The organism is Pararhizobium sp. LjRoot238 (assembly GCF_964252955.1).
GTDB lineage: Bacteria > Pseudomonadota > Alphaproteobacteria > Rhizobiales > Rhizobiaceae > Pararhizobium.
Map to the genome: position 1 here is coordinate 107,620 of NZ_CAXUPP020000001.1, position 110,135 is coordinate 217,754.

112 protein-coding genes, 2 tRNA genes and 2 pseudogenes (1 of these 116 running past the window's edge) are annotated in these 110,135 nt (G+C 60.8%); 66 read left to right on the forward strand and 50 right to left on the reverse strand.

The window, feature by feature from the left end; genetic code table 11:
- Positions 1–97 precede the first annotated feature (97 nt).
- Positions 98–1,648 carry a helicase HerA-like C-terminal domain-containing protein gene (locus tag ACSQ3F_RS00615; protein WP_436098427.1) on the forward strand — a complete coding sequence of 517 codons (1,551 nt, stop codon included), beginning with the start codon at positions 98–100 and terminating at the stop codon, positions 1,646–1,648.
- A 146-nt stretch (positions 1,649–1,794) separates the two neighbouring features.
- On the opposite strand, the gene ACSQ3F_RS00620 is transcribed toward ACSQ3F_RS00615, so the two are convergent.
- Positions 1,795–2,217 carry an organic hydroperoxide resistance protein gene (locus ACSQ3F_RS00620; RefSeq protein ID WP_436098428.1) on the reverse strand — a complete coding sequence of 141 codons (423 nt, stop codon included), beginning with the start codon at positions 2,215–2,217 and terminating at the stop codon, positions 1,795–1,797.
- A gap of 133 nt (positions 2,218–2,350) precedes the next feature.
- Here ACSQ3F_RS00620 and ACSQ3F_RS00625 point away from each other — a divergent pair, with 133 nt between their 5' ends.
- Positions 2,351–2,830, forward strand: a complete 480-nt coding sequence (locus tag ACSQ3F_RS00625; protein WP_436098429.1) for a MarR family winged helix-turn-helix transcriptional regulator — start codon at positions 2,351–2,353, stop codon at positions 2,828–2,830.
- An 84-nt stretch (positions 2,831–2,914) separates the two neighbouring features.
- Here ACSQ3F_RS00625 and ACSQ3F_RS00630 read toward each other — a convergent pair whose 3' ends face one another.
- Both ACSQ3F_RS00630 and ACSQ3F_RS00635 read right to left on the reverse strand, forming a co-directional pair.
- Complete coding sequence (locus tag ACSQ3F_RS00630; RefSeq protein ID WP_436098430.1) at positions 2,915–3,691, reverse strand: L,D-transpeptidase family protein; 777 nt, start codon at positions 3,689–3,691, stop codon at positions 2,915–2,917.
- Positions 3,692–3,894: 203 nt separating this feature from the next.
- Positions 3,895–6,201, reverse strand: a complete 2,307-nt coding sequence (locus ACSQ3F_RS00635; protein ID WP_436098431.1) for a sensor domain-containing protein — start codon at positions 6,199–6,201, stop codon at positions 3,895–3,897.
- 226 nt (positions 6,202–6,427) lie between these two features.
- On the opposite strand from ACSQ3F_RS00635, the gene ACSQ3F_RS00640 reads away from it, so the two are divergent.
- Positions 6,428–7,798 (forward strand): TIGR03808 family TAT-translocated repetitive protein, encoded by a 1,371-nt coding sequence (locus tag ACSQ3F_RS00640; RefSeq protein WP_436098432.1) that lies wholly within the window; start codon positions 6,428–6,430, stop codon positions 7,796–7,798.
- A gap of 99 nt (positions 7,799–7,897) precedes the next feature.
- Positions 7,898–8,563, forward strand: coding sequence for a glutathione S-transferase family protein (locus tag ACSQ3F_RS00645; RefSeq protein ID WP_436102002.1), 666 nt, complete (start codon positions 7,898–7,900; stop codon positions 8,561–8,563).
- Positions 8,564–8,579: 16 nt separating this feature from the next.
- Here the strand turns inward: ACSQ3F_RS00645 and ACSQ3F_RS00650 are convergent, their stop codons facing one another.
- Positions 8,580–9,482 carry a LysR substrate-binding domain-containing protein gene (locus tag ACSQ3F_RS00650; protein ID WP_436098433.1) on the reverse strand — a complete coding sequence of 301 codons (903 nt, stop codon included), beginning with the start codon at positions 9,480–9,482 and terminating at the stop codon, positions 8,580–8,582.
- Positions 9,483–9,574: 92 nt separating this feature from the next.
- On the opposite strand from ACSQ3F_RS00650, the gene ACSQ3F_RS00655 reads away from it, so the two are divergent.
- Both ACSQ3F_RS00655 and ACSQ3F_RS00660 read left to right on the forward strand, forming a co-directional pair.
- Positions 9,575–9,778 (forward strand): hypothetical protein, encoded by a 204-nt coding sequence (locus ACSQ3F_RS00655; protein ID WP_436098434.1) that lies wholly within the window; start codon positions 9,575–9,577, stop codon positions 9,776–9,778.
- A 56-nt stretch (positions 9,779–9,834) separates the two neighbouring features.
- Complete coding sequence (locus ACSQ3F_RS00660) at positions 9,835–10,200, forward strand: MmcQ/YjbR family DNA-binding protein (protein WP_436098435.1); 366 nt, start codon at positions 9,835–9,837, stop codon at positions 10,198–10,200.
- Positions 10,201–10,202: 2 nt separating this feature from the next.
- On the opposite strand, the gene ACSQ3F_RS00665 is transcribed toward ACSQ3F_RS00660, so the two are convergent.
- The 4 genes from ACSQ3F_RS00665 to ACSQ3F_RS00680 form a co-directional block, all read right to left on the reverse strand.
- Entirely contained in the window at positions 10,203–10,823 is a 621-nt protein-coding gene (locus ACSQ3F_RS00665; RefSeq protein WP_436098436.1) for a glutathione S-transferase family protein, read from the reverse strand.
- A 96-nt stretch (positions 10,824–10,919) separates the two neighbouring features.
- On the reverse strand, positions 10,920–11,087 hold the full coding sequence (locus ACSQ3F_RS00670; protein WP_436098437.1) for a hypothetical protein: 168 nt from the start codon (positions 11,085–11,087) through the stop codon (positions 10,920–10,922).
- A gap of 134 nt (positions 11,088–11,221) precedes the next feature.
- Positions 11,222–11,692 (reverse strand): GNAT family N-acetyltransferase, encoded by a 471-nt coding sequence (locus ACSQ3F_RS00675; RefSeq protein WP_436098438.1) that lies wholly within the window; start codon positions 11,690–11,692, stop codon positions 11,222–11,224.
- A 26-nt stretch (positions 11,693–11,718) separates the two neighbouring features.
- Positions 11,719–12,720 (reverse strand): asparaginase, encoded by a 1,002-nt coding sequence (locus tag ACSQ3F_RS00680; RefSeq protein WP_436102003.1) that lies wholly within the window; start codon positions 12,718–12,720, stop codon positions 11,719–11,721.
- Positions 12,721–12,796: 76 nt separating this feature from the next.
- Between ACSQ3F_RS00680 and ACSQ3F_RS00685 the strand changes: the two genes are divergently transcribed.
- The 3 genes from ACSQ3F_RS00685 (at position 12,797) to ACSQ3F_RS00695 (ending at position 14,148) form a co-directional block, all read left to right on the forward strand.
- Entirely contained in the window at positions 12,797–13,534 is a 738-nt protein-coding gene (locus ACSQ3F_RS00685; RefSeq protein ID WP_436098439.1) for a DUF3750 domain-containing protein, read from the forward strand.
- A 72-nt stretch (positions 13,535–13,606) separates the two neighbouring features.
- Complete coding sequence (locus ACSQ3F_RS00690; protein WP_436098440.1) at positions 13,607–13,885, forward strand: CopG family ribbon-helix-helix protein; 279 nt, start codon at positions 13,607–13,609, stop codon at positions 13,883–13,885.
- A gap of 8 nt (positions 13,886–13,893) precedes the next feature.
- Positions 13,894–14,148, forward strand: coding sequence for a type II toxin-antitoxin system RelE/ParE family toxin (locus tag ACSQ3F_RS00695; RefSeq protein ID WP_436098441.1), 255 nt, complete (start codon positions 13,894–13,896; stop codon positions 14,146–14,148).
- 343 nt (positions 14,149–14,491) lie between these two features.
- On the opposite strand, the gene ACSQ3F_RS00700 is transcribed toward ACSQ3F_RS00695, so the two are convergent.
- Positions 14,492–15,490: an NAD(P)H-quinone oxidoreductase gene (locus tag ACSQ3F_RS00700; RefSeq protein ID WP_436098442.1), complete on the reverse strand. Its 999-nt coding sequence runs from the start codon at positions 15,488–15,490 to the stop codon at positions 14,492–14,494.
- Positions 15,491–15,825: 335 nt separating this feature from the next.
- Between ACSQ3F_RS00700 and ACSQ3F_RS00705 the strand changes: the two genes are divergently transcribed.
- Entirely contained in the window at positions 15,826–16,086 is a 261-nt protein-coding gene (locus ACSQ3F_RS00705; protein WP_349433344.1) for a DUF1344 domain-containing protein, read from the forward strand.
- 114 nt (positions 16,087–16,200) lie between these two features.
- Here ACSQ3F_RS00705 and ACSQ3F_RS00710 read toward each other — a convergent pair whose 3' ends face one another.
- Complete coding sequence (locus tag ACSQ3F_RS00710) at positions 16,201–18,000, reverse strand: GGDEF domain-containing protein (RefSeq protein ID WP_436098443.1); 1,800 nt, start codon at positions 17,998–18,000, stop codon at positions 16,201–16,203.
- A 156-nt stretch (positions 18,001–18,156) separates the two neighbouring features.
- Positions 18,157–18,705 (reverse strand): HdeD family acid-resistance protein, encoded by a 549-nt coding sequence (locus ACSQ3F_RS00715; protein WP_436098444.1) that lies wholly within the window; start codon positions 18,703–18,705, stop codon positions 18,157–18,159.
- A gap of 145 nt (positions 18,706–18,850) precedes the next feature.
- Between ACSQ3F_RS00715 and betI the strand changes: the two genes are divergently transcribed.
- The 4 genes from betI (at position 18,851) to betA (ending at position 24,282) form a co-directional block, all read left to right on the forward strand.
- Positions 18,851–19,453: a transcriptional regulator BetI gene (betI, locus tag ACSQ3F_RS00720; protein ID WP_436098445.1), complete on the forward strand. Its 603-nt coding sequence runs from the start codon at positions 18,851–18,853 to the stop codon at positions 19,451–19,453.
- The gene (gene betC / locus ACSQ3F_RS00725; RefSeq protein WP_436098446.1) at positions 19,450–20,988 is read left to right on the forward strand and encodes a choline-sulfatase; all 1,539 of its coding nucleotides are present in this window, start codon (positions 19,450–19,452) and stop codon (positions 20,986–20,988) included. Before betI ends, betC begins: the two co-directional genes overlap by 4 nt.
- Before the next feature lies 1 nt (position 20,989).
- The gene (betB, locus tag ACSQ3F_RS00730) at positions 20,990–22,453 is read left to right on the forward strand and encodes a betaine-aldehyde dehydrogenase (RefSeq protein ID WP_436098447.1); all 1,464 of its coding nucleotides are present in this window, start codon (positions 20,990–20,992) and stop codon (positions 22,451–22,453) included.
- A gap of 179 nt (positions 22,454–22,632) precedes the next feature.
- Positions 22,633–24,282, forward strand: coding sequence for a choline dehydrogenase (gene betA / locus ACSQ3F_RS00735; RefSeq protein ID WP_436098448.1), 1,650 nt, complete (start codon positions 22,633–22,635; stop codon positions 24,280–24,282).
- 6 nt (positions 24,283–24,288) lie between these two features.
- Here the strand turns inward: betA and ACSQ3F_RS00740 are convergent, their stop codons facing one another.
- The 3 genes from ACSQ3F_RS00740 to ACSQ3F_RS00750 form a co-directional block, all read right to left on the reverse strand.
- Positions 24,289–24,588: a type II toxin-antitoxin system RelE/ParE family toxin gene (locus ACSQ3F_RS00740; protein WP_436098449.1), complete on the reverse strand. Its 300-nt coding sequence runs from the start codon at positions 24,586–24,588 to the stop codon at positions 24,289–24,291.
- Positions 24,585–24,857 carry a YlcI/YnfO family protein gene (locus ACSQ3F_RS00745; RefSeq protein ID WP_436098450.1) on the reverse strand — a complete coding sequence of 91 codons (273 nt, stop codon included), beginning with the start codon at positions 24,855–24,857 and terminating at the stop codon, positions 24,585–24,587. The genes ACSQ3F_RS00740 and ACSQ3F_RS00745 overlap by 4 nt, the downstream gene beginning before the upstream one ends.
- Positions 24,858–24,989: 132 nt before the next feature.
- The gene (locus ACSQ3F_RS00750) at positions 24,990–25,973 is read right to left on the reverse strand and encodes a calcium-binding protein (RefSeq protein WP_436098451.1); all 984 of its coding nucleotides are present in this window, start codon (positions 25,971–25,973) and stop codon (positions 24,990–24,992) included.
- 524 nt (positions 25,974–26,497) lie between these two features.
- On the opposite strand from ACSQ3F_RS00750, the gene ACSQ3F_RS00755 reads away from it, so the two are divergent.
- The 3 genes from ACSQ3F_RS00755 to cysN are packed head-to-tail and all read left to right on the forward strand — an operon-like array spanning position 26,498 to position 29,785.
- The gene (locus ACSQ3F_RS00755; protein ID WP_436098452.1) at positions 26,498–27,283 is read left to right on the forward strand and encodes a phosphoadenylyl-sulfate reductase; all 786 of its coding nucleotides are present in this window, start codon (positions 26,498–26,500) and stop codon (positions 27,281–27,283) included.
- A gap of 40 nt (positions 27,284–27,323) precedes the next feature.
- Positions 27,324–28,277, forward strand: coding sequence for a sulfate adenylyltransferase subunit CysD (gene cysD, locus ACSQ3F_RS00760; RefSeq protein ID WP_436098453.1), 954 nt, complete (start codon positions 27,324–27,326; stop codon positions 28,275–28,277).
- Positions 28,277–29,785 (forward strand): sulfate adenylyltransferase subunit CysN, encoded by a 1,509-nt coding sequence (gene cysN / locus ACSQ3F_RS00765; protein ID WP_436098454.1) that lies wholly within the window; start codon positions 28,277–28,279, stop codon positions 29,783–29,785. The genes cysD and cysN overlap by 1 nt, the downstream gene beginning before the upstream one ends.
- Positions 29,786–29,903: 118 nt before the next feature.
- Here cysN and ACSQ3F_RS00770 read toward each other — a convergent pair whose 3' ends face one another.
- The 3 genes from ACSQ3F_RS00770 to ACSQ3F_RS00780 all read right to left on the reverse strand — a co-directional run bounded on the left by ACSQ3F_RS00770 (position 29,904) and on the right by ACSQ3F_RS00780 (position 31,076).
- Positions 29,904–30,158 (reverse strand): hypothetical protein, encoded by a 255-nt coding sequence (locus tag ACSQ3F_RS00770; protein WP_436098455.1) that lies wholly within the window; start codon positions 30,156–30,158, stop codon positions 29,904–29,906.
- Positions 30,159–30,216: 58 nt separating this feature from the next.
- The gene (locus tag ACSQ3F_RS00775) at positions 30,217–30,696 is read right to left on the reverse strand and encodes a DUF2938 domain-containing protein (protein WP_436102004.1); all 480 of its coding nucleotides are present in this window, start codon (positions 30,694–30,696) and stop codon (positions 30,217–30,219) included.
- Between the two features lie 303 nt (positions 30,697–30,999).
- Positions 31,000–31,076, reverse strand: a tRNA-Pro gene (locus ACSQ3F_RS00780).
- A gap of 325 nt (positions 31,077–31,401) precedes the next feature.
- Here ACSQ3F_RS00780 and ACSQ3F_RS00785 point away from each other — a divergent pair.
- Complete coding sequence (locus ACSQ3F_RS00785; RefSeq protein WP_436098456.1) at positions 31,402–31,812, forward strand: hypothetical protein; 411 nt, start codon at positions 31,402–31,404, stop codon at positions 31,810–31,812.
- A gap of 159 nt (positions 31,813–31,971) precedes the next feature.
- Here ACSQ3F_RS00785 and ACSQ3F_RS00790 read toward each other — a convergent pair whose 3' ends face one another.
- Positions 31,972–32,328 (reverse strand): type II toxin-antitoxin system RelE/ParE family toxin, encoded by a 357-nt coding sequence (locus tag ACSQ3F_RS00790; protein WP_436098457.1) that lies wholly within the window; start codon positions 32,326–32,328, stop codon positions 31,972–31,974.
- Entirely contained in the window at positions 32,325–32,585 is a 261-nt protein-coding gene (locus ACSQ3F_RS00795; RefSeq protein ID WP_436098458.1) for a CopG family ribbon-helix-helix protein, read from the reverse strand. Before ACSQ3F_RS00795 ends, ACSQ3F_RS00790 begins: the two co-directional genes overlap by 4 nt.
- Before the next feature lie 228 nt (positions 32,586–32,813).
- Here ACSQ3F_RS00795 and ACSQ3F_RS00800 point away from each other — a divergent pair, with 228 nt between their 5' ends.
- From ACSQ3F_RS00800 to ACSQ3F_RS00815, 4 genes are all read left to right on the forward strand, one after another.
- Positions 32,814–33,479 carry a dihydrofolate reductase family protein gene (locus ACSQ3F_RS00800; RefSeq protein WP_436098459.1) on the forward strand — a complete coding sequence of 222 codons (666 nt, stop codon included), beginning with the start codon at positions 32,814–32,816 and terminating at the stop codon, positions 33,477–33,479.
- Between the two features lie 145 nt (positions 33,480–33,624).
- Positions 33,625–33,948 (forward strand): sunset domain-containing protein, encoded by a 324-nt coding sequence (locus tag ACSQ3F_RS00805; RefSeq protein WP_436098460.1) that lies wholly within the window; start codon positions 33,625–33,627, stop codon positions 33,946–33,948.
- Between the two features lie 611 nt (positions 33,949–34,559).
- Positions 34,560–34,802: a GIY-YIG nuclease family protein gene (locus ACSQ3F_RS00810; protein ID WP_436098461.1), complete on the forward strand. Its 243-nt coding sequence runs from the start codon at positions 34,560–34,562 to the stop codon at positions 34,800–34,802.
- A 16-nt stretch (positions 34,803–34,818) separates the two neighbouring features.
- Positions 34,819–35,007, forward strand: coding sequence for a hypothetical protein (locus ACSQ3F_RS00815; protein ID WP_436098462.1), 189 nt, complete (start codon positions 34,819–34,821; stop codon positions 35,005–35,007).
- A 486-nt stretch (positions 35,008–35,493) separates the two neighbouring features.
- Here the strand turns inward: ACSQ3F_RS00815 and ACSQ3F_RS00820 are convergent, their stop codons facing one another.
- Positions 35,494–36,582 (reverse strand): FAD-binding oxidoreductase, encoded by a 1,089-nt coding sequence (locus ACSQ3F_RS00820; protein WP_436098463.1) that lies wholly within the window; start codon positions 36,580–36,582, stop codon positions 35,494–35,496.
- Positions 36,572–37,825, reverse strand: coding sequence for an aromatic ring-hydroxylating oxygenase subunit alpha (locus ACSQ3F_RS00825; protein WP_436098464.1), 1,254 nt, complete (start codon positions 37,823–37,825; stop codon positions 36,572–36,574). Before ACSQ3F_RS00825 ends, ACSQ3F_RS00820 begins: the two co-directional genes overlap by 11 nt.
- Positions 37,826–37,944: 119 nt before the next feature.
- On the opposite strand from ACSQ3F_RS00825, the gene ACSQ3F_RS00830 reads away from it, so the two are divergent.
- The gene (locus ACSQ3F_RS00830; RefSeq protein WP_436098465.1) at positions 37,945–38,844 is read left to right on the forward strand and encodes a LysR substrate-binding domain-containing protein; all 900 of its coding nucleotides are present in this window, start codon (positions 37,945–37,947) and stop codon (positions 38,842–38,844) included.
- A gap of 27 nt (positions 38,845–38,871) precedes the next feature.
- Here ACSQ3F_RS00830 and ACSQ3F_RS00835 read toward each other — a convergent pair whose 3' ends face one another.
- Positions 38,872–39,591 (reverse strand): GntR family transcriptional regulator, encoded by a 720-nt coding sequence (locus ACSQ3F_RS00835; protein WP_436098466.1) that lies wholly within the window; start codon positions 39,589–39,591, stop codon positions 38,872–38,874.
- Between the two features lie 259 nt (positions 39,592–39,850).
- Here ACSQ3F_RS00835 and ACSQ3F_RS00840 point away from each other — a divergent pair, with 259 nt between their 5' ends.
- The 10 genes from ACSQ3F_RS00840 to ACSQ3F_RS00885 all read left to right on the forward strand — a co-directional run bounded on the left by ACSQ3F_RS00840 (position 39,851) and on the right by ACSQ3F_RS00885 (position 50,181).
- A complete protein-coding gene (locus ACSQ3F_RS00840; RefSeq protein ID WP_436098467.1) occupies positions 39,851–40,552 on the forward strand; it encodes a GntR family transcriptional regulator in 702 nt (233 codons plus the stop codon).
- Between the two features lie 5 nt (positions 40,553–40,557).
- A complete protein-coding gene (locus ACSQ3F_RS00845) occupies positions 40,558–41,469 on the forward strand; it encodes a dihydrodipicolinate synthase family protein (RefSeq protein WP_436098468.1) in 912 nt (303 codons plus the stop codon).
- The gene (locus ACSQ3F_RS00850) at positions 41,462–42,979 is read left to right on the forward strand and encodes an aldehyde dehydrogenase (RefSeq protein ID WP_436098469.1); all 1,518 of its coding nucleotides are present in this window, start codon (positions 41,462–41,464) and stop codon (positions 42,977–42,979) included. Before ACSQ3F_RS00845 ends, ACSQ3F_RS00850 begins: the two co-directional genes overlap by 8 nt.
- Positions 42,976–44,322: an NAD(P)/FAD-dependent oxidoreductase gene (locus tag ACSQ3F_RS00855; RefSeq protein WP_436098470.1), complete on the forward strand. Its 1,347-nt coding sequence runs from the start codon at positions 42,976–42,978 to the stop codon at positions 44,320–44,322. Before ACSQ3F_RS00850 ends, ACSQ3F_RS00855 begins: the two co-directional genes overlap by 4 nt.
- A 78-nt stretch (positions 44,323–44,400) precedes the next feature.
- On the forward strand, positions 44,401–45,252 hold the full coding sequence (locus tag ACSQ3F_RS00860) for a glycine betaine ABC transporter substrate-binding protein (protein ID WP_436098471.1): 852 nt from the start codon (positions 44,401–44,403) through the stop codon (positions 45,250–45,252).
- A gap of 91 nt (positions 45,253–45,343) precedes the next feature.
- Positions 45,344–46,435 carry a quaternary amine ABC transporter ATP-binding protein gene (locus tag ACSQ3F_RS00865; RefSeq protein ID WP_436098472.1) on the forward strand — a complete coding sequence of 364 codons (1,092 nt, stop codon included), beginning with the start codon at positions 45,344–45,346 and terminating at the stop codon, positions 46,433–46,435.
- Positions 46,436–46,448: 13 nt separating this feature from the next.
- Positions 46,449–47,294 carry an ABC transporter permease gene (locus ACSQ3F_RS00870; RefSeq protein ID WP_436098473.1) on the forward strand — a complete coding sequence of 282 codons (846 nt, stop codon included), beginning with the start codon at positions 46,449–46,451 and terminating at the stop codon, positions 47,292–47,294.
- Positions 47,294–48,148, forward strand: coding sequence for an ABC transporter permease (locus ACSQ3F_RS00875; protein WP_436098474.1), 855 nt, complete (start codon positions 47,294–47,296; stop codon positions 48,146–48,148). The genes ACSQ3F_RS00870 and ACSQ3F_RS00875 overlap by 1 nt, the downstream gene beginning before the upstream one ends.
- Before the next feature lie 20 nt (positions 48,149–48,168).
- The gene (locus ACSQ3F_RS00880) at positions 48,169–49,167 is read left to right on the forward strand and encodes a 4-hydroxyproline epimerase (protein ID WP_436098475.1); all 999 of its coding nucleotides are present in this window, start codon (positions 48,169–48,171) and stop codon (positions 49,165–49,167) included.
- Positions 49,168–49,191: 24 nt separating this feature from the next.
- Positions 49,192–50,181 (forward strand): GlxA family transcriptional regulator, encoded by a 990-nt coding sequence (locus ACSQ3F_RS00885; protein WP_436098476.1) that lies wholly within the window; start codon positions 49,192–49,194, stop codon positions 50,179–50,181.
- A gap of 102 nt (positions 50,182–50,283) precedes the next feature.
- Here the strand turns inward: ACSQ3F_RS00885 and ACSQ3F_RS00890 are convergent, their stop codons facing one another.
- From ACSQ3F_RS00890 to ACSQ3F_RS00905, 4 genes are all read right to left on the reverse strand, one after another.
- A complete protein-coding gene (locus ACSQ3F_RS00890) occupies positions 50,284–50,514 on the reverse strand; it encodes a flavodoxin family protein (RefSeq protein ID WP_436098477.1) in 231 nt (76 codons plus the stop codon).
- Positions 50,515–50,534: 20 nt separating this feature from the next.
- Positions 50,535–50,861, reverse strand: coding sequence for an NAD(P)H-binding protein (locus ACSQ3F_RS00895; protein ID WP_436098478.1), 327 nt, complete (start codon positions 50,859–50,861; stop codon positions 50,535–50,537).
- A gap of 44 nt (positions 50,862–50,905) precedes the next feature.
- Positions 50,906–51,301, reverse strand: a complete 396-nt coding sequence (locus ACSQ3F_RS00900; protein WP_436098479.1) for a nuclear transport factor 2 family protein — start codon at positions 51,299–51,301, stop codon at positions 50,906–50,908.
- 84 nt (positions 51,302–51,385) lie between these two features.
- Positions 51,386–52,375 (reverse strand): aldo/keto reductase, encoded by a 990-nt coding sequence (locus ACSQ3F_RS00905; RefSeq protein WP_436098480.1) that lies wholly within the window; start codon positions 52,373–52,375, stop codon positions 51,386–51,388.
- Positions 52,376–52,506: 131 nt separating this feature from the next.
- On the opposite strand from ACSQ3F_RS00905, the gene ACSQ3F_RS00910 reads away from it, so the two are divergent.
- From ACSQ3F_RS00910 to ACSQ3F_RS00930, 5 genes and pseudogenes are all read left to right on the forward strand, one after another.
- Positions 52,507–53,424: a LysR family transcriptional regulator gene (locus tag ACSQ3F_RS00910; protein ID WP_436098481.1), complete on the forward strand. Its 918-nt coding sequence runs from the start codon at positions 52,507–52,509 to the stop codon at positions 53,422–53,424.
- A 192-nt stretch (positions 53,425–53,616) separates the two neighbouring features.
- Positions 53,617–54,012: a (R)-mandelonitrile lyase gene (locus tag ACSQ3F_RS00915; RefSeq protein ID WP_436098482.1), complete on the forward strand. Its 396-nt coding sequence runs from the start codon at positions 53,617–53,619 to the stop codon at positions 54,010–54,012.
- A gap of 89 nt (positions 54,013–54,101) precedes the next feature.
- Positions 54,102–55,461 (forward strand): annotated as a pseudogene (locus tag ACSQ3F_RS00920) (MFS transporter).
- A gap of 192 nt (positions 55,462–55,653) precedes the next feature.
- On the forward strand, positions 55,654–56,118 hold the full coding sequence (locus ACSQ3F_RS00925; protein ID WP_436098483.1) for a nuclear transport factor 2 family protein: 465 nt from the start codon (positions 55,654–55,656) through the stop codon (positions 56,116–56,118).
- Positions 56,119–56,337: 219 nt separating this feature from the next.
- Positions 56,338–57,390: an NAD(P)-dependent alcohol dehydrogenase gene (locus tag ACSQ3F_RS00930; protein WP_436098484.1), complete on the forward strand. Its 1,053-nt coding sequence runs from the start codon at positions 56,338–56,340 to the stop codon at positions 57,388–57,390.
- Between the two features lie 54 nt (positions 57,391–57,444).
- On the opposite strand, the gene ACSQ3F_RS00935 is transcribed toward ACSQ3F_RS00930, so the two are convergent.
- The 3 genes from ACSQ3F_RS00935 to ACSQ3F_RS00945 all read right to left on the reverse strand — a co-directional run bounded on the left by ACSQ3F_RS00935 (position 57,445) and on the right by ACSQ3F_RS00945 (position 59,704).
- The gene (locus ACSQ3F_RS00935) at positions 57,445–58,131 is read right to left on the reverse strand and encodes a DUF4405 domain-containing protein (RefSeq protein ID WP_436098485.1); all 687 of its coding nucleotides are present in this window, start codon (positions 58,129–58,131) and stop codon (positions 57,445–57,447) included.
- Positions 58,132–58,189: 58 nt separating this feature from the next.
- Complete coding sequence (locus ACSQ3F_RS00940) at positions 58,190–58,663, reverse strand: cytochrome P460 family protein (RefSeq protein WP_436102005.1); 474 nt, start codon at positions 58,661–58,663, stop codon at positions 58,190–58,192.
- Positions 58,664–58,810: 147 nt separating this feature from the next.
- Entirely contained in the window at positions 58,811–59,704 is an 894-nt protein-coding gene (locus tag ACSQ3F_RS00945; protein WP_436098486.1) for a LysR family transcriptional regulator, read from the reverse strand.
- A gap of 160 nt (positions 59,705–59,864) precedes the next feature.
- Between ACSQ3F_RS00945 and ACSQ3F_RS00950 the strand changes: the two genes are divergently transcribed.
- From ACSQ3F_RS00950 to ACSQ3F_RS00965, 4 genes and pseudogenes are all read left to right on the forward strand, one after another.
- Positions 59,865–60,848: an aldo/keto reductase gene (locus ACSQ3F_RS00950; protein ID WP_436098487.1), complete on the forward strand. Its 984-nt coding sequence runs from the start codon at positions 59,865–59,867 to the stop codon at positions 60,846–60,848.
- Positions 60,849–60,864: 16 nt separating this feature from the next.
- Positions 60,865–61,855, forward strand: a pseudogene (locus tag ACSQ3F_RS00955) (aldo/keto reductase).
- Positions 61,856–62,062: 207 nt separating this feature from the next.
- Positions 62,063–63,217 carry an aldo/keto reductase gene (locus ACSQ3F_RS00960; protein ID WP_436098488.1) on the forward strand — a complete coding sequence of 385 codons (1,155 nt, stop codon included), beginning with the start codon at positions 62,063–62,065 and terminating at the stop codon, positions 63,215–63,217.
- 43 nt (positions 63,218–63,260) lie between these two features.
- Entirely contained in the window at positions 63,261–63,602 is a 342-nt protein-coding gene (locus ACSQ3F_RS00965; protein ID WP_436098489.1) for a hypothetical protein, read from the forward strand.
- Between the two features lie 59 nt (positions 63,603–63,661).
- Here ACSQ3F_RS00965 and ACSQ3F_RS00970 read toward each other — a convergent pair whose 3' ends face one another.
- The 4 genes from ACSQ3F_RS00970 to ACSQ3F_RS00985 form a co-directional block, all read right to left on the reverse strand.
- Complete coding sequence (locus ACSQ3F_RS00970) at positions 63,662–64,969, reverse strand: restriction endonuclease (protein ID WP_436098490.1); 1,308 nt, start codon at positions 64,967–64,969, stop codon at positions 63,662–63,664.
- A gap of 512 nt (positions 64,970–65,481) precedes the next feature.
- The gene (locus ACSQ3F_RS00975; protein ID WP_436098491.1) at positions 65,482–66,726 is read right to left on the reverse strand and encodes a type II toxin-antitoxin system HipA family toxin; all 1,245 of its coding nucleotides are present in this window, start codon (positions 66,724–66,726) and stop codon (positions 65,482–65,484) included.
- A gap of 12 nt (positions 66,727–66,738) precedes the next feature.
- Complete coding sequence (locus tag ACSQ3F_RS00980) at positions 66,739–67,005, reverse strand: helix-turn-helix transcriptional regulator (RefSeq protein WP_436098492.1); 267 nt, start codon at positions 67,003–67,005, stop codon at positions 66,739–66,741.
- 438 nt (positions 67,006–67,443) lie between these two features.
- Positions 67,444–69,033, reverse strand: coding sequence for a hypothetical protein (locus ACSQ3F_RS00985; protein WP_436098493.1), 1,590 nt, complete (start codon positions 69,031–69,033; stop codon positions 67,444–67,446).
- A 92-nt stretch (positions 69,034–69,125) separates the two neighbouring features.
- Here ACSQ3F_RS00985 and ACSQ3F_RS00990 point away from each other — a divergent pair, with 92 nt between their 5' ends.
- Entirely contained in the window at positions 69,126–70,205 is a 1,080-nt protein-coding gene (locus tag ACSQ3F_RS00990) for an IS630 family transposase (RefSeq protein ID WP_436098494.1), read from the forward strand.
- Here ACSQ3F_RS00990 and ACSQ3F_RS00995 read toward each other — a convergent pair.
- Positions 70,147–70,365, reverse strand: a complete 219-nt coding sequence (locus ACSQ3F_RS00995; protein WP_436098495.1) for a DUF6538 domain-containing protein — start codon at positions 70,363–70,365, stop codon at positions 70,147–70,149. The genes ACSQ3F_RS00990 and ACSQ3F_RS00995 overlap by 59 nt on opposite strands.
- Before the next feature lie 164 nt (positions 70,366–70,529).
- Positions 70,530–70,603: transfer RNA gene (locus tag ACSQ3F_RS01000), tRNA-Gln, on the reverse strand.
- A gap of 370 nt (positions 70,604–70,973) precedes the next feature.
- On the opposite strand from ACSQ3F_RS01000, the gene ACSQ3F_RS01005 reads away from it, so the two are divergent.
- From ACSQ3F_RS01005 to ACSQ3F_RS01020, 4 genes are read left to right on the forward strand one after another with little or no spacing between them, the layout of a single operon-like run.
- Positions 70,974–71,270: a cupin domain-containing protein gene (locus tag ACSQ3F_RS01005; RefSeq protein WP_436098496.1), complete on the forward strand. Its 297-nt coding sequence runs from the start codon at positions 70,974–70,976 to the stop codon at positions 71,268–71,270.
- Positions 71,271–71,287: 17 nt separating this feature from the next.
- Entirely contained in the window at positions 71,288–72,226 is a 939-nt protein-coding gene (locus tag ACSQ3F_RS01010; protein ID WP_436098497.1) for an MBL fold metallo-hydrolase, read from the forward strand.
- Positions 72,226–72,681, forward strand: coding sequence for a thiol-disulfide oxidoreductase DCC family protein (locus ACSQ3F_RS01015; RefSeq protein ID WP_436098498.1), 456 nt, complete (start codon positions 72,226–72,228; stop codon positions 72,679–72,681). The genes ACSQ3F_RS01010 and ACSQ3F_RS01015 overlap by 1 nt, the downstream gene beginning before the upstream one ends.
- A complete protein-coding gene (locus ACSQ3F_RS01020; protein ID WP_436098499.1) occupies positions 72,678–74,360 on the forward strand; it encodes a DUF4166 domain-containing protein in 1,683 nt (560 codons plus the stop codon). The genes ACSQ3F_RS01015 and ACSQ3F_RS01020 overlap by 4 nt, the downstream gene beginning before the upstream one ends.
- On the opposite strand, the gene ACSQ3F_RS01025 is transcribed toward ACSQ3F_RS01020, so the two are convergent.
- Positions 74,361–75,269 carry a DUF1499 domain-containing protein gene (locus tag ACSQ3F_RS01025; protein ID WP_436098500.1) on the reverse strand — a complete coding sequence of 303 codons (909 nt, stop codon included), beginning with the start codon at positions 75,267–75,269 and terminating at the stop codon, positions 74,361–74,363.
- Between the two features lie 304 nt (positions 75,270–75,573).
- On the opposite strand from ACSQ3F_RS01025, the gene ACSQ3F_RS01030 reads away from it, so the two are divergent.
- From ACSQ3F_RS01030 to ACSQ3F_RS01050, 5 genes are all read left to right on the forward strand, one after another.
- Positions 75,574–75,963 carry a hypothetical protein gene (locus ACSQ3F_RS01030; RefSeq protein ID WP_436098501.1) on the forward strand — a complete coding sequence of 130 codons (390 nt, stop codon included), beginning with the start codon at positions 75,574–75,576 and terminating at the stop codon, positions 75,961–75,963.
- Between the two features lie 39 nt (positions 75,964–76,002).
- The gene (locus ACSQ3F_RS01035; RefSeq protein ID WP_436098502.1) at positions 76,003–76,257 is read left to right on the forward strand and encodes a hypothetical protein; all 255 of its coding nucleotides are present in this window, start codon (positions 76,003–76,005) and stop codon (positions 76,255–76,257) included.
- A 114-nt stretch (positions 76,258–76,371) separates the two neighbouring features.
- The gene (locus ACSQ3F_RS01040) at positions 76,372–77,214 is read left to right on the forward strand and encodes an alpha/beta fold hydrolase (protein ID WP_436098503.1); all 843 of its coding nucleotides are present in this window, start codon (positions 76,372–76,374) and stop codon (positions 77,212–77,214) included.
- A 74-nt stretch (positions 77,215–77,288) separates the two neighbouring features.
- On the forward strand, positions 77,289–77,540 hold the full coding sequence (locus ACSQ3F_RS01045) for a type II toxin-antitoxin system Phd/YefM family antitoxin (RefSeq protein ID WP_436098504.1): 252 nt from the start codon (positions 77,289–77,291) through the stop codon (positions 77,538–77,540).
- Positions 77,541–77,542: 2 nt separating this feature from the next.
- Positions 77,543–77,953, forward strand: a complete 411-nt coding sequence (locus ACSQ3F_RS01050; protein ID WP_436102006.1) for a type II toxin-antitoxin system VapC family toxin — start codon at positions 77,543–77,545, stop codon at positions 77,951–77,953.
- Between the two features lie 6 nt (positions 77,954–77,959).
- On the opposite strand, the gene ppdK is transcribed toward ACSQ3F_RS01050, so the two are convergent.
- Together ppdK and ACSQ3F_RS01060 are read right to left on the reverse strand one after the other, a co-directional pair.
- Positions 77,960–80,626, reverse strand: coding sequence for a pyruvate, phosphate dikinase (gene ppdK / locus ACSQ3F_RS01055; protein WP_436098505.1), 2,667 nt, complete (start codon positions 80,624–80,626; stop codon positions 77,960–77,962).
- Between the two features lie 133 nt (positions 80,627–80,759).
- Positions 80,760–82,391 (reverse strand): diguanylate cyclase domain-containing protein, encoded by a 1,632-nt coding sequence (locus ACSQ3F_RS01060; RefSeq protein ID WP_436098506.1) that lies wholly within the window; start codon positions 82,389–82,391, stop codon positions 80,760–80,762.
- 240 nt (positions 82,392–82,631) lie between these two features.
- Here ACSQ3F_RS01060 and ACSQ3F_RS01065 point away from each other — a divergent pair, with 240 nt between their 5' ends.
- Entirely contained in the window at positions 82,632–84,428 is a 1,797-nt protein-coding gene (locus ACSQ3F_RS01065; protein ID WP_436098507.1) for a caspase family protein, read from the forward strand.
- Here ACSQ3F_RS01065 and smc read toward each other — a convergent pair whose 3' ends face one another.
- The 3 genes from smc to ACSQ3F_RS01080 all read right to left on the reverse strand — a co-directional run bounded on the left by smc (position 84,429) and on the right by ACSQ3F_RS01080 (position 89,707).
- Positions 84,429–87,893 carry a chromosome segregation protein SMC gene (gene smc, locus ACSQ3F_RS01070; protein WP_436098508.1) on the reverse strand — a complete coding sequence of 1,155 codons (3,465 nt, stop codon included), beginning with the start codon at positions 87,891–87,893 and terminating at the stop codon, positions 84,429–84,431.
- Between the two features lie 300 nt (positions 87,894–88,193).
- Positions 88,194–89,075, reverse strand: coding sequence for a DsbA family protein (locus ACSQ3F_RS01075; RefSeq protein ID WP_436098509.1), 882 nt, complete (start codon positions 89,073–89,075; stop codon positions 88,194–88,196).
- A 125-nt stretch (positions 89,076–89,200) separates the two neighbouring features.
- Positions 89,201–89,707, reverse strand: coding sequence for a DUF721 domain-containing protein (locus ACSQ3F_RS01080; RefSeq protein ID WP_436098510.1), 507 nt, complete (start codon positions 89,705–89,707; stop codon positions 89,201–89,203).
- Positions 89,708–89,794: 87 nt separating this feature from the next.
- On the opposite strand from ACSQ3F_RS01080, the gene mutY reads away from it, so the two are divergent.
- The 4 genes from mutY to ACSQ3F_RS01100 all read left to right on the forward strand — a co-directional run bounded on the left by mutY (position 89,795) and on the right by ACSQ3F_RS01100 (position 93,052).
- The gene (gene mutY / locus ACSQ3F_RS01085) at positions 89,795–90,910 is read left to right on the forward strand and encodes an A/G-specific adenine glycosylase (RefSeq protein WP_436098511.1); all 1,116 of its coding nucleotides are present in this window, start codon (positions 89,795–89,797) and stop codon (positions 90,908–90,910) included.
- Positions 90,910–91,527: an HAD family hydrolase gene (locus tag ACSQ3F_RS01090; protein ID WP_436098512.1), complete on the forward strand. Its 618-nt coding sequence runs from the start codon at positions 90,910–90,912 to the stop codon at positions 91,525–91,527. Before mutY ends, ACSQ3F_RS01090 begins: the two co-directional genes overlap by 1 nt.
- Positions 91,528–91,529: 2 nt before the next feature.
- Positions 91,530–91,898 carry a nuclear transport factor 2 family protein gene (locus tag ACSQ3F_RS01095; RefSeq protein WP_436098513.1) on the forward strand — a complete coding sequence of 123 codons (369 nt, stop codon included), beginning with the start codon at positions 91,530–91,532 and terminating at the stop codon, positions 91,896–91,898.
- Between the two features lie 116 nt (positions 91,899–92,014).
- Positions 92,015–93,052: a calcium-binding protein gene (locus ACSQ3F_RS01100; protein ID WP_436098514.1), complete on the forward strand. Its 1,038-nt coding sequence runs from the start codon at positions 92,015–92,017 to the stop codon at positions 93,050–93,052.
- A gap of 502 nt (positions 93,053–93,554) precedes the next feature.
- Here the strand turns inward: ACSQ3F_RS01100 and ACSQ3F_RS01105 are convergent.
- Positions 93,555–94,685 (reverse strand): site-specific DNA-methyltransferase, encoded by a 1,131-nt coding sequence (locus ACSQ3F_RS01105; protein WP_436098515.1) that lies wholly within the window; start codon positions 94,683–94,685, stop codon positions 93,555–93,557.
- A 190-nt stretch (positions 94,686–94,875) separates the two neighbouring features.
- On the opposite strand from ACSQ3F_RS01105, the gene ACSQ3F_RS01110 reads away from it, so the two are divergent.
- Positions 94,876–95,115 (forward strand): nucleotidyltransferase family protein, encoded by a 240-nt coding sequence (locus tag ACSQ3F_RS01110; protein ID WP_436102007.1) that lies wholly within the window; start codon positions 94,876–94,878, stop codon positions 95,113–95,115.
- A gap of 434 nt (positions 95,116–95,549) precedes the next feature.
- Here the strand turns inward: ACSQ3F_RS01110 and ACSQ3F_RS01115 are convergent, their stop codons facing one another.
- Together ACSQ3F_RS01115 and ACSQ3F_RS01120 are read right to left on the reverse strand one after the other, a co-directional pair.
- Positions 95,550–95,924 (reverse strand): antibiotic biosynthesis monooxygenase family protein, encoded by a 375-nt coding sequence (locus tag ACSQ3F_RS01115; RefSeq protein ID WP_436098516.1) that lies wholly within the window; start codon positions 95,922–95,924, stop codon positions 95,550–95,552.
- Complete coding sequence (locus ACSQ3F_RS01120) at positions 95,921–96,250, reverse strand: NIPSNAP family protein (RefSeq protein ID WP_436098517.1); 330 nt, start codon at positions 96,248–96,250, stop codon at positions 95,921–95,923. Before ACSQ3F_RS01120 ends, ACSQ3F_RS01115 begins: the two co-directional genes overlap by 4 nt.
- 73 nt (positions 96,251–96,323) lie before the next feature.
- Between ACSQ3F_RS01120 and ACSQ3F_RS01125 the strand changes: the two genes are divergently transcribed.
- Complete coding sequence (locus tag ACSQ3F_RS01125) at positions 96,324–97,052, forward strand: ArsR/SmtB family transcription factor (protein WP_436098518.1); 729 nt, start codon at positions 96,324–96,326, stop codon at positions 97,050–97,052.
- Here the strand turns inward: ACSQ3F_RS01125 and ACSQ3F_RS01130 are convergent.
- Positions 97,011–97,442, reverse strand: coding sequence for a DUF1284 domain-containing protein (locus ACSQ3F_RS01130; protein WP_436098519.1), 432 nt, complete (start codon positions 97,440–97,442; stop codon positions 97,011–97,013). The two genes, ACSQ3F_RS01125 and ACSQ3F_RS01130, sit on opposite strands and share 42 nt — an antisense overlap.
- 233 nt (positions 97,443–97,675) lie before the next feature.
- Between ACSQ3F_RS01130 and ACSQ3F_RS01135 the strand changes: the two genes are divergently transcribed.
- A complete protein-coding gene (locus tag ACSQ3F_RS01135) occupies positions 97,676–98,371 on the forward strand; it encodes an HAD family hydrolase (RefSeq protein WP_436098520.1) in 696 nt (231 codons plus the stop codon).
- A gap of 212 nt (positions 98,372–98,583) precedes the next feature.
- Here the strand turns inward: ACSQ3F_RS01135 and ACSQ3F_RS01140 are convergent, their stop codons facing one another.
- Positions 98,584–99,132 carry a hypothetical protein gene (locus ACSQ3F_RS01140; protein ID WP_436098521.1) on the reverse strand — a complete coding sequence of 183 codons (549 nt, stop codon included), beginning with the start codon at positions 99,130–99,132 and terminating at the stop codon, positions 98,584–98,586.
- A 353-nt stretch (positions 99,133–99,485) separates the two neighbouring features.
- Between ACSQ3F_RS01140 and thrC the strand changes: the two genes are divergently transcribed.
- From thrC to ACSQ3F_RS01160, 4 genes are all read left to right on the forward strand, one after another.
- Entirely contained in the window at positions 99,486–100,892 is a 1,407-nt protein-coding gene (gene thrC, locus ACSQ3F_RS01145; protein ID WP_436098522.1) for a threonine synthase, read from the forward strand.
- 16 nt (positions 100,893–100,908) lie between these two features.
- The gene (locus tag ACSQ3F_RS01150; protein WP_436098523.1) at positions 100,909–102,210 is read left to right on the forward strand and encodes a M16 family metallopeptidase; all 1,302 of its coding nucleotides are present in this window, start codon (positions 100,909–100,911) and stop codon (positions 102,208–102,210) included.
- Positions 102,211–102,416: 206 nt separating this feature from the next.
- Positions 102,417–103,028 (forward strand): GNAT family N-acetyltransferase, encoded by a 612-nt coding sequence (locus tag ACSQ3F_RS01155; protein ID WP_436098524.1) that lies wholly within the window; start codon positions 102,417–102,419, stop codon positions 103,026–103,028.
- The gene (locus tag ACSQ3F_RS01160) at positions 103,028–105,940 is read left to right on the forward strand and encodes an EAL domain-containing protein (RefSeq protein WP_436098525.1); all 2,913 of its coding nucleotides are present in this window, start codon (positions 103,028–103,030) and stop codon (positions 105,938–105,940) included. The genes ACSQ3F_RS01155 and ACSQ3F_RS01160 overlap by 1 nt, the downstream gene beginning before the upstream one ends.
- A gap of 189 nt (positions 105,941–106,129) precedes the next feature.
- Here the strand turns inward: ACSQ3F_RS01160 and ACSQ3F_RS01165 are convergent, their stop codons facing one another.
- From ACSQ3F_RS01165 to ACSQ3F_RS01175, 3 genes are all read right to left on the reverse strand, one after another.
- Complete coding sequence (locus ACSQ3F_RS01165) at positions 106,130–107,194, reverse strand: zinc-binding metallopeptidase family protein (protein ID WP_436098526.1); 1,065 nt, start codon at positions 107,192–107,194, stop codon at positions 106,130–106,132.
- A gap of 221 nt (positions 107,195–107,415) precedes the next feature.
- The gene (locus tag ACSQ3F_RS01170; protein WP_436098527.1) at positions 107,416–107,652 is read right to left on the reverse strand and encodes a CsbD family protein; all 237 of its coding nucleotides are present in this window, start codon (positions 107,650–107,652) and stop codon (positions 107,416–107,418) included.
- A gap of 117 nt (positions 107,653–107,769) precedes the next feature.
- Positions 107,770–108,372, reverse strand: a complete 603-nt coding sequence (locus ACSQ3F_RS01175; RefSeq protein ID WP_436098528.1) for a YqgE/AlgH family protein — start codon at positions 108,370–108,372, stop codon at positions 107,770–107,772.
- Between the two features lie 189 nt (positions 108,373–108,561).
- Here ACSQ3F_RS01175 and ACSQ3F_RS01180 point away from each other — a divergent pair, with 189 nt between their 5' ends.
- Together ACSQ3F_RS01180 and ACSQ3F_RS01185 are read left to right on the forward strand one after the other, a co-directional pair.
- Complete coding sequence (locus ACSQ3F_RS01180; protein ID WP_436098529.1) at positions 108,562–109,380, forward strand: protein-disulfide reductase DsbD domain-containing protein; 819 nt, start codon at positions 108,562–108,564, stop codon at positions 109,378–109,380.
- A 94-nt stretch (positions 109,381–109,474) separates the two neighbouring features.
- A complete protein-coding gene (locus tag ACSQ3F_RS01185; protein WP_037124501.1) occupies positions 109,475–109,960 on the forward strand; it encodes a peroxiredoxin in 486 nt (161 codons plus the stop codon).
- A gap of 44 nt (positions 109,961–110,004) precedes the next feature.
- Here ACSQ3F_RS01185 and ACSQ3F_RS01190 read toward each other — a convergent pair whose 3' ends face one another.
- A protein-coding gene (locus tag ACSQ3F_RS01190; RefSeq protein WP_436098530.1) for an SDR family oxidoreductase crosses the window boundary here: on the reverse strand, positions 110,005–110,135 show its final stretch. The gene runs 628 nt beyond the window's last position; the window shows 131 of its 759 coding nt (coding positions 629–759); its start codon lies beyond the right edge, outside the window; it ends in the stop codon at positions 110,005–110,007.

Sequence of the window (110,135 nt, forward strand, 5' to 3'; positions counted from 1 at the left end):
GCTCCTATAACAGCCTTGGGAAAACAATGTGATGAAGGCTCTGCGCCGTTTGAGGCGGACCGGCGGTTTTCATCGGCAAAACGGAGACAAGGCCCCCATGCTTGAGGACGGGAAGCTCTATATCGGCACCAGCCGGAAGCCGGACGACACGATCAACAAGCCCGAATATCTCGATTTCAAGTTCGGCAACCGCCATGGCCTCGTCACCGGCGCCACCGGCACCGGCAAGACCGTGACGCTGCAGATCCTGGCGGAAAGTTTCTCCAATGCCGGCGTGCCGGTCTTCTGCGCCGACGTGAAGGGCGACCTTTCCGGCATCGGCGCGATCGGCGAAGAGAAGGACTGGGTGAGAAAGCGGGTCGAGCAGATCGGCTTTACCGATTTCAGCTTCCAGGAATTCCCGGTGATCTTCTGGGATCTCTACGGCGAAAAGGGCCACCGCGTGCGCGCCACCGTTTCGGAGATGGGGCCCCTGCTTCTCTCCCGCCTGATGAACGCCACCGATGCGCAGGAAGGCGTCATCAACATCGCCTTCAAGATCGCCGACGAAGGCGGCCTGCCGCTGCTCGACCTCAAGGATTTCCAGGCGCTGCTCAACTATATGGGCGAGAACGCTTCCGAGCTTTCCAACAGATACGGCTTCATCTCGAAATCCTCGACCGGCTCGATCCAGCGCGAACTGTTGATCCTCGAACAGCAGGGCGCCGAGCATTTCTTCGGCGAGCCGGCCTTGAAAGTCTCCGACATCATGCGCACGACCCGCGACGGCCGCGGCGCGATCTCGGTGCTGTCCGCCGACAAGCTGATGATGAACCCGCGCCTCTACGGCACCTTCCTGCTCTGGCTGATGTCGGAACTGTTCGAGGAACTGCCGGAGGTCGGCGACCCCGACAAGCCGAAGCTGGTGTTCTTCTTCGACGAGGCGCACCTTCTCTTCAACGATGCGCCGAAGGTGCTGCTGGAGCGCATCGAGCAGGTGGTGCGCCTGATCCGCTCCAAGGGCGTCGGCGTCTATTTCGTCACCCAGAACCCGCTCGACGTGCCGGACACGGTGCTGGCGCAGCTCGGCAACCGCGTCCAGCATGCGCTGCGCGCCTATACGCCGCGCGAGCAGAAGGCGGTGAAGACGGCGGCAGACACCTTCCGTCCCAACCCGGATTTCGATTGCGCCACCGTCATCACCACGCTCGGCACCGGCGAGGCGCTGGTCTCGACGCTCGAAGGCAAGGGCTCGCCGTCGATGGTCGAGCGCACGCTGATCCGCCCGCCATCGAGCCGCGTCGGGCCGCTGACCGACGCCGAGCGCGCCGACATCATGAAGATCAGCCCGGTCGCCGGCCTCTATGACGAGGATTTCGACCGCGAATCGGCCTACGAACTGCTCGCCAAACGCGCCGCCAAGGCGGCGGAACAGGCGGAAGCCGCGCGCGAAGCCGAAGAAGCGCCGCCAGCCTCCGGCGGCAGCCGCTGGACCCTGCCCGGCTTCGGCGACGACGAACCGGCTTCGACACAGGCAAAGCCCCGCGCCCGCTCCGGCTACCAACGCGAAACCGTCGCGGAAGCTGCGATGAAATCCGTCGCCCGCACCGTCGCATCCTCGCTCGGGCGTGCACTGGTGCGCGGGATCCTGGGGAGCTTGAAGCGGTAGGGAACCGTCGGGTTCTGGAAATGAAAACGGCGGCTCTGGAGAGGGCCGCCGTTTTGATTCGGCTCAATCATCAGGAACAGGTTTCCCCGACACGAAAAAGCCCGGCGGATCGCTCCACCGGGCTTTGCCGTTCAAGAGGACAGATCTCAGGCGAGCGTTGCCGGGATTTCCGTCGCGGTGCGCAGGGCGTGGCTGTAGGGGCAGACGATGTGGGCGGCTGCGACCAGCTTTTCGGCGACGTCGCGATCGACGCCCGGCAGGTTCACGGAAATCGACGGGTTGATGTAGAAGCCGGTGCCATCCTCGCGCGGGCCGATGCCGACGGTTGCGGTCACGGTGGCGTCATCCGGGATCTTCACCTTTTCCTTGCCGGCGACGAATTTCAGCGCGCCGAGGAAGCAGGCGGAATAACCGGCGGCGAAGAGCTGCTCCGGGTTGGTGCCGGTGGCGCCATCGCCGCCGAGTTCCTTCGGAACGGTGAGCGTCACATCGAGGACGCCATTTTCGCTGACGGCGCGGCCGGCGCGGCCACCGGTTGCGGATGCCTTTGTGGTGTAGAGAATGGGCATGATCTGTCTCCTTGGTTTCACGCGGTTGTTAGCGGGACGTTTCGCCTTCGCATTTTCAATAGCGCATAATTTAATCGGACGCAATATAATTTTGCAAATTGCAAAATGCCGCCAAAGCTGCGAGGATGAAACCATGATGAGCGATGATGACACGCGTGAGACCAATCTTAAGGATGGCGAGGCGCTGGAGCTTGGCCAGCAGCTCTGTTTCGCCGTCTATTCCGTGGCGCATGCGTTCAACCGCACCTACAAGCCGCTGCTCGACCGCTTCGGGCTGACCTATCCGCAATATCTCGTTCTTCTGGCGCTCTGGCAGGACGACAATAGGACGGTCAAGGGCATTGGCGAGGAGCTGGGGCTGGATTCCGGCACACTTTCGCCGCTGCTCAAGCGGCTGGAAACGGCCGGCTTCGTCAGCCGCACGCGCGACAAGGGCGACGAGCGGCAGGTGATCGTCGCACTGACGGAAAAAGGCGTGGCGCTCAAGGCCGACGCCTTCGGGATACTGACGGAAATCGGCAAGGCGGCGGGATGCAGCATGGCTGAAGCCGCAGCCCTGCGCTCGGCGCTGCACGACCTCAACCAGCATCTCGACGAGCACAACGGGGAATAGCGCCCAAAACGCAGGTTGCGCGAACGGCAGCAAACAACGCAGGCGCAAACGGCAGCAAACGCGCCCAGCCGGGCGCGAAAAGTTTCAAATCACCAGGATCGGCGCCCCGTTGCGGACGCGATCGTAGAGATCGATGACGTCCTGGTTGATCAGGCGCACGCAGCCGGAGGACACCGCCTTGCCGATCGATTGCCATTCCGGAGATCCATGCAGGCGATAGAGCGTGTCCTCGCCGTTCTGGAAGATGTACATCGCCCGAGCACCGAGCGGATTTTCGAGGCCCGGTGGCATGCCGCCATTGGCGATCGAATACTGTGCCAGTTGCGGCTGACGGGCCACCATCTCGTTCGGCGGCTTCCAGCGCGGCCATTTCTGCTTCCACTGGATCACGCCCCTGCCCGACCAGGCAAAGCCCTCGCGGCCGATGCCGACGCCGTAGCGCATGGCAGAGCCTTCGGACAGGATGAGATACAGGAACCGCTCGCCGGTATCGACGATGATCGTGCCCGGCCGCTCGCCGAAGGTGTTGGGCACCTCCTGGCGATAGAAGCGCGCATCGATCTGCTCATAGGGGACCGCCGGTATGGTGAAACCATCATCGAGCTTTGGCCCATACATCTCGGCATAGTAGGCCGATTGCAGCGGCAGGCCGCTCGGCTCCCCGCCATAGACAGGCCCTTCCAGTTCGGCGCCGTAGCGCGGATCGCCTTCCAGCGCCGGATTGCGAAAATAGGGCGCGGTTTCCGCGCGGAACCGGTCCGTGTTCATCGAGGATGCGCATCCGGCAAGGCCGGCCGAGGCAACGGCAAGCCCGGACATGGTGAGAAATTGCCGGCGGGAGAGAGATTTGGACAGTGTCATTGAACTCTATATATGTCGTTGACGCGGATTGCGAACACGCGGCCGAAGACGCCACGCAAAAAACATTGCTCCGGCAGTATCCACCGGCCCCCGCCACAAGTATGGCAATTGCGGCTGGATCGGGGCTTGCGCCGATCAAGGCTGTTCACGACTATGAGAGCGTCTATCGCGCGTGTCCAGAGCGCAACAGTCCCGAGGCGCGATCAAGCCAAAAGGGCGGCCAGGGCGGCGGGCGTCACCGGCCGGCTGACGAAATATCCCTGCACGTCGTGACAGCCGCTGGCCCGCAGGAAATCGACCTGCGCCTGGGTTTCCACCCCTTCTGCAATCACCTCGATCTGCAGCTTCTGCGCCAGCGAGATGATCGCGCCGGTGATCGCCTTGTCGTCGTCGTCGCCCGGAATATCCTGAACGAAGGACCGGTCGATCTTCAGCCGCCGGACGGGAAAACTCTTCAGCGCGCTGAGGCTCGAATAGCCGGTGCCGAAATCGTCGATGGCGAGATGGACGCCGAGCGCCTGAAGCTCGTGCATGGTGGCGATCGCCGCGCCGACATCCTGCATGATCAGGCTTTCGGTCAGCTCCAACTCGAGGTACCGGGCTTCCAGCCCGCTTTCCTCGAGCGCTTGTGCGACCCGCGACACCCAGTTGCGTTCCCGGAACTGGCGGGCGGACACGTTGACGCTGACGACGATCGGCGGCAGGCCGGCCTCCTGCCAGGCCTTGTTCTGCCGACAGGCTTCATTCAGCACCCAGTCGCCGATCGGGACGATCAGGCCGGTCTCCTCGGCAAGCGGGATGATTTCCGCCGGCGAGACCAGGCCGCGCTCGGGGTGCTGCCAACGCAGGAGCGATTCGGCCGCAAAAATCCTGCCGGTCTTCAGGTTCATCTGCGGTTGATAGTGCAGCAGGAATTCGCCGCGGGCGACCGCATCGCGCAGTTCCTCGTGGCGCAGCAGCCTTTCGTGGGCTTTCTTCGCCATTTCGGCGTCAAACAATTGCAGATTGTTGCGGCCGACTTCCTTGGCCCGGTACATCGCCGCGTCGGCATTGGCGAGCAGCTCGGTCGCCGTCTGGCCGTGATCGGGATAACAGACCACCCCCATGCTGCAGCTGACCTGCAGGCTGCGCCCCGAAAGAACGAGCGGCGCGCCGATCGCTGTGCGAATATCCTCGAGCCGGGAGGTGACGATGCCGCTGTCCGGCGGCAGGCCGGTCAGGAGAATGATGAATTCGTCGCCGCCGACGCGCACGATCATGTCCGACTTGCGCACGCAAGCCAGCATGCGAGCAGCGACGAGACGCAGGAGTTCATCACCGGCATGGTGGCCGAGCGTGTCATTGATCAGCTTGAAATTGTCGAGATCGAGAAAGGCGAGAGCCACCGACTGGCCGGCCGCGCGCGCCTGCTGCAGCGCGCTGGCGACACGCTCGTCGAACAGCACCCGGTTCGGCAATCCGGTCAGCGCGTCGTGATGCGCCATGAACTGGATGCGCTCTTCCGACTGCCGGCGCTCAATGGCGATGCCGGCAAGATGCGCCGCCATCGAAATCAGCTCGTTCTGTTCCGCCGAGGGAAGACCGACCTCGCGGGAATAGAGCGCGAAGGTTCCAAGCAACTTGCCCTGATAGGAACGGATCGGCGTCGACCAGCAGGCGCGATAGCCGAACGGCCGGACGAAATCGACAACATCCTCCCAGAGGGGATCGGACAGTATATCAGCGACCACGACCGGCTCGCCGCGCCAGGCGGCCGTGCCACATGAGCCGACCTTGGGACCTATGGCGACGCCATGAACCGAGGCGCTAAAAGCCTTATCGAGGCCTGGCGCCGCCCCGGTCATCAGATGCCGCCCGTCCGGCGAAAGCAGCAGGATCGAGCCGACAATGCCTGGCTGATGCGCCTCGATCATGAGGATCAGTTCGTTGAAGAAATCGACAAGCGGCGTGCTCTTGGCGATCAACTCCAGCAACCGGGCCTGGCCAAGCAGCAGGCGTTCGGCCTTCTTGCGGTCACTGATATCGCGCGAAACGCCGACGATGCCGATGGTTGCGCCCTGCTTGTTGCGCAGCGGCACCTTGGAGGTCATCAGCCAGCGCTCGTACCCCTTGCTGACGAAAGCCCGCTCCTCCATTCCGAAGATCGGCTTGCCCGTCTCGATGACTTGCCGTTCCGTCGCCGCCATATGACCAACCATTTCGGCCGGGTGCAGATCGTAGTCGGTCTTGCCGATGAGGTCCTGCATGTCCTCGAAGCCATTGTCTATGACGGTCGCGCGGTTGGCGATCAGGAATCGGCCTTCAAGATCCTTGGCGTAGATGTAATCAGGAATGTGGTTGACCATCGTCTCGAGCCAATAATGGCGATCGGCGATGTCTGGTTCGGACGCGAACATGCGTGAGACTTCCGCTGCCAAACGCTGGCTCGCGGCGATCAAGCGCTGCGTGTCATCGTTGCTGGCAACCCTGGCTCCACTTTCCCTTCGCGAGCGGTCTAAGTTCTTCGTCAAGCAAGCCTCCGGGGACGGATGCACCGTCTGAGCCCTCTTTGCTGGCTCCCCGCCCCGATTTCTACCAGCCAGAGGTTATTCTTTGCTAAAGAAGCATTGGCAAATGGACGAATACCGCCGCTGTCCTTGCGGTTTCCAACGCTTCAACCAGCCTGCCGTGAAAATTCCGTATCATTTCGATCAAGCATTGGCATGATCCATGCTTTGTGAACGCAAGGGATTTGCCATGCTGAACCGGCGCCTGCTTCTGTCTTCGATCGCCGCGATGGGTTTTTGCGCGGCGGCCGGCGCTGCCATGGCTGCAAAGCTGAAGCCGGCGCAGGATGGCCTGCGCGGCACGATCGATATTTCCGGCTATGGCATCGCTCCCGATGCCGGCGCGGATCAAAGCAAGGCGTTCAATCGTCTTTTACGGGATGCGGCACAAACGGGCATGCCGGTCTTTCTGCCGGCCGGCGACTATCTGCTTTCCGGCATCACCCTGCCCGACGATCTCTGGCTGAGCGGCGTTCCGGGCCGCACCCGGCTGGTCCATGCGGGTGGCGGCGGGTTTCTGAGCGGCGAAGGGCTGGGGCGGCTGACATTGTCGGACCTTGTTCTCGACGGCGGCAGCAAGGCACTCGGCGATGACGTCGAGGGGCTTCTCAACCTGCGCGGCGTCGCCAATCTGACGATCGAAAACTGCACCATCGTGGCGTCATCGAAACACGGCATCAATGCCGAGCATTGCGGCGGCCGGATCGATGGCAACAGCCTATCGCAGGCCGCCGCCGCCGGCATCTATGCGGTCGAAAGCGAAAAACTCTCGATCACCGCCAATACCGTATTCGATTGCGGCAATGGCGGCATCCTCGTGCATCGATGGGAGGCAGCGGAGGACGGCACGATGGTCAGCGGCAACCGGGTGTTCCGGATCGCAGCCAAGGATGGAGGAACGGGCGAGAACGGCAACGGCATCAACATTTTCCGCGCCGCAAACGTGATGGTGACGGACAACCACGTCTCCGACTGCGCCTTTTCCGCGATCCGCGCCAACGGAGCGACGGACGTCCAGATTTCCAACAACCAGTGCCTGCGCTCAGGCGAAACGGCCATCTATTCCGAATTCGGTTTTCAGGGTGCGATCGTCTCCGGCAACCTGATCGATGGTGCTGCCAACGGCATCCTGATCGTCAACTTCAACGAAGGCGGAAGGCTGGCAACCGTCAGCGACAACATCGTCCGCAACTTGCATATCGACGGTCCCTACATCCACGACGGCGCCGGTTTCGGCTTCGGTATCGCGGTGGAGGCTGATACCGTTGTTACCGGCAACATCATCGAGAACGCGCCGAGATGGGGGCTGATGCTCGGCTGGGGGCCATACATGCGCAACATCGTTGCGACCGGCAATCTGGTCCGCAGCGCTGGCGGCGGTTGCGCGGTGACGGTCGTCGAAGGTTCAGGCACGGCATTGATTGCCAACAACCTGTTTCAGGACGTCCGGGACGGCGCCATTCTCGGCTACCGCTGGAACGAGAAGGCCACCGGGGACCTCATGAAGGGCGGAAGCGAAGCCTTCGCCCACCTCACCCTTTCCGGCAATCGCCTCAGCTAAACATCAAAAGATTTCATGGCTGATATCAACGGTCTCGGCTTCAAGCGCTGCCGCGCGTGCCGTAGCCTGCGGGGCATTTTCGGCGAAAGGGGAACAACCATGCTGACGATCTATGGCGTCTACTGCTCGCGCGCCTCGCGCAACTACTGGATGGCGGAGGAACTGGGTATTCCGTTCAAATCCGTGCCGGTCATCCAGGCGCGGCTGCTTGCCGACCCGCTGGCGCCCGACGCCCGGCTCAACACCAAATCGCCCTCCTTCCTCGCCGTGAACCCGATGGGCCTGATCCCGGCGATCGACGATGACGGGCTGGTACTGACGGAATCGCTTGCCAACAACCTCTATCTCGCCCGCAAACATGGCGGCCCGCTGGCTGGCGCCGATGTCGAAGAGGAAGGGCAGATGCTGGCCTGGACGCTCTGGGCAGCGACGGAGGTCGAGCCCCATACGGTCAAGATCGTATTGACCTATGACAATGCCGCGGAAAATACGCCGGAGGGCAAGGCGGTCATCGAGGCTTCGGTCAAGGGGCTGGAAAGACCGCTCGCACGGCTGGAAGCGCATCTGCAAACGCAGGATTACGTCGTCGGCAACCGCTTCACCGTCGCCGATCTCAACCTTGCGGAAGTGCTGCGCTACGCGATGAGCGAGACCTACCTTTTCGACAGGCATCCGCGGGTCAAAGCCTGGCTCAGACGGTGCCATGCACGGCCGGCCTTCGAGACGATGATGGCCGGACGGCGCAAGGAAGCCGAAGCAGCCTGACCCGGCAAACCGCAGATCAGGCAAAGCCGAGACGCTGCATGCTCTCGGCGATCTCGTCGCGCACCCATTGCTTGAAGGCGGAAACGGTCTTCGTTTCGCGGCGCGACGGCGGGGTTACGAAATAATGCGCGAACCCCGTCTTCACACGGACGGGATAGGGCATGACCAGTCGCCCCTCGATGATTGAATAACCGGCGAGCGTCTGCCAGGCCAGCATGACGCCCTGGCCGGCAATCGCGGCATCCAGGCAGAGCGAGGCGTCGTTGAAGACGTGCCGTGCGGTCATCTGTTTTCCGGAGAGGCCAACCTCGCGGAGCCAGGTCTCCCAACTGAACATCGAGCGGCCGTCGATGACCGCCGGAATATCCAGAATATCCTTCGGCTCCTTCAGTTTTTCTGCAATGGCGGGTGAGCAGACCGGAAAGATCTCCTGTTCCAGCAGCAATTCGGCCCTGACGCCCGGCCAGTTGCCCGAGCCGACGCGGATGCCGACATCGACGCCGGACGTTTCGAGATTGGCGAGAGCCGTCGTCGCATCGATGCGCAGGCGGATGTCGGGGTGTTTCTCGGTGAAATGATCCAGCCGGTGAACCAGCCAGCGTGCCGCGAAAACCGGGGCAACCGAGATCGTCAGGATCGTCTCGTCGCGCCTGCGGGCCAAGGCAACCGCCTGATCGAGCGTCTCGAAACCGCTGGTCAGGCGCGGCAGGAAGCTCTCGCCGAAAAGCGTCGCCACAAGGCCGCGCGGGCTGCGCTCGAAAAGGATGCGGCCGAGCTGCTTCTCCGTCTTGATGATCTGCTGGCTGACAGCGCCGATGGTGACGCCCAGTTCTTCAGCCGCTGCCTGCAGCGAGCCGAGACGGCCGGCCGCTTCGACGGCCCGCAATCCGTTGAGGTGAACGGCATTCAGATCTTTCATATAGTTTTTCTATAGTGCTATCGTGGCAATCTCAATTGAAAATTGTTCCGTACCGGAGAATTATGGTCTCACCGACGAAGGATGGTGATGCCATGTTGAAGATTTTCTCCATACTCGACCAGCTGCTTCCGAAGCCTGCCCCGACCAACGAAGACGTCGAAACGGACTGGGTCTACGACTTGCTACGCCACCCGGACATCGCCCGCATGGACGCGCGCGAACTGGGCGACCTGCCCTTTCCCGGCGCCGTCGTCCGCATGACGCGCCAACTCCCGGGAGATACCTGCGGCACCTAACGCTTGCCTTGCGTGTCGTTTCGTTCGAAAGCTCTTCAGATATCGCGAGCGCGACCATGACCGGCAAACAGGAGACGGATTTCGAGCGGATCGTGAGGCTCGCCCAGGCGGCGGGCCTTCCGGAGGTTACGCTCGGCACCTCCTGTGGCACGCCTGCCCTTGCCGTCCGGGGCAAGAGTTTCGTGCGGATGAAGGAGGTGGGCATCCTCGTGGCGATGTGCGCGCTTGAGGAAAAGGAAATGCTGATCGAACTGGCGCCCGATCTTTATTTCGAGACCGACCATTACAAGGGCTGGCCGGCCATGCTGGTCCGCCTTGGCGTCAGCAGCGATCAGGACCTGACGCAAAGGCTGATCGCCGCCTGGCGGCAAAAGGCACCGAAGCGGCTTGCCGCCAGCTTCGATGGCCCTGACAGCCTGTAAACTCAGGCGTTTATGGCGCTCAAAACTTTCTTGACGGCCGGACGCTCGGCCATTCGCTGGCGGTGATCGAAGACTTTCGGGAAGCGCGTGGGATCGACGCCATCCCCCTCCAGCCATCCGGCGAGCGTGAACAGGTAGGGATCGGCGATCGAATAGGTTTCACCCATAACCCAGGGACCGGCGAACATGCTGTTTTCGATCAGATCGAAACAGTCGCTCATGTTGCTCGCAACCTTCTTCGTCATCGCCTCGATTGCCGCCGGATCATCGGCCCAGCGGCTGGCGCGGCGCTTGTGCGCGTGGGCGACATGCACGGTCGAGCAGAGGTAGGAGTTGAAGGACTGGATGCGGGCGAACTCGAACGGATCCGACGGCACGCCGATCGGCGATCCCGGAAAGCTCTGGCCGAGATAGGCGAGGATGGCCGGGGTTTCGGTCAGCACGCCGCGATCCGTCACCAGCGTCGGCACCCGGCCCTTCGGATTGACGTGCAGGAAATCGGGCGAGCGCTGCTCCTGCTTTGAGAAGTCGATGCTTTGAGCCTCATAGCGCGTACCGGATTCTTCCAGCGCGATATGCGATGCCAGCGAGCAGGTGCCCGGCGTGAAATAAAGCTTCAACATGCAGGTTCTCCTTGTCTTCGCCAGCGACGAGCCGGCTTTTTCCGGCGCAAGTGATAACAATCGCGCCGGATGTTTGCCAGTGGATTTGGGGAACGATCACGCCATTGTGGTCACGGCGCAGGTCGGCACATCTTCCAGCCGGAAATAGACGCCGCGGCACATGATTTTCGACCGCGCTTGCGAGGAGGCGGCGATCAAACGGGCGATCGCGAAACAGGCGGCCGAAACCTTCGTCGCCGCGACGCCGGAGAAATTCGCTGCCACCTCGCCGCACCGGATCCTGCCGGCCGGACGCCTTGCGGCCCTGATCGCGCCGGCTGGCATGAATCCGGACGTGCTTGCGCTCACAGAGGCAAGAACGTGCAACTTATCGAGGCGTAATTCGTCGCAACCGGTTATTACGGCTCGCCGATCCGCTTGCTCATGTTCATGCCTGTGGTCCGGAAGCCTGAGGCCTTGTAGACATGCTGAGCGCGCTCGTTGGAGGCAGCGACGCGCAGGCGGATTTCGATGATCCCGCTCTCGGCGAGGCGCGATTCGAGCGCATTCAGGGCCTGCCGGGCGTAGCCCCGCCCCTGATGCGCGGCGAGGATATGGAAATCGCTGATGAAGGCCGAGCGCTCGGCCGGATCCGGCCGATACCAGAGATAGCCGATATGGTCGTCCACCTCGTTCACAATGCAGAGCAGCGCCTCGCCCGGCGTTTGCGGCCCGTCGGGCAGATCGTCGGTGATCTCGCGGCTTGCCCGCGCAAAGGCTTCTGTCTCCGAAAGCCCGTAATTCGCTGCGATTTCAGCTGCATAGTCAGGGGTGAAATAGGCCAGATAAGCGGCAAATTCCGTGGCTTTCATGGGCCGTAAGGCGATCATCAATCATTGTCCTGTCGCTTGGCGCCCTAAAAGGCGTCCGTCACCCGGACATCGCCGACATGGATGCCGTTCCAGTTCCGCATCGCATAATTTGCCTGCGCCATCAGGCTGGCCTGCACATCCGGTTCATCGGTGAAGAAACGGGCAAGCGTGGCGGCGACCATGGTTTCGGCGGCACGGGTGGCGCCATCCTCGCATTTGAGGGCGATCGCAATGCCTTTCTCCGGGATGGCGGCGCAGAACACCCCTTCGGCACCGGTCTTGGCAAAGATGCGGCCGGGCGCCGTCTGCATCAGGCGCGTGCAGGCGCGCCTCGTACCGGCGACATAGAAGGGCTCAGCCATGCAGGCCTCGACCAGCCGCTTCGACGCCCTGGCGCGGACCGGTTCCAGCCCGTGGCCTGTGACCATCTTGGCAAAGCCGTGCGCAAGGCCCTTCAACGGCACGGCATAGGTGGGGATCGAGCAGCCGTCGATGCCGCAATTATCGTGCGCGAGCGCCGCCCCGGTCAGGCTTTCCATTACGCCGCGGATTTCGCGCTGCAGCGGATGATCATAGGCGACGTAACCCGCAGTCTCCTCGCCACTGTGGCAGCAGGCGCAGACGAAGCCCGCATGTTTTCCAGAGCAGTTGTTATGCAGCGCCGTCGGGTGGTCCAGCGAGCGGGCCTGGGCGATGACCACATACTGGCTGATTGACCAGTGCGCGCCGCATTCGAGCGCCGAAACGTCCCTGCCGGCGGCCGCCAACATCGCGGCGGCCAGCGCCACCTGCTCCGGCTCGCCATTGTGCGACGAGCAGGCGAGCGCCAGTTCCTTGTTGCCAAACCCGTAGGCGTCGGCGGCGCCCGTCTCCATCAGCGGCAGGGCCTGCATCGCCTTGCAGGCCGAGCGCGGGAAGACCGCCGCATCGGTGTCGCCCAACGAAAAGATGGTTTTGCCGGCACCATCGACAACAATCACCATGCCGCGATGACGGCTCTCCACCAAATTGCCGCGGGTGACTTCGACAAGTACCGGGTTCGACATGCTCATGCCCTCAAAAATCCAATTTCTGCCCGTGTCTTTAGACCAAGATCGCGCAACACAAAACCCGGACCCGCCCATGAATTTTCTTCGCAGGCTGCTTCTCGCCATCCTGTTCGTCTATCTGCTGCCGGCGCTTGCTTCGGCGGGGTGGTGGTATGTCAAGGAAAGACCGGGAAACTGGCGCGAGGCGGATTGGTCGTCGGCCAATATCCTGCCGAGCCCGAGCGACGACAAGGAGGCGTCGATCTCCATTTTCTCCGCCACCACCGGCGGCATGAAGGGCGCCGTCGCCAGCCACTCCTGGATCGTCACCAAGGAACGGGGAGGCACGGCCTATAACCGCTACGACAAGGTCGGTTGGGGTTCGCCCATTCGCCGCAATGGCTACCCGGCAGATGCCAGATGGTATTCCAACACGCCGCACCTGATCGTCAGCGTAAAGGGCGAGGAAGCGACGCGGCTGATCCCGAAAATCGAAAAAGCCATCCAGTCCTACCCTTATTCCAAACCTGGTGCCTACCGCATTTGGCCGGGACCGAACTCCAACACCTTCGTCGCCCACGTGTTGCGTTCCGTGCCGGAACTGGGCGTCGTGCTACCGCCTGATGCAGTCGGACGCGACTATCTGCCGGAAGGCAAGCTGTTTGCGCTCGATGCCGATGGGCTCGACATGCATGCGACGCTTTACGGCCTGCTCGGGATTTCCGTTGGTGCCCGCAGCGGTCTGGAGGTGCATTTCATGGGACTTGTCGCCGGCATCGATGTGTTGCGTCCGGCGGTGAAGATACCGGCGTTGGGGCGGTTCGGGCTGTGAGGGCTGGTGGTTTTCAGATGCGGCCCGAAAAACTATGTTAGGATCGGGTCTGGAATTCGTGTGGAGACAGGGATGTCGCAGCCGCTCAAGAGACTTTTGATCGATGTGCCGGAAGATCTGGAGGCTCAAATTGAGTCCCTGGCCGTGCAGACGGGACGTTCGCGATCGCTCATCGTCAACGATGCCATCGACACCTATGTCAACAACCAGCTGCGCTGGCTGTCCGACATGGATGCCGCCACGAGGGATGTAAAACAAGGCCAATCCTTCGATGGCGACGAAGTGCTGGACTGGCTGGAAAGTTGGGGCGGCGGCGGCGAAAAGCCCCGTCCGGGACCGGCAAAGCCCTGACCCTTTCGATGAGGATACGATTTACCTCTCATGCCATGCAAGATCTTGATGATCTGAAGGAATGGCTTCGCTCGAAAAATCCGCGCGGCTACAACTCGGTTGCGACACAGATATCCAAGACAATACGGCCCGTTGCGGAGCATCCACAGATGGGGCGAAAGACGCTTCGCGATGATATCCGCGAACTGGTGGGAGCCTCGCTATGGCTTCATAATTCCTTATACCGTCCACGAAGGCACTATCTTCATACTGCGTATCTATAGCGCGAAACGCTATCCGCTCGATTTCTCTGCCTCGCCGGACCCGAGTGAGGCGTTTTGAGCTGACCGCGGCGGAATTTGTAAGCATGCAAGAAAAAGGGCCGCCCAGGGCGGCCCTCCATGAGTTTTGGCCAGGTAACAGGGCCCGGACCGCATCCTTTGATGGTGCGACCCGCAGGAAGGCTGGTTCAGAACGAGGGCTGCCTCGCCGTTGCCACCACAATTCCCATGTCCGTTACGAGGTTCGAAATCTCATTAGACACTGGACCACCTTCCTTTCATTCCGTTGAAGATAGTTTGAAGGTAAGCCGATTCCCTCGAATTGCAAGAGTGGCACTCTTAGACTTTAGAACGTCATGACGATCTTGCCGATGTGATCGCCGGCTTCCATCAGGCGATGCGCCTCGGCAACTTTTAAGAACGGCACCACGGCGTGCATGACCGGTGCGACCTCGCCCTCGTCCAACAACGGCCAGACATTGTCCATGAGGTCGTCGCGGATCGCTTCCTTCTCCACCGCCGTGCGCGGCCGCATGGCCGAGCCCATGATGTGCAGGCGCTTGGCGAGGATCGGCGCGATATTGGCCTTCTCGACCGTGGCGCCGCCGAGGAAGGCGATGATCGACAGGCGGCCGTCCTTGGCGAGCGAGGCAATGTTGCGATCAAAATAGGGAGCCCCGACCATGTCGAGAATGACATCGACACCGCGGCCGCCGGTCTCCTCCAGGATGACCGCCTTGAAGTCCTCTTCACGATAGTTGATCGCCCGCCTGGCGCCGAGCGAAACGCAGGCGTCGCACTTGTCCTTGGCTCCGGCGGTGACGAAAACCTCGGCGCCGAAGGCGCGGGCAAGCTGGATGGCGGTGGTGCCGATACCGCTCGAGCCGCCATGGATGAGGATCTTCTCGCCTTCCACCAGATCGGCCATCTGGAAGACATTGGCCCAGACCGTGAAGAAGGTTTCCGGCAGGGCTGCGGCGCGCGCGGCGTCATAGCCCCTCGGCCAAGGCAGGGCCTGCGTCGCCGGCAGGGCGCAGAACTCCGCATAACCGCCGCCATTGGCAAGGCCACAGACCTTGTCTCCGACCGTGAAGCCCTCTGCCCCCTCGCCCATTGCCACCACTTCGCCGGCGACCTCAAGCCCAAGGATCGGGCTTGCGCCCGGCGGCGGCGGATAGTGGCCCTGCCGCTGCAGGATGTCCGGTCGATTGACACCGGAAGCCTCGACCCGGATCAGGATATCGCCGGGCTTGATCTGCGGCAGCGGCCCTCGCGCCAAAACCATCTTTTCCGGGCCGCCGGGCGACGGCAGATCGACATAGGTCATTTCGGTCGGCAGGGTCACGGGTCATCTCCTCGTTTGCATGATGACCGGTTATCTAGCGCGGCGGGCGAGAAGGGCAAAGCTGTGTTTGCCCGCCGGCAGCGAGTGCGGCCGCAATTAAACAATGCGGCAAAATGGTAGCGACGCACGAATGCTGCGCCGCATCGTGGCAAAATTGCGCCATCCAAGGTTGTAGAAAAATTAAGTTTCTTTAATTTGAACGGTGCGGAAACCGGGGCTAGCTTCCTCCTCGAAACCGGGAGACGCCGGCGGTCCTCCCAGCCGCGACGCGACGAACTCCGGACGGTTTCATGACGATCGGTCCGTACACAGGGACCTTTACAAGGACGACACCCATGCGTGCTCTTCTGACCTCGTTGACCCTCATCTCCGCAATCTCGCTCTCGTCAGCCGCTTTTGCGGCCAGCACCACGACCGGCACGATCCGCGCCCTCGACACCAAGGCGATGACGCTGACGCTGAAGAACGGCACCCGCTACATGCTGCCGGCCAACTTCAGGAACCCGGGCCTCAAGGTCGGCGAAAAGGTTACGATCGCCTATGAGATGATCGGCAAGAAGCATCAGGCAACGGCCGTCACGCCGTTAACGCAGTGACACGCGGATCGTCGCATGAGGTTTCCTGATCGCGGCTAGACGCTTTGGGCTCATGCAGAAACGGGCTGGAATCCATGATGGGTTCCGGCCCGTTTTCGTTTCAGCCGCCGCCAATCAGAGCGCCACGCCGCCAAACGTGTCGAAGACCAGTCCACCGTCGCTTTCCTTGGCACGGCTCTTGATTTCGGCGATGCGGGCGCTGACGGCCTGGGCATCGGAAAAGACGAAACCTTCCGGCAGGATCAGTACCGCGATCGAGCAGCGCATCAAGGGGAAGATCGTCGTTTCGCCACCGCGGCCATGGCCGGTCATGTAGCCCGCCATCTGGTGTTCCTGCGAATAGAGCTGACGGACGTCGCTGCGGAACTCGGAAAGGACCCGGGTCAGCACCGATCCCACCTCCTCCTGCGTCCATCCGCTGACGCCGATGAAGAAATCGTCACCGCCGACATGGCCCAGAAACTTTTCCTCGCCAATGAAATGCCGGCGCATCAGGGCTGCGAACAGGGAGATGGCGAGGTCGCCTTTCTGGAAACCGTAATGATCGTTGAAGGGTTTGAAGCTGTCGAAATCGCAGTAGCAGAAGTAGCGCGCCTCATCGCCGTCGAGCACGGCGTCCTGAACATAGTCGCGGATCGCGCGGTTGCCCGGAAGCCCGGTGAGCGGATTCTGTTCCTGCGCCGTCTTCAGCTGTTTTTCGCTGATGATCTTCAAAAGCGACGAGGCAGAAAGAATGCCGGCATAGCGCATGTTTTCCGTCAGGATGACACAGTCGCTGCCGTCCATGCCGGCAAAGATCTTCAGCATCTCGTCGGCCGGCGTTTCCAGATCGGCGATCGGCGCCGGGCTGACGAAATGCGAGATGTGGCGCTGGTACAGATGGTTCTTCAAGAGGTCGCGGCCGAAGGGATGATAGATCATCTCCTTGACGTGATATTCATGCAGCACGCCGCGCGGCTCGCCATTGGCGTTGAGCACGGGGAAGAAGCTGCGCTGTGGCGCGCGGCGGAACAGCTCGAACACCGAATCCAGATCATCGTTTTCCCTGACCGCCGGAACCTGCTCGATCTGCTTGCGGATGAGGATGCTGTCGAGCGAGGTCGATTGGCGGCGGGCGCCGGCGCTCTGCTCCAGATGCGGATAGCTCGGCTGCAGATCGGCGAAATGCACGGTCGGGCGGGCGACGAAATAGCCCTGGACGAGATCGCAACCGAGATCGCGGCAGGTGGCGAATTCGGCTTCCGTTTCGACGCCCTCGGCGATGACGCGGGTGCCGAGCACGTGGGCGGTGTTGACGGTGTGGCGAACGAGATGGCGCTTGCGCGGGCTCGCTTCGATGCCGGAGATGAAATGCCGGTCGATCTTCACGTAGTCCACCGGCTGGTCACAGAGCAGCTTCAACCCGTTGAACCCGACGCCGAAATCATCGATCGCCAGCTTGAAGCCGGCAAGCCGCAGGCGTTTCATGAGGCCTGAAAAATCCGGCATCTTGCCGCTGTCGAAGCGCTCGGAAAGCTCGAAACAGATCGACGACGGCGGGATGCTGGCGCGCTTCAGGTGATTGCCGAGCCGCTCGACGAGATCGCCCTCCAGCCCGATCAGGCGGCTGTCGAAATTGACGAACAAGGTACGCGAGGTGAAATCCGGCAGGCTGGCGAAGCCGGCGAAGGCACGGGTGTTGATCATGTGCTCCAGCGCCAGGAGTTGCCCCGCCTCCTGCGCCTTGTCGAGCAATTCGAGCGGCGACTTGAAGCCCAGCCGTTCGAAGCCGCGCATCAGGGTCTCGTAACCGAAGACGGCGCCCGTGGCGATTTCGGCGATCGGCTGGAAGGCGTTTTCGATCGCGAGCTTGGCCAGGTTGACGATCTGGTCGTCGCCGAAACGGCGCAGGGACAGCATTTCAGCGGCGGACATGCGCAAACTCCCGGAGGCGGACATGGTCGCGTCAAGCATCGCGTCCGAGGCTTAAATTTTTCGTTTCCCCAGCATGACAGTTTTGTGAAAGTTCAATGAATGGCGAGCGTTAACCCGCAAGATACAGCCGCCTTTTCCAAAACGGCAAAAACACCGTCAACCCCTGGCGAGAACACCGAACGCGATGAGTGCAAGACCCTGCATGACGAGGTCGATCGCGAGGAACAGGCCGAGGATCCACAGGCTGTTGACCGGCCAGCCGGCGGCGATGATCAAGCCCGCCATCGCGGTGACCACGCCGCCAAGGGCAATCCATCCCCACCCCTTGAGCGGCCGCAGATTGAAGGCGGACCAGATGCGGAAGGCTCCGGCGACGATCAGCGCCACCGCCATCAGGATGGTGAGGATCGCCGACGCCAGGAGCGGATTGAGAAAGGCGAAAACGCCGGCCACGGTATAGCATGCGCCGCTCAGGCTCCAGTAGAGCACGCGCTCCCAGCCCTTGACACGGAAGGCCTGGGCGAGATGCAGCAGGCCGCCTGCCAGCATGACGATGCCGACGGTGTAGACGGAGGCGACGGTGGCGGCAAGCACGTTGCCGAAGGCGATGCCGCCGCCCATGATCATCAGCACGCCGAGCGCCACGAACCATCCCCATTTTTCGGTGACGGCCAGTTTTCCGGTGGGATCGAATGCCTGGGCCATGACGCAACCTCCAATTCCCTACGGGTGATCATTCGAGCTTAAATAGAGCGACATTCTACGATGAAATCAAAGGGAAAGATTTGGAATATTTTTATTGATTGACGGATCAATCAAAAATACACTGCCTTCATTAGAGGGATCGAAAATGCCGAAAATCGGGATGGAGCCGGTGCGCCGAAAGGCGCTGGTGAATGCAGCACTTCGCGTGATCGGCGACCAGGGCACTCTGTCGGTCACCATGTCCGACATTGCCCGCAACGCCGGGGTTTCGGCAGCGCTGGCGCATCACTATTTCGGCAGCAAGGAACAGCTGCTGATCGAGACGATCCGCTCTCTGCTGAAGCAGTTGCGCGACGATACGGTGACGGCGCTCCAGGCAGCGAAAACCGCGCGCGAACGGATTTCTGCCATCGTGCGCGTCAGCTTCCAGGCCGACCAGTTCGCGCCGGAAACGATCGCCGCCTGGCTCGCGTTTTATTCCGAAGCGCAGCGCTCGGAGGCGACCCGGCGTTTCCTCGTCATCTATGCCCGGCGGCTGCGTTCCAATCTCCTTGCCAACCTGAAAGCGCTGTGTGGCGCGGATGATGCGGTGCGCGTCGCCGAGGGCACGGCAGCGATGATCGACGGGCTCTATATTCGCAGGGCGCTCGGTTCCTCGCCGGTGACGGCGGAAGCCTCCATCGCGCTGACCGACAACTATATCACGCTCAATCTGGATGCACTTGCCAGGCAAGGATATGCTGCATGACCGCCCGCCGGCCGAATATTCTGATCATCATGGTCGACCAGCTGAACGGAAAGTTCTTTCCGGACGGCCCGGCGGAATTTCTCCACGCGCCGCACATGAAGGCGCTCGCCAAACGCTCGGCGCGCTTCCGCAACAACTACACCTCCTCGCCGCTCTGCGCCCCTGCCCGCGCCTCGTTCATGGCCGGGCAATTGCCGAGCCGCACGCAGGTCTATGACAACGCGGCTGAATATATCTCCTCGATCCCGACCTATGCGCATCACCTGCGCCGGGCCGGCTATTACACGGCGCTGTCGGGCAAGATGCATTTCGTCGGTCCGGACCAGTTGCACGGCTTCGAGGAACGGCTGACGACGGACATCTACCCGGCCGATTTCGGCTGGACGCCAGACTATCGCAAGCCGGGCGAGCGGATCGACTGGTGGTATCACAATCTCGGCTCCGTCACCGGTGCGGGCGTCGCCGAAATCACCAACCAGATGGAATATGACGACGAGGTTGCCTTCCTCGCCAACCAGAAGCTCTATCAGCTGTCGCGCGAGCAGGACGACGCGGAACGCCGCCCCTGGGCCGTGACCGTCTCCTTCACCCATCCGCACGACCCCTATGTGGCGCGCCGCAAATTCTGGGACCTCTACAACGACTGCGACCAGCTTCTGCCCGAGGTCGGCGAGATTGCCCTTGGCGAACAGGACCCGCATTCGCAGCGCCTCATCCACGCCTGCGACTACTCGAACTTCGACGTGAAAGAAGAGAACGTCCGGCGCTCACGGCAGGCCTATTTCGCCAATATCTCCTATCTCGACGAGAAGGTCGGCGAACTGATCGATACGCTGACCCGCACGCGGATGCTCGACGACACGCTGATCCTGTTCTGCTCGGACCACGGCGACATGCTCGGCGAGCGCGGATTGTGGTTCAAGATGAACTTCTTCGAGGGTTCGGCCCGCGTGCCGCTGATGGTCGCTGGCCCCGGTGTCACCCCCGGCCTGCATCTGGCGCCGACGTCCAACCTCGATGTCACGCCGACCCTCTGCGATCTCGCCGGCATTTCCATGGATGAGATCATGCCTTGGACGGACGGCGAGAGCCTCGTTCCGGTCATCAACGGCACTGAGCGCATCACGCCGGTGCTGATGGAATATGCTGCCGAAGGGTCCTATGCCCCGCTCGTCTCAATCCGCGAAGGCAAGTGGAAATATGTCCATTGCGCGCTCGATCCGGACCAGCTTTTCGATCTCGATGCCGATCCGCTGGAATTGAACAATCTTGCCAAGAACCCGGCCGATCCGGTGATCAAAGCGACGCTCGAGGCCTTCCGGCAGATGCGCGAGGCGCGCTGGGACATGCAAGCCTTTGACGCGAGCGTCCGCGAAAGCCAGGCGCGGCGCTGGGTGGTCTATGAGGCATTGCGCAACGGTGCCTATTATCCGTGGGATCACCAGCCGCTGCAGAAGGCGTCCGAACGCTACATGCGCAACCACATGAATCTGGATAATCTCGAAGAATCCAAACGCTTTCCGCGAGGGGAATAAGATGAAAGCCCAACCGCCAGCCTCCCATTTCATCGACGGCGAATACGTCGAGGATATCGACGGCACGCCATTCGACAGCATCTATCCGGCGACCGGCGAAGTGATCGCCCGGCTGCATGCCGCCACGCCCGCCATCGTCGAAAAGGCGATCGCGGCGGCCAAGCGCGCCCAGCCTGAATGGGCGGGATTAAGCCCAACCGCGCGCGGCCGCATCCTCAAGCGCGCTGCCGAAATCATGCGCGAGCGCAACCGCGAACTCTCGGAGCTCGAGACGCTCGACACCGGCAAGCCGATCCAGGAAACCATCGTCGCCGATCCGACCTCGGGCGCCGACGCCTTCGAATTCTTCGGCGGCGTCGCGGCGGCGGCTCTCAATGGCGATTACATCCCGCTCGGCGGCGATTTCGCCTTTACCAAGCGCGTGCCGCTCGGCGTCTGCGTCGGCATCGGCGCCTGGAACTATCCGCAGCAGATCGCCTGCTGGAAAGGCGCGCCTGCCCTGGTCGCCGGCAATGCCATGGTCTTCAAGCCGTCGGAAAACACACCGCTCGGGGCGCTGAAGATCGCCGAGATTCTACTCGAGGCAGGTCTGCCGAAAGGCCTTTACAACGTCATCCAGGGTGACCGCACGACCGGGCCGCTGCTCGTCAACCACAAGGACGTGGCCAAGGTGTCGCTGACCGGCTCGGTCGAGACGGGCCGCAAGGTCGCGGGTGCTGCAGCATCCAGCCTGAAGCACGTCACGATGGAACTCGGCGGCAAGTCGCCGCTGATCGTCTTCGAAGACGCCGATCTCGAAAGCGCCATCGGCGGGGCGATGCTCGGCAATTTCTACTCGACCGGCCAGGTCTGCTCGAATGGCACCCGCGTCTTCGTGCAGAAGGGCATCAAGGACAGGTTTCTTTCCCGCCTCAAGGAACGCACCGAAAAGATCATCATCGGCGACCCGATGGACGAGGCAACGCAGCTCGGGCCGATGGTGTCGCGGGCCCAGCTCGACAAGGTCTTCTCCTATATCGAAAAGGGCAAGGCCGAGGGTGCGACGCTCGTGACCGGCGGCGGCATTCCGAATTCGGTCTCGGCGCAAGGCACTTATATCCAGCCGACCGTCTTTGCCGACGTCACCGATGAGATGACGATCGCCCGCGAGGAGATTTTCGGACCGGTGATGTGCGTGCTCGACTTCGAACGCGAGGACGAGGTGATCGCGCGGGCCAACGGCAGCGAGTTCGGCCTTTCGGCCGGCGTCTTCACCTCGGACCTCACCCGCGCGCATCGTGTCGTCGACCAGTTGGAAGCCGGCACGCTGTGGATCAACACCTACAATCTGGCGCCGGTCGAAGTGCCGTTCGGCGGATCGAAGCAGTCCGGTTTCGGGCGGGAAAATTCGCTGGCAGCGCTCAATCATTACACGGAGCTGAAGAGCGTCTACGTGGCGATGGGGCCAGTGCAGTCGCCGTATTGAGCAGCATGCTTGGGCTAATCTCCCCCCTTGAGGGCGAGATGTCACGAAGTGACAGAGGGGGGTAAACTCTCCTCGCATTCTGAATGGGCTTACCCCCCTCTATCGGCGACGCCGACATCTCCCCCTCAAGGGGGGAGATCATCGCTAACCCGATCGCCAAACAAGAAAGAAACAAAGGCATGCAGGCAGATTTCATCATCATCGGCTCCGGTTCAGCCGGCTCCGCCCTCGCCTACCGCCTTTCGGAAGATGGCAAGAACACCGTCATGGTGCTGGAGTTCGGCGGCTCGGATTTCGGGCCGTTCATCCAGATGCCGGCAGCACTCGCGTGGCCGATGAGCATGAAGCGCTACAACTGGGGCTATCTGTCCGAACCCGAGCCGAACCTCAACAACCGGCGCATCACCGCGCCGCGCGGCAAGGTGATCGGCGGCTCGTCCTCAATCAACGGGCTCGTCTATGTGCGCGGCCATGCCGAAGACTTCAACCGCTGGGAGGAGCTGGGCGCGCAGGGCTGGTCCTATGCCGACGTGCTGCCCTATTTCAAGCGGCAGGAGCATTCGCACGGTGGCGAGGAAAGCTGGCGCGGTACGGACGGTCCGCTGCATGTCAAGCGCGGACCGTTGAAGAACCCGCTGTTTCACGCTTTCGTCGAGGCCGGCAAGCAGGCCGGTTTCGAGCTGACGGACGACTATAACGGTTCCAAGCAGGAAGGCTTCGGCCATATGGAGCAGACCGTGTGGCAGGGCCGCCGCTGGTCGGCTGCCAATGCCTATCTGAAGCCGGCGATGAAGCGGCCGAACGTCCAGCTCGTGCGCTGCTTCGCCCGCAAGATCGTCATCGAAAACGGCCGCGCCACCGGCGTCGAGATCGAGCGGGGCGGCAAGATCGAGGTGGTGAAGGCAAACCGCGAAGTCGTCGTCTCCGCCTCCTCCTTCAACTCGCCGAAACTGCTGATGCTCTCCGGCATCGGTCCCGCCCAGCATCTTCAGGACATGGGCATCGAGGTGAAGGTTGATCGGCCGGGCGTCGGCGCCAACCTGCAGGACCACATGGAGTTCTATTTCCAGCAGATCTCGACCAAGCCGGTCTCGCTCTATTCCTGGCTGCCCTGGTTCTGGCAGGGGGTCGCGGGCGCGCAGTGGCTGTTCCTCAAGCAGGGTCTCGGCATTTCCAACCAGTTCGAGGCCTGCGCCTTCCTGCGCTCCGCACCCGGCGTCAAGCAGCCGGACATCCAGTATCACTTCCTGCCGGTCGCGATCAGCTATGACGGCAAGGCGGCGGCGAACACGCACGGCTTCCAGGCGCATGTCGGCTACAACCTGTCGAAATCGCGCGGCAACGTCACGCTGCGCTCGGCCGAGCCGATGGCCGATCCGGTCATCCGCTTCAACTATATGAGCCATCCGGAAGACTGGGAAAAGTTCCGCCATTGTGTGCGGCTTACGCGCGAGATTTTCGGCCAGCAGGCTTTCGACCACTATCGCGGGCCGGAGATTCAGCCGGGCGACAAGGTTCAGACCGATGACGAGATCGACGCCTTCCTGCGCGAGCACCTGGAAAGCGCCTATCACCCCTGCGGCACCTGCAAGATGGGCTCGCGCAACGATCCGATGGCCGTCGTCGACCCGGAAACCCGCGTCATCGGCGTCGATGGTCTGCGCGTCGCCGACAGTTCGATCTTCCCGCACGTCACCTACGGCAATCTCAACGCGCCCTCGATCATGACCGGCGAGAAGGCGGCCGACCACATCCTCGGCAAGGGCATGCTGGCGCGCAGCAACAAGGAGCCCTGGATCAACCCGCGCTGGGCCGTGAGCGACCGGTAGGCCGGCTCAGTGGTAATCATCCTCACGCTGGTGACGAACGGCGAGGATGGTCACGGTGTCGCTCTCTTCTATTTCGAAGAGAGCCACATACCCCGATGATCCGAATGGAATCAGCAGTTCCCGCAGAAAAGGATTGTCCGGGTCAGGCTTGCGAGCAGAAAAGGGAAAATCAGCAAGCGTTGCAACTGCCTTGCGAATTGCCAAGGTGGCGCGCTCGGCGAGTGCTATGTCTACAGGCAGAAGATAGTCGTAATGTCTATCAAGGTCATCCAACGCTTCCTTGGTGAACTGCAGGTGAAAGCTCATTTGTCAAGTTTCGCCTTGGCTGCAGCAATTTTAGCTTCCAGATGAGCCAAGACATCTTCAGAGCTGTAGTACACTCCCGTACGCTTCGCCTCCTCGCGCGCCCTCAAGCCCCGCGCGATAAACTCTGCCTGCGTCTTCCGATAGTGGATCTGCGCTCGCAGCGAGTTTTCGACAAAGGCGGAGAGCGTCTCGCCCTCCTTCAGGACGCTTTCGGCAGCGGCGCGCAATTCCGGATCGACACGCAGCGAGGGAATGGTGGCGGTCTTCATGGGGATGCTCCGTGCGTTGCAATTGCGATGCATGATAGTCCGCGAATGAAAGACTTTCAACCGAAGGGAAAATCAAGAGGCCGGGCGACGAGCGCCCGGGTCTTTTGCGTTCGAACATTGTTCGCTCGACGATCAGGCGAAGAAGAAGTCGTTGCGGTGCAGGTCGGCAAGCTCGACACCCGACAGAACGATCGAGCCGTCGCCGTAGTCGATCGTTACACCGAGCGAGTTTTCCGTCGCGTTCGCCGTCACATCGGCGAAGGACGACAGGACGCTCTTTTCAAGAACGAGAACGTCGGAAACCGTCTTGCCGGCGGAGAAATCGGTGATGACGGTGCGCCCGATCGAGGCTCCGAACAGGAAGATGTCCTTGCCGGCGCCGCCGGTCAGCGTGTCGTTGCCGAGGCTGGCCGTCAGGCGGTCATTGCCGGCACCGCCGTTCAGCACGTCGTTGCCCGCTTCGCCGTAAAGCTTGTCGTTACCGGCCTCACCATAGATCTTGTCGTTGCCGAAACCGCCCTTGATGGTGTCGTTGCCCGTGCCGCCCTTGACGATATCATTGCCGTTCTGGCCGAAGAGGGTGTCGGCTCCGCCGCCGCCGACGAGCGTATCGTTGCCGTCGCCACCCTTGAGCCTGTCGTTGTTGTCATAGCCGCGGAAAACGTCGTTGCCGGAGCTTCCCTCAAACACCAGCGAGTCGCTCTCGAGGTATTCGAGCAGCAAAGTCGTCGCCGAGCCGGTCAGTTCGCCCCGAATGCCCTCTGCCAGGCTGCTGTCATTGATGTCGAGGCCGCTGATCGAGAGCTCTGTCGTCTGCGTGAAGGTGCGCGTTGTCGTGTCGAGCACGACGTCGGAACCGAAAATGACGGCGTCGAGGCTGCCGCTGACGGTATGCGTCGTCATGCTGTAGCTCCACGCCGTGTCATCGGCATCGAACACGACGCCGTAGCCCGAAGAGTCGGTGGCGGCGTATTGCTCGCCGGAAATGCCGTCGGCGCCGCTGAACTGGCCCCGGCCGGAAGCGGCGAAATCGCTCGCGAAATCGGCGAGATAGGTAAGAAGATTGATGCCTGTACCGTCGGCATTCACGTCGGTTGCTGTGATGGTGATCGTCATTGGCAGTGCCCCATGAATATGAACGCACGAGGCCTATTTTAAGATGAGTTATTTTGTCAAGTTAATACGAAATAAAGTGGATTATATTTGTCATATTTTTTTGCATTTCCGCCCTTTCCGGTAGCTGGTGCTCACAAAAGACCGATCCAGCGGCCGGCGAGCGGCGCGCCGAGCCCGTGGAAAAAGGACAGGAAAGCACAGAACCGTGCAATTGCGACACCGCCTGCGGGTGCGCCGGATGTGACGGCACGCCACGCGCCGCTCATATGCAAGCAGCCGAGATTGGCGATCGCCGCAGCGACATTGCGACCTTGATGAGAATGGACACGCCCGGCGAGGTAATGCCGCGCGATGCCCCCTCCTTGCAGTTAGCGAGAATAATCTATTAAATTACTAGGTTTTCTTAGAATTTTCCGCTTCGGAGAGATATTTGCTCTGATCCGCCGAGTTTAGAAATCCGTTTTTCTGTCTTTTGTCATAGAGGGCTGCGATATTCCGGGACAACAGAACCAGGATTTCCTCCCATGACATCCGCGTCACTCGAAAATCGCGCCTCGGCGCTGAACAAGCAACTCGAAAGCCTCGATCTCGCCGGCCGGCTGGCTTTGGTCGCCGGCCTCGAGGGCAAGGCCGTCTTCACCACCAGCCTCGGCATCGAGGATCAGGTGATTACCGCCGCGATCGGCGAGGCCAAGCTCGGTATCGAAGTCTCGACGCTCGAGACCGGCCGCCTCTTCAACGAGACCGTCGCGCTTATCGACGAGACTGAAGAAACCTACGGCATCCTGATCAAGCGCTTCTACCCCGAGCAGGACGACATTGACGCCTTCGCTGCAAAATACGGCATGAACGGTTTCTACGACAGCGTCGAAGCCAGGCACGCCTGTTGTGGCGCGCGCAAGGTGAAGCCTCTTGCGCGCGCACTCGAAGGGGCATCCTTCTGGATCACCGGCCTGCGCCGCGGCCAGTCGGGCAATCGCGCCGATACGCCGTTTGCCGAAGCCGACCTCGACCGCGGCCTGATCAAGATCAATCCACTGGCCGACTGGGATATCGAGACGATCCGCGCCCATGTGGCGGCAGAAGCGATCCCGGTCAATCCGCTGCATGCCCGTGGTTACCCCTCGATCGGTTGCGAGCCCTGCACCCGTGCCATCAAGCCCGGCGAGCCCGAACGGGCCGGCCGCTGGTGGTGGGAAAACGACGAGAAGCGCGAATGCGGCCTTCACGTGCCGGAGACAGCAGCCTCAGCCATTCCGCAATCGACACCTCTTGCAAGCAGTCCCCTTACCGGCAATTTGGCGCGCTAGACCGCGCGACTTGCCTCACAGACACTCCCGGAGACTTGAAATGCCTCATACCCTTCCGGAAACGGAACTGCACAATCCGCAGACGGCCAAGACGCCGCTCGATCCGCATTTGAAGGCGCTCGAGAACGAAGCGATCCATATCTTCCGCGAAGTGGCCGCCGAGTTCGACAAGCCGGTGATGCTCTATTCGGTCGGCAAGGATTCGTCCGTGCTGCTGCACCTGGCGCGCAAGGCCTTCTATCCGGGCCGCGTGCCCTTCCCGCTGCTTCACGTCAACACCGGCTGGAAATTTGCCGAGATGATCGCGTTTCGCGACGAGACCGTGAAGAAATACGACCTCGACTTCATCGAGCATATCAATCCGCGCGGTGCGGCCGAAACCGTCTCGCCGTTTTCCCATGGCTCGGCGCTGTTTACCGACATCATGAAGACCGAAGGCCTGCGCCAGGCGCTCGACGCCGGCGGCTTCGACGCCGCTTTCGGCGGTGCGCGCCGCGACGAAGAGGCCAGCCGCGCCAAGGAACGCATCTATTCCTTCCGCACGCCGGAGCATCGCTGGGATCCTCGTGCTCAAAGACCTGAACTCTGGAACGTCTATAACGGCATGATCCGCAAGGGCGAAAGCGTGCGCGCCTTCCCGCTGTCGAACTGGACCGAGGTCGACATCTGGCGCTACATCGAGGTGGAGGATATTCCGCTGGTGCCGCTCTACTACGCCAAGAAGCGACCCTACGTGGAACGCGACGGCATGATGATTCTCGCGGAAGACCCGCGGCTGGAGCTTCTGCCCGGCGAAACGCGCAAGGAGGGCATGATCCGTTTCCGCACGCTCGGCGATTTTCCGCTGACCGGCGCGATCACCTCCAAGGCCACCACCCTTGAAGAAGTCATTGCCGAACTGGAGATCGCGACGGTTTCCGAACGGCAGGGCCGCGCCATCGACCGCGACCAGTCCGGCTCGATGGAAAAGAAGAAGCGCGAAGGATATTTCTGATGACCGTTTCCGCAATCGCTCAAGCCGCAGCCATTGAGGCAAAGACCGGCACCGTCGCCGCCTTCCCGGCCGCCGAGCCCGCGCGCCTGCCGCGCGACACGCGCCCGCTTCGCCTCATCACCTGTGGCAGCGTCGATGACGGCAAGTCCACGCTGATCGGCCGCCTGCTCTGGGACACCAAGGCCGTCAAGGAAGACCAGGCGGCAACGCTGCGCCGTGACAGTGGCAAGCAGAACGATCTCGGCCTGCCCGATTTCGCGCTGCTGCTCGACGGTCTTCAGGCCGAACGCGAACAGGGCATCACCATCGACGTCGCCTATCGCTATTTCGCAACCGACAAGCGCTCCTTCATCGTTGCCGACACCCCCGGCCACGAACAATATACCCGCAACATGGCGACGGGCGCTTCTACCGCCGATCTCGCCGTGCTGCTCGTGGATGCGCGAACCGGCCTGCTCGAGCAGACGCGCCGGCATGCGACGATCGCAACGCTGATGGGCATCAAGCAGTTCGTGCTCGCCGTCAACAAGATCGACTTGACCGGTTACGACCGCGCCCGCTTCGACCAGATTTCGCATGAATTCAAGGAACTGGCGCTTTCCCTCGGCGTCCGCCAGATCACGGCGATCCCGGTCTCGGCGCTGAAGGGCGAGAACGTGGTCTATGACGGCAAGGCTTCCATGCCCTGGTATGACGGCCCGACGCTGGTCGAGGTGCTGGAACTGGCAACGGTGCGCTCGGCGCAGACGGTCGGCTTCCGCCTGCCAGTGCAGCGCGTCTCGCGCCCGGGCGAGAGCTTCCGCGGTTATCAGGGCACGGTTGCCGGCGGTTCGGTGAAGCCCGGCGATTCGGTCGTCATCCTGCCTTCGGGCATGGTTGCCAACGTCACCAAGATCGTCACCTTCGACCTGGTGCGCAACGCCGCCGTCGCGGGCGACGCTATCACGCTCGTTCTCGACCGTCAGGTCGATGTTTCGCGCGGCGACATGATCGTTTCGCTCGAAAGCCAGCCGCAGACGGGCCTTGCCTTCGATGCGCAGCTCGTTGCCCTGCAGTCGGACGGCATCCAGCCCGGCAAGCGCTACTGGCTCAAGAGCGGCTCGCGCCGCCAGCGCGTCAGCGTGCAGCCTTCCAGCCTGCTTGACCTGAAAAGCGGCAAGTGGAACCACCACGCCGATGCGCTCGCCATGAACGCCATCGGCAAGGTGCATCTCTCCTTCGACGAGCAGGCCGTATTCGATAGTTACGAGCAGAACCGCACCACCGGCGCCTTCATCCTGATCGACCCCGACACCAATAACACGGTGGCCGGCGGCATGATCACCGCCAAGCGCTCGTCGCTCGGTGGCATCCATACCGAAGAGGGCCGCGTCATCCTCTCGCTGCCGGCGGATCTCGCCGACCAGCTGATGGCGACCGAACTCTTTTCGAGCCGCCGCGAGGAAGCCGAAATCCGCCGCGTCAGCGCCGGCAAGGCCAGCGAAGTGTTCGACGGCCTCGACGGCTGATCGCCGCCGCTTCCGATACGCCTATGAAAAAGGGCTGGTCGTTCTGACCGGCCCTTTTTCATTTCCTGCGCGACCGTTTGCTGCACAAGCCGCCGCCGAAAAGGGCAAGCCTTTTCATTCAGCTTTGAATTCCGGCCGATGCCTCGACAATCGCCTTCAGCTTCTCGATATCGGCGGCTTTCAACGCATCCGGCTCCATGTCGCGCACCGGCTTGAACCAGGCCGCAGCCTCGCGCATCGGGGCGGCGTAGGGCGGCGGGTATTCGCCAAGGCCAAGGGCCCATTCGCGCACGGTTTCGCGCTCCATGCGGCCGGCCTTGTAGCGGTCGTGGATGCTTTTGGCGGAGGCGATCAGGTCGTCTATCTTTTTCAATGCATGTCCTCGAACGGCGGTGCACGAAGCCATAGCATCTCGGCCGTGAGAAATCTTCCTAGCGGATGAGAAGCGCCGTCCCGAACATGCCCGCCGCAAAAATCGTGTGGCTGACAAGATTGAGCACGCGCACCCGGTTGGCATTCGGAAGTTTCGAAGCCGCCCAGCCGAGCCCGAGACCGGGCTGCAGCAGGAACCAGCCCGCGCCCACCGTGGCGATGCCGAGGATCCAGGCCGGCAGAAATGCCGGCGCAGCAAGCCATGATGGGCCTGTGAAGACGATCAGAAGGATGCCGTAGAGGATGCCGACAGCATAGTGGCCGATCCACCCCAGGGCCAATTCATGTTCATAGGGTGGGGCCTTGCCGATGTCCTCGTGGAAGATCTTTCCGGAGCGGAGATGCCAGAACCACCGCCCGACCGGCGCCCAGTTCGGCCAACGCTGACCGGGCAGGAAGGACAACAGGATGGCCCAGAGATCCATGAGAACCGTGCCGCCAAGACCGATCGCCACGCTGCGCCAGAAGATATCGAACATGTTCAACCTGTTTCTGACCAGTGCGCCGGGCACGCGAGCCGCCTGTCTGAAGGTGCTGCGGTGAGCTGCGCGGGAAAATGATGGTTCGCATCTGCGGGGGGAGGCCGTGAACTGCAGCTGCACGGCAGTTGTAGCTCATCTTTCGCTTTTCGGTCAAGAAAGACGGCCGCGCTCCGCTGTTGAGAGGCTTGCGTCTTCGGTGCCACGCATTTGTGAGACCGGCTGGACCGACGAAGAATGGAAGAAGAGGATTTTAGAATTCGGGATTTCGTCTTGATTCCATAAAGCAATCAAGATTTTAGCTGGTCGGAGTGAGAGGATTCGAACCTCCGACCCCGTCGTCCCGAACGACGTGCGCTACCAGGCTGCGCTACACTCCGTGACCAGCGGCGCCTCTATAGAACAGCATTTTCCTTTCCACAAGCGTCAAAATGGAAAAATCGCAAAGTCGGCTAAAAACAAGGGGTAAAGGCCCCCCCGGCTGTGAACAACTGTGACGTCGCCAAGTAGCGCCACACTCCCCTCCCGCTGGGGCGTTTCGGCAACGCTTGCGAATTTATGCGCGCGACTGCGCCTATAAGTCATTCTGCCGATTTTCTTTCGAGGCCTTTGGCGCTAGAGGCTGGGTCGAAAGCCTTGGCTACCCGCGTGTTGCGCCGCCTTGGCCGCGTCAATTTCAGAACGAACGCCAAAGGGACTTGAGATATGAATTTCCGCTTGATGACCGTGGCCGGCCTTGCGCTGGCGCTTGCCGGCTGCACGACCACTGGGCCGGCTCGAAATGCCGTCGAATCGCGCTGGAACGGCCAGCCGGCCGGCACCTTCTTCGCCCAATTCGGCCCGCCGCAGTCCGACGTCGAGAGCGGCGACATGACGGTCTATTCCTGGAAGGGCGGCTACAAGAAGCGCACGGTCCCGGCGCAATATGCCGAAGGCGAGGACGGCAAAAAGGGCAAAAAGATCGCCTCTGCCCGCACCGAATCCTTAAGCTGTTCCGTCCAGCTGACTGTCTCCTCCGACTACGTCATCCGCTCGGTGCATGTGCTCGGCGATCGCAAGACCTCGACCGGCCCGAGCTGGTGCGACGAGTTCCTCGCCGGCGACAAGGCGAAGTAACGCCAGCTACAGCGCCGCGCGTCCGTCCAGACGCGCAAAGGTCGCTGTAACACTTTGATCTGCTGCATAATTTTCCGCACCTATCTACCAAAGAAAGGTAGATACAATGCAAAAGCGGCAAGAGCCATACGTCTCTTGCCGTTAACGCGGATGACATTTTTACAGTGTCGGATTGCTGTCCACTGAAACGTTATCTAAGCCTTCTTCCAGATCATCATCAATTTCGACATCGGGAGTTGGCATCAGCATGCGTCCATGACGTATGGACGTGACCTCAATTTGAGAGCCGTCATAGGAATAGTCGAGGAGGTAATCGCCTGTTACCAGAGTTCTGCTCCCTACGATTTGCAGGCCGTGCATATGGTTTCCAGAATCTGGAAAGCTTTGGAGCATGCGCTTGGCGTCCTTGATGGCAAGCGAGAAGTTCCTCGCTGCTACTAGATTTCTCTGGCGCAAATATTCCGATTCATTTCTGATATAATTTGCTGCATCCCTCGAAAGTTTAATCGGGATCATGCAACTTTTCCGGCAATAATGCGATCCATGTCAGCAATTACATCATCGATGTCCTCGTACTCGCCTGCGGCGATTTGTTCTCGCCCTCTCCTTGCCGCGAGAATGTCAGAGCCTTCATTCAAAAGGTATGTTCTCAGCGCCCGAACGATGATGTAACTTCTGGAACGTTCGGTCGATTCAGCAATCAGCTCGATATCTGACAAAACATCCAGCGGAATTCGAAGTGTGACCGATTCTGACGTATTAGGTTTCGTCATCTGCATCCCCCTTTTGAATTTGTAAGACAATGTAAGACAAGTTGCGCTCCGTAGCAAGCTCATAACTTCAAGCACAAACAACCCGACATCGATCAGCCCGCCAGCCCTCCCCGGCGGGTTTGTTTTTGTCCGGCTTTTCTCGCCAGGCGTGCCGCGATTGCCCCTTGACCGGCCGGATATCTGACCCACCTCTCTCCCGGAGGAAACCCGCATGCAAGGGAGGAGAAAATGAGGAAGGTCGTTGCTTCAACATTCCTGAGCCTTGATGGCGTCATGCAGGCCCCGGGCGGACCGGATGAGGACCCGACCGGCGGGTTCAAACATGGCGGATGGCTCGTCAACTACTGGGACGAGATGATGGGCACTGTCATGGACAAGATGTTCGGCGAGCCCTTCGACCTCCTGCTCGGGCGCAAGACCTACGAGATCTTCGCCGCCCACTGGCCCTATGTCGGCGAAGACCACCCGATCGGCAAACGGTTCAACAGCGTCACCAAATATGTCGCCACCAGCTCGACCGAACCGCTCACCTGGCAGAATTCCGTCGCGCTCAAGGGCGGCGCTGCCGTCGCGGTGAAAACGCTGAAGCAGGGCGACGGCCCGATCCTTTTGCTGCAGGGTTCGGGCGACTTGATCCAGACCCTGCTTTCAGCCGACCTGATCGACGAATTCACGCTTTGGACCTTCCCACTCGTGCTTGGCCGCGGCAAGCGGCTGTTCGGCAAGGGCGCCATGCCGGTTGCGCTGAAACTGACGGATTCGAAGGTCTCGACGACCGGGGTGACGATCAGCACCTACGTGCGGGATGGCGAGATCGTGACGGGCTCGTTTGCGCTGAAGGAGCCGACGGCGGCGGAGATGGAACGGCGGGCGCGGATGGCGCGGGAGGGATGAGGTTTGGAGGGGCTCTGCTCAAAGCAGGTCGCCCCGTCATGGCCGTTCGGAGTATCTCCGGCCTTCTTGACCCCCACCAATAGTACAGATTTAACTAATATAAGGCTTCGACTACTATTTGGCGCAGACCTTTGGGGGGAGGATCATGCGTCATCGCCAGTTCCATCGACAGCAGCAGCGCCGCTCCCTGCTCGCGTCTATAGCGGCCGCACCGGGGATCGCGCTGGGCCTGCTTGCGGTCAGTGCGGCTGGCATCATGAGCGCCGAGGATCTGCTTTCGTCCCTCAGCCAGACTGCGAAGGATTGCAATATCAAGGGCAACATCAGCATCAGCACCGGAGAACGTATTTTCCATGTTCCCGGACAGGAATATTACGCCGCGACGACGATCAGCCCGCAATATGGCGAACGGTGGTTCTGTTCGGAGGCCGAGGCTTGGGCGGCGGGTTGGCGCAAGGCGAGGAATTAGGCGCGCGGCACGGCGAGGTTGATGCTTCGCCAGTCGCTCATGAGCCCGCCGGTGAAGATCGGCGGGCTTTTCATTTCTAGCGCAGTGGGCACTATGAGGTGAGGATTGGGAATCACCAGCATGAGTAGCGACCACGTAAAGCAGGAAATACTTCGTAAAATACGGGAGGTTGCAGCCACCAACGGTGGAAGAGCGCCCGGTATTGAACGTTTTGAAGGCGAAACGGGTATTAAGAGACACATCTGGCAGGGAAAGATATGGCGGAAATGGAGTGATGCCGTCGCTGAAGCGGGGCTTGCACCGAACGAGCTACAGGGTTCGCTTAGTAATGATGAATTGCTGCAACCTGTCTTGGAGATATCAAAGTCTCTAAACCGCTTTCCAACGACCACTGACTTGCGGTTTGAACTGCATCAGCGGGTAGGCAGTCCGAATTATAAGACCGTTCTTGACCGATGGAGCATGTCCGAGTTAGCGGCCGCTATGGGGGAGTATGCGGAACGTGTTGGCGAACCCGTCGTTGCCGCACACGCGCGCGCCTACGTCCCGCCGCGCCGGAAAGCGGAGAATGATGGGATGGTGAAGCCCCGTCTACCGTGGGGTATGTCTACATGCAGCGACACGGCTCTGATTATAAAATTGGCTTCACAACCTCATTGAACAAGCGCGGCCGGCAAATCCAGATTGAGCTTCCGCAGGAGATAGAGCTTGTCCACTCGATCCTGACTGACGATCCGGCAGGCGTTGAAGCCTATTGGCACAAGCGGTTCGCTGCGGAACGGACACGTGGGGAATGGTTCAAGCTGACGAAGGCTGATGTTGCCGCATTCAAACGGTGGTCGAAGATTTGGTAGTGGGGAAGCAAATAACATGGGTGCGATACTTGCCCTTATGATGACGGGATTCGCCGTCGTCGGCGTCTATAAATTTCTTACGAAGCAGGACTTCAGACAAAGCCTTCTTGCCGAATTCGCCGGTTCGCCCATTGAGACGACCTTTGTCTTTTGTGGTGCGGTTGCGGACTATTGTTCTTCTGGGGCGTTTTTATTCCTGCCCTAGGAACGATCAAGGTTCCGATGATGGGCAAGCGTTATGATCTTTGGGCGGTCGCGGGCATCGCCTCGCTCGTGGGATTCGCGATCATGGGAATTTACGTTTGGCTGAAGACGCCTCGCCATCCCAAATGATACGTGTGGATCATCCATAAAGCTGTAACACTTAGGTCTTTCTGAATTCCATAAGTCTTTGTTTTTATTGAAAAAATAAGGTGTGGCTGGGGCGCCTGGATTCCCAGCTAAGGATTCGTCCCTTTTTCAAGCCATTGAGAAGGCTATCAAATCTCGATCACCTGATATTCGTGTACGACAGTCTTGTACTACAGTCTGGCACGACAGTCCGGGGGGACGGTTGCGATTTCACGGTTATCCCCTGGCTCTTGCGAGAACACCGCTGGGCCTCGAGGTCAGCACTTAGGAGAAGCTGGCGGAAATAATTTCCGCTTTGCGCGCCAAAAGGAGACTTTGCTCTCGTCTTTGAAAAGACGGCTCAGCGTTCAATCACCAAATCACTGAGCGGCTTAGAACAGCATGGCAGGAAGAATCCTGCATCGATTTCGCGCTGGCGGATGCCGCCATTGTGTTTCATATCCACCGTTCCACGGACGAGCTTCGACTTGCACGTGCCGCACAAGCCGTTTGAGCATGATGACGGAATTTTCACTCCGGCCTTCTTTGCACACGAAAGCACGGTTTGCTCGGATGTTACGTCCAGCGTGCGGCTCTGCCTGGCGAACTCGACCTTGAAGGACTTCAGCTCCGCCTGTTCCGCCAAAGGAATCGACGCATCTTCGATGACGGCAGCATCGAAGCTCTCTTCGATGTAATTTTCGGGCGTCACGCCCAGTTCGGCGGAAATCTTTCGTGCTGCCGCCATGAACGGGGCCGGTCCGCAGCACATGATCACCCGCTCCGAAAGGTCCGGAATGATGAGCTGGAACAATTCACGCGAGATCCTGCCGTTGAGGCCGGACCATGAGGTTTCGCCGGTCAGCGTCTCCGGCAGAAAGTAGAGGCGAAATCCCTTCAGTCTCGTCGCAAGGCTCGCCAGTTCGTTTCGAAAAATAAGATCGCCCGGAGAGCGGCCAGCATGCAGGAAGATTACGTCCATTGGCAGCGTCATGTCCGCAAGCTCCCGCGCCATCGACATGACGGGAGTTATTCCTGATCCACCGCTGAGGAGCAGATATTTCTGGTTCGGACGCATTGGGCGGACGAACTGGCCCAGTGGCCCATTCGCCTGGACGACAGCACCCGGAGCGAGATAATCGTGAAGCCAGTTGGAAGCATTGCCACCCGGAACGCGCTTTACTGTGATCGAGATCGCATTCGTCCGCAGCGGTGAAGAGGAGATGCTGTAGCATCGCGTTTCCGTGTCGTCGCCCGCTCCGACGTCGAAGGCGAAATACTGGCCGGCCGCAAATGCGATGTGCTTTCCATCCTTCGAGACGAAGGTGAAGGTTTTCACGTCCGGCGTTTCCGGGTGAACATCGATGCAGAGGAGCTCGTTGTCGGTATCGGGGTTCCAGTACGCCTGCCCCACGGGCGCACCGGCTCCGTGTGCGACTTTAATATCCATGAGCCCGCATCCGTTCGACATACCACGTTGAAAAGTTATCCAGCTGTCCCTCGGTGAAGCGCGAATAGGGACCGGGCTCATAAGCAGAATCTTCGACGCCCAGCTGCGAGCGGCTGACGAGCTCCGCATCCTGATCGGTGGTCGCGACCCAGACGTTGGTCAACTTTTCCAGATCGTAATCGACGCCTTCGACCGCATCCTTGTGCACAAGCCATTTGGTGCGAACGAGTGTCCGGTTTGCGGAAAGCGGAATGACCATGGCGGTGACGGCATGGTCGCCCATGAAATGGTTCCATGCGTTATGGCCCCAGAGATGGGTGTCGCCGAGGTCTTTCCGCGTCATCGTACCGAGAAGCTTTGCCGATGCGGCGGTTGCATCGGGGGTCTGGGATTCCCCTGCCCCGGCGATGATCAGGCGCTGCGTCCGGAAATTCGTCTCATGGCCGGAGAGTTGCTCCACGGGCGACGAGAGGTGGCCGTCCGCCTCCCAGGCCGCGATGCGCTCGGCGTAGAGCCTCTGGTGTTTCTCTGCCTCCGCACGATCCTCCTCGCTCAGCGTTGCGGGATCGAATCCGAAGTCGAGATCAATGAAGGAAACGCAGAGTTCTGGATGATTGGCGGTGCAATGGTAGCACTCGCGGTTGTTTTCCATCGTCAGCTTCCAGTTGCCCGTCTCGATCACATCCGTCTGATGGGCGATCCTGGCATTTCGAATGTCGTAGGGCGCGAGGCGTTCCTCCATCACGCGCTCGAGATGGGCAATATCTGCCGGCGGCGTGTCGGAGAGACAGACGTAGATCAGCCCGCCGATCGACCGGAAATGCACCGGTTTCAGGTTGCGGCAGGACTTGTCGAAATCCGTGCCCATATGCGGCGCATGGATGAGCTCGCCGGACAGTTCGTAGGTCCACTGGTGATAGGGACAGACCAGTTTCGAGATGACGGTTGGACCCCCGTCGAGAAGCCGGGTACCCCGATGCCGACAGACGTTGTGGACCACGCGAATCTGTTCGTCATCGTCCCTCAGAAGGATCAGGCTGGTGGTGCCGATATCGATGACGGTTGCATCGCCAGCTTCAGGGACGTCACATTCCAGGCCGACGTAAATCCAGTGCTTGCGAAAGAATACATCGAGATCGGCCTGAAAAACGTCATCGCGCGTGTAGAGGCCGGCAGGGAGCGAATAGCCGTCGGCGCGGGAATCGAGGATTGCAGAGATTGAAGACGGAAACTTGTTTAGCATGATATCCTCTTATGCTTTCGGCATAGAGGATGAGGCAAAATTACTTGTTTTCAACGGCATAAATTATTGTGTGTGACATAATAAAATATCATGTGAAAATGCGCTTGGAGATATCGACAATGCAATTCCGCAAGAAATTGCCCTCGCTCACGGCGCTTGTGGCTTTGGAGGCAGCCATCCGGCATCGCAGCTTCACGGCGGCAGCCAGTGAACTCGGCGTGACACAGGCTGCGGTCAGTCGCATGATCGCGCTTCTGGAAGACGATTTCGGCCGGCCACTCTTCAATCGCGGGCATCGGACGATCGAACCGACGCCTGCCTGTCTTATCCTTGGCGCGACGCTCGCAGACAGCCTTTCCAATATCGCCGACAGCGTGGATGCGGTGCGTGCGAGCGTAACCGATGTGGTGACGATTGGTGCCACGATCGCATTCTCGTCTTTCTGGCTGCTTCCGAAGATCGCCGAGTTCCGCCAGCTCAATCCTGAAATCCAGATTCGCGTCGTCTCACAGGACAGCAAACTTGATCTGGCAAACGGCGGCGTCGACATCACGATCAGATATGGCGTGCCGCCCTTCAACGACGGGATTGTGCTGGGGTCGTGCGGCGACAGAATCTACCCCGTCTGCTCTGCCCAATATGCCGCTTCACGCCGTGTGGCGGATTTCCCCGATGGCGACTACGAGCTGATCGAAACCGATGTTCGGAACAGAAGCTGGTACAGATGGGAAGACTGGTTTGCCCGTCGCGGGCGCAAGCCGGATAATCTGCGCTCGATGCTCCGCTTCAGCCACTACACGGAAACGATTTATGCCGCGCGGGCCGGCCAGGGCGTTGCTCTGGGGTGGGATACGCTCATCAAGACATTCCTTGCAGACGGCAGTCTCGTCAAAGTTGGAGATACAGAGTTCGAGGCGGAAGGACGATACAACATTCTGGTTCCGGTCGACGCCAAACGATCCGCGATTGCCGATTTCACGGCCGGCTGGTTGACGCAGGCACTTCAGAAAACGTTCTGACTGGCCGGACGAGTACAGCGCACAGCTTCAAACCTGTTGCGCATTCTTCTCTGGCGACGGGGCGACAGTTTCGGCGGCGGTATCTGCCTTCATATCGCTGGGCACGACATACAGTTCCATGTTTTCGCGCGACAGCTCCCAGTGTTTGAATACCAGGTCGACGACTGTGTGCTCGTCGTGGGCCTTTATTGCTTCGATAAAGCCGTCATGGTGTTCAACAGCCAATTGAAGGCGTTGCCGCATGTCATCATTGCGGGGATGAAAAAAGGTGTGACCGATGCGAGCGTGGTCCACGAGGAGCCGGCCCAGGCTCGGCTGCAGATAGACGTTGCCGGACATCTCTCCCATGATCTCGTGAAATCTGTTGTTCTCCAGAACCATCTCAAGCGTATCAAGGTTCTGGCTGGCGGCCCGAAACCTCTCCTGCGTATCGATTAGGTCCGACAACTGCTTAGGCTTGAAGTTGTGCACCGCCAGGCGTCCGATCGCCGCATAGATCATCGGCGCGACAAGGAAGAAATGTCGGAGCGTCGAATGGTTCAGCGGGATGACACGCGCGCCTCTGTTCTCCCGGATATCAATGTACCCTTCCCCTGCTAGGCGACGGAAAATGTCCCGCACGGGCGTACGCGAGAGACCATACTTCTCGCTGAGGCTGACCTCGTCCAAGTCCTCGTCGGGGTCGAGTTCCATCGTCAGAATCTGGCGCTTGAGATCGTCGTAGAGACTGCTCTTGCCGCTCTTCATTTCAATTCATTCCCCGACGTCGAGATGTTCCGGTCGCGATTGGCTTAACCCTCACCAGCGCCGTTGGCAATCTTGATATTTGATCGGCGCGACAGCGATTGCCGCGTTGATATCCATCGGCAAATCGCCATTTGTATTTTCTTTGTGCAATTATTGTGTACTTTAAAAATACAATTTTGTTGACTCATGAAAAATCTCATGCAATTTCTCCCCTCACCAGCCGACAGCGCGGCGGGCCAGTTCACAGCGGGGATTTGGGATGAAAGGCGGCAAGAGCGAACTCTACGACGACCTCAAGCGTCAGATCCTGACGATGGAACTCGATCCTGATGAAGACCTGGACGAAGTGTCTCTGAGCGAAAAATACGGCCTGTCACGGACCCCAGTCAGGGAAATCTTCCGTCGCCTGCAGGGCGAAGGTTACGTGGATATACGCACGAACAAAGGCGCTCGGGTCATCCCGATGAACCATTCGACGCTGCGCCACTTCTTCCTTGTTGCGCCGATGGTCTACGCGGCCATCGGACGCCTCGCGGTTCGGAATTTCAAAACGAAGCAACTGTCCGAGCTGCAGATAACCCAGGAACAGTTTCGCGCCGCGAGTGTCTCGCACGATGCGCTTTCGATGACGCTCTCAAACAACCGGTTTCACGAAATTATTGGCGAGATGTCGGGCAACGAATACCTGCAGCCGAGCCTCGGTAGGTTGCTGATCGACCATGCTCGCATCGGCCACACGTTCTTCCGCCCACGCAACGCAGACATGCAAGAGCGGCTTCGAAAATCAGTCGGTCACCATGACGGGTTCATCGCGGCGATCACCGCCCGTGACGAAGACGCCGTTGTCGACCTCGTGTTCGAACACTGGGAACTGTCGCGCGAGAACATGGAAATGTTCATCGCACCCCAAGCACTCAAGGCGGACGCACTGGTCGAAACGCCGACGCAATCGATGGAGTAGTCATCATGAACTTCGAAGGCATCTACACCCCGGCGATCACGCCGCTCAGCCCCGACGGGCAAATCGACCGCGAGGGGTTTGCGGCTGTCCTGGAGTCGCTGATCGAGGCCAAGGTGCACGGCATCATCGTCGGCGGCTCGACGGGCGAATATTACGCTCAAAGCGCACAGGAGCGCTTCGAACTGGCCGCTTACGCCAAGGACGTCATCGGGACACGACTTGCCCTCGTCATCGGCACGGGAGCGACGCGAACGGAAGACTCCGTTGAATACGCGAAGGCTGCAAAAGAAATCGGAGCTGACGCGATCCTCGTGTCGTCGCCGCCTTATGCCTTGCCGACGGAAAAGGAGAACGCGATCCATGCGCTGACGATCGACCGCGCCGCCAATCTGCCGATCATGCTCTACAATTATCCGGCTCGCATGGGCATCACCATGCGCGAGGAATACTTCTCCCGCGTGGGCAGGTCCAAGAACGTCGTCGCGATCAAGGAGAGCTCCGGCGAAATGGCCAACGTGCATCTGCTGGCGCGCAAATTCCCTCATATTGGGCTTTCTTGCGGTTGGGACGACCAAGCCCTGGAATTCTTTGCCTGGGGTGCCAAAAGCTGGGTCTGCGCCGGCTCCAACTTCCTGCCGCGCGAACATGTCGCCCTCTACGAAGCCTGCGTTCTCGAGAAGAACTTCGACAAGGGTCGCGCCATCATGACGGCAATGCTGCCCCTGATGGATTTCCTCGAATGCGGAAAATTCGTCCAGTCGATCAAGCATGGATGCGAGGTGATCGGCCTGAAGACAGGCTCCGTGCGCGCGCCGCTGCGCCTGCTCAACTCCGAAGAAAAAAGAACCCTTGAAACCGTCGTCGCGACTTTGAAGCGCACGGTTGCCCAGATCACGTCGGGAGCCAACAATGCATGAACCTTTGACCGCAGCCGAATACAAGGCAATCGCAGCCAACCTTCATTTGCCGACCAACGCCTTCATCGATGGGGCATTCCGTCCGGCAAAGTCCGGCAAGACGTTCACGACGACCAATCCTGCGACTGGTGAGACACTGGCTGAGATCGCAGCTTGTGACGCGAGCGACGTCGATGATGCGGTTGCCAAGGCCAAACAGGCGTTTGACGACGGTCGCTGGCGTCTGCAGGCCCCCGGCGACCGGAAGGCCGCGCTCTTGAAACTCGCCAAGCTCATGGAGGAAAACCGCCACGAGCTGGCCGTCATGGAAAGCATCGACAGCGGCAAGCCGGTGCGCGAATGCCAGACTGTCGACGTGCCGGACACGATCCACACGATCCGCTTTCATGCCGAACTCATCGACAAGCTCTACGACAACACCAACCCGGTCGGACCGAACGCCCTTGCTATGGTCATCCGCGAACCGATCGGCGTGGTCGGCTGCGTGCTTCCGTGGAACTTCCCACTCCTGATGCTCGCCTGGAAGATCGGTCCTGCGCTCGCCTCCGGATGCTCTGTGATCGTGAAGCCCGCTCAGGAAACCACGCTCACCACCCTTCGCGTTGCGGAGCTGGCTCTCGAGGCAGGAATCCCCGCGGGCGTATTCAATGTCGTCACCGGCAGCGGCAAGGATGTCGGCGAACCGATCGGCCTGCACATGGATGTCGACATGGTCGCCTTCACCGGATCGACGCCGACAGGACGTCGCTTCCTGCATTACTCCGCGGATTCCAACCTCAAGAAGGTCGTTCTCGAATGCGGCGGCAAAAATCCCGCCGTCGTCATCGACGATGCCGAGGACCTCGACCTGGTTGCCGAGCAGGTCGTCAACGGCGCTTTCTGGAACATGGGCGAGAATTGCTCGGCGACGTCTCGCCTGATCGTGGACAGCAAGATCAAAGATGAACTACTCGAACGCATCGGTGCCTATCTGCGCGAATGGAAGACCGGCGATCCGCTGGACCCGGAAAATCGCATCGGCGCTCTGGTCAGCAAGGCGCACTTCGACAAGGTCAAATCCTTCCTCGACGACGTGAAAAAGGAGAAGCTGTCGCTCACCTATGGCGGCGAGACCCTGAAGGGAATCTTCATCGAGCCCACCGTCGTCGATGGCGTCACCCCTGCGAGCCGCCTTTTCCAGGAGGAGATCTTCGGACCGATCCTGTCAGTGACCACCTTCGAAACGTTGGCTGAAGCTGTCACCTTGGCCAATGACACGAATTACGGTCTCACCGCTTCGGTCTATACGGGAAGCCTGCGCAAGGCGATCAAACTGTCGCGCGACATTCGGGCCGGTCTTGTCACGGTCAATTGCTTTGGCGAAGGCGACGCCTCAACGCCTTTCGGCGGCTACAAGGAATCGGGCTTCGGTGGCCGCGACAAATCGGTCTTCGCCCACGACAACTACTGCGAACTGAAAACGATCTGGATTGATATCTCGGAACGATCTGTGGACGAGACGATCCGATGACCACGAAGTCCGTCAAGCGATTGCCTTTTGAGAATGGCGTCTCGGGCTGGGAGGCGATCAGCAAGCGACCGCTTCCGGTTCGAAGCCTGGAAGGCAACGTTACCGCGGACTGGCTGGTGATCGGCGCGGGCTTCGCGGGACTTTCCGCGGCCCGCCGCCTGAAAGAGCGCGGTCCGCAGGACAAGGTCGTCATCCTCGAGGCAAGTGAACTGGGGAAAGGCACTTCGGGACGAAACTCGGGCTTCATGATCGACGTTCCGCATAATCTCTCCTCAAGCGAATATTCAAGCGGTAGTGCCGATGCCACGCAGATGGAGATGGCGCAGAACCGTTCCGCGATCGCCTTTGCAGCGCAAGCCGCCAGCGAATATGGAATGTCCCGCGAGACCTTCGATCCCTCAGGCAAGATCAACGCCGCCGCAACCGCGCGCGGCATGAAACTGAACCTGGCGTTTGGACAATCGCTGAAAGGTGCCGGCGAGAAGCATGTATTTCTCGACGCGCGCGAGATGCGCGACATCACGGGGTCTGACTACTATCTTGGTGGGCTCTACACGCCCGGCGCAGTTCTCATCCAACCGGCCGACTATATCCGCGCCTTCGCCGCCGGCCTGTCGGAAAGCGTCGACGTGTACGAGCGCTCGCCCGTGACCTCGTTGAAACACGAGGGCGGAACATGGACCGCCGCATCGTCGCGCGGCACCGTTACGGCACCCAAGGTGATCGTCGCGGTCAACGGCCATATCGAGGATTTCGGTCACTTCGGCGGCAGGCTGATGCACATCTTCGCCTACGCTTCGATGACCGCCCCGTTCGATGCCGATGGCCTGGGCAAGGAAAAATCAGGGCGTGACAAGTGGGCCCTTCTTCCCGCCGACGCGATGGGTGCGACCGTGCGCAAGTTTACCGCCGGCGGACAGTCGCGGATCGTGATCCGGACGAAATACACCTACGAGACAACGGTTGATGTCAGCGAACGGCGCATGGCGAAGATGGCGAGCGAGCATCGCCGCTCCTTCGACGCCCGGTTTCCAGGCCTTGCCGATATGCCGTTCGAATACAGCTGGGCCGGCCGCCTCTGCCTGAGCAGAAACCACGTCCCGGCCTTCGGGGAAATCGAAGAAGGGCTTTATTCGGCCTGCTGCGAAAACGGCCTCGGCACCGTCAAAAGCACCCTCGCTGGCATGATGGCCGCCGACCTCGCCACCGGCTCGGCCTCCCGGCAGCTTGAACAATACATGGATCACGCCCAGCCCTCCCGGCTGCCGCCGGAGCCCTTCGCATGGCTCGGCATCAATTCCGTGATCCGTTTGCAAGAATTGCGTGCAGGCCGCGAGGGATGATCCCTCGCCGCGCAATGTGAAGACCGAGCCCAGCGCGAGGCTTCAACGATAATGGGAACGCAAAACTAGGAGCTAGAAATGAAAACTCTTTGGAAAGCATTGTGCGCAGCGGCAATGGTCGGAATGACCGCCATGTCCGCGTATGCGGAAGAAAAGACGATCACCATCGGCACGATGTCGTGGGAAGACCTCACACCAATCACGGGCATCACCAAGAAGGTCCTTGAAGACTCTGGCTACACCGTGAAGGTCGTGCCGTTCTCCGAATGGGGCATCGCTTATGCCGCTCTCAGCAAGGGTGACGTCCAGATCCTGGCCTCGCAGACGGACTACGTCGCGCAGGATTACTGGGACAAGAACAAGAAGCGCCTCGAAAAGATTTCCCCGGTCTCGCACGGCCTGTTCCAAGGCGTGGCGGTTCCGAAATACGTCACCATCGATTCCATGGACCAACTGAACGACAATGCCGACAAGTTCGGCGGCAAGATTGTCGGCATCGAGCCGGGCTCGGGCCTGATGAAGGACACGGCCAATTCCGTGAAGGACTACGATCTGAAGCTCCAGCTCGTCGAGGGCAGCACGGCCGCGATGACCGCTGCGTTGAAGTCCGCGACCGATCGCAAGGAATGGATTGCCGTGACGATCTGGGAGCCGTCCTGGATGATGCAGAAATACGACGTCAAGTTCCTGGCCGATCCGAAGGCCGTCTTCCCGCCGCCGCAGAGCTATTACTGGATCGGCCAGAAGGGTTTTTCCGCTGAGAACCCGAACGCCCGCCAGCTCATCGCCAGCGTCTACGTCCCGCTCGCCGACATCACCGCGATCAACAGCGCGGTCAACGACGGCAAGACAATGGACGAGGCGATCAAGGACTGGACCGACAGCCATGCCGACCTCCTGAAGCGCTGGGAAAACATCGCGACGGAATAACGCTGAAAGCCGGGCCGCCCAGTATTCGGCGGCCCGTCTCCACATTCCACGAATGAGAACGCCGGTATCAAACCGGCTCGCGGGGAACGCTATGACAACGTCAATGAATGATGCCAGCGATATCCTGATCGACTGCCAATCGATCTGGAAGATATTCGGAGCCAAGGCCAAGGCGGCCGTAGAGGCGGTGAAGACAGACGGCTTGTCCAAGAAACAGATTCTGACGGACTACGACTGCGTCGTCGGCGTCTCGGACGCCAGCCTTCAGGTTCGGCGCGGCGAGATCTTCTGTATCATGGGACTGTCGGGCAGCGGCAAGTCCACACTCATCCGGCTGCTCAACAGACTGATCGAACCGAGCCTTGGCAAGATTCTCGTCAAGGGCAAGGACATCTCCGCCTTGAACGCCGCTGAGCTCCGCGACATCCGTGCCCGCAACATCGGGATGGTTTTCCAGAGCGTCGCACTTCTTCCGCACCGCACCGTTCTGGAAAATGCCGCCTTCGGCCTTGAAGTCCGCGGCGTCGGCAAGGAAGAACGATACAAGACAGCCCGTGCGGCGCTGGACAAGGTTGGCCTGTCCGACTGGACGGCGCGATACCCGTCCGAATTGTCGGGCGGCATGCAGCAGCGCGTCGGCCTGGCACGCGCCATCGCCGCCGACCCCGAGATCATCCTGATGGATGAGCCGTTCAGCGCGCTCGACCCTCTGATCCGCCGCCAGCTTCAGGACGAATTCCGCCAACTGACCAAGTCGCTTGGAAAGTCGGCCGTGTTCATCACCCACGATCTCGAGGAAGCCATCCGCATCGGCGACCGCATCGCCATCATGAAGGACGGCGTCATCGTACAGGTCGGCAATGCCGAGGAGATCGTGACGAAGCCCGCTGACGACTACGTCGCCGAATTCGTCGCCGGCATCTCCAGAATCCATCTCGTCAAGGCCCACTCGGTCATGATGCCAGTTGCCGAATACACGCGCAGCCAGCCGAATGTCGACGTCGGCTCGCTGCTGCGCACCACGCCCGAGGCAGATATCGCCGCACTGATAGAATTGACCATGCAATCGAGCCGAGATGCCGTCGCCGTCGTCGAAGATGGCAAGGTGGTCGGTATTGTCACCCCACGCGGCCTCCTTTGCGGCGTCGCCGGAAGTCCTGCCAACATGCCCGCAGCGGCATAGATCGGGGAATGTCATGGACACGACGGTCATCACTGACAGCTTCGACGAGAAGATAGACGACGCGCTGAACTGGATCAGCGACAATGCCTCATGGCTGTTCGATAGCATCAGGGCAGTTCTGGAAGGCACCTACGGCGGGGTCCTTTGGCTTGTGCAGCTTCCACCGTTTTATGTGATCGCCCTTGTCGTGGCGGCACTTGGGTGGCGGTTGATCAACGTGCCGGCTGGACTGCTGGCAGGTCTCGCTTTGCTGGGGTGCGCGATGATGGGACTGTGGGCTGAAACCATGAGCACACTGGCTCTGGTCATCACGGCCACGTTCATGGCGCTCGTCATTGGCATTCCTCTCGGGGTCGTGGCAGGCTTCGTCAAATCGTTCGACGGGTTCGTCGAACCGATCCTTGATCTCATCCAGACCCTTCCGCCTTACATCTATCTTCTGCCGGCCATCGCCCTGATGGGGTATGGACCGGCAACGGCTCTTCTGGCCACCGTTATCGTCGCCATGCCTCCGGCGATCCGCCTGACGTCGCTGGGCATTCGCAGGACCCCGCGGGAGTTCATCGAACTCGGGCAGGCAAGCGGCCTGACGCCGTGGCAAATGTTCGTCAAGATCAGGCTGCCCTTTGCGATCCCGAGCGTGATGGCAGGGATCAACCAGAGCCTGATGATGGCGTTTGGGATGGTTGTGATCGCCGGCATCGTCGGTTCCGGCGGGCTTGGCGAAACCATCTACAGCGCCGTGAGAACGCTGGATATCGCCACCTCGATCAACGCAGCCATCGCCATCGTCATCCTGACCATGGTGATCGACCGACTGACACAGAGTGCGGCGCGCCGTGCCAATGGAGGCAAATGATGGACCAGGACCTTGTTCGTTTCTCGCCCGGTGCTTATCTCGCACCTGTCGTCGATTGGCTGAATGCCAACTTCCATCCCTTTTTCGATACCGTGACCAAGGTGATCGAAGCTGTGCTGGGTGGCATTGAATCGACCCTGCTTTATCTGCCTTATTACGCGGTCATCATCATTGCCGTGGTTTTCGCTGCCGTCGTCGTGAATGTTCGCGTGGCTGTGACCAGTGCGATCGCACTCACGTTCTGCCTCCTGGCAGGCCTCTGGGAGGCATCGATGCAGACGCTCGCTCTGGTGACGGTGTCGGTGTGCATCTCGGTGTTGATTGCGTTTCCGCTTGGCATCCTGGCATCCCGTTACCGGAAATTCGAGGCGGCCATCCGTCCTGTGCTTGACATCATGCAGACAGTCCCTCCGTGGGTGTACCTCATCCCCGCCGTGATGATCTTCAGTCTCGGCCGGGTGCCCGCCATCATCGCCACGATCGTCTACGGAGTGCCGCCGATGCTGAGGCTCACCACCCTGGCCTTCAGTCAGGTTCCGAAGGACCTGCTTGAACTCGGACAGGCCACCGGCGCATCGCCACGCGCCATCCTGTTCAAGATTGAAATCCCGGCGGCGACGCCAACACTGCTGGTGGGGCTGAACCAGTGCATTCTTCTATCGCTCGCCATCGTCGTTCTCGCAGGTCTCGTCGGAGCGGGTGGTCTTGGTGCGGAAGTAACGCGCGGGCTGACACGAATGGAAATGGGGCTGGGTCTTCGCGCCGGGCTTGCCATCGTCGCAGTCGCGATCTTCCTCGACAGGCTGTCGCGTGGTGCGCTTCAGCGCAGAACACCAGCTACGGCCGGAAACTGACACACTCGAAAGGTCTTATCATGCGGCGCAGCTTCTTCTGCATCGATAGCCACACGTGCGGCAATCCGGTCCGTCTCGTTGCAGGGGGCGCTCCGCTTCTTCCGCATCTTCCGATCACTGAGCGCCGGGAACTGTTCGTCCGGGATAATGACTGGGTGCGACAGGCTCTGATGTTCGAGCCGCGCGGCCATGACATCATGTCCGGCGCGATCATCTATCCCGCGTACCGCGAGGATTGCGATTTCGCGGTCATCTTCATCGAAGTCAGCGGATGCCTGCCCATGTGTGGTGCTGGCACAATTGGTCTCGTGACGGCCGGCATCGAGGAAGGCCTCATAACTCCGAGGGTTGAAGGGCAACTTTCCATCGAGACCCCGGCAGGTCGCGTCGATATTCAGTATGAGAAACTCGGCGAGTTCGTGGAATCGGTGCGGATGTTCAACGTGCCAAGCTATCTTCACGCCGCAGACGTCGCGGTCGATGTCGCAGGCGTCGGGCGTCTGGTCGTCGATATCGCATATGGTGGAAATTACTACGCCGTGGTGGAGCCACAGGACGGGTGGCCGGGACTGGACGGCATGTCCGCCAGCGAAATCGTGAACCTCAGCGTGAAATTGCGGGACGCACTGGCCGACGTCTGCGATCCGGAACATCCGGACGACGCCAGAATCAGAGGTGTTCATCACGCGCTATGGTGTGACAAGCCGACGAGTGACAAAGCCGACGGCCGTGGGGCTGTCTTCTATGGCGACAAGGCCATCGATCGGTCTCCAGGCGGGACCGGCACGTCGGCGCGAATGGCCCAGCTTCACGGCAAGGGTCGCTTGAATGTCGGTGAAACCTTCCGCCAGGAAAGCCTGATCGGCACGGTCTTTGAGGGGCGCATCGAGGAAGGGATTGACGTCGGTCCATTCCGCGGTATCAAGCCAAGTGTCGGCGGCTGGGCCAGGATCATCGGCCACAATACGATCTTTGTAGACGATCGGGACCCTTTGGCGCACGGTTTCCAGATCAAATGAAGGCAGCGTCGCGGTGGAGTTGACATGAAATCGTTGGATTCTGGCGCGCCTGTCGATCGGCTGAAGATCGGCTTCGTGCTCGCGAAGTCGTTCACGCTCTCCGCGTTCGCCCTCTTCGTCGACACGCTGCGGCTGGCGAGCGACGAATTCGACAGGTCGGGTCGCGTGCTTGCCGATTGGGAAGTCCTCGGCAGTACGCGGCATCTGATAACGTCCAGTTGCGGCGTGAAGGTCGCGCCGACGTCGGATTTCGTCGACCCCAGCCAGTTCCAGTATATCGTCGTGGTCGGCGGTCTGCTCAACAACGAGTCCTCCGTCGACCAGGAAACGACCGACTTCCTGAAAAAGGCATCGACAAAAAACGTCAAGCTGATCGGCGTCTGCACCGGCTCTTTCATCCTTGCCGAGATCGGCCTGATGAAGGAGCACCGGACATGCGTCAGCTGGTTGCATTACAATACGTTTCGCGAGCGCTTCCCCGACCATCAAGTTCGGTCCGACCGGATCTTCAATCTCGACCGGACAAGGGGATCCTGCGCGGGCGGCAGCAGCGCTGCGGACATGGCGGCGTTGATCGTGCGACGCCACATCAGCAAGGAAGCCGAGCGAAATGCGCTCGAGGTTCTCCACATCGAAAAGGCGCGAACCGCCCTTGCCATCCAGACCCGCAAACCGCTCTCCATCGAGTGCAAGGATCCAAGGATCAGGGCCGTGCTGATCATGATGGAGCAGCATATCGAGGGAAGGCTGCCGATCGAGGAGCTCGCTGCATCGGTTGGGCTCTCCAGAAGGCAACTGGAGCGCCTGTTCATGGGCGAAACGAAAAGCTCGCCCGCCCTCGTCTACCGGCGAGTGCGGATGGAGCGCGCAAAGCAATTGCTCATCAAAACCAAGGCGTCCTTGATCGAAGTTGCCCTTGAAGTCGGTTTCGAGAACGCGTCGCACTTCTCGCGCACTTTTTCCCAGACATTCGGAAAAAGCCCCACGAGAATGCGGGCCGCAGAACTAAATTGAAGTTGCTGTTTCGTGGCATTCAGCGCAATCCGGTCGATTGAAAATCGACCGGATTGCGCCCAGTAGGCATTTACGGTGTTCCCTCTCGATCAATTGAATGCGTCATAAAAAGTTTAATCGGAAACGCGGTCGCGACTCATCGGGCCGCGCTTGCCGCGCGTCTTCACCCAGCACAGCGAGACCAGCCTCAATGGTACTCTTCGGACATAACTCTTCGATGTCCCGACGGGACCGCCCCAGACCGCTGACGATATAGGTCACGAACGGCGCGACGATCTTTCCCGACAGATCGTGGCTGGACAGGAAGCTGCGAACTGGAGGGGTGAGCCTCACGTTCCACAGCGGCGAGCCGATCAGAATGACATCGTTCCCATCGAGCTGATGAAGATCAGGCGTTTCAGACCCATCTCGTGCATGGTGGCGACGATCACACGCGCTTGCTGCGCCATGTCGCCGGCAAGGTTGGCGTAGACGACGTCCTGCCCGCGCATGGCGGTTCGGAGCATTTCAGGATCAAGCACGTCGCCTTCGACGATCGTCACCCGGCCGGGGTCCGGATTCTTGAGGCGATTGGCGCGGCGCAGGTACAGAGTCAGGGACGCGTCCGTATAGTCGAGGAAATATCCGGTCGTGTTGCGCGCCAGCTGACCGTTGGCACCGAGGATGAGGACTTTCGTCATGGCTGTAGCTTTCTGTCATGATGGTATTGGAGGTTGCGGCCTCGTCATGCTGAGCACGTGTGGATGTTGACGAGCTTCCAGGCGTCCGGCGTCTTCGCGTAAACCTCGGTGTAGACGAGCTTGTATGTGGCCTTGAAGCCTCCCATCGACACATGAAAGGCAGCCCGCCCGACGAGAACCGCCATGGTCCCGTAGGACCGCACCGATGCCCCCGCGGGATCGATCCTGTCGTACCGGAACCGTCCAGACCGAAGTTCGTCCATCCATGCCTGTTTGGATGTTATATTTCCGTTGAGATGGACGAAGACGAGGTCGTCGTCGAATAGGTCTTCCAACCGATCGAATTGTCCCGTCGTCTTCCAGCCGAATTTTTCGAGGGAGAGTTCCAGTATCTCACTCTCGATATCCGAAGGTTTCGACGACCTTAGCGAAGGTATCATGTCTTTATCCCTGCAGGACCGTATTGATGATGGCTATTGCGCTTCAGCGCTTGAGCCGGGTGCGGGAGACTTCGAGAGGCCGCGTTAACGGTCGATAGCCGCGTCGAGGCCTTCCGAAAGCGGTGCGCCCTTAATGTCGATCGTGGCGAAAGCATCGTCGATCTCGCGCAGATCATCGTCGTCAAGGTCGATCTCGGCCGCATGCAGATTGTCGTCGAGATGCACGACCCTGGTGCCACCGGGGATCGGAACGATCCAGGGTTTTTGCGCCAGCAGCCAGGCGAGCGCGATCTGGGCAGGGGTGGAGCCCCGACGGATGGCGAGCTCTCTCAGGAAGTCGACAACCTTGAAGTTCGCTTCAAGCGCCTCCGGTTTGAACCGGGGGAAATCCCTCCGCAGGTCGTTCGGATCGTCGAACGTCATGTCACGGGTAATCTGGCCCGTGAGAAACCCTTGACCGAGCGGACCCCATGCCACGAGACCGATGCCAAGTTCCTCGCAGACCCGGAATTTGGTTTGCTCGGGCTCGCGCATCCAGAGCGAATAGTGGTCCTGGATCGCGGCGACCGGCTGCACGGCGTGCGCCTTGCGGATGTTCTTCGCGCTGGCTTCCGACAGGCCGAAATGCTTGACTTTGCCCTCGGCGATCAGGTCTTTCACCGCGCCCGCGACGTCTTCCATCGGAACAGATGGATCGACGCGGTGCTGATACAGAAGATCGATACGGTCCGTGCGCAGCCGCTTCAGGGATGCCTCCACGACATCGCGGATATGATTGGGATGGCTGTCGAGACCGACGATCTGGCCCTCGTCATCGATCTTGAAACCGAACTTCGTGCAGACGAGGATTTGATCGCGCATCGGCTGCAGGGCTTCGCCCACCAGTTCCTCGTTGATGAAGGGTCCGTAACCCTCGGCGGTGTCGAACAGCGTGACGCCGCGTTCCGCAGCGGAACGGATCACACCGATCGCATCCTGCCTGTCGGCAGCTGGTCCGAGACCAAAGCTCAGGCCCATGCAGCCGAGACCGATAGCCGAAACCTCGAGGTCGTCTCCAAGCTTGCGCATCTTCATTCGCCCTACTCCTTCAAAAGCTCCGGGGCAAAGGCTCCGGTAGTCGTTCCGTGTGTGCATGATATCTAGCACCAGCGAGAGAACCGCATTAGGTTGTAAAATGAGCATGCGGTATTGAACGGGATTCAAAAATGGCGCGGGACACCATCAGTGACCTCAGTACGTTTCTCGTCATCGCGCGGGAGAAAAGTTTTACGAAAGGCGCCGCGAAACTCGGCCTTTCGCCATCCGCTCTCAGCCATACGATTCGTCTTCTGGAGGAACGGCTGGGCGTTCGCCTCCTGACGCGGACGACACGAAGCGTCTCACTGACCGAAGCCGGCGAGCGCCTGCTTCAGACTATCAGACCCCAGTTTGAGGAAATCGAAGCAGCGCTTTCGGCATTGACCGAACTCAGAGACAAGCCGGCAGGAACGGTCCGGATCACGGCCGGCGAACACGCCGCCGGGAAGGTTCTTTGGCCAGCCGTGGAAAAGCTGTTGCCGGACTATCCCGATATCAAGGTGGAGATCGTGGTCGACAATGGCCTGACCGACATTGTGGCCGACCGCTATGACGCTGGTGTCAGGCTTGGCGAGCAGGTCGACAAGGACATGATCGCGGTGAAGATCGGCCCCGAAATGCGGATGGCAGTCGTCGGCTCTCCGTCTTACTTCGCGCGATATCCAATGCCTGTGATACCCCAGGATTTGACCGCGCATGCTTGCATCAACCTGCGCCTTCCGACCTATGGCGGCTTCTATGCCTGGGAATTCGAAAAAGACGGTCGCGAGCTTCGCGTGCGCGTCGACGGGCCGCTCGCCTTCAACATCTCGCGCATGGCACTCAACGCGGCCCGCAGCGGCGCGGGACTGGCCTGCGTGCTGGAGGATAATGTCCGCGAAGACATTGGAGACGGACGTTTGCTCCGGGTGCTGTCCGACTGGTGCCCGCCGTTCTCCGGGTACCACCTCTATTACCCGAGCCGCCGCCAGCTTTCTCCGGCATTCGCCGTTCTCGTCGATGCACTGCGCAAAAATGACGCCATAAGGCCGCCCGTGCCATATTAGTCGTCCTGGAGCCTGTGGCAATTTTCAGGCCGGAGACAAGGGCGCTACGGCGGTAGGCCTTGTAGCGTATTGATGAACGCCATTCACAGGTTCATGCGGTCTTCCGCGTCTAATCGGATTACCCGCCCGATGCTATCTGTCCTTCCATGCTACCCGGCCTCCGCCGTTGCCAGTTTCAGGAAGGACCATCCCATGGACATCAAAAGAGCAGGAACGCAGTCTTCGGGCCAGGGACCGACCGACTGGTTTACAGGCACCGTCCGCATCGATCCTCTTTTTCCTGTTCGCGATCCGGCCCGTGCGGCAGGCAACGCCGTGACGTTTGAGCCTGGCGCACGCACGGCCTGGCACACGCATCCGCTTGGTCAGACCCTCGTGGTCAACGCAGGCTGCGGCCGTGTGCAACGGGACGGTGGCCCGGTTGAGGAAATTCGCCCAGGCGACGTCGTGTGGTTTGAACCGGGCGAACGGCATTGGCATGGAGCCTCGCCGACAACAGCCATGACCCATATCGCCATTCAGGAATCGCTCGATGGCAAGGCCGTCGACTGGATGGAGAAGGTCACAGACGAGCAGTACCTGTCGTGACACACGGCGAGAAGGCGAAAGACATGCCGACCATGAACACGACGCTCAACAAGAGCGCGATCCTCGCGATCGTACTGCTCAGCTATGTGATGATCGTCCTCGACACGTCGATCGTCCTGACGGGACTTCCCAACATCCATCGCGAGCTTGGTTTTTCCGACGTCGAACTCGCCTGGGTCCAGAGCGCCTATACCCTGACCTTCGGCGGATTCCTGCTGCTCGGCGCTCGCGCCGGCGACATTCTCGGGCGAAGAAGAATGCTGATCGCCGGCCTGGCGATGTTCACCGTTTCGTCCGTTGTCATCGGCCTTGCCGAAACGCCCGGCTGGATGATCGGCGCGCGCGGTTCAGGGGCTGGGCGGCGCGATCCTTGCGCCGTCCACCCTGGCGCTGCTGCAGACGACATTCGCTGAAGGCAATGAACGCACGCGGGCCGTCTCCTACTATAGCGCTGTCGCCGGCATCGCAGCGAGCGTCGGTCTCGTGCTCGGCGGCGTTCTCGCCGACTGGCTGTCCTGGCGGGTCGGGTTCTTCATCAACCTGCCGATCGGGATCGGCATGATCCTGGCCGCCCTTCGCTACATTCCCGAACCGCCACGCAAACCTGGGCAACTCGACGTTACTGGCGCTTTGACCTCCACCATCGGAATGGTCGGCCTCGTCTACAGCCTCATCCGGTCGGCCACCCACGGCTGGAGCGACGCATGGACAATCTCTCTGCTCCTTGCCTCTCTCGGTCTGCTGGCCCTCTTCATCGTGGTCGAACGGCGCGCCACGCAGCCGATCATGCCGTTGCACCTGTTTGCCAACCGCGAACGGGCTGCGGCCTATGCTGCGCGCGTCCTCTTTCTCGGCGCGATGATCGGGTTCTTCTTTTTCACCACGCAGTTCCTTCAGACTGTCTCGGGATACCGGCCTTCGATTACCGGACTGGCGTTTCTGCCGATGACCCTCATCAATTTTGCGGCGGCCATGGTCGTCCCACAATTGACCCGGCGTTACGGAAATGCCCGCCTGCTGGCTTCAGGTTTCATCTTCAGCCTCACCGGGATGGTCTGGCTCGCCCAGGTTTCGAGCGGCTCGTCCTACTGGATGGGCATCGGACTGCCGATGGTGTTGATCGGTATGGGCCAGGGCTTTGTGCTTAGTCCTCTTACTTCATCGTGCATCTCAGGAGTGGCCGGCAACGACGCCGGGGCAGCTTCGGGCGTCGTCAACGTGGCCCACCAAACCGGCAGTTCGCTTGGCCTCGCGGTCCTGGTGGCCATCGCCTCCTTCGGCACATCGGGTCTGGAAGGGACGGAGTTGCTCGCCCAGCGCGTGGAAACCGCATTGACGGGTTCGTCCGTGATGCTGGCACTCGCCCTTCTGCTGGTCGGCGTATTCATCCTTCGCCCGCGCGGGACCACGATCGTCAGCACCGATACGAGACCGCAAAATGCCTCGTGAGCAACCACCAAAGCACAGCATGGAAAGGCGCTGCGACACGAAGGGCTTTGGCTTCGCAACCACCGACGCCATCGTACCGCTAGTGCCGTTCGAACGCCATTCCCTTCGGACCAACGAGGTGGCCCGCTGCACCTAACGGCCCGGGACCCAATCGATCCATCTTAACCTCATCGAACAACACCAGGAGACATCATGCAAAACGAGACCCTAGAACAACGAATTCAGAAACTCGAAGACAAGGCCGCCCTTAAAACTCTTGTCGACTCGTTCTCAAACCTTGCAGACCAGAAAGATTTGGCCACTCAGGCACTACTGTTCACCGAAGACGCGGTCGTAGACACCTACTTCGAAGGGCAGCTTTTTGCGTCGCTCAAAGGACGCAAGGAAATTCAGGATACTTTTACCGGCTTCATGGCCAACTTCGAGACCTCCTATCACATCAATGGCCAGCATACCGCCGAGCTTGATGGAGACCGCGCGACGGCGATGCACTACTGCCTCGTTGTCCTCGTCAGTTTAGTGGATGGTAAAAAGTCCAGAAACACCAATGGCGTGTTTTACAATGACGAATATGTTCGCCGGGGCAATCAATGGCTGATTTCGAAACGGACTTCACACTTCACTTGGCGTGACCTGCAGACGATGGGTGAGTTGTAGGTGGCTGATTACCAAGGCCACAGGATTGTGCAGCTCCCAGCCCATCAAGCTCATGGGCTCGAATCTATAGGGCCGACGTGGCCCTGTAGGATGACAAACTCGAAGATATTCGAGCCATTCTTGCCTCAACAGAGGTCGCGAGGCCGGCTACTCGCAGCATTTACGGCCGCAGGTCGGCAAACGATAGCGACGAACGAATCTCAAGAAAGGACCTAAACCATGAAAAGTTCCGGTTTCGCAGCAACGGACGCCAACGAACCGTTGGTGCCGTTCACATTCGAGCACCGCGCCCCGCGCGCCAATGACGTCGTCATGGAAATCCTCTATTCCGGCGTCTGCCATTCGGACCTGCACATGGCCCGCAACGACTGGAACTGGACGGCCTACCCGCTCGTGCCGGGTCACGAGATCGTCGGCCGGGTGATCGAGGTCGGCAGCGACGTCACGCGCTACAAGATCGGCGATCACGTGGCCGTCGGCTGCATGGTCGACAGCTGTCAGAGCTGCGACCAGTGCCGGCGCGGCGAGGAACAGCTTTGCCGGGAAGGCAATACGGGTACGTATAACGCACCCGACCGCATTACCGGCGACATCACCCGCGGCGGTTATTCCAAGCATCTCGTCGTGCGGGAAGAGTTCGCCTGCCGCGTGCCCGACAGCCTCGACATCACCCGTGTCGCGCCGCTGCTCTGCGCCGGCATCACGACATATTCGCCGCTCAGGACCTGGAATGTCGGTCCCGGCAGCCGGGTTGCCGTCATCGGTCTCGGCGGTCTCGGCCACATGGCCGTCAAGCTCGCCTCGGCCATGGGCGCGGAAGTCACCGTGCTGAGCCGCACCAATGACAAGGCGGAAGATGCCAAGACACTGGGGGCCGACAGGCTTCTGATCTCCACCGACGAGAAGGCCATGGCGGAGGCGCAATCGAGCTTCGACCTGATCATCGACACGGTGCCCGTCAAGCATGACATCGATCTCTACATGCCGTTGCTCGATGTCGACGGCACGCTGGTCATTGTCGGCCAGGTCGGCCCGATGAGCCCGTTCAACAGCGTGCCATTCCTCCTTGGCCGCCGCCGCGTGGCAGGCTCGCCGATCGGCGGCATTCGCGAAACGCAGGAAATGCTCGATTTCTGCGCCCGTAAGAACGTCATGCCGGACGTCGAGATGATCCGTATGGATGAGATCAACGAGGCTTTCGAGCGCATGGAACGCTCCGACGTGCGTTATCGCTTTGTCATCGACATGGCATCGCTGGCGGCCACTGAGTAATCCGTTTTGCCGTGCGGCTTCGCCTCGGAAGCCGCACGGCAAAGCTAGCGGTTACTAAACCGCGCCGAAGGCACGTATGCGAAGGCGAACTACACCGAGGACGTAGTGGGTTACGGCAGCATACAGTCCCACGATCGACGCGTAGTTGACGAAGAACCCCAGCGTCGACGCATTGAAGTCCCACATGTCGAGCGAGTATGTCAGCATCAGTTTCGCGCCGAAGGCCATTTCGAAGCTGCTCCTCACGCCCCAAACGGCGATGACGGCCACGGCACCCCTAAGCGTGATCGTGCGGGCCGGGTTCCGGTCGGTCATTCCCAACATCCCCCGGAAAACGCTCATGACGACTGTCCATCGGGCTCCCAGATGCAGAGCGATGATCAGGATGACCCAGTAGCCCGCGAACATATGGATTTCCCTGACTGCGAACCCGCCATCCAGCGCCATGAACGCAAAGAGATCGCGTGAAATCAGGAAGCTGGTCACAAGCAGGATAGTCATCCCGAGCGCCAGGCCGACGATAATCAGGATGTTCACGATCCTGACGACGTCAAACCGGGCCTTGGCGACCGATCCGTACCAGCGCCGATTGAAGACGTTATGCACGACGACCAGAGTGAGGAGCGCTGTCCCGAACAATTCGTGCGAGAGGTTGTCCAGCCACCAGTAGGCAAGACAGGTGATGAGAAGGGCGACTGCCATGAAATCGAGAAGCAGGCGGACCCGAAACACATTGCTCACCCGATGACCCTCCCGGTGGCACGCAAGGATTCACGTGGCTTTGTCGTGTGTGGAGCTTTCATTCGAACTCGAACCGCCGCATCTCGTTGAAGGAATACAGGTAGTCCCTGTCGGCCCTGGATGTGTGGCATGACTGACAGCGGGCGGTGTTCTCGTCCATGTTGATCGTCATATCGGGCTTGAACCACTGGAACTGCCAGTCGCCCGTCCGGCGGTCCTGGTCATAGTCGGCACCCCAGTCCTGCCCTTTCTCCATGACGAAATAGCGGAAGACCTTGTCGTCGCGATAATCGACGAGAACGACATGCGAGCCGGCTGGAATCGGGTCGCCCCGTTTCACGGCTTCCATCGCCTCGCGTGTCGTCATCAGGTGTTCGGTCACCTCGCCTCGCGTCACCGTCGTGTAGTGGATCAGCTTTTCGATGTCCGGCATGGTCGTGCGGTTCGGTTCGGCGTGAACCTGCCAGCCAACGAGGAGGACGGCGCAGCCCATCAGCATGGACGCGCCAACAGCACTCGACGGTTTCTTCATGAGGTTCTTCAGCGCGGTCTTCATATCCATCCTTCTCAGGCGTTGAGTTGAATGAAACCTACGCGAACCGACGCTATGGCATTAGACACCCATCTCCGATTGAAGCCATTAGCTCAGCTTCTTAATCACGAATGGTTGATTAACGCGCTACCCCCGAAAACGAAGTGCCTCCAGGAGAAGGGCAAATGCTGGCGAGGCGTGTCGCCGATTGGGGTAATAGAGATGATAGCCGGGAAACGGCTCGCACCAGTCCTCCAGCACTCGAACCAGTTTCCCGTCCCTGATCAGGTCGTGAACCTGATCTTCGGGCATGTAGGCAAGGCCCAATCCGCGCAATGCCGCATCTCGCCGCATGGCCATGTTGTTGAAGACGAGCTGCCCTTCGACCCTGACTTTGAGTTCCCGCCCGTCCTTTTCAAACTCCCACGGGAAGATGTTACCGTAGGTCGGCATGCGTATCTGGATGCAGTTATGCGCCGTCAGGTCCTGAGGGGCTTCCGGCCAGGGATGACTATGGAAGTAAGTTGGCGATCCGACGACGGCCATGCGCATTTCCGGACCGATCCGGACGGCGATCATGTCCTTCGCCACCTGCTCCCCGAGACGCACGCCCGCGTCATATCGCTCGGCGACAATGTCCGTCAGGCCGTAGTCGACGGTGATCTCGACGATGATGTCCGGATTGTCGGGAAGAAATTTATCGAGCGCGGGGGCGAGCACGGAGATCGCCGCATGCTCGCCCGCCGTGATACGGATGCGACCAGCGGGCTTGTCCCGCATTTCGGTCAAGGCAGATAGTTCCGCCTGAATTTCCTCGAACCGCGGGCCAGCGGTCTGAAGCAGGCGCTCTCCAGCCGTCGTCGGAGACACGCGGCGGGTTGTCCGGGTCAGCAGCCTGATGCCCAGCCGCTCCTCCAGACCCCGAACCGTCTGGCTGAGCGCGGACTGGGAGACTCCCAGTTTGACTGCGGCCCTCGTGAAGCTCTCTTCGCGCGCCACCGTTACAAAGGCGAGCAGGTCGTTGAAGTTTTCCTGGGGCATTCATTAGGTGTCCTTATAGCTTCATCCCGATTACTGCATCTAATGATCAGGATCGACAAGGACTAAGTTTCCATCATCAGGGCCGTTGCATCGCCCTGCGGACGGCTTTGGCGCTCGACGGATGAAAATCCGAAGGTGACCTGATCGATGGAGAAATCACATGCAGAAGCGCAAAATCGGACAACTCGAAGTCTCGGCACTCGGCCTTGGCTGTATGGGATTGAGCCATGGCTACGGTGCGGCAACCGACACCGGAGACGCAATCAAACTCATCCGTGCGGCCTACGAACAGGGCGTCACCTTCTTCGACACCGCCCAGGTCTACGGTCCCTTCACGAACGAGAATGTCGTCGGCGAGGCACTCAAGCCGATCCGCGACAAGGTGGTCATCGCCACCAAGTTCGGCTTCGAGCTTCCGAGCCCTGACAGCGGCCAGCATATGAACAGCCGCCCGGAATATGTCCGCCAATCGGTGGAAGGATCGCTGAAGCGCCTGCGCACGGATGTCATCGACTTGCTCTACCAGCACCGTGTCGATCCGAATGTTCCGATCGAAGATGTCGCTGGTGTGGTCAAGGACCTGATCGCCGAAGGCAAGGTCCGGCATTTCGGCCTCTCCGAGGCTGGCGCGCAGACGATCCGTCGCGCACACGCCGTGCAGCCCGTAACCGCCCTGCAAAGCGAATATTCGCTGTTCTGGCGCGAACCGGAGCAGGGAATCATCCCGACACTGGAGGAGCTGGGCATCGGTTTCGTCCCGTTCAGCCCACTCGGAAAGGGCTTTCTCACGGGCAAGATCGATGCAACCGCCACCTTCGGCGCAGACGACTTCCGCAGCGTTGTCCCGAGGTTCGCGCCAGAGTCACTCAAGGCCAACCAGACCCTCGTATCGGCCATTACTGAACTTGCCGCGTCAAAGGGCGTGACGCCCGCCCAGATCGCACTGGCATGGTTGCTGGCGCAAAAACCCTGGATCGTACCCATCCCCGGCACGACCAAACTGCACCGCCTCGAGGAAAATCTCGGTGCCGCAGCCGTCGCTCTGTCGATCGAGGACATCACCGAAATCACCGACGCCCTGTCGACGATCGAAATCGTCGGCGATCGGTATCCCGCGCATCTTGCAGCCCGCGTGGGCAAGTAATCCACAGGAGATAACTATGAAGACCCGCAAACTTGGAGACCTCGAAGTCTCCGCCCTTGGCCTCGGCTGCATGAGCATGAGCGCCCTCTATGGACCGCCGGCCAACAAGGCCGAGATGATCAAGCTCATTCGCTTTGCCCACGAGCGCGGCGTGACACTGTTCGACACGGCGGAATCCTACGGGCCCTTCGTCAACGAGGAACTGGTCGGCGAAGCCCTTGCCCCGATCCGGGATGACGTGGTCATCGCCACCAAGTTCGGCTTCGACATCGATTTTGCCACCGGCGCACGCAGCGGCGGAACCAACAGCAGGCCAGAACACATCAAAGCCGTCGTGGATGCCTGCCTCAAGCGGCTGAACACCGATCGCATCGATTTGCTCTATCAGCATCGCGTTGACCCTGAAATTGCGATCGAGGATGTCGCCGGCGCTGTCAAAGACCTAATCGACGCAGGTAAGGTCAAGCATTTCGGACTGTCGGAGGCAGGCGTCCAGACGATCCGCCGGGCGCACGCCGTACAACCGTTGACCGCCGTGCAGAGCGAGTATTCGCTGTTCTGGCGCGGCCCGGAAAGGGAGCTGGTCCCAGCGCTTGACGAACTCAGTATCGGCTTCGTGCCCGTTCAGCCCGCTCGGCGCTGGCTTCCTGACCGGCAAGATCGACGAGAACACGAAGTTCGATCCGACCGATTTCCGCAACAACGTGCCGCGCTTCTCTCCTGAAGCGCGCAAGGCGAACTTCGCGTTGGTCGATCTGATCAAGACGATCGGTGAGCGGAAGGGCGCGACCCCGGCTCAGATTGCGCTTGCCTGGTTGCTTGCCCAGACGCCCTGGATCGTACCGATCCCCGGCACCACGAAACAGCATCGCCTCGAGGAAAACCTTGGTTCCGTCGATGTCCTGCTCACGGCTGCGGACCTGCACGAAATCGAAGATGCGCTTTCCGGGATCGAGGTCAAGGGCGAGAGACTTCCCGAAGCTGCCCTCAAGATGACGGGTCGCTGAGATGAGCGTGTTGATGTCCCGCTTCAATTTCGATGCCATCGGCACGTCATGGGAGATCAACACGCTGCCAGCGGCGGCCGCCGCCGGTCGATCAGGTCAAGCGTCAAGAGGCTCGCGGATAAATGCGCGGCCGGGCGGCCTGCAAAGGATCGCGACGTTGACCATGGCCTCCACATGCCATTATTCACAACGAGAGGAATATAAGAGATGAATACAAAGCGAACATTGGAGCTTAATCGTCGAGGCTTGCTTTTGGCAGCGGGAACGCTTGCCGCAGCGGCAAATGTCAGTGGCGCGCATGCCCAGACTGCGGACCAGCAAGGTGGTTCGGCCGACACGGCCATATCGGAAATCGGACGGCGCAAGCTTGGCTCCCTCGAAGTATCCAGCGTCGGGCTCGGCGTTCAGAATATGAGCCGCACCTACCAGCAAACTGTGCCCACCCGCCCCGAGATGCACAATATTATCCGGACCGCTTTCGACCGGGGTCTGACCTTTTATGACGCGGCCGAAGCCTACGGTCCGCATGAGGTCGAACGGATACTCGGCGAAGGCGTCGAACCGTTCCGCGATCAGATTGCCATCGCCACAAAGTTCGGCTGGAACATCGATCTCGAGACCGGGGAACGGAAGCCGGGGCTTAACAGCCGGCCGGAACACATCAAGCTGGTGGTCGAGGGCATGTTGAAGCGGCTTCGGACCGACCGCATCGATCTCCTCTATCAGCATCGAGTCGACCCGCAGATGCCGATCGAAGATGTAGCCGGCGCGGTCAAGGACCTGATGACGGAAGGCAAGGTATTGCACTGGGGCCTATCCGAAATGGGACTGAACACCCTTCGCCGCGCACACGCCGCTTTGCCGGTGACCGCCGTCCAGAGCGAGTATTCGATGCTATGGCGTGGCCCGGAAAAAGCAGCGATCCCTGTCTGCGAAGAACTCGGCATTGGCTTTGTGCCATGGAGTCCTCTCGGTGTCGGCTTCCTCAACGGCGCGATCGATGCGAGGACACGCTTCGCCCCGGGCGACATTCGCGCCATCGAGACGCGCTTTTCCCCGGGAAACCTGCCGCACAATCTGGCGCTTGTCGAACTCCTGAAGGTCTGGGCCGAACGCAAGCAGGCCAGACTGGGGCAAATCGCACTGGCCTGGCTGATGGCCCAGAAGCCATGGCTCGTGCCGATCCCCGGAACGACCCAGATGGCCCACATGATCGAAAACATCGGCGCGCCGACAATTCGGTTCACGCCATCGGACATTGCGGAACTGAACGCGTCGGTGTCGGCCATCGAAATCCGGGGCGCAAGGCTACCGGATGCCGTCCAAGTCTACTCGGATGTAGAAGCGCCTTTGAGGTCCTGACTGCTAGGTCGCTCCCGTAGATGTCGAACTGGCCCGATGCAGAATGTCTGCATCGGGCCGCCAGCAGACAGCTTGCCTGTTCGCTCGAATAGCGGAAATCATTTCCGCTTTCGGCCAGAAAGGGCGCCAAAGCCTCTGCACAACCCCTGAAGCAATTGCCGCGGACGTTCTGGACCTTCACCTCCAATCCCACCTCATCGACCCCACCCTGCTGCGCGCCGATCGGTTCGAAGATTTCCTGCAGGAACGGCAGCGTGCCCTGCTGGCGCTGATCGAGAAGGCGATGGGCAAGAAGGTCTATACGGGCAATGTGGAAGAAGAAGGTGAGAGCGCCGAGGTCGAAGGTGACGAGGCCGAGGCCGAACTGTCCATCGCCGCAGAGTAAACTGCCTCATCTGCTGGAATGCGGAAATGATTTCCCCATTCGCCGCTGCAAGCAAGCGATCACTCTTCGACGAAGAAATCCTCGTCCAGCCGCTTCACTTCCACCGTCCTCGCCACCCGGACGCCGACGCCGTGTTCGATCATCAGGTCGGCGAGGCGGTCGCCGTCGATGAGGACGATGCGTTGGGGAAGATGGCGGACGAAATCCGTAGCGGGCGTGCTGAAGCTTGATGTGGTAACGAAGACGCCTTTGGTTGCGCCGAAGCCGACGAGGCTGCCGACGAATGCCTGGACCTCTGGCCGGCCGACGCCGACATGCGAGGCGTAGCGCTTTGCCTGGACATAGATGCGGTCGAGGCCGAGGCGGTCCTCATCGATCACGCCGTCGATGCCACCGTCACCAGTCTTGCCAAGGCGGCGGGCCGCATTCTCGTGGCTGCCGCCATAGCCCATGCCGACCAGCAGATCGACGATGGCGCGTTCGAAGAAGGTTGGGCTCTGCGCCAGAAGCAACGGCACGACGTCGTTCTGGAGCCACGGCACGAAATCGGTCCGGTCAGGCCAGCCATCGACACCGCCCATGCGCTGAAGCAGGGCCTGTACCTTCCGCCAAGCGGTGCCGTCAGGCAGCTTCGCCGGCCTCCAGTTCATGTGCGCGGTCACGTCCGGCTGCAGCGGCGCGGCAATGCCGTTGATCAGATCATGCGCATGCCGGCAGTCGTAAACAACGGCCTCCTGCAATGCGCCCTTCTTGACCGCCCGGCCCTTGGCAAACGGCTCCAACGCATTTTCCACCTGCGCCAGGATCGCGGTTACCAGTCCAACGAACCGTGCCGCATCCTCCGCGACCTTCAGCTCGGCGACCTTGCGGAGACCGGCCAGCCCACCGACGTTCAGAACCTCGGCGGTCGCCGCTGTCTTGCGTGGAGACGCGCCGACCATGGTCTTAACCTGGGCGACCGTGAGCTGCTCGCCCGCCTCAATCGCCGACAGTACCGTTTCGACATTCTCCTGCTCCGCATAGGCAAGTACGAACAGTGTGGTCGGTGCGACGGCAGCGGTCACGAGCCGATCCTTGTATTCGGACAGGTGCTCATGAACTGCGATATAGTTGCGCGCCGTCTTCGGCGTGAACTTGCAGATGGCCTTGACCCACGCGCCCAGCGCCTTTTCCGGGAGAATGGATTTTGCGCGAGCGAGGTATCCACCGAGTTCGAGGGCCTGCTCGGTCGTCCGGCGTCCGAGCGACCGGATGCCTTCGCCGAGGGCTTTCAGTTCGCCTTCCTGCTCCGGGCTGATCTCGTCAGCGCCGGCCGCGGCCTGCTCCGCCAGCTTGGCTGCGATCTTCTTATGCGTGTATTTTGCCATGTCTTCCTATCTCCATGTTTCATCCGGCTCTTCATCAGAGACCGTGAGATAATGATGACATGAATTTTCAAAAGTCCCTACAACCAACATTGTCAACACATTGAAAAACAATAGTAAACTGCGAAGTTTCCAAACTTATTCCCATTTTGAGACGGAAATTATTCAATGAATCCGGTGCAGATTTTTTCTCAAATTATTTTCAATGCAGAACTTTTTAATGCACTAAATGGTTGCCGTCGATGTTCTTGAGTATGGGGCTGACGGCTCCGCTAACCAGGCAGCGCGTCTCAAATGCCGTGCTCGCGATTGATAGCGAGACGCTTTCATTTACAACGACTAAGCAACCTGTTTTTTCACCGCTGCTTCGGAAAGTCCGGTTCCATCCCACCACGCGCACGGAATAACTTTTTGGAGCCATCAAGATCGGTCCACACACCGTCTTGCCTCCAATCGAGGACGATTTCCCTATCACGCCCAATCAACGTAAAGCTTCGGAGCAGGGCGAATACCGACTACCCGCCAGCCTGTCGTCCGATCCGCTGGCACCTCTTGCGAATGAGAAACAGGAGGTTCGCCCCGAAGTCTCGATGAAAAGACGGATAGCGCCTTGTCTCCTCCAACGCCTCTTCGAGGTTTGAGGCAACCCTGTCGGAGAGCTCCTGTACTCGTCTTGTGACGACAGCGGGGCTCAGGCCGACGGTCGATGCGAATTGCCGCCAGTCATTGCCGTGAAGTTCGTTGGCATTCCGCTTTGTCCCGATCCGCTGAGGAAGCGACTGGTCAACCTGCTTATAGACTGCCGCGCACATCAGGTCGTAGAGTGGCGCAAGTTTGGCTGTTCCGGCGGCACCGACGAGAACGGAATAGTTCTTGGCATGCGAGTCGGAGTTGCAGATGAGGATATTGAAAATGACGGCGTCGAGCAGCTTCAGTCTTTCGGCGGGGGAAATGTAACGCGCCAGCGCGTCAAACATCTGTACGAGCGATGCGCCATCCCGCTGGCCAAGTCCGGTACGCTCGTATTTTTCCGACGGGAAGAGGCCAAGCAGCTGGCAGAAATCTTCCTGATGAATCCGGCGGATCGTTCCATGGGCATCGGCGATGCGATCATAGCGCTTGACCAGAAGGTAATCTCGCTTTCCCGCTCTACCGGTCGTCACTTCGGCCGTCTCCAGTCCACAGAGCTTGGCGAGGGTCATGCAGAAGGCTTCATTCTGAACACTGCCGGTCAGGCGTCTGATATCGGGCTTCAGAATATGCGTGGATGGGGTGCCATCGACGGGAATGGCGATGTTGCCATCCTCACCAATGTAGACAGGCAGTTTATCCTGCACGCCTGCCAAGGACATCGACACCCCCTTTTCTCCGACCAGAAAAGGTCGCGCTGGCAGCTCGTTCAAAATCTGCTCAAGCGCTGCCTCGTCCGGCACGACGCGGAAATTATTCCCGTCTCGGCGCGGTTCGCCGATCGAAAAGGCTCCGGCGGTATCGCGGCCAAGGCGTGTGAGAAGGCCGACAATGTCCTGAGGCGAGACCTTCAGTTGCTGACCGATCTCGGAGAGGTGTGTTTCCGGAAGAAGATTGGCAAGCCAGGGCATAACCTGTTCAGCGCCATAGGTGCCGGACCGCAAAGGCATGGTCAGCGAGATCGGGAAGGCCGATGCGCGTTCCTCCCAGCTTGGCTCATAGGCAAGCGAAATCCCATCGCGGTCGATGAGATGGGCGACGGGCAAGCTCTCGTAGAAGATCGTGGTCACGGCGACACCTGATCAGGAGAAGCGGGGTAGATAGCCGAGAGCGTCGTCCGCTTCCGGAGTAGCGGGGTGTGGTGCGTTTTTCAGGTCGCCGAGATCGATGCCAACCGTCCGTGCCGCGATTAGCGACTTTTCGAGATGGCAGCTAGGCTTGCCGTTCTCCAGGTCGACGATGAAGCGCTCACCGGTCCCACAACGCTCTGCAAGCTGGGTCTGTGTCCAACCCTGCTTTTTCCTGTGTTCGCGGACAAGTGCGCCAAACTCTGTGGCCGAACGGATCATGATACGCTCTCCCAATATCGAGCTTACCGTACAGGAAGAATTTTTAAAAATCCATCAAAACTTACCGAAGAGGAAGGAACGACATTCATCTGGAAAATCTTCCCGATCGGTAAGAGATGGGTGGCCGCTACCGGGTCATTGCACGTCCGCTTCCACAATCACGCAAAGGGGTAGACATTTCAGGCAGCGGCCGGGCTGTGCCATCTCCCAGAAGCTAGAAGGTGCGCTTCTTCCTACCTTGACGCGCCTCATGAACGGCTACGCTTTCCAAGGTCCGAATGGCGTGTGGTGCCAGATGTGATGTAGGATGAAGAAGGTGGCTCAAAGCATCCTCCATCACACGCAAACGAGCCATCTCCGCATAGCGTCCCTCGTTTACGTCGCCGTTCGTATGGCCCAGTATGTCCTTTCGGATTTCGGCGGCCACCCCGGCTTGTTTCATCTCGTTATTGCACCAGTGACGAAGGGAATGAAAAACCTTCCGCTCCTCTTTGGCATTTGGAAGGGCCGCAGTTCGCATCGCTTGCCAACTATCATCGAACACGTCGCCCATTGGTGTGGCATCCGAGGCCGCGCGCAGTTCCGGAAAGAGCAGCGTATGTTCCAGGCGACGTAGCCCTGGACATATTCCACAAAGCCGAGCCGAAGCAATTCGGGGTGAATGGGCACACGTCTTTTCGACTGGGTGTTTTTCAGACGACGGACCGTGCTCGACTCGATGCGCAAGCAGGGTAAATCGAAATCACCATTTAGCTCGACGTCATCAACGAGTAGGCCGCATATCTCCTCACGCCTGGCTCCTGCCAAAGCCGCGATGATAGGCACCCAATAGGCAGCATCGTGAATCACCAGGTCACCAGGGCTGTAACGATCTTCCTCTCCAGTGGAACCGTTCCAGATCGGCAGTCTGAAAATCGTGCGAACCTCTTCAGTCGAAAATTTGCCCCGCTCGCCCCGTACATCGCCCCGCTTTCTCGAACGGAGTCCACTGACGCCCTCATAGTTCCCGAAGGGGTAACCAGCGTGTTTGCAGATACCGACGATGTTACCCATCTGGGTCATGTGCCGGTTGATGGTGCTTGTCGAAAAGCCCCTTTGTTCGACCGGGAGGTCCTCCGCCCGCTTCAGAATCTCGGCCACGCTAATGATAAAATCTTTTGGCGATTTGCCGTAGTTCTTGGGCATCTTATAGAAAATGCTCTTAAAATTGGCGATATGCGCCTGGCGCATCTTGCTGGGATTGTCGTGGCCGACGAACCTGACGAAGAGCTTGGCTAACGCGATGTGCTGCCGGCCAGTTTTGACGTCCCATTCCTTTGACGCCACCCGCTCGTCGGAGGCCTGTGTCACAAGGGCGATGAGGCCAGGCTGATCAGCTTCCAGTTCCGCGTCGTCAACTTCATCTTCGTCATCGAGTTCAGGGTCATCAGTAGATGACGGCAGGGCGGCGGTACCCGGCGACAGTGGAGCACCGACCGCGGTGTTCAAGGTTACATTGGAGACTGGGTTGGGCTTGGCGGCAGTTGACGCGGGCACTGCATTGACCGTTGCCCCTTCCATCAAGGCTGCCTGCAGCAAGGCGACATCGTCAGGTCTGACGCCTGACCAGCGCCGCTCGGTATTTAGCAGCGCCGCTGACATTCCTCTCAAGTAGTACACTTCTGCCTGCCGTATATGCACGTCGACAGCTGCAATCCCATTTTCCCTGAGGATTGCTTCGATCACCGGACGTCCGGGCCGTGCAAACCCGTTATCCCGAAGGAACGACATCGTCTTGGAAACGCCTTCAATCATTTCGACGTCAAGTCCTGCCGCCTGCATCTCGCGCGTTTCGTTGGGGCCAACTTTTGCTTCCAGCCCCTGAGCCGCGAAAAGCCGAAAAGCCCATCCGGTGCTGATCTCACTTCGCCGCTTGCCGTCAGCGTTGCCCTGAACGTGGCCTGCTGCGGCAATCATGGAATCCAGATGAAAGCTGTGCTTCGTTGCCACCTGGATCAGTATTTTCTTGGCGTCGTCGGCAGTGATCATGTTGGATCGCAAGTTCGGCAGCAGGCGTTCACTAGTGTTCTGGAATTAACGGATGGATTCCCTGAGGCTGGCAAATATGCGAGTCTGGGTCCATGGACACGGACAAGAGGCTGTTGCTGTCGCCTGGGGATCGGGTGCGGTTGGAAGGTTGGGTGGCGGACCGGAACACGCCGCAGAAGCTGGTTTGGCGGGCGCGGATCGTGCTGATGTGGGCGGACGCGGCGAGTCTGGCGTCGATTGTGCGGACGCTGGGCAAGACCAAGAAGACGGCCTACCGCTGGCGCGATCGTTATCTTGAGCAGGGTGTCGATGGGCTTGGGCGCGACGCGACCCGGCCTGGCCGTAAGAAGCCGTTGAGCGCCGAAGTCATTGCGCGTGTGGTCGAGATGACGCTGCGAGAGAAGCCACCGGCGGCCACGCAATGGAGCGCGCGCACGCTTGCCAAGGCGGTGGGTCTGAGCCACACCAGCGTACAGCGCATCTGGAGCGCGCATGGGCTCAAGCCCCATTTGACCAAGACGTTCAAACTGTCGAACGACAAGCAGTTCGTCGAGAAGGTGACCGACGTCGTCGGTCTCTACCTTGATCCGCCGGACCGGGCGCTAGTGTTCTCGGTCGACGAGAAGAGTCAGATCCAGGCGCTGGACCGCACCCAACCGGGCCTGCCGATGAAGAAGGGGCGGGCGGGAACGATGACCCACGACTATAAGCGGCATGGCACGACGACACTGTTCGCCGCCCTCGATGTCGCCACCGGCAGGGTGATCGGCGAATGCATGAAACGTCATCGTCACCAGGAATGGCTCAAATTCCTTCGGCTCATCGACCGCAGCACGCCCAAGGGCTTCGACCTGCACCTGATCGCCGACAACTATGCCACCCATAAGCATCCGGCGGTCAAAGCCTGGCTGGCCAAACATCCTCGCTTCCACATGCATTTCACCCCCACTTCGGCGTCCTGGCTCAATCAGGTCGAACGCTTCTTCGGCTTGATAACAGGCGATCGAATCCGGTGCGGCGTGTTCAAGAGTGTCGCCGAACTCGAAGGCGCAATTCAAGACTATCTCGATCATCACAACGCCGATCCAAAGCCCTTCGTTTGGACCAAATCCGCTACAGACATTCTTGAAAAGGTCGCTCGGGGGCGACAGGCGTTAGAGTCACAACACTAGCGAGCGTCACCTCAGACGCAATCAGCTTCGCCGGCTCCATATTTTTGGTGTTCAGGCTCAGTTCGATCCTGATCAAAGCACACGAACTGGTTCCATTCGGTAAACGCCGCCGCCACCAGTAGACCGAACCGCGTTTGAAGACGTGCTGAATTGCTGCCATGCTAAACCCTTTCTGAAGGGTGAGCGGGACATGGCAGCCTTCCTGTAAGACACCCGTGTAAGACAGTCGTGTACGACAATCCTGTACGACAGTGTCCGAATCTGGATTCCCAGCTAGGTCAAAAGCGCTGGAAAACCTGGATTCTTGACTTGAAAAGGAGAACTTGGCTGGGGCGCCTGGATTCGAACCAGGGATGGCGGTACCAAAAACCACTGCCTTACCGCTTGGCTACGCCCCAACGCTTGGCGCGGGGCAAATCGCCCGGCCAAATCGACAGCCGGTTTAGCAAAGGTGAAAGCGAGCGACAACGGCTAAGTTGGGGATGGGTGTGGTTTTTTCGCGGGAATGCGGAGGTTGTGGCGGGTTTACCCCCCTCTGTCCCTCCGGGACATCTCCCCCACAAGGGGGGAGATTGACCGCGAGCCGCGTGCGTCCCTTACCGTGATTGGCGAAGCCGTAAGGGAAATGGATGATCTCCCCCCTTGTGGGGGAGATGTCACGGAGTGACAGAGGGGGGTGGAGCGGCAAACGCTGCGTATTATGGCGTGCCAACGCCCTTCCCATTCCCTCCCCGGCCCTCTAGTCTCGCTCCAAAACCGGAGACCTTCATGAGCATTTTTCGCGCCCGCCCGCCTGCCAAGCCGACCCTGCTTCTCGACGACGACATGGTGCGGATCACCCGCTGGGATTTCGAGCCGGGGGCCGATACCGGCCATCATGTGCATGGCATGGGCTATGTCGTCATTCCGATGACCGACTGCCGGTTCCTGCTCGAAGAGCCCGGCGGCGAGCGGCGGGTGGATATCGCCAAGGGTGCAGCCTACCGGCGCGAGGCCGGTGTCGAGCACAATGTCATCAATGCCGGCAAGGAGTTCATGTCGTTCATCGAAATCGAGTACAAGTGAAGAGGAAGAGGCGGCGCATGGACGGTCCAGACTTCGACCTCGACTTCAAGCCCGCCTATGGCGAGGCGGTGACGGTGGCGGACGGCGTTCAGCGCATCACCGTCAACAATCCCGGCCCCTTCACCTTCCACGGCACCAACAGCTATATCGTTGGCGACAAATCTGTCGCGGTGATCGATCCGGGGCCGCAGGACGAGGCGCATTTCCAGGCGCTGATGGCGGCGCTGAAGGGCCGCGAAGTCACCCATATCGCCGTCAGCCACACCCACCGCGACCACTCGCCGCTTGCCCGCCGCCTGAAGGCCGAAACGGGCGCGCTGATCGTCGCCGAAGGGCCGCACCGGGCGGCACGGCTGCTGCACGAGGGCGAGATCAATCCCTTCGCCGAAAGCTCGGACATCGATTTCAAACCGGATATCGCCCTTGCCGACGGCGACATCGTGGAAGGCGACGGCTGGTCGCTGACGGCGCTGCTCACCCCCGGCCACACCGCCAACCACGCGGCCTTCGCGCTTGGCGACACCAGCCGGAGAGATACTGGCACGGTATTTTCCGCCGATCATGTCATGGCCTGGGCGACCTCGATCGTCGCGCCGCCGGACGGCTCGATGACCGACTATATGGCGTCGCTCGAAAAGCTGCTCGGCCGCGACGACCGGCTCTATCTGCCCGGCCATGGCGGCCCGGTAATGGAGCCAGCCGCCTTTCTCCGGGGGCTCCGGGCACATCGCCGGATGCGCGAGCGCGCGGTGCTGGAGCGGGTGCGGGCCGGTGACGGGCTGATCCCGGACATGGTCAAGGTGATCTATGCGACCACCGATCCGCGCCTGCATGGGGCGGCGGCACTTTCGGTCTTCGCCCATATCGAGGACCTCGTCGAGCGCGGCCAAGTCGAGACCGACGGCCCGCCGTCACTCACCGGCACCTATCGGCTGGCGCGCGGAGGCGCCGCCTGATGCACTCCCGCCCGGCCTACAGCTATCGCAGCGATCCGGCGGTCCCCGCCTTTGCCGACGATCATGCGCTCATCGTCTTCGATGGCGAATGCATCTTCTGCTCCGGCTGGGTGAACTTCGTTCTGCGCCACGACAGCCAAGGCCGCTACCGCTTCATCACCGCGCAATCGCCGCTCGGCGAGGCGCTCTATCGGCATTACTGGCTCGACAGCCGCAGCTACGAGACCAACATCCTGATCGAGAACGGCGTTGCCTTTCTGAAATCGGAGGGAACGCTGCGCATGGCGGCGGGTCTCGGCCTTCCCTGGAGCCTGTCTTCCGCGATGCGCATCATCCCGCGGGCATTGCGCGATCCGCTGTACGAACTGGTGGCGCGCAACCGCTACCGGATCGCCGGAAGGCGCAATGCCTGTTTCGTGCCGACACCGGAGCATCGCAGCCGGTTTATCGCATGAGCCCAGAGCCGTTGCGCATTCTCATCCTCGGCGGCTACGGCACCTTCGGCGGCAGGCTGGTGCGGCTGCTTTCCGACGAACCGCGGCTGACGCTGATGATTGCCGGGCGGTCGCTCGACAAGGCCATGGCCTTTGTTTCCAGCGTTGACTCCAAGGCGGCTTTGGAGCCGGTCGTGATGGATCGCGCCGGCAACGCGACCGCCGTCCTCGGCCCCCTGAAGCCCGATCTCGTCATCGACGCTTCCGGACCGTTCCAGAATGCCGGGCCGGAACCCTATCATCTCGTCAAAGCCTGCATCGCGCTCAGAATTTGTTATCTCGACCTTGCCGATGCCACAGCCTTCGTGGCGGGCATTTCCAGCCTCGATGCTGCGGCAAAGGAAGCCGGCGTCTTCGCCCTGTCCGGCTGCAGCAGCTTTCCCGCCCTCTCCTTCGCAGCGCTCGAAGCCTTGAACCCGGGATTTGCCCGCGTCGAGACCGTCACCGCGGGCATTGCTCCCTCGCCTCGGGCACGCATGGGGCTGAACGTCATCAGGGCCGTTTCCAGCTACGCCGGAAAGAAAGTGCCGCTTATCCGCGACGGCAAAGCCGCGACCGGCCATGGCCTGATGGACAGCGTCGAGAAAACGATCGCGCCGCCCGGCTGCGTGCCGCTCAGGCGCCGCCGCTTCGCGCTCGCCGATACGCCGGATCTTGCCTTGCTGCCGCAGACGATCGCGGGATTGCGATCGGTCTTTACCGGCGCCGGCACCGAGCCGCAGCTGCTGCAGCGGCTTCTTGGGCTTTGCGCCTGGCTGGTGCGGCTTGGGCTCGTTCGCTCGCTGTCGCCGCTTGCGCCGCTGTTTCATCGGGTGTCGCAGCGCCTTGCCTTCGGCGAGCATCGCGGCGGCATGTTCGTTGCCATCACGGGAAGGACTGCTGATGGAAGCGCGCTGGAGCGATCCTGGCACCTGATCGCCAAGGGCGACGATGGCCCCTTCATTCCGGCGATGGCGGCAGAGGCGATCATTCGCCGCTGGCTTGCGGGAGACAAGCCGGAACCGGGCGCGCGCGCCACTGCCGGGGAACTGGCGCTTTCCGATTTCGAACCGCTGTTTTCCCGGTTTTCCATTCGCACCGGCATCCGCGACGAACGTGCTGCGGACGAAGCGAAACCTCTCTACCGCCGCATCCTGTCGACCGCCTGGAACGACCTGCCGCCCGCCGTCGCGACCATGCACGACAGCGGGGAAACGCGCACCGTCGAGGGACGGGCAAGGGTCGAACGCGGGACCGGCCTGCTTGCCCGGATCACTGCCGGCGTTATAGGCTTTCCGGCGGAAAACTCCGATATTGCCGTCAGCGTGCGCTTCGAATGCGCCGCGGGCCAGGAGACATGGATCCGCACCTTCGCGGGAAAATCCTTTCGCAGCATCCAGTCGGCCGCCACGGGGCGTGACAGGCACCTGCTGGCGGAGGATTTCGGGCCCTTCCGCGTGCTGATCGCTCTGGTGCCGGAGAATGGCCGGTTGCGGCTGGTGATCCGCGGCTGGCGCTTCCTCGGCCTGCCGCTGCCGCTGTTTCTCGCTCCCGGCGGCGATACGTTCGAGGAGGAGCGCGACGGGCTGTTTCGTTTCCACGTCGAAATCAAAAGCCCGATCACCGGCCTGATCGTGCGCTATACCGGCTGGCTTGCCTGATCAGTCCCCGGCGATGCCCAGCAATTCGGCATCGAGCGCATGCAGGAACTGGTTGGCAAACGCAGCACCCAGGCCGAGATCGTGCGGGCCGTAGCGGGAGGCCACGCGCATGTCGACAAAGGTCGTTTCGGCCTCTTCGCGCAGCCTGATCAGCACATCGAAACGGAAGCCGACGATCAGCGTACGCCATTCGCCCTGCAGCAGGATATCGGAGGAGCGCCGCCCGGGGCTCTTTTCGCCCGGCATCGCCTGCGGACGCGACAGCGGGATCGGCACGTCGCCGGGCTCGCTGTCGGCCGGCGTCGCACCGTCCGGCTTGACCACCATGTCCTCCAGATCAGCTTTGGCGTTCTCGACGCCCTCCTCATCGACGATGCTGATGCCGGTTTTTTCCGCAACGATCTTCACGCCCTCAAAGACGCGGTCGAGGGCGCCGTCGTAGCGGCGGCCGGTCAGCCCGGGATAGGCGGCGATCTGGGCTTCACGGTCTTCCGGCGTCACGACGGCGGGGCGTTTGAGCCAGCCCTGCGCCGCATCCGGCGGCTTGATCCACGGCGGCGGCGTCACGGTGTCGGTGCTGACATCGTAGATCGCCGGCTTGGAGAAATATTCGTTGAGCGCGAAGCCGGCAGCGCTGATCGGAATGGCCGCATATAAAAGCGCGACGAAGGAGGCAACGCCGCCGACGGCCGCGACTTGCCAGAGCCGGACGAAGCCGATGGTGGCAAGCATCACGGCAAGAGCCGCCAATCCCGCCGAAAACACCGCAAGCGCCATGAAATGCGGCGTGATCAGCGGGCCGAAACGATGCGCCAGCAGTGCTACGGCGAAGAGACCGAAGGCAAAGCGGGCGATCCTGCGCGCCCAGCGGGCGGCATGAGACGTGGGGCGCTCATACTTGATCATCATCTGGCAGAATCAATCCCTTGGCCGAACGCGGCAACTTCTTCTCCTGTTTAGAGCATGATGCCGAAAAGTGTGAAGCGGTTTTCGGCAAGATCACAGCCGAACAGCGAATGAAGCGGGCAAGTGCATGCAAGTATTGGCAACTCCGCTCACGCCGCAAATTCGCCATTCTCGTTAATCATGTCTTGAGAACGGGGATCAGGCGTGGATCCCGGTCCTCACGTCACTGGACCGGGTTTGCACAGACATCAAATTTTCCAGGCACCCGGAGAGCGCTGCTTTCCGGCGGCTTGAAAGGAGAGAGAGCATGCTGTCATCCGAACCCAAACAGGCATCAACCGCGACCCAGGCTACCGCGCCGCCATCGGATGCGGGCCTGACGATGGAACTGCTGGAGCTCGAGCTCTCGCTCGACGGCTTTACCACCGGCGCCGAGGGTTTTGCCGCCCATGTCCGTGCCGCTGCCGCAGCGATCGAGGGTGCCTTGCTGTTTGAATTGCCGGCGTCCGGGCTCATTGCCGATTGCGACCGCATCGCCGTGCTGCGCATTCCGCAGGATGGCAGCGCGGCGATGACGACCGTCTTTGCCTGCCTGGAGAGCGACGGCGCCACGATCCGCATCGAAAAGCCGAACGAGGAGACGGCAGACCTGAAAAATTTTGCCGAAGCTTTTGTGGATGTGCTGCAACGCATCTGATAGATAATCGGATCTCGCAGAACGTCACAGGGACTGAGCATGCATATCCGGAGAATCCTGTTGCTGGCGGCACTTGGCGCGGCCCTTTCCGGTTGCGCGACAATGACGCCTGAAGAGCGCCGCGCCGCGGACGAGAAGACCTGCATGTCCTACGGTTTCCGCCGCAACACCGACGCCCTTGCCACCTGCCTGCAGCGCATCGATCTCGACCGCCGGGCGGAATCGCGTGCCTTCCGATACGACAACAACGCGATGATGTGGGGCTGGGACAGGCCGGTCGTCATCCGCCGGTAACTCGCGCGGCATCCCCTCGGACAAGAAAATTTCCCGTTTTGCGCGAAAATGCACTTGCTTTGGCAAGGGCAATTCGCGCCTATTATGCACGCGACATCGAACGGGAGATTTTTCATGACAGCCGTACTGAAGATACTCTGCGCCCTCTTCCTTCTCTCCGCAGCGCCTGCACTTGCTGCGGAACGCTGGCAGGAACTGCCCGAACCGGCCCCGCTGCCGCAGGCGGCGAAGACCGGCAAAGCGCCCGTCAACGGCATCGAACTCCACTACACCATCTACGGCTCCGGACCGCCGGTTCTTTTGATCCATGGCGGGCTCGGCTACAGCGAGGTCTGGGGGGCGCAGGTGGCCGATCTCTCCAAGGATCATACCGTGATCGTTGCCGACAGCCGTGGCCACGGCCGCTCGACCCGCAATGCCGAGCCCTACAGCTATGACCTGATGTCATCGGATTATCTCGCTCTGCTCGACTATCTGAAGATCGAGAAAACGGCGCTGGTCGGCTGGAGCGACGGCGGCATCATCGGACTCGACATCGCCATCCATCATCCTGACCGGTTGACGAAACTCTTCGCCCAGGCCGCCAATTCCAAGGTGGATGGGGTCATTCCCACCGTGATGGAAGACAAGACCTTTGCCGCCTATGTCGAAAAGGCCGGCGAGGTGTACAGGAAGATTTCGCCGACGCCGACGGAATACGACGCCTTCGTCACCCAGATCAGCGGCATGTGGGCAAGCGAGCCCAACTGGAGCGACGACGACCTGAAGAAGATCACCACGCCGACAGCGATCGTGCTCGGTGATCACGACGAGGCGATCAGCCGCGAGCACACGGATTACCTGGCAAAGACCATATCCGGTGCAACACTGGTGATCCTCGGAGATGCCAGCCATTTCGCCATGCTGCAGGACCCTGAAGGCTACAACAAGGCTGTGCGGGATTTCATTGATGAATAGACTCGAAACTGATTCTTGAATTTTAGATGCCCCGACATTAAGCTAGCTAAGCTAGATTTTTTCGGAGAAATTGAATGCGCGAAGTCGGAGCATTCGAGGCGAAGAATACGCTCGGAACCCTTTTGGATCTTGTCGAACGCGGCGAGGAAGTCGTCATCACCCGGCATGGCAAGCCGGTGGCACGAATGATCCGGGAGACAGGCGGCCGGGACCGCTCGGCGGCAATCGAGGCGGCGGAGGGAATCCGCGCGCTCGCGAAAGATATAAAGCTAGGCGCATTCGACTGGGCGGAATGGAAGGCCTACCGGGATGAGGGTCGCCGGTGAGCATGGTTCTGGACAGTTCGGCAACGCTTGCTTTTCTGCTCGAAGACGAACAGACCCCTGCAATCAGCGCATTGTTCGACAAGGTCGTTCAAAATGGCGCAGTCGTTCCCTTTCTCTGGCATCTCGAGGTTGCCAACAGCCTGACGGTGTCCGTGCGTAGAAAGCGTATCCCGCTGGCGGTTAGAGACCAGCTTCTCAACCATCTTGCGAAGTTCGACATAGAGACCGATGGGGAAACCCATATGCACGCCTGGTCCACCACGGTGAAACTCGCGGATCTGCATGGCCTCACCATCTATGACGCCGCCTACCTTGAGCTGGCGCAGCGTCGCCGGCTGCCCCTCGCAACTCTGGATGCCGCACTAGCGACAGCCGCCCGTCAATCGGGCGTAACCGTTTTCCCCGAGACGTAAGCTCCCTCACCCCTTGCCATTGATCGCCGCCTGCGCGGCCGCGAGCCTTGCGATCGGCACGCGGAAGGGCGAGCAGGAGACGTAGTCAAGGCCGGTTTCCTCGCAGAACTGGATGGAGGCCGGGTCACCGCCGTGTTCGCCGCAGATGCCGAGCTTCAGGCCGTTCTTGGTGCGGCGGCCGCGTTCGGCAGCGATCTGGATGAGTTCGCCGACGCCGTCGAAGTCGAGCGACACGAAGGGATCCTTGTCGACGATGCCTTTCTGGATATAGGTGTTGAGGAACTGGGCGGCGTCGTCGCGGGAGATGCCGAAGGTGGTCTGCGTCAGGTCGTTGGTGCCGAAGGAGAAGAAATCGGCGGATTCGGCGATCACATGGGCGCGCAAGGCCGAGCGCGGCAGCTCGATCATGGTGCCGACGAGATATTCGATGTCGATCCCCGACTCGCCGATGACCTCCTTGGCAACCGCGTCGATGCACGCCTTGACGTAGTCGAGTTCGGTCTTGAGGCCGACAAGCGGCACCATGATTTCCGGAACGACCGCAGCCCCCGTCGCGCGGGCAGCTTCGACGGCAGCCTCGAAGATGGCGCGGGCCTGCATCTCGGCGATCTCGGGATAGGAGATCGCCAGCCGGCAGCCACGATGGCCAAGCATCGGGTTGAATTCGTGCAGTTCGTCGACGCGTTCGCGCAACTCCTCGGGCTTCATGTCAAGCACCGCGGAAACATCGGCGATCTCCTCGTCGGTCTTCGGCAGGAATTCATGCAGCGGCGGATCGAGCAGGCGGATCGTTACCGGCAGTCCGTGCATGATCTCGAAGAGTTCCGTGAAGTCCGAACGCTGCATCGGCAGGAGTTTGGCAAGCGACACGCGCCGCCCGGCCTCGTCGGCGGCAAGGATCATTTCGCGCATGACGTTGATGCGGTCACCCTCGAAGAACATGTGCTCGGTGCGGCAGAGACCGATGCCTTCGGCACCGAAGGAGCGGGCGGCACGGGCGTCGGCCGGCGTCTCGGCGTTGGTGCGCACAGTCATGCGGCGGCTGGCGTCGGCCCAGGCCATGATCTTGCCGAAATCTCCGGAAAGCTCCGGCTGCAGCATCGGGATTTCACCTTTCAGCACCTGGCCTGAGGAGCCGTCGATGGTGATGACGTCGCCCTTCTTCAGCGTGATGGCGGGCGCAATCAGCAATTCATTGCGCGCATCGACGCGCAGATTGCCGGCGCCGGAGACGCACGGAATGCCCATGCCGCGCGCCACGACGGCCGCATGGCTGGTCATGCCGCCGCGCGATGTCAAAATGCCTTCGGCCGCGTGCATGCCGTGAATATCTTCGGGGCTCGTCTCGACGCGCACCAGGATGACCTTGCGGCCTTCCTTTTGCGCCATCACCGCTTCCTCCGAGGTAAAGACGATTTCACCTGTGGCCGCTCCGGGCGAGGCGGGCAGGCCGGAACCGATGATATCGCGCCGGGCATGCGGATCGATGGTCGGGTGCAGCAACTGATCGAGCGAGGCCGGATCGATGCGGGCGACAGCCTGCTCCTTGGTGATCGTCTTCGCTTCGGCCATATCGACGGCAATCTTCAGCGCCGCCTTGGCGGTGCGTTTGCCCGAGCGGGTCTGAAGCATCCAGAGCTTGCCGCGCTCGATGGTGAATTCCAGGTCCTGCATGTCGCGATAGTGGTTTTCCAGCTTATTGCAGATGGCTTGGAACTCCTCGAACGCTTCCGGCATCAGCTTTTCCAGCGACGGCTTGTCGGAACCGGAGGCGATCCGGGCGGCCTCGGTGATGTTCTGCGGCGTGCGGATACCGGCGACGACGTCCTCGCCCTGCGCATTGACGAGAAACTCGCCGTAAAGCTCGTTCTCGCCGGTCGAGGGATTGCGGGTGAAGGCAACGCCGGTCGCGGACGTATTGCCGAGATTGCCGAACACCATGGCCTGCACGTTGACGGCGGTGCCCCACCCGGCCGGAATATTATGCAGATGACGATAGGTGATGGCACGCGGATTCATCCAGCTGGCAAAGACAGCGCCGATCGCGCCCCAGAGCTGGACTTCCGGATCCTGCGGAAAGGCCTCGCCGAGCTCCTCCTCGATCACCCGCTTGTAGCGCGAGATGACATGCTGCCATTCGACGGCGGAAAGCTCGGTATCGTTTTCATGGCCGAGGCGCCCCTTCTCGTCTTGCAGGATTTCCTCGAAAACCTCGTGATCGAGCCCCATCACCACATCGGCATACATCTGGATGAAGCGGCGGTAACTGTCCCAGGCGAAGCGGGCATCGCCAGCATCGTGGCCGAGCGCCTCGACGGTGTGGTCGTTTAGACCGAGGTTCAGAACCGTATCCATCATGCCCGGCATCGAGGCGCGCGCGCCGGAGCGCACGGACAGGAGTATCGGGTGTTGCGTATCGCCGAAGACGCGGCCGGTAATCGCCTCCATCTTCTCGATGCCGGCTTTCACCTGGCTCTTCAATTCCCCCGGAATGATGCGGCCGTCGTCATAATAGCGCGCGCAGGCATCCGTCACGATCGTCAGCCCGGGAGGCACCGGCAGGCCGAGATTGCACATCTCCGCCAGATTGGCGCCCTTGCCACCCAGACGGTCGCGATCGCCCGCACTTCCTTCGGCTTCTCCCCCGCCGAAGGTATAAACCCATTTTGTCATGCTCAATCTCCACCCATACAGCTCCCACCGGAAGCTACATTATCCTCTTCACGTTTAAAATGCATCGGTGGCGAAAATTTGCTGCACTGCAGCAAATCTTGAAACAAAGTGCCCCGGATGAAAGAAATGAGGGTCACGCCGCGGCTTGGCTGCGGCGCCACGTGCTTTTTCCGGACGCCTTTGCCTGATAAAGCGCGGTGTCGGCGGCGCTCATCAATTCGTCGGGATCGAAGCCATTTTCGGGTGCTACGGCGATGCCGATGCTGACGCTGATGCCGATCTCCCGGTTTTCTATGCCGAAAGGTTTTCCAAGCGCATTGATGCAGCGATTCGCAACGTCGGCAGCCCTCGCCGCCGAAGCGTGCTGGAGGATGGCGAATTCGTCGCCGCCGAGCCTTGCCACGAGATCGCCGGCGCGCAGCACCGATTTCAACCGCTCGGCCACCTGCTTCAACAGGATATCGCCGGCGGCATGGCCGAGGGTATCGTTGACCGGCTTGAAGCCGTCGAGGTCGAGGTAATGGACCGCCAGTTCCTGACCGTCACGCACGGCCGTTTCCAGCGCGGTCTCGAGCCTTTTGCGGAACTGCATGCGGTTTGGCAGGCCCGTCAGAGCGTCATGGTGGGCGAGATGCGTGGCATGCGCCTCGGCGCGAACACGATCGCTGACGTCGGCGATCGTCAGGAGGAGCCGCCGGGATGCCCCCTCATGAAGGATGCGGACATAGATGAGCACGTGATGCTCCGTGCCGCTCGCCGTCTTCTGGTGCCAGACGGTGCGCGCCTCGCAATCGGCATCAAGCCCGCGCAACGTGGCGGCAAGCCGGTCGCTCTCATTGGTGGCATGAAAATCCGTGACGCGTTTTTGCAGCATTTCCTCACCGCTAAAGCCGTAGAGAGCGACCGCAGCGTCATTGACTGCGACGATATCGAGCGTGGCAGCATCACAGACCATCATCGGCATCGGGTTGGCGTCGAACAGCAGCCGGAATGATTCCTCGCGGAGCTTCAGGTCGGTGATGTCAATGCGCATGCCGATCGCACCGCCATCCGGTGTGCGGCGATCGTCATGGCGCAGCCAGCGTCCGTCGCGCAGCATCTGCTCGTGCTGGGAAACCGGAAGCGCATGTTTCTGCAGGCGCTCCTCGATCCAATTCTCCGGATCGGTCACCAGTTCCGGCATCTCGCCGCTCTTAAGGCTGATTTCCAGGATCTCCCGAAAAGGAATGCCGGGACGCAGATATGCCGCGATCTCCGGATAGAGTGCAGCATATTTCTCGTTCCACAGGACATAACGGTCCTCGGCATCGAAGACGCAAGCCGCCTGCGGCAGCATGTCGATGATGAAGCCCAGGCGCCGGCGGGCTGCCTCCGCTTCCATCAAGGCCTCGTCGTTTTGCCGCTCGAGCTCGAGACGCATCGATTCGAGCGCCTTTTCATCGATCAGGTCACGAATGACGACCCCGATCATCGCTTCTGCGTCCGCACCAAACCGCACGAAAGAGAGTTCGACGGGGATCGCGCCGTCATCGCTGCGCAAAAGCATCGTTTCGCGGCGGAACGATCTGGCGGATGCCGTTGACAGCAAGTGCCATTGCGGCAGGAGCCGCGAAACCGGTGTTCTCGCGAGCATCGACCCGGCGCCAGCCATTTCACATGCGGCCTGATTGGCAAACACGATGGTGCCGGCCGCATTCACGCACACGCAGGCGAAGGGCACGCCCCCCAGCAGCAACAATGCATCTGCGCTTGTGAAATCCGTCAAGCCTTCAAGTCCTCGACAGCCAACTCCACCTATCCGAAAGGCGTAGGCGATACCGTAAGCTGCAGATATGAAAAAACTTCTTATCAGGTGAAGACGTGTTTAAGATGAACGTCCGCACGCACCCCGCCTGGATTTGGAAGGCGATCGATTACTGCTTCGAACTGTGCTTTGTCCTTGTGCAAGGAACGATGAATTTTCCGGGGCCGACAGGCGTTTCCTGAAGGATGGGGGCGTTTCAAAATGCAGGAGATCGCAAAAAGGGTATTGGTGGCGCTGGCGATTGTCTTGTGGGCGGGTGTTTCGCCTTCTCACTCGGCAGACGGACGGCGGCTGGCTCTTGTTATCGGCAGCTCGGCCTATGAGGCAGCTGGCAATCTGCCAAATGCGGTGACCGACGCAAGGCAATTTGGCGCATTCCTCTCCAGTCAGGGATTTGACACCGACATCGTCACCGACGCAGACCGCAGGGAGATGGCGGACGCCGTGTCGCGCTTTGCGCGCAAGATCGGGGCGGACGACGTCGCCCTCTTCTATTTCGCCGGTCATGGCATGCAGCTTCGCGGCGAGAACTATCTCGTCGGCACTGACGCGCGGCTTGCGAGCGAATTCGATGTCGCGGCCGAGACTCTGGCGCTTACGGATGTCATCGGGGCAATCGAGAAAAAGTCGAAGATCGCCCTCTTCTTCCTGGACGCATGCCGCAACAATCCGCTCGCCAACCGCCTCAACGAAGAGATCGAAGGCGCCACCAGAAGCATCGCGACGCGAGGACTGGCCCCCGTCGAAACCGAGAGCGCAGGCACCATGGTCGCTTTCGCGGCGGCACCAGGACAGGTCGCGTCCGACGGGAGCGGCGCGAACTCCCCCTTCACCACGGCTTTGATCGGCCATCTCGCGGGCCCCGGCCTCGAAATTGGTACCGCCTTCAAGAGGGTTATCCGCGACGTTCGAAAGGCGACAGCCGGCAAGCAGTCGCCGCAGATATTGTCGTCACTGGCACTGGAATTCTATTTCAACACCTCTTTGCCACAGGCGGAGCAAGCGCCTGTCGCCACACCGACGATCGATCCCAAAACGATAGAGGCCGAAGCAGATTTTCAAAAGGCGCTGCGGATCAATACGCCGCGCATCTGGAGGTTCTTTCTCGCAAAGCATCGCAGCGGGGAAAAGGCAGATGTCGCCCGGCAGATCCTGTCAGTCATGGAGCCGACAGCACTTCCCCCCCTGTTCCCGACGCCTGAGCAAGCCGAGAACGAACTTGCCCTCAACAGGACTGATAGAAGCAAGATTCAGCTGACTCTTGCCGCAAAGGGCTTCGGTGCGGGAACCGCGGATGGCGTGTTTGGCGCTCAGACACGCAAGGCCATCACCGACTACCAGAAATCCGCCAGCATTACCGGTACCGGCTACTTCAATGAAAAGACGGCGAAGGCGCTCGGGATCGATGTGAGCAAGGCCGAGGACGGCCTTTACTCCTCGCCCATGGCGCGGCTGTACATGCCGAAGGATTTCGCAGGGTTGGAAACCGATGCACGCGTCTTGAAGGCAGTCGATTGCGACCCGTGGCAGGAAAAAGTCTACGGTTCCTTCGAGGGGCATGTATACGTGGTGATATTTGCGCGATGGACGACGTGGAAATCGGCGGATATGGCGGCGAAACGCTGCGGCGGCCATCTGGCGACGATTGGCTCGAAGCAAGAAAATGATTTCGTCGTCTCGCTCTTCAGCAAGGACGAACGCTTGTTCCTCATGGGATTTGACGGAAGATACTCCTACAGAGATGGCCCCTGGATCGGATTGGTTCAGGATGAAAATGGTCGCGAGCCCAAGGGCGGCTGGCGATGGGTTACCGGCGAAGCTCTGAGTTTTACCAAGTGGCTGGAATCAATGCCAAATGAAGACAAGCCGGGCGACGACTTCGGCAAATATTTTACGGCTGTCCAAGGCAAGCACGACATGAAAGGCGTCCGGCTCGACAGCTGGGACGACATGGGTCTGCCGAATACAGGCCATAGCTTCGTCATCGAATTCGAATGATCACACCGCTTCGCGCAGCTGCTCTGCGGTCTGGAGATCGACGGAAACGAGCTGGGAAACGCCCTGCTCGCCCATGGTGACGCCGAACAGGCGGTTCATGCGGGCCATGGTGATCGGATTGTGGGTGATGATGACGAAGCGGGTCTCCGTCGACGCGGCCATCTCGTCCATCAGGTTGCAGTAGCGCTCGACATTGTGATCGTCGAGCGGCGCATCGACTTCGTCGAGAACGCAGATCGGCGCAGGGTTGGTGAGAAACACGGCAAAGATCAGCGCCATCGCCGTCAGCGCCTGTTCGCCACCCGATAGCAGCGTCATGGTCTGCGGTTTCTTTCCGGGCGGCCGGGCGAGGATTTCGAGGCCGGCATCGAGCGGATCCTCGCTCTCGATCAGTTGCAGCTCGGCCGTGCCGCCGCCGAAGAGATGGGTAAACAGCCGCTGGAACTGCGCGTTGACCACGTCGAAGGCAGCAAGCAGGCGCTCGCGGCCCTCGCGATTGAGGTTCTGGATCGCCGAACGCAGCTTGCGGATCGCGTCAATCACGTCCTCGCGTTCCTTCAGCATGGCCTCGAGCTTGTCGGACAGTTCCTTCTGCTCTTCCTCGGCACGCAAGTTGACCGCGCCCAGGCGCTCGCGCTCGATCTTCAGCCGCTCCAGTTCACGCTCGATCTGGCGCATGTCCGGCAGATCGCCATCGACCGGAAGACCGGTGAGGCGCATCACCTCATGTGGCGCGCAGTTCAGCGCTTCACGGATACGGGCCTCGACTTCCACCCGCTTTTCGCGGGCCGACACGAGCCGTTCTTCCGCGCGGCCGCGCTTCTCGCGGGTTTCGGCAAGCTCAGACAGCGCGGTTGCTGCCAGCCGATCGGCCTCGCGCTGGCGGGTTTCGGCCGCGGCCAGAAGGTCGGCCGCCTGCCGCCTGGCCTCTTCCGCCTTCGAGAGTTCATTCATCAGAGCGCGGCGCTTCTCGTCGAATTCATCCGGCGCTTCGAGTAGTTCTTCCGCCTCCTCGCGCGCCTCGCTTTCGCGCTCGCGCAGGGTTTCGATATGCTCCTGCGCGCTCGCCGCCCGCGCATTCCAGGTCTGCCGCTCGGCAGCGATTGCCCGGATGCGGCGCTCGCGCGCTTCGTTTTCACGGGCAAGGCCGTCATTGATCGCACGCGCTTCGGCGACCCGCGCCCGGTCGGTCGCGACGGTCGTCATCTGGCTGTTCAGCCGGCGTTCCAGTTCACCGAGATCCGGCGCGTCCTCCAGCGCCTCGCGCGCGCCTTCCATCTGTTCGCCGATTTCCTCGACCTGCAGGGCGAGCTGACTGCTTGTTTCCGCCAAAACGGCGCGGCGGCGGACGAGATCGCCGGAAGCCCGCTCGGCGGCCGCCAGCGCATCGCGCGCCTCGGCGAGCTTGCGCACGACCATACGCTGGGATTCGCGCGACAGGCGCAGGCGCTCGTCCTCGGCGCGGATATGCGCGGCGGCGGCGGCAAGTGCCGCCTCGCGCAGTTCCAGCTGATGGCGGGCATCGGTGAGTTCGCCTTCGAGTTCGGCCAGCCGGTTCTTCTGCTCAAGGCGGAGCGCGGCCGCACTTGGCGCATCGGCGCCGGTCACATGGCCATCCCAACGCCAAACGGCACCCTGGCGCGTCACCAGCCGCTGGCCGGCCTTCAGCAGCGGCAACAGCCCTTCGGCCACCGCGTCACTCTCGACAATGCCGATCTGGCGCAGACCGCGCTCGAGCGCCTGCGGCGCCTGCACATGCTCGGTGAGCGCAACGGCGCCTTCCGGCAATCGCGGATCGCTGGCGGCATCACCCGGCGTGCGCCAATGGGCGGGCGCGCTCGGGTCGAGCGGCGATTCCAGGTCTTCGCCAAGGGCAGCGCCAAGGGCGGTTTCGAAACCGCGATCGACCTTCATGTCATCGACAACCGGAGGGGCAGCACCCTGTATCGCCGTGGCTTCAAGCATGCGCCGGATCGTGCGCGCTTCCGTCTCGATGCCGTTCAGCCGGGCGCGAGCCGCATCGACCGGCGGGCGGGCATCGACCTCTGCCAAGCGCGCGGAGTTCAGCGCGTCCTCGATATCGGCAATACCGTTTTCAGCCTGCTCCAGCGCCGCTTCGGCCGCCTCGACCTCCTCGCGCTTTTCCTGCGGATCGGGAAGTGCCGAAATCTGCCGGTCGAGTTCGTCGAGATCGCGATTCTGGTCGGACAATTGCCTGATAAGACGCGCCTGCCGCTCGGAGAGATCGCGGATGGTCTTTTCCAGCTGGTTGCGCGCTGCCTGCGCCTCGGCCTTTTCGGCGGTCAGAAGGCCCAACTGCCGCTCGCTTTCGGCCAAGGCCTCGCTGGCGTCGGCCAACCGCTCGCGCGCTTCCTCCGCCCGCTCGCCGGCTTCGGCCAAAAGGTCGCGAAGCTCGCTCTCCTCTTCGTCCAGCCGGGCGAGAATGCCGGAATTGTCGGCGACCAGGCGCTCCTCGCGGATGATGTCTTCGGCAAGCTGCGACAGGCGGCGCTGCAACTCGTCGCGGCGGCGCAGGATGCGGCCGGCGTCTTCCTCGAGCTGCGACTTGGCGATCTGCAGCCGCTGAAGGGCGGCGGCGGCGCGGGCCTCGCCCTCGCGCAGTTCCGGCATCTTCAGACTGGCGATGCCTTGCGCCTTTGCCGCCTCCATCTGGGCTTGCGCCTTTTCGGCAACCAGCGATGTCGCCTGGTTGAGATGGCTGTCGGCTTCGGCTTCGGCCTCCTTCGCCTGCGCCCAGCGGATATGCAGAAGCATCGCCTCGTGACGGCGGATATCGGCCGACAGCATCTTGAAGCGGTTTGCCTGGCGCGACTGGCGCTTCAGGCTTTCGATCTGGCTTTCGAGCTGGGAGGTAACGTCCTCCAGCCGCTCCAGATTGGTTTCGGCCCCCTTGAGGCGCAGTTCGGCCTCGTGGCGGCGCGAATGCAGGCCCGAAATGCCGGCGGCCTCTTCGAGCAGTTGCCGCCGCGCCTGCGGCTTGGCGGCGATCAGTTCGCCGATCCGCCCCTGCCCGACCATCGACGGCGAGCGGGCGCCGGTCGAGGCGTCGGCGAAGAGGAGCTGCACGTCCTTGGCGCGCGCTTCCTTGCCGTTGATGCGATAGACCGAGCCGTTCTCGCGCTCGATCCGGCGCGTCACCTGGATCTCGTCGCTATCGTTGAAGGCGGCGGGCGCCGTGCGGTCGGAATTGTCGAGATAGAGGCCGACTTCGGCGGTGTTGCGGGCCGGGCGGTTGCCCGAGCCGGAAAAGATCACGTCGTCCATGCCGGACGCGCGCATGTTCTTGTAGGAGTTTTCCCCCATCACCCAGCGCAGCGCCTCGACCAGATTAGACTTGCCGCAGCCATTCGGCCCGACAACGCCGGTCAGTCCGCGCTCGATGACGAATTCGGAGGGCTCGACGAAGGACTTGAAACCGAGAAGACGGAGTTTTGTGAATTTCATGAGGCATGCCCCGAGTTCGAGGCGAAATACCCCCCTCTGTCACTCCGTGACATCTCCCCCACAAGGGGGGAGATCAGCCGCAGGCATTGTGCTCGACTTACCAGAGCGGCCGCGAGGGAAAAGAATGATCTCCCCCCTTGTGCGTCCCTATCTTCGAACCAACGAGGTAAAAGAATAATCTCCCCCCTTGAGGGGGAGATGTCACGGAGTGACAGAGGGGGGTAGAACTGTCGACACGGCAGAGACAGAAAAACGGGCGCACTGAGGCGCCCGCCGGTCGTTCTCAAAGAACGCGAAGGATCAGAGCATCGTGTCGATAAGGGCCGACATGGTGTCAACCGACATGTCTCCGGAATATTGCTTGCCATTGATGAAGAAGGTGGGGGTGGCTTTTACGCCAAAATCCTTTTCGCCCTTCTGCATCGTTGCCTGCACATCATCGAGAAGTTTCTGGTTCGTCAAGCAGGCCTCGAAGCTCTCCTGTGTAAAACCGGCGAGTTTCGACATCTGCAGCAGCGCATCGCGGCCGTTCGGGGCGGCGGCCCAGGTTTCCTGCTGCTTGAACAGCATCGAGACCATCGGGAAATACTGGCCTTCCGGCGCGCAGCGCGCCAGCATGAAGGCAGCCGCTGCCCGCGGATCGAACGGGAATTCCCGAAGGATGAAACGAACCTTGCCGCTATCGACATACTTCGTCTTGATCGCGTCGAAGGTGTTGTTGTGGAAGGCCGCGCAATGCGGGCAGGTCATCGACATGTATTCGACGATGGTCACCGGCGCATCGGCCTTGCCGATCGACATTTCCGGCAGCGGACCCGACTCCATCAGCTTGGCGACATCGACTTCGCCCTGGACCTCGGGCAGTTCGGCCTTGGCGGGGGCCGCTGCTTGCGCCATCTGCGTCTGGTTGGCGTCGGCGGTCGCAGGCTTGATGGCCGACGACATGGTCGAGGAGGTCATCGTGCCATCGACGGGCTTCACTTCGGTCTTCGTCGCGGCCATCATCGAGCCGTCAGCCGGCTTGACCTCGGTCTTTGCCACTGTCTCGGTCGTTTCGGTTGCCGGTGTGGTTGAAGCCGCGTCCTTCTTCTCGTCGCTGCAGGCGGCGAGCGTCACGGCAATGGCAGCCACGGCGACGCCGCTCAGGAGGCGCTTGAAAGGGCTCATTTCAGAAAGGGACATGGTTTCACCTGTGTAAAGGGATGAACGAAAACGGTCGAAAATTCGATAACTTGCCTTGTCGGGGGCGACAAGGGCCTGCCGCTCACCAAAGTTCAAACAATTGTGACCGGCTGATGTTTTGACCGTCATTTCTTGCGCTGAGACATGACGGCCGTGCCAAGCCTCGTCAGCGCCGCTTTCAGCGCATCGCTCTCGATGCCGTCCATCATCTCTTCCAGATGCCGCGCCCGAGCGCCGGTCAGCGGCTTCGGCTTGCGATAAGGCTTGGGTGGCGGGGAGACCGGCTTTTGCACGATCCGCATCTGGTTGATCGCCGGAAAACCGAAGAAGCCGTTGATCCGCTGGATCAGTTCGCCCTGCGCGTGGGTGAGGAAAAGCGCACGTGCGCCTTCGCAGGCGACGGTCAGGACGCCGGGCTGATAGCCGCCCTCGCCCGCCATTTCCGAGGCGCGGCGCGGCCAGGCGATTTTCTCCGGCCGGGTGCAATCGGCAAACTCCTCGCCGGCGATCTCGTCCCAGGAACCGAGCAGCAGCGTGTTGATGCCGGCGCGTTTGGCAAGCACCGGGTCGATCAGGCGATTTGCGATCTCGCTGATCTGGACGACGCCCTTGCGGGTATAAGGTTGTTTCAACAGAACGGCTTTCGCTTCTCGATTTCGCCCTTGAAGGATGGCGAACACTGCTCCAAGTATAGGACCCAACCAATCTTCCGGCAAATCATGCAGCAGACATTCAAAGCGGCCGATGCGGCCGACCGGCTTCTTGCCTGGTACGACCGGCACCATCGCGATCTTCCCTGGCGCGTCTCGCCGCCGATGACAAGGGATGGCGTCGTCGCCGATCCCTATCACGTCTGGCTATCGGAGGTGATGCTGCAACAGACGACCGTGCAGGCGGTCAAACCCTATTTCCACAAGTTCCTGTCGCTCTGGCCTGATGTCGCCGATCTGGCGGCCGCGGACGCCGAAGAGGTGATGAAGGCCTGGGCGGGGCTCGGCTACTATGCCCGGGCGCGGAACCTGAAGAAATGCGCCGAGGCCGTCGCGCGCGACCATCGCGGCGTGTTTCCCGACACCGAGGAAGGGCTGAGGGCGCTGCCGGGGATCGGCGACTATACGGCTGCGGCGGTTGCGGCCATCGCGTTCAACCGGCAGAGCGCCGTGCTCGACGGCAATGTCGAGCGGGTGATTTCCCGCCTGCATGCGATAGAAACGCCGCTGCCCACTGCCAAACCGCAGATGCGGGGACTGGTGGCCAAGATGACACCGGCGGACCGGCCGGGCGATTTCGCGCAAGGGATGATGGATCTCGGCGCGACGATCTGCACGCCGAAACGCCCGGCCTGCGCGCTCTGTCCTTTCAACGATCTCTGCGCGGCGTTGAAGACGGCCGATCCGGAGACCTTTCCGCGCAAGGCGGCAAAGAAGGACAAGCCGCTGCGCGTTGGCGCGGCCTTCGTCGCCAGTTGTCCGGAGGGCGCGGTCTATCTGCGCAAACGCGCCGAAACCGGCCTGCTGGGCGGCATGACGGAGGTGCCGGGCACGGCATGGACGGCCCGCATCGATGGCGAAACCTCGGTCGAGGCGCAGCCTTTTGCCGCAAGCTGGGAACCCTGCGGTACGATCACGCATGTTTTTACGCATTTTGAATTGCGCTTGTCGGTCTATCGCGCGAATGTCGCCAACCAGAACAAAAGCGGAAACGGCTGGTGGGAACCGTTTGCCTCGCTGGAGGCGCAGGCGCTGCCAACCGTCATGAAAAAAGCAATCGCCCAGGCCATACCGCATGCCTTCCACGGCAAGCGTGATGGAACCAGGGAACCGAGGAACACCTGATGAGCAGCGTCGAGATCCGCCACATCGTTTTCGATATCGGCAAGGTGCTGATCCATTACGATCCGCATATTCCCTTCAGCCGGATTATTCCGGACGAAGCGGAGCGCAAATGGTTTTTCGCCAATGTCTGCACGCATGACTGGAACATCGAGCAGGACCGCGGCCGCGACTGGCGCGAGGCGGAGGACCTGCTGATCGCCGAGCATCCGGCGCATGAGGAAAGCATCCGGGCCTTCCGCAAGCACTGGCACGAGATGGTGCCGCATGCCTATGTCGAATGCGTCTCGATCATGGAGTGCCTGATCGCCAAGGGCTACGACGTAACCCTGCTGACCAATTTCGCCTCCGATACCTACAAGGAGGCGCAGAAACTGTTTCCGTTCCTGACCCTGCCGCGCGGCGTGACGATTTCGGCAGATGAGCGCCTGATCAAGCCGGACGTGGCGCTCTATCATGCGCATGCCAAGAACTTCGGCCTCGCCCCTTCCGCGACCTTGTTCATCGACGACAACATGGTCAATGTCGAAGGCGCGCGGGCGGCCGGCTGGCATGCCGTGCTTTTCACCGATCCGCAGACGCTGCAGGCCGATCTTTTGGCCTATGGGGTCAATGTGTGAAAATGGCTGCAAAGCCTCCCCTTGATCCCGTCGCGCTCGTGAGGCGGTTTCATGCCGCCATCAGCGCGCTTGATTTCGCCGCGATCGAAGCTTTCTTCACGGAGGGCGCAACCTATTCCTCCGGAAAGATCGGTGGGGTCGAGGGCCGCACCGACATCATGGCGGCGTTCCGGCGCTATTTCGCCGAGTACCCCGACCAGATCGCCGAGGACAGCCTGATCGAACCTTTATCCACTGTCGCGGCGCGGTCGATCTGGCGCCTGACAGCCACCAGCACGCTCACCGGAAAACGGCTTCGGCGACAGGGCGAAGAGGTCGTCACCTTCAACCAGGAAGGCAGGATCGTCAGCGTCGACGTCACCGACCGCTGACACCAAAAGCCCTTTTTGAAATCACCAAATCGCCGCAATTGGTTCAGCTATCATTCACCTTGTCGGCTGCATGATCCGCTTCAGAATTCAGCGGTTTAACCGAAAGGCTCAGCATCATGTCGACAATTATTACTGGCACCAGTGGCGACGATTTCTACAAGCAGGACGGCGATGTCGAAGTGGAGGTCTATACCTACGGCGGCGATGACGATATCTACCTCAATCGCACCGACGACCTGGGCGGCTTCAACTACGTAAGTGCCGGAACCGGCCATGACTACGTGCTGAACTACTTCGAAGGCGGCAACGACATCTTTCTCGGCGACGGCAACGACCTCTATGTCGCCGACATCCGTGCAGGCGATGCGAGCAGCTACGACATCGTCAAGGGCGGCACTGGCAACGACAAGTTCGTCGTCGATACCGAGGTCAGCAAATATTACGGCGAATCTGGCAACGACACCTTCAAATCCGTTGGCTTTGACAACTACTTCAACGGCGGCAGCGGCATAGACACGATCAGCTATCAGTTGCAGGACGAATACGACTCGCAGCGCGGCAAGGGCGTGACGATCGACCTCGGCGCACAGGAGGCCACGACCGGCGGCGGCCATGTCGAAGACCTGATCAGCATCGAGAACGCGATCGGCACGAATTATGGCGATGACGACATCACCGGCAGTTCGGCTGGCAATGTCCTCAAGGGCCTTGGCGACAACGATCTCCTCGAAGGCCTCGGCGGCGCCGACGATCTCTATGGCGGCTCCGGGGACGACGATCTCGAGGGCGGCTCGGGCGACGATCTCCTGGTCGGTGGCACGGGCTTCGACTACCTGACCGGCGGCACCGGCGAGGATACGTTCGACTTCAATTCGATCAGCGAATCGGTCGTCGGCTCCAGGCGCGACGTGATCACCGACTTCCACCGTTCCGAACTTGATGTCGTCGATCTCTCGACCATCGATGCCAATGAATTGCTCGGCGGCAACCAGAAGTTCACCTTCATCAGCGGCCAGGCATTCCACCACAAGGCCGGCGAGTTGCGGTTTATCAGCGGCGCCATCTCCGGCGATACCGACGGCGACGGCGTTGCCGACTTCCAGATCAAGGTCAGCAACGTCACCAAGATGTATGCCGACGACTTCTTCCTTTAAGCCGTCGACCATTCGGCAAAACGTTGAAGGGCTCCGCCGTTGGCGGGGCTCTTTTGTTTTGCACCATTGCCAGAGCACGCAAACAGAAACGCCCAGAACCTTTTCGGATCCTGGGCGTTTAAGTCTCCCTCCGGGACTGAAGGTACGAAACCGGAAGAACACTATCTCTGAACCGGGTAGCCTTAAGGGCCGTCCTGCCGGGCAATTTGCGGGCTGCCCCGCGCGTCTCGCGTGGTTGATCACGCGGTCGTCTTGCCTCAGATCAGACTAGCCGCGGGATGGTTAAATTGTTCTAAAGGCCATGCGAGCGCCGACAGTTTTCGGCTTCGAATTCTCCGGATTATCTGTCAGAAACTTGCACGGTTGGCGATCGGATGCACGGGAGCCACGGGGGCTTTCCGCGTCAGGCCGCCGGACCGCCGATGCAAAAGCAAACGCCACGCCTCCTTGCGGATGGCGCGGCGTTCGTGAACGTTTTCGTCGGTTCTGCTTATCCAACTGCTCAGTTGAGCTTGGCCATGCCGCTGCGGATGACGGCGCGCAGGTCGTCGATCGGGCGCAGCGACGTGCCGTCGTCATAGTGCCAGAAGGTCCAGCCATTGCAGGCATCGAGCCCCTGCACCTTGGCCCCGAGGCGATGGATGGATCCCGCTTCGCCACCGCTGGCCACGGTGCCGTCGGCGCGCACGATGGCGCTGTAGCGGCGCCTCGCATCGGTGAGCACTGTACCCGGCTTGATCATGCCGCTTTCGATCAGAGTGTTGAAGGCGACGCGCGGTTCGGCCTTCTTGCCGGTCATGACCGAGAGGGTGGCTTTTCCAAGCGGCTCGACGGCGGCGATGCGCTCGGCCGCCGCGTCGATATAGCTCTGTTCGCGCTCGATGCCGACGAAATGGCGGCCGAGGCGCTTGGCCACGGCACCCGTCGTGCCGGAACCGAAGAACGGATCGAGCACCACGTCGCCCGGCTTGGTCGAGGCCATCAGGATGCGGGCGAGCAGCGCTTCCGGCTTCTGGGTCGGATGCACCTTCTTGCCGTCGTCGCCCTTCAGCCGCTCGCCGCCCGAGCAGATCGGGAACAGCCAGTCGGAGCGCATCTGCACGTCGTCGTTGGAAGCCTTCAGGGCATCGTAATTGAAGGTGTAGCCCTTGCCCTTGGCGCTGGGGCTCGCCCAGATCAGCGTCTCATGGGCGTTCTGGAACCGGCGGCCCTTGAAGTTCGGCATCGGGTTGGTCTTGCGCCAGATGATGTCGTTGAGGATCCAGAAATTCAGGTCCTGCAGCGTCGCGCCGACACGGAAGATGTTGTGATAGGAGCCGATGACCCAGAGCGTCCCGGTCGGCTTCAGCACGCGGCGGCAGGCAAGCAGCCAGGCGCGGGTGAAGGCGTCATAGGCCTCGAAGGACACGAACTGGTCCCACTCGTCGTCGACTGCATCAACCAGCGACTGGTCGGGCCGGGTGAGCGCACCGCCGAGCTGAAGATTGTACGGCGGGTCGGCAAAGACGACATCGACCGAATTGTCGGGAAGCGCTTCAAGGGCTGCGACGCAATCGCCCTTGATGATGGAATCGAGCCAGCCGGAAGGGCTGACGCCGCGGGAGATTTCGGCCAACGAAACAACTGATGACATGGACAACTCGCACCTACGCTTACTCGGAACTGATCAGTGCTTATGGTTACCGAACTTGGTTACCAAATGCTGAAGGCGGGCGGGAAATTTGCTAAACGATACACGGGATGGAAAGTCCATCACCGATACGGTATCTCGTTTTCATGATCAAAAGCGACGCCATAGCAAGATTGCAGGAGCCGTTCGCGGGATGGGTGCAACCGCGCTTTATCTTTATGGCTCTACGGTGCGGGACGCGGCACAGGCCACCAGCGATCTCGATCTGTTTATCGATTACGATCAAGAAAGCCGGTTCAATGCCTTCGATCTGATCGGGATAAAACTACTTTTAGAGACGGAACTTGCGGTACCGGTTGATATCGCCACTCGGGATGGGTTGCATCCGGTGCTGAAATCCGAAATCGAAAAGTCCGCTGTACAGGTTTTTTGATGGCTCACCGGCACGAATTTCATGGGCTGTCCGACAGGATTATCTGGGGCGTTGTCATAGGGCCTCCAGGTGATCGACTCGGATATCGCAGAGATCGGGGAGACTCACCCCCCTCTGTCACTTTGTGACATCTCCCCCACAAGGGGGGAGATCATTCTTTTTCCGAATGGATTTCGAGGCTTATGGTGATCTCCCCCTTGAGGGGGAGATGTCGGCGTCGCCGACAGAGGGGGGTAAGTCTCCCCGACCTCTGAGGCAGCCGAGTTGATCAATCGGAAACCGTATCACAGATGAATTGCCCGCCTTGAAAATTGAGGTCGCGGCTCTGAACGAGAAATTCAAGGGGTTCTCGATTCAGCCCTTGCAACAACACCGCCATTCCGTCGGCCTAACAGGGGGAATGGGAAGAGCGGTGCCTCCGGCGTGCGTTATGTCTATTTGGCCCACTCATGCATGGACTCCCGTTCCGCATGATACGCCCGGCTATCTTCCGGCGCCTCATCCCGCTCGCTCATGCCATAGTCACGGATGACGGTGGCGATGCGCAGGCGGTAGTCGGCGAATGTGCCGTTGCGGCCGGCATGCTGGGCTGCCCGGTGTTCGGGCCCGTTGCGCCATTTGGCGATCGCTTCCTCGTCGCGCCAGAAGGACAGGGAGAGGATCTTGCCCGGCATCTTCAGGCTTTCGAACCGCTCGATCGACAGGAAACCGTCGATCCTTTCGAGGCGCGCGTGCAGTTGCGCGGCGAGATCGAGATAGGCGCTGCGCCGGCCATAGACCGGCGTGACCTCGAAGATGACGGCGATCACAGCGAAACTCCCCTGGCATGCGGCAACGAAACGTTCTTCAGGAAAATCCGGTCCTCCTTGAGGATGAACCGCTCTCTCCTGGCGAACTGGTAGTTCTCGGCACCGAGCGGATCGGCTGCAAGCCTGGCGCGATAGGCCTCATAGGCGGCAAGGCTTTCGATATTGTAGACGCCATAGGCGGTCGTGGCCGAGCCTTCATGCGGGCCGAAATAGCCGATCAGGTCGGCACCATTGCGCGGAATGGCCTGACCCCAGTTGCGGGCATAGGTGGCAAACTCTTCACGCTTGAACGGGTCGATCTCGTAGCGGATGAAGCAGGTGATCATCGGTGTTCTCCTCGGTTTCGATGATCCTTTTTGCCAGCTTGAATGCTGCCGATGCTTCGGTTAGCATCGAAGTATGAAAGAAGGACCGGACATAGCCCAGATTGGATCGCTGATCGGCGATCCCGCCCGCGCCAACATGCTGACCGCGCTGATGGGCGGCAAGGCGCTGACGGCGACCGAGCTTGCCGGAACGGCGGGGATCACGCTGCAGACGGCGAGTTCGCATCTGTCGAAACTGGAGGCCGGCGGGCTGATCGGCCAGCGCAAGCAGGGCCGGCACCGCTATTTCGCGCTTGCCGACGACGATGTCGGCCTTTTGCTGGAAAGCCTGATGGGCTTTGCCGCAAACCGGGGGTTCACGCGCCACCGTACCGGCCCCAAGGACCCGGCGCTGCGCAAGGCGCGCGTCTGCTACAATCATCTCGCCGGCGACTACGGTGTGCGTTTGCTCGACAGCCTTGTGGCCGAGGAGGTGATCACCGGTGCCGGCGACGACCTGTCGCTGACGCAGACCGGCGAGGACAAGATGACGGCGCTCGGCATCGACCTTTCGGCGCTCACCAAATCGCGGCGCCCGGTCTGCCGCACATGCCTCGACTGGAGCGAACGCCGCTCGCATCTCTCCGGCTCGCTCGGCCAGGCCCTGCTGACGCTGTTTATCGACAAGGGCTGGGCCAAGCGCGAGCCCGACAGCCGTGCTGTGCGCTTTACCGGAACCGGCGAAAGGGAATTCGCGAAACTCTTCCCCCTGCCCGCCAGATCAGCCACCGGGCGGCACGACAAGCACGCCGTCGAAGCCTGAAGCGGCGATGCCGGTGCATAGCGGCGACCATTCGCAGCGGACGCATCCGTTGCGGATAGCGCCCGCGCTGAAAGCCTCGCGCATCGTGGCGAGAAATTCCGCATCCGGGCGGATCGAAGCGCCAGGCCCGGCAGGCATGCCGAGCAGGGCTTCCACCGCTCTGCGCGCCCTCAAATCCCGCTCTGTCACGGTCTCGCAAAGACAGTGAGAGCCGGCCTCGCCAAGCATCGGCGCACAGATATCATCCGGCCCCTCGACCACAAGGATATCCTCGCCTGCGGAAAGGCGAACGGCGATCCGGACATAATTCTCGGTGAAAGCCTCCGTATATCCCTTGCCGATGAAGGTCAGCATGCAGAGCAGATGATGCGGGCGCAGGCGAACGGTCATGCGGGCCTTCGTATAAAGAGGAGAAAGGGAGGCCGAAGCCTATTTTACCTAGCCCGCATATACGCGGAACGCAACAACTTCGGTTTCCGCGCCCCGCCCTCGCTGCCCTAAGTGCCGACCCGGCCCCTTCCCGCATACCAGCTTCCCGCTCTGCGCGGTTGAGCTTTCCGGCCGCATCGTGTACATCGCCCCCTTCCTTTCAAGGATCTGGCTTTCCCAAGGATTTCCCCGACATGAACAGCATTGATCTCATCATCTTCGACTGCGACGGCGTTCTGGTCGATTCGGAAATCATCGCCTGCGAGGTCGAGGCGGAACTCCTGACCGAAGCGGGCTACCCCATCAGCACCGAGGAAATGGCGGAGCGCTTTGCCGGCATGACCTGGCACAACGCGCTTCTCGCCATCGAGAAGGAAGCCGACATCCCGCTTTCGGCGAACCTCCTTACCAAGAACGAGGCCATCCTCGACAAACGTCTCGCAAGCGACGTCAAGGTCATCGACGGTGTCAAGCCGGTGCTGGCGCAGCTCAAGCTGCCACATTGCATCTGCTCGAACTCGACCTCGACGCGGCTTTCGATGATGCTCGCAAAGGTCGGCATCAAGGACCATTTCGGCAAGCATATCTATTCGGCCCGCGATCTCGGCGAAGACCGCGTCAAGCCGAAGCCGGACATCTTCCTGCACGGCGCCAAGCAGTTCGGCGTCGATCCGTCGCGCGTCCTGGTGATCGAGGATTCCGTGCACGGCATCCATGGCGCCACCACTGCAGGCATGCGCGTCGTCGGCTTCACCGGCGCGTCGCACAGCTATCCCTCGCATGCCGACAAGCTGACCGAGGCCGGCGCCGAAACGGTGATCTCGCGCATGGGCGCCCTGCCCGGCGTCATCGCCGCACTGTCGGAATGGTCGGAATCGTTGATGGCGTGATGACGGCATCATAGCGATCGCCGGAGCATGCCGGACGTTACCCCCCTCTGTCGGCGACGCCGACATCTCCCCCTCATGGGGGGAGATTGACCGCACGCGGAGCGCGCCCCTTACACAGGAATCAGCGAGGGAAAAGAACAATCTCCCCCCTTGAGGGGGAGATGTCACGAAGTGACAGAGGGGGGTGAGGCCGCTGTCTCAAAGGCCACCGCTTATTTCTTCTTCTTGACCGGGCCCTCGTCGAAGCCGACATAGACCTTGGCGAAATCGCCGGCGCCGCCGGGCAGCGCGATGTCGGCTTTGGTGAAGATGAACTGGGTGGTGCCGACGCCGGCGGGAACCTCGACCGGATACTGCGTCAGTTCCGAAAAGAGCGTGTTCTTGCCATCGGTCGCAGCGACGCGGATCGGCAGGTTGACGTTGCCGGCGCCACCGGCCGGGCCAGCCACCACGCGTCCCTGGACGACGACGGTCATCACCAGTTGGCTTTCGTTCTGGACGCACTGGCGGGTCGTGTCGGCCAGTGACGCCTGGTAGACGATCTTGGTCGGATCATCCTTGGCGCCCTTGGCATAGGTGCGGTAGTTGGCGGTTCCGTCGAGCAGATAGACTTGCGGGCAAGTCCCCTGGATGACGGCGGGCGTCGCTGCGGTCGCGCTGCCGCCGGCGTCGATCGCTCCGCCGGTATCCGTTTTGTTGCAGCCCGCTACGAGCACGAGAAGTGAAATTCCGAGAAGACGGCTGGAGATTTTACCAAACACCTGACTTGACCCTCTGCCTTGCACAATTGATGTCACGGGGCAGGACTGACCGGAAAATAAGGAATTTTTCGGTTTGATCCCCCTGCAACTGGGCCTTTCAAGACCCTTGGCGATGGTCTATAGCAGCGGCGGATCGAAAAATCGATTGGAGTCTCGGAGCCAAAAGTCAATTTTTCAGCACCCGTTAAAACGCGACGGGACGCGGCTGGAACGACCAACGGCGGAGCTGCAATGCGATATTTCCGTCAGCTTTGCCAAGGCCTGACGCAAAAAGAACCGCGGTTTCCATCCGGTTCGAATAGGGTGCAGATCAATTCCCGCCGCATCCTCCGCGGCAACACAGACGACGAAGGATGGTCACGGTGAAGTATGTCTCGACGCGGGGCGAAGCCCCTTCGCTGGGTTTTTGTGATGCGCTCCTGGCGGGTCTTGCCCGCGACGGCGGCCTCTATGTGCCGAAGGAATGGCCGAGCTTTTCCAAGAAGCAGATCCGCGCGCTGCGCGGCAAATCCTATCAGGAGATAGCCTTTACCGTTCTGTCGCCCTTCGTCGACGGTGAAATTCCCGACGACAAGTTTCGCGCGATGATCGATGAGGCCTATGCCACGTTCCGCCATCCGGCGATCGCGCCGCTTATCCAGACCGGACCGAACGCCTTCATCGTGGAGTTGTTCCACGGCTCGACGCTTGCCTTCAAGGACGTCGCCATGCAACTGCTCGGGCGGCTGATGGATTATGTGCTGGCGGAGCGCAACCAGCGCGCGACGATTGTCGGCGCAACCTCGGGCGACACCGGCGGTGCTGCGATCGACGCCTTTGCCGGGCGCGACCGCACCGATATCTTCATCCTGTTTCCGCATGGCAAGGTCTCGCCGGTGCAGCAGCACCAGATGACCACCTCGACCGCCGCCAATGTCCATGCGTTGGCGATCAAGGGCAATTTCGACGACTGCCAGAACCTCGTCAAGGCGATGTTCAACGATGTAGCCTTCCGCGACGGCGTGGCGCTCTCCGGCGTCAACTCGATCAACTGGGCGCGCATCATGGCCCAGATCGTCTACTACTTCACCACAGCGCTCGTCCTCGGCGGGCCGGACCGGAAAATCTCCTTCACCGTGCCGACCGGCAATTTCGGCGATATCTTCGCAGGCTACGTCGCCATGCAGATGGGGCTGCCGATCGACAAGCTGGTCGTCGCCACCAATGAGAACGACATTCTCGCCCGCACGCTGAAGACCGGCCGCTACGAGATGCGCGACGTCAAGGCAACCACCTCGCCCTCGATGGACATCCAGATCTCCTCGAACTTCGAGCGGCTGTTGTTCGAAGCCTATGATCGCGACGCTTCCAAGGTGCGCGGCGCCATGGCGAGCCTGAAGCAGTCCGGCGCCTTCGAGATCGAGGAAAAGGCGCTGAAGAACATCCGCAAGGTCTTCCGCGCCGGTCGCGCGACCGAAAAAGAGGTCGCCAAGACTATCCGCTCGACGCAGGAGGCAACCGGCTATCTTCTCGACCCGCATACGGCTATCGGCGTTTTCGTCGCCGGCAAGCATGAAAAGCCGAATACGCCGATGGTGACGCTTTCAACCGCCCATCCGGCAAAATTCCCGGCTGCAGTAAAATCGGCCAGTGGTATTGACCCGGCGCTTCCAACGTGGCTTGCTGATCTGATGGTCAGGGAGGAGCGTTTCGATATTCTGGAGCCGGAGCTGAAAATCGTTGAAAACTTTATCAGCGAGCACGCCCGCATCCTGAGCTAAGGACGCAGAAAGACGTATGATGAAAGTTGAGTGCACCCGGCTCCAATCCGGGTTGACCGTCGTCACCGAGAACATGCCGCATCTTGAAAGCGTGGCACTCGGTGTCTGGATCAAATCCGGTTCACGCGATGAAACCACGGACGAGCACGGAATTGCCCATCTGCTGGAACATATGGCGTTCAAGGGCACAGCGCGGCGAACCGCCCGCGAAATTGCCGAGCAGATCGAAAATGTCGGCGGCGAAGTCAACGCCGCGACTTCAACGGAAACCACGTCCTATTACGCCCGCATCCTCCAGGACGATGTTCCGCTCGCCGTCGATATCCTTGCCGACATCCTGACGGAATCGTCCTTCGAGGAAGACGAACTGCAGCGCGAAAAACACGTCATCCTGCAGGAAATCGGCGCCGCCAACGACACGCCCGACGATGTCGTCTTCGACAAATTCGCCGAAGCCGCCTTTGCCAACCAGACGATCGGCCGACCGATCCTCGGCACGCCGGAAACGGTTCTTTCCTTCACGCCTGAGCAAATCCGAACCTATCTTGGCCGCAACTACACCACCGACCGCATGTTCGTCGTCGGTGCCGGCGCGCTTGATCATGATAGCTTTGTGCGACAGGTTGAAGACCGTTTCGCGAGCCTTCCGCAAAAACCGGCCGCGCCGCCCATTGCCGATGCCGCCCGCTACACCGGCGGCGACGTGCGCGAGGATCGCGACCTGATGGACGCGCAGGTCCTGCTCGGTTTCGAAGGCAAGGCCTATCACGCCCGCGACTTCTACTGTTCGCAGATTCTCGCCAATATCCTCGGCGGCGGCATGTCTTCGCGCCTCTTCCAGGAAGTGCGCGAGCATCGCGGTCTCTGCTATTCGGTCTATGCCTTCCACTGGGGCTTTTCCGATACCGGCATTTTCGGCGTTCATGCCGCAACCGGCGGCGAGAACCTGCCGGAACTGATGCCCGTCATCATCGATGAATTGCGCAAGTCATCGATGAAGATCGAGCAGCAGGAAATCGACCGCGCCCGCGCCCAGATCCGCGCCCAGCTTCTGATGGGACAGGAAAGCCCTGCCGCCCGCGCCGGCCAGATCGCCCGCCAGATGATGCTCTACGGCCGCCCGATCCCCAATGAGGAACTGATGGAGCGCCTGTCCGGCATTACCATCGAGCGCCTGACGGATCTTGCCGGGCGATTGTTCTTCGACACGGCCCCAACGCTTTCGGCGATCGGACCGGTCGAAAAGCTGGCGCCGATGGACGATATTCTCGGTGCACTTTCCAGCGGCACGGTAACACGCAAGGCGGCGGCGATGTGAATCAATCGACCGTGGAGTGTGCGGCCCCACCCCCCTCTGTCGGCGATGCCGACATCTCCCCCTCAAGGGGGGAGATTACAATTGGCCTTGGCGCTCATGGTGGAAAAGAATGATCTCCCCCTTGAGGGGGAGATGTCACGAAGTGACAGAGGGGGGTCAAGCCGCTCGGCAACCGCTCTATCAGAGACAATGGCGCGGAGGCTTATATGACACGATCGGTCTTTCGGTTTCTGTCACGGCAGCCGGATCCGGTCGAGATTGCCAATGCCACGCATTTGCTGCGTTTGCCGAAGACATCCGACTACCGGCAATGGTACCAGCTGCGCAGCGAAAGCCGCGCCTTTCTCGAGCCGTGGGAGCCGACCTGGCGCACGGATGAGATGACCGAGAGCGCCTTTCGCACCCGCGTCATCCGCAACGAGCAGGAATTTGCGTCCGGCCAGGCCGTGCCACTGTTCATTTTCCTGCGCGGCGAGGACCAGCTGATCGGCGGGCTGACCATCGGCTATATCCGCCGGGGTGCTGCCCAATGCTGCATGATCGGCTACTGGATGGGCGAGCGTTATGCCGGCAAGGGCCATATGGCGCAGGCAGTCAAACTGGCTATTCCCTACATCTTTTCGAGCCTTCAGTTGCACCGTATTGAAGCAGCCTGTATTCCCGAGAACCACAGAAGCATCCGGCTCCTTGAAAAGGCCGGGTTTCAGCGCGAAGGCTATTTGCGGGAATACCTGAAAATCAACGGGCAATGGCGGGATCACCTCATGTTCTCCCTTATCTCGCAGGACAGCGTGCAACCTAAGAATTTGAGTGATTGATGTCTTTGAACTGCCTGCCGCTTCACCCCTCAGCACGAAGGCTCCTGGCGCTTCTGGTCGCCATGATGGCCATGATCTGCCTGATGGGTAGCGGCGCGGCGTTTGCCACGGAACCCGTGAAGATTTCGCGCGAGGACACGGCGCTTGACCTGACGGCGACGACGGAAATCTATACCGGCCGCGGCGAAGCCTTCCAGGTCTCGACCGCTCCCGGCACGGACGGCATCGTCCGGCGCATCGAGGTGCGGTCGAGCGCCGAGAACCACCAGGGCGACTGGGCCGTTTTCGCGCTCGCCAATGTTTCCGAGGAGCAGTTGGAGCGCGTCATCGTCGCCCCGCATTTCCGCCTGGTGAATTCCAAACTGTTCTGGCCGGACCTCGGCTCGCAGCGCATCCTCTCGATCACCCCGAGCGAAGGCTTTGCGCTCGACCGGCAGCCGAGCGAAGAAGCGGACGTGTTTCGCATCACGCTGAACCCAGGCTCGGTCATCACCTTCGTGGCGGAACTGGCAGGACCTGACCTGCCGCAGATCTACCTCTGGCAGCCGGATGCCTACAAGGACACGGTCAACGCCTTTACCCTCTACCGCGGCATCGTGCTCGGCATTGCCGGCCTGCTCGCGGTGTTCCTGACGATCCTCTTCGTCGTCAAGGGAACCTCGATGCTGCCGGCGACGGCCGCTCTTGCCTGGGCGGTGCTTGCCTATATCTGCGTCGATTTCGGTTTCCTGTCGAAGCTGATCAGCATCACCGCCGGAGACGAACGAATATGGCGGGCGGGAACGGAAGTGTTTCTCGCCGCCGGCCTCGTGATCTTCCTGTTCACCTATCTCAACCTCAACCGCTGGCACCAGCATCTGAGCTATGCGACGCTCGCCTGGATCCTCGGTCTTGGGCTGCTGTTCGGGGTTGCCATCTACGACCCGGCGATCGCGTCGGGTATCGCGCGGCTTTCCTTCGCGCTGACCGGCACCTGCGGCATCTTCCTGATCGCCTATCTCGGCTTCAACCGCTACGACCGCGCCATCCTGCTCGTGCCGGCCTGGCTCCTGATCCTCGTCTGGCTGTTCGGCGCGTGGCTCACGGTCACCGGCCAGCTTGCCAATGACATCGTGCAACCCGCGCTCGGCGGCGGCCTCGTGCTGATCGTGCTTCTGATCGGCTTCACGGTCATGCAGCATGCCTTTGCCGGCGGCGCCTATAGCCAGGGTCTGTTCTCCGATCTCGAGCGCCAGTCGCTGGCACTGACGGGCTCGGGCGACACCGTCTGGGATTGGGACGTGGCGCGCGACCGCGTCGTCACCATCCCCGACATCTCGGCACAACTCGGCCTCTCCCCCGGGGACATGCATGGCCCGGCCCGCAACTGGCTACCGCGACTTCATCCCGATGACCGCGACCGGTTCCGCGCAACACTCGACGTGCTGCTGGAGCATCGCAAGGGGCGGCTGAATCACGAATTCCGCGTCCGCGCCGAGGACGGTCATTACCACTGGCTGTCGATCCGCGCGCGGCCGGTGCTTGGCGCCAATGGCGAAATCATCCGCTGCGTCGGCACCATCGTCGATATCACCGAGCAGAAGAACTCAATCGACCGCCTGCTGCACAACGCGCTTCACGACAATCTGACGGGATTGCCGAACCGGCAGATCTTCCTCGACCGGCTGCAATCCATCCTGTCGCTGGCGCCGGGCTCAAGCGCTGTCCGGCCGACCGTGCTGGCGATCGATATCGACCGCTACAAGCAGGTCAATGAGGCGCTCGGCATCGCCGCTGGCGACAACATCCTGATCGCGCTGACCCGCCGCCTGCGCCGGCTCCTGAAGCCGCAGGACACGCTGGCCCGCCTCGGCGGCGACGCGTTCGGCCTGATCCTGATGTCGGAACGCGACCCCGCCAAGGTCGCCGATTTCGCCGATGCGGTTTCCAAGGCGATCATGGTGCCGCTCAATTTCGGCAACCGAGAAATCAATCTCACCGCCTCGATCGGCCTCGTTTCCTGGGTCGATCAGCAGGAAAATGCCGCAGGCTTGCTCGATGACGCCGAGCTTGCAATGTTCCGGGCCAAAAAGGCGGGCGGCAACCGCGTCGAGCCCTTCCGACCGGCCTTCCGCACCTCCGGCACCGATCGCCTGCAATTGGAAAACGACCTGCGCCGCGCCATCGAGCGCAAGGAATTGAGCCTCGTCTATCAGCCGATCGTGCGCCTGGTGGATGCCGAGATTGCCGGTTTCGAAGCCCTGATGCGCTGGGAGCATCCGAAACGCGGCAGCATCTCACCATCGGAGTTCATCCCGATCGCCGAAGGCTCCGATCTCATCAACCAGCTCGGCATGTTCGCCTTCGAGAAGGCGACCAGCGACCTGACGGAATGGCAACTCCAGACCGGCGACCTGCCGATCTTCGTCTCCGTCAACCTGTCGAGCGCGCAGCTGCTCAACAACGACCTGCATGACGATGTCCGGGCGATCTTGAACAAGAACCACTGCGACCCGCAGAAGGTGAAGGTGGAACTCACCGAATCCGTCGTCATGGAAAACCCCGAGCAGGCCCGTCTGGTGCTGGAAAAGCTGAAGAATGCCGGCCTGAAACTGGCGCTCGACGACTTCGGCACCGGCCACTCCTCGCTTGCCTACCTCACCCGCTTCCCCTTCGATACGCTCAAGATCGACAAGGCGCTGGTCAAGGACCCGAGCGACAAGCGCACCATCCTGCTCCGCTCCGTCATCACCATGGCGCGCGAACTCGACATGCAGGTCGTCGCCGAAGGCATCGAATCCGAGGAAGATGCCATCCAGCTGGCCCAGATGGGCTGCGATTTCGGCCAGAGCTTCCTCTTCGGCCCGCCGATCGGCTCGGAATCGATCCTGCGGCTGTTGAAGGAACGGTTTCCGCTGATGAAGCGGGCGTAATGTGGCGTAGTGAGTAGTGAGTGGTGAGTGGTGAGTGGTGAGTGGTGAGTGGTGAGTGGTGAGTGGTGAATAGCGAATAGCGAATAGCGAATAGTCGCAGAGCTGTTTCCCGCCCAAAGCTCAAGGAAAAGTTACTGTATGCTATTATTCACTACTCACTACTCACTATTCACTACTCACTATTCGCTACTATGTGCCTGCCCGCCTTATCAACCGGTTGATGAAATCGAGCTTCTGCACCACCGGTGGCGAGAGCACGAAGGGATAGCTGTCGGGCTGGCCCATGCTGCGCTGGATGCTGTTCAGCGCCACGCTCAAGGGGATCCAGGCATCGACCAGCGTCTGCGCATCCGTGGCGCGATAGGGATCGAAATCGACTTCCGCCGCCATGCCCTCGTGGCGGCGTAGTTCGGTCGAAAGTCCGAACGACTGCGCCGTTTCCAGCGTATCGACGATATGGAAGAAATGGGCCCAGCATTCGGCAAAATCCTCGGCCGGATGGCTGCTGGCATAGGTGCTGATGAAGCGTGCCTGCCAGTCGGCGGGGGGCCCCTGCTCGTAGTTGCGTTTCAGGGCTTCCGCGTAATCCGCCCGCTCGTCGCCGAACAGCCACCGGGCCTCGTTCAGCGTCTGGTCGTCGCGGACAAGCTGGGACCAATAGAAGTGGCCGATCTCGTGGCGGAAATGTCCGAGCAGCGTGCGGTAAGGCTCGTTCATCGATACACGCACGCTCTCGCGCGTGGCATCATTGGCTTCCGCCGCGCGCAGTCTGATCAGCCCATCCTCGTGGCCGGTCATGGCGGGCACCAGATAGCCGTAGGCATCGACCTCGTCGGCGAGGAAATCGAAGACAAGCCCGCCATATGGGTCAACGTCACGTCCCGGTCGCGGCAGATTCCAGCGCAACAGGGAATAGAACAGATGCCGCTGCGCCTGGCCGATCTTCTGCCAGCGCGCCAGCCCCTCCGTGTTATCGGTGACCGGCACGATGCGGTTGTAGCGGCAGGCCTGGCAATAGACATGGTTGTCGTTGGTCGAGATCAGCCAATTGCATGTATCGTGCGCGGCATTGGCGCAGAATCGGACATCTGCCTCATGGCGCGACGGCACCTGCCACAAGTCACCGCCTGCCGGCGTCAGCGCCTGCACCGCCATGGCCTCCGGCAGGAAGCCGAGCCGCGAGCCGCAGTTGATGCAAACACGGTTGTCGAAATGGACCGGGTTTCCGCAATTGCCGCATTCGTAAAGTCTCATGAAAGATCGTCCGCCCAATGGTCAGCATGCGATGTCGAGGAAATCGGATGCCCTAATCAAAAAAATAAAGCAGACAGTCCCGCAGAGGAATGCCCGCCGGCGCGAAGCACAGCGGGCATCGGCGCTGAAATCTTCCATCCAGTTGAACCCGTCAGGACAGTCGATCCGCGCACCTCGAAGCCGCCGCCATCTTACTGACGAGAGAGGAGCGGCAAACCGGTTTACATGCGATCAACGGCGCCTTTCACTGCACTCTTGGCCTTGCCAGCCGCTGACTGGACCTTGCCCTTGACTTCTTGGCCCTTGACTTCCTGGCCCTTGACTTCCTGGCCCTTGACTTCCTGGCCTTTGCCTTCCGCCAGCAGCTTCCTGCTGCCGGTTGCCTTGCCGGCCGCCTGTTTGGCTTTGCCTGCGGCCTGGTTGGCTGCGCCGGAAATCTTGCCGGACGTGCTGCCCATGATCGGTCTCCTTGAAGGGTTGAGGACAGGATCAGGCGTCATATCCTTGCGTTCAGAAAACGGTGGGCAGATCGAATTGTTCCCGCAAAAAGCAGCAAGGGCGGAAAAATCCGCCTGTCAGGCGTGACCGGCATCCATGGAGAGCATGGCCGGAGCAACGCCCATCAGCGCCAGCGCCCGATCATATTTGTCGCCGAGATCGCGGTCGAAGATCAGTTCCTCGCTCGCCGGGCAATTCAGCCAGCCATTGCTGGCGATCTCGCTTTCCAGCTGACCGGCGCCCCAGCCGGCATAACCCAGCATCATCATCGCCTTGGAAGGCCCCTCGCCGCGCGAAATGGCACGAACGATGTCGAGCGTTGCCGTCAGGCAGATGTCGTCGCTGACCGGAATACTGGATTCGCTCAGGTAATCGTCGGAATGCAGGACGAAGCCGCGGCCGGTTTCGACAGGCCCGCCTGTCTGGATCTGGAAATTACGGGTGATGGTCGGCAAACGGATAGCTTCGGCCTGATCGATGATCTGCAGGTGAAGAAGCACATCCGGAAAGGTCAATTGCTGCGGACGGTTGAGCACGAAACCCATGGCGCCGTCACTCGAATGGGCGCAGACGAAGATGACCGTGCGGGCAAAATTGCTGTCGAACATGCCGGGCATGGCGATCAGGAACTGACCGTCTAGCAAACCGCGCTCGCGTTTCTTCTGGAATGTCGCCATCATGGTGTCAGCCTTCTGGGTCAAATGAAAAGCGTTTCCACCCCCGCCTTTTGGTTTTGAGGCTTTTCCCGGGTTTCCTCGTTTCGCCTCCATCAAGAGAAAATGATCCGGAGGTGAAAGCGGGCATCTTTAAACCATGCCCCAAAACCGGTAAGCCTCATCCTCATGAAACATCATCGTCTCCTAGAGAATGTGACTCATTTGGCGGCGCTGGCAAGCCTTGCCGGATATTTTTTTATTGCGCCCAGTGCAGACGCCGCGCAGAGCGAGTGGGCGCGTTCCGAAGGCGGCGATATCCGCATCGTGGCCGACAGGCCGCAGCCAGACGGGACGATCCCCGCCATCCTCGACATCCGCCTGAAGCCCGGCTGGAAGACCTATTGGCTGGAGCCCGGAGCAAGCGGCATCCCGCCGCAGGTGCGTATCGACCCGAAGGACGGCATCTCCTTTTCCGGAATGCGCTTTCCGGCACCGAAGAGCTTTGGCGACGGTGTCGGCGGCTATACGGGTTATGACAAATCCGTGGCCTTTCCGCTCCTGTTGAAGAGCGAGAAGAGCGGCAACCTGTCTCTCAAGGCCTCTGTCTTCCTCGGTATCTGCAAGGATATCTGCATCCCTGTCCAGGCCGAGCTCAGCCTTTCGTTGACCGAAGGTGCTGCTGAAAATCCCCTCGATAAGGCCCGGATTGACGATGCCGTTGCCGCCTTGCCGGGCCAACCATCCGAGACGTTCAAGGTCAAGGCCGCGTCCTTCGATACCGCCGGCAAGCGCCTTCGTCTGTCGCTGGTGTTCCCCGGTGTGTCCGCCGAAACACCGCCCGAGCTCTTCCTTGCAGGTCCGCCCGGCTACAGCTTCGGCAAACCCGAAAACGTCACCGTAGCGAACGGCGAGTTTACGGCTGAAGTGCCGGTGCGGGTTCCCGCAAAAGGCGGCGCGCTGAAGAGCGGATCGGTCCTGCTCGTCGCAAGGTCCGGCGAGCGCAGCATGGAAACCCCGCTTGCCTTTGACTGAGGCAAATCTATATTCCTTCCCAACCCAACGGAGCGCCCGACCCAACGGAGCGTCTGCGCTTCCGCCTTTCCGAAAAGCCTCAAGGAGTAAGACCGTGACCATTTCTGTCGGAGACAAGCTGCCTGCCGCAACCTTCAAGGAAAAGACCGCCGACGGCCCGGTCGAGATCACCACCGACCAGCTGTTTGCCGGCAAGAAGGTCGTTCTGTTTGCGGTTCCCGGCGCCTTCACGCCGACCTGCTCGCTCAATCACCTGCCCGGCTATCTGGAAAACCGCGACGCGATCCTGGCACGCGGCATCGACGACATCGCCGTCGTCGCCGTCAACGACCTGCACGTGATGGGCGCCTGGGCGACTGCGTCCGGCGGCATGGGCAAGATCCATTTCCTCTCCGACTGGAACGCCGCCTTCACCAAGGCGCTCGGCATGGACATCGACCTCTCCGCCGGCACGCTCGGGGTGCGCTCGAAGCGCTATTCGATGCTGGTGGAGGACGGCGTCGTGAAGACGCTGAACGTCGAGGAGAGCCCCGGCCAGGCAACCGTTTCGGCTGCCGCGGCGATGCTGGAGCAGATCTGAGGCAAAACGGCCGGCTCCGCCTCATCGGAGCCGGCCGTTTTCAGTTATATCTGGGTCATGCCGCCATCGACGCTCAGTTCGATGCCGTTGACATAGCCGGCGTCCGCCGAGGCGAGAAAAGTAATCGTGGTCGCGATCTCTTCCGGCTGAGCGACGTAGCCAAGCGGCACGGCCT

Coding starts and splice junctions, on each gene's coding strand:
- ACSQ3F_RS01015 (WP_436098498.1), top strand. CDS start 72,226: ATGCACTCCCGCCCGGCCTACAGCTATCGCAGCGATCCGGCGGTCCCC.
- ACSQ3F_RS00825 (WP_436098464.1), bottom strand. CDS start 37,825: ATGCTAAACAAGTTTCCGTCTTCAATCTCTGCAATCCTCGATTCCCGC.
- ACSQ3F_RS00665 (WP_436098436.1), bottom strand. CDS start 10,823: ATGTTGAAGCTTTATTTCACGCCGGGCACCTGCTCGCTGGCATCGCAT.
- ACSQ3F_RS01045 (WP_436098504.1), top strand. CDS start 77,289: ATGCGCGAAGTCGGAGCATTCGAGGCGAAGAATACGCTCGGAACCCTT.
- ACSQ3F_RS00715 (WP_436098444.1), bottom strand. CDS start 18,705: ATGGCCCAGGCATTCGATCCCACCGGAAAACTGGCCGTCACCGAAAAA.
- ACSQ3F_RS00710 (WP_436098443.1), bottom strand. CDS start 18,000: ATGTCCGCCGCTGAAATGCTGTCCCTGCGCCGTTTCGGCGACGACCAG.
- thrC (WP_436098522.1), top strand. CDS start 99,486: ATGGTCACGGTGAAGTATGTCTCGACGCGGGGCGAAGCCCCTTCGCTG.
- betB (WP_436098447.1), top strand. CDS start 20,990: ATGAAAGCCCAACCGCCAGCCTCCCATTTCATCGACGGCGAATACGTC.
- ACSQ3F_RS00785 (WP_436098456.1), top strand. CDS start 31,402: ATGAATTTCCGCTTGATGACCGTGGCCGGCCTTGCGCTGGCGCTTGCC.
- ACSQ3F_RS01050 (WP_436102006.1), top strand. CDS start 77,543: ATGGTTCTGGACAGTTCGGCAACGCTTGCTTTTCTGCTCGAAGACGAA.
- ACSQ3F_RS00860 (WP_436098471.1), top strand. CDS start 44,401: ATGAAAACTCTTTGGAAAGCATTGTGCGCAGCGGCAATGGTCGGAATG.
- ACSQ3F_RS00625 (WP_436098429.1), top strand. CDS start 2,351: ATGATGAGCGATGATGACACGCGTGAGACCAATCTTAAGGATGGCGAG.
- ACSQ3F_RS01025 (WP_436098500.1), bottom strand. CDS start 75,269: ATGATGATCAAGTATGAGCGCCCCACGTCTCATGCCGCCCGCTGGGCG.
- ACSQ3F_RS00685 (WP_436098439.1), top strand. CDS start 12,797: ATGAATTTTCTTCGCAGGCTGCTTCTCGCCATCCTGTTCGTCTATCTG.
- ACSQ3F_RS00880 (WP_436098475.1), top strand. CDS start 48,169: ATGCGGCGCAGCTTCTTCTGCATCGATAGCCACACGTGCGGCAATCCG.
- ACSQ3F_RS01010 (WP_436098497.1), top strand. CDS start 71,288: ATGGACGGTCCAGACTTCGACCTCGACTTCAAGCCCGCCTATGGCGAG.
- ACSQ3F_RS00800 (WP_436098459.1), top strand. CDS start 32,814: ATGAGGAAGGTCGTTGCTTCAACATTCCTGAGCCTTGATGGCGTCATG.
- ACSQ3F_RS00900 (WP_436098479.1), bottom strand. CDS start 51,301: ATGATACCTTCGCTAAGGTCGTCGAAACCTTCGGATATCGAGAGTGAG.
- ACSQ3F_RS01160 (WP_436098525.1), top strand. CDS start 103,028: ATGTCTTTGAACTGCCTGCCGCTTCACCCCTCAGCACGAAGGCTCCTG.
- ACSQ3F_RS00815 (WP_436098462.1), top strand. CDS start 34,819: ATGGGTGCGATACTTGCCCTTATGATGACGGGATTCGCCGTCGTCGGC.
- ACSQ3F_RS00695 (WP_436098441.1), top strand. CDS start 13,894: ATGAGGATACGATTTACCTCTCATGCCATGCAAGATCTTGATGATCTG.
- ACSQ3F_RS01130 (WP_436098519.1), bottom strand. CDS start 97,442: ATGACCGTTCGCCTGCGCCCGCATCATCTGCTCTGCATGCTGACCTTC.
- ACSQ3F_RS00795 (WP_436098458.1), bottom strand. CDS start 32,585: ATGACGAAACCTAATACGTCAGAATCGGTCACACTTCGAATTCCGCTG.
- ACSQ3F_RS00850 (WP_436098469.1), top strand. CDS start 41,462: ATGCATGAACCTTTGACCGCAGCCGAATACAAGGCAATCGCAGCCAAC.
- ACSQ3F_RS00865 (WP_436098472.1), top strand. CDS start 45,344: ATGACAACGTCAATGAATGATGCCAGCGATATCCTGATCGACTGCCAA.
- ACSQ3F_RS00965 (WP_436098489.1), top strand. CDS start 63,261: ATGTCTGCATCGGGCCGCCAGCAGACAGCTTGCCTGTTCGCTCGAATA.
- ACSQ3F_RS01005 (WP_436098496.1), top strand. CDS start 70,974: ATGAGCATTTTTCGCGCCCGCCCGCCTGCCAAGCCGACCCTGCTTCTC.
- ACSQ3F_RS00680 (WP_436102003.1), bottom strand. CDS start 12,720: ATGTCGAACCCGGTACTTGTCGAAGTCACCCGCGGCAATTTGGTGGAG.
- mutY (WP_436098511.1), top strand. CDS start 89,795: ATGCAGCAGACATTCAAAGCGGCCGATGCGGCCGACCGGCTTCTTGCC.
- ACSQ3F_RS00950 (WP_436098487.1), top strand. CDS start 59,865: ATGCAGAAGCGCAAAATCGGACAACTCGAAGTCTCGGCACTCGGCCTT.
- ACSQ3F_RS00995 (WP_436098495.1), bottom strand. CDS start 70,365: ATGGCAGCAATTCAGCACGTCTTCAAACGCGGTTCGGTCTACTGGTGG.
- ACSQ3F_RS00895 (WP_436098478.1), bottom strand. CDS start 50,861: ATGACGAAAGTCCTCATCCTCGGTGCCAACGGTCAGCTGGCGCGCAAC.
- ACSQ3F_RS01170 (WP_436098527.1), bottom strand. CDS start 107,652: ATGGGCAGCACGTCCGGCAAGATTTCCGGCGCAGCCAACCAGGCCGCA.
- ACSQ3F_RS00835 (WP_436098466.1), bottom strand. CDS start 39,591: ATGAAGAGCGGCAAGAGCAGTCTCTACGACGATCTCAAGCGCCAGATT.
- ACSQ3F_RS00985 (WP_436098493.1), bottom strand. CDS start 69,033: ATGATCACTGCCGACGACGCCAAGAAAATACTGATCCAGGTGGCAACG.
- ACSQ3F_RS00655 (WP_436098434.1), top strand. CDS start 9,575: ATGTTGAAGATTTTCTCCATACTCGACCAGCTGCTTCCGAAGCCTGCC.
- ACSQ3F_RS01100 (WP_436098514.1), top strand. CDS start 92,015: ATGTCGACAATTATTACTGGCACCAGTGGCGACGATTTCTACAAGCAG.
- ACSQ3F_RS01090 (WP_436098512.1), top strand. CDS start 90,910: ATGAGCAGCGTCGAGATCCGCCACATCGTTTTCGATATCGGCAAGGTG.
- ACSQ3F_RS00840 (WP_436098467.1), top strand. CDS start 39,851: ATGAAAGGCGGCAAGAGCGAACTCTACGACGACCTCAAGCGTCAGATC.
- ACSQ3F_RS01150 (WP_436098523.1), top strand. CDS start 100,909: ATGATGAAAGTTGAGTGCACCCGGCTCCAATCCGGGTTGACCGTCGTC.
- cysN (WP_436098454.1), top strand. CDS start 28,277: ATGACCGTTTCCGCAATCGCTCAAGCCGCAGCCATTGAGGCAAAGACC.
- ACSQ3F_RS00660 (WP_436098435.1), top strand. CDS start 9,835: ATGACCGGCAAACAGGAGACGGATTTCGAGCGGATCGTGAGGCTCGCC.
- ACSQ3F_RS00980 (WP_436098492.1), bottom strand. CDS start 67,005: ATGATCCGTTCGGCCACAGAGTTTGGCGCACTTGTCCGCGAACACAGG.
- ACSQ3F_RS00740 (WP_436098449.1), bottom strand. CDS start 24,588: ATGAGCTTTCACCTGCAGTTCACCAAGGAAGCGTTGGATGACCTTGAT.
- ACSQ3F_RS01125 (WP_436098518.1), top strand. CDS start 96,324: ATGAAAGAAGGACCGGACATAGCCCAGATTGGATCGCTGATCGGCGAT.
- ACSQ3F_RS00820 (WP_436098463.1), bottom strand. CDS start 36,582: ATGGATATTAAAGTCGCACACGGAGCCGGTGCGCCCGTGGGGCAGGCG.
- ACSQ3F_RS00845 (WP_436098468.1), top strand. CDS start 40,558: ATGAACTTCGAAGGCATCTACACCCCGGCGATCACGCCGCTCAGCCCC.
- ppdK (WP_436098505.1), bottom strand. CDS start 80,626: ATGACAAAATGGGTTTATACCTTCGGCGGGGGAGAAGCCGAAGGAAGT.
- ACSQ3F_RS01075 (WP_436098509.1), bottom strand. CDS start 89,075: ATGTCCCTTTCTGAAATGAGCCCTTTCAAGCGCCTCCTGAGCGGCGTC.
- smc (WP_436098508.1), bottom strand. CDS start 87,893: ATGAAATTCACAAAACTCCGTCTTCTCGGTTTCAAGTCCTTCGTCGAG.
- ACSQ3F_RS00745 (WP_436098450.1), bottom strand. CDS start 24,857: ATGAAGACCGCCACCATTCCCTCGCTGCGTGTCGATCCGGAATTGCGC.
- ACSQ3F_RS00875 (WP_436098474.1), top strand. CDS start 47,294: ATGGACCAGGACCTTGTTCGTTTCTCGCCCGGTGCTTATCTCGCACCT.
- betA (WP_436098448.1), top strand. CDS start 22,633: ATGCAGGCAGATTTCATCATCATCGGCTCCGGTTCAGCCGGCTCCGCC.
- ACSQ3F_RS00750 (WP_436098451.1), bottom strand. CDS start 25,973: ATGACGATCACCATCACAGCAACCGACGTGAATGCCGACGGTACAGGC.
- ACSQ3F_RS00925 (WP_436098483.1), top strand. CDS start 55,654: ATGCAAAACGAGACCCTAGAACAACGAATTCAGAAACTCGAAGACAAG.
- ACSQ3F_RS01105 (WP_436098515.1), bottom strand. CDS start 94,685: ATGTCATCAGTTGTTTCGTTGGCCGAAATCTCCCGCGGCGTCAGCCCT.
- ACSQ3F_RS00945 (WP_436098486.1), bottom strand. CDS start 59,704: ATGCCCCAGGAAAACTTCAACGACCTGCTCGCCTTTGTAACGGTGGCG.
- ACSQ3F_RS00970 (WP_436098490.1), bottom strand. CDS start 64,969: ATGGCAAAATACACGCATAAGAAGATCGCAGCCAAGCTGGCGGAGCAG.
- ACSQ3F_RS00650 (WP_436098433.1), bottom strand. CDS start 9,482: ATGAAAGATCTGAATGCCGTTCACCTCAACGGATTGCGGGCCGTCGAA.
- ACSQ3F_RS00915 (WP_436098482.1), top strand. CDS start 53,617: ATGGACATCAAAAGAGCAGGAACGCAGTCTTCGGGCCAGGGACCGACC.
- ACSQ3F_RS00855 (WP_436098470.1), top strand. CDS start 42,976: ATGACCACGAAGTCCGTCAAGCGATTGCCTTTTGAGAATGGCGTCTCG.
- betI (WP_436098445.1), top strand. CDS start 18,851: ATGCCGAAAATCGGGATGGAGCCGGTGCGCCGAAAGGCGCTGGTGAAT.
- ACSQ3F_RS00675 (WP_436098438.1), bottom strand. CDS start 11,692: ATGATCGCCTTACGGCCCATGAAAGCCACGGAATTTGCCGCTTATCTG.
- ACSQ3F_RS00805 (WP_436098460.1), top strand. CDS start 33,625: ATGCGTCATCGCCAGTTCCATCGACAGCAGCAGCGCCGCTCCCTGCTC.
- ACSQ3F_RS00960 (WP_436098488.1), top strand. CDS start 62,063: ATGAATACAAAGCGAACATTGGAGCTTAATCGTCGAGGCTTGCTTTTG.
- ACSQ3F_RS01155 (WP_436098524.1), top strand. CDS start 102,417: ATGACACGATCGGTCTTTCGGTTTCTGTCACGGCAGCCGGATCCGGTC.
- betC (WP_436098446.1), top strand. CDS start 19,450: ATGACCGCCCGCCGGCCGAATATTCTGATCATCATGGTCGACCAGCTG.
- ACSQ3F_RS00830 (WP_436098465.1), top strand. CDS start 37,945: ATGCAATTCCGCAAGAAATTGCCCTCGCTCACGGCGCTTGTGGCTTTG.
- ACSQ3F_RS00885 (WP_436098476.1), top strand. CDS start 49,192: ATGAAATCGTTGGATTCTGGCGCGCCTGTCGATCGGCTGAAGATCGGC.
- ACSQ3F_RS00630 (WP_436098430.1), bottom strand. CDS start 3,691: ATGACACTGTCCAAATCTCTCTCCCGCCGGCAATTTCTCACCATGTCC.
- ACSQ3F_RS00810 (WP_436098461.1), top strand. CDS start 34,560: ATGCAGCGACACGGCTCTGATTATAAAATTGGCTTCACAACCTCATTG.
- ACSQ3F_RS00705 (WP_349433344.1), top strand. CDS start 15,826: ATGCGTGCTCTTCTGACCTCGTTGACCCTCATCTCCGCAATCTCGCTC.
- ACSQ3F_RS00905 (WP_436098480.1), bottom strand. CDS start 52,375: ATGAAGATGCGCAAGCTTGGAGACGACCTCGAGGTTTCGGCTATCGGT.
- ACSQ3F_RS00790 (WP_436098457.1), bottom strand. CDS start 32,328: ATGATCCCGATTAAACTTTCGAGGGATGCAGCAAATTATATCAGAAAT.
- ACSQ3F_RS01030 (WP_436098501.1), top strand. CDS start 75,574: ATGCTGTCATCCGAACCCAAACAGGCATCAACCGCGACCCAGGCTACC.
- ACSQ3F_RS00990 (WP_436098494.1), top strand. CDS start 69,126: ATGGACACGGACAAGAGGCTGTTGCTGTCGCCTGGGGATCGGGTGCGG.
- ACSQ3F_RS01040 (WP_436098503.1), top strand. CDS start 76,372: ATGACAGCCGTACTGAAGATACTCTGCGCCCTCTTCCTTCTCTCCGCA.
- ACSQ3F_RS00640 (WP_436098432.1), top strand. CDS start 6,428: ATGCTGAACCGGCGCCTGCTTCTGTCTTCGATCGCCGCGATGGGTTTT.
- ACSQ3F_RS00910 (WP_436098481.1), top strand. CDS start 52,507: ATGGCGCGGGACACCATCAGTGACCTCAGTACGTTTCTCGTCATCGCG.
- ACSQ3F_RS00940 (WP_436102005.1), bottom strand. CDS start 58,663: ATGAAGAAACCGTCGAGTGCTGTTGGCGCGTCCATGCTGATGGGCTGC.
- ACSQ3F_RS00930 (WP_436098484.1), top strand. CDS start 56,338: ATGAAAAGTTCCGGTTTCGCAGCAACGGACGCCAACGAACCGTTGGTG.
- ACSQ3F_RS01135 (WP_436098520.1), top strand. CDS start 97,676: ATGAACAGCATTGATCTCATCATCTTCGACTGCGACGGCGTTCTGGTC.
- ACSQ3F_RS01020 (WP_436098499.1), top strand. CDS start 72,678: ATGAGCCCAGAGCCGTTGCGCATTCTCATCCTCGGCGGCTACGGCACC.
- ACSQ3F_RS01120 (WP_436098517.1), bottom strand. CDS start 96,250: ATGATCACCTGCTTCATCCGCTACGAGATCGACCCGTTCAAGCGTGAA.
- ACSQ3F_RS01095 (WP_436098513.1), top strand. CDS start 91,530: ATGGCTGCAAAGCCTCCCCTTGATCCCGTCGCGCTCGTGAGGCGGTTT.
- ACSQ3F_RS00645 (WP_436102002.1), top strand. CDS start 7,898: ATGCTGACGATCTATGGCGTCTACTGCTCGCGCGCCTCGCGCAACTAC.
- ACSQ3F_RS01065 (WP_436098507.1), top strand. CDS start 82,632: ATGCAGGAGATCGCAAAAAGGGTATTGGTGGCGCTGGCGATTGTCTTG.
- ACSQ3F_RS00620 (WP_436098428.1), bottom strand. CDS start 2,217: ATGCCCATTCTCTACACCACAAAGGCATCCGCAACCGGTGGCCGCGCC.
- ACSQ3F_RS00870 (WP_436098473.1), top strand. CDS start 46,449: ATGGACACGACGGTCATCACTGACAGCTTCGACGAGAAGATAGACGAC.
- ACSQ3F_RS00690 (WP_436098440.1), top strand. CDS start 13,607: ATGTCGCAGCCGCTCAAGAGACTTTTGATCGATGTGCCGGAAGATCTG.
- ACSQ3F_RS00755 (WP_436098452.1), top strand. CDS start 26,498: ATGACATCCGCGTCACTCGAAAATCGCGCCTCGGCGCTGAACAAGCAA.
- cysD (WP_436098453.1), top strand. CDS start 27,324: ATGCCTCATACCCTTCCGGAAACGGAACTGCACAATCCGCAGACGGCC.
- ACSQ3F_RS00775 (WP_436102004.1), bottom strand. CDS start 30,696: ATGTTCGATATCTTCTGGCGCAGCGTGGCGATCGGTCTTGGCGGCACG.
- ACSQ3F_RS00615 (WP_436098427.1), top strand. CDS start 98: ATGCTTGAGGACGGGAAGCTCTATATCGGCACCAGCCGGAAGCCGGAC.
- ACSQ3F_RS01175 (WP_436098528.1), bottom strand. CDS start 108,372: ATGATGGCGACATTCCAGAAGAAACGCGAGCGCGGTTTGCTAGACGGT.
- ACSQ3F_RS01035 (WP_436098502.1), top strand. CDS start 76,003: ATGCATATCCGGAGAATCCTGTTGCTGGCGGCACTTGGCGCGGCCCTT.
- ACSQ3F_RS01110 (WP_436102007.1), top strand. CDS start 94,876: ATGGGTGCAACCGCGCTTTATCTTTATGGCTCTACGGTGCGGGACGCG.
- ACSQ3F_RS01165 (WP_436098526.1), bottom strand. CDS start 107,194: ATGAGACTTTACGAATGCGGCAATTGCGGAAACCCGGTCCATTTCGAC.